The following is a 110,736-nucleotide window of genomic DNA, read 5'->3' on the forward strand; positions in this document are numbered from 1 at the left end:
TCGTCGGCATCGACGGCACCATCAGCTTCCTCGAGGTCAACACGCGCCTCCAGGTCGAGCACCCCGTGACCGAGGAGGTCACCGGCGTCGACCTGGTGCTCGAGCAGTTCCGCGTCGCCGCGGGCGGCTCGATCGCCGACCTGCGCCCCGTCACGCGCGGCTGCTCGATCGAGTTCCGCCTCAACGGCGAGGACCCGGCGAACGGCTTCATGCCCGCCCCGGGCCGCATCTCCACCCTGCGCTTCCCGTCCGGCCCCGGCGTCCGCGTCGACGCCGGCGTGGCCGAGGGCGACACCGTGTCGGGCAACTTCGACTCGATGATCGCCAAGGTCATCGTCACGGGCGCGACCCGCGACCAGGCCCTCGCCCGCGCCCGCCGCGCGCTCGCCGAGATGACCGTCGAGGGCATCCCGACCGTCCTGCCGTTCCACCGCGCCGTGCTCGACGCGCCGGAGTTCACGGCCGCCGACGGCACCTTCGGCGTCTACACCACCTGGATCGAGTCCGGCTTCGCCGCGACCGTCGCCTCGCTCACCCCCGCGTCGGTCGCGACGGACGACGCGGAGGAGGCCGCCACCGAGCGCGTCGTCGTCGAGGTCGGCGGCAAGCGCCTCGAGGTGGTCCTGCCCGCCGCGCTCGCGCAGGCCGGCCGCGCGAACGCCCGCAAGGCGGGCCGCCGGCCGATGCGCCGCAACGGCACGGGCGCGGGCCGCACCTCGAACGGGACCACCCTCGCGTCCCCCATGCAGGGCACCATCGTCAAGGTCGCCGTCGAGGACGGCGCGACCGTGGCCGAGGGCGACCTCGTCGTGGTGCTCGAGGCCATGAAGATGGAGCAGCCCCTCACCGCGCACCGCGCGGGCGTGGTCCGCTCGCTCGCGGCCGCGGTGGGTGGCGGCGTGTCCGCCGGCACCGCGATCTGCGAGATCGTCGACGCCGAGGCCTGACCGTCCCGTCGCGCCCGCGCGACCGCCGCATCGTCCACCTTCCAGGTACGATGCGGCGCCTCCGGTGAATTACGCAACAGCGAGGTTCGCTAAATTTGACAGCCCAGCGCCCGGGACCATAGTCTCGCGTCAGCACGGGTAAGGCACGCCTTACCGTCCCCCGAACGGAAGGCGCGACCATGCTCGCCAACTACCTGATCGGCCTGCGCGAGGGCCTCGAGGCCGCGCTCGTCGTGAGCATCCTCGTCGCCTACCTGGTCCGCACCGACCGCCGGGCGCTCCTGCGCCAGGTGTGGTTCGGCGTCGGGCTCGCCGCTGGCGTCTCGATCGGCTTCGGCGCGCTCCTCACGCTCGGCCCGCAGGGCCTGAGCTTCGCGGCCAAGGAGGCCATCGGCGGCACGCTCAGCATCGCCGCCGTGGGCCTCATCACCTGGATGATCTTCTGGATGGGCAAGACCGCCCGCCACCTCAAGGGCCACCTCGAGGGCGCGCTCGAGAACGCGATCGCCGTCGGCAAGGGCGCCGTGGTCGCCATGGCCGTGCTCGCGGTCGGCCGCGAGGGCCTCGAGACGGCGCTGTTCCTGTGGGCCGGCATCACCTCGGCCGGCTCGTCGTGGGAGCCCATCGTCGGCGCCCTGCTCGGCATCGTCACCGCGGTGGGCCTCAGCGTCCTCATGTACCGCGGCGCCGTCAAGGTCAACCTGCGCGTGTTCTTCCAGTGGACCGGCGTCTTCCTCGTGCTCGTGGCCGCGGGCGTCCTCGCCTACGGCGTGCACGACCTCCAGGAGGCCGGCATCCTGCCCGGCCTCAACAACCTGGCCTTCGACATCTCGGCCGCCGTGCCCGCCGGCTCGGTCCACGGCACGCTGCTGACCGGCGTGTTCAACCTGTCACCGCAGACCACCGTGCTCCAGGCCGTCGTCTGGACCGCCTACGTCATCCCGGTCATGTTCTTCTTCGTGCGCACGGCGTTCCGCTCCGGCCCGCCCGCGCCCGCGCGTGCTCCCCAGCCCGCCCAGGCCCCCGCGACCGCCGGCGCCTGACCCTCCCCCGCATCGTCCCACCCCACCCTCCCGACGAGACACAAGGACACCCATGCCTCGCCCTGCCCTCGCACGCCCCGCCGCCGCCTCCGGAGCCGTCCTGAGCGCCCTCGCGCTCAGCGCGTGCGTGCCCAACGCCGCCGCCTCCGACCAGGCCATCACGGTCGACTCGAGCAACGACGCCTGCACCGTCTCCGCGACCGAGGTGCCGTCCGGCACCGTGGTCTTCGACGTCACCAACTCCGGCGACGACGTCACCGAGTTCTACGTGCTCGCCTCCGACGGCCTGCGCATCATCACCGAGGTCGAGAACGTCGGCCCCGGCATCACGCGCCAGCTCGTGGCCCAGGTCGCGCCCGGCGACTACCTCACGCAGTGCCGCCCCGGCATGACGGGCGACGGCGTCCAGGCCGCGTTCACCGTCACGGACTCGGGCCAGGACGTCGCCACGGGCGACCGCGCGGAGGCGCTCACCGCCGCCGGCGACCAGTACCTCCTGTACGTGCGCGACCAGATCCAGACGCTCCAGGACAAGACCGACGCGTTCCTCGCGGCCTACACGGCCGGCGACGACGACCAGGCGCGCGCCCTGTACGCGGACGCGCGCGTCCACTGGGAGCGCGTCGAGCCGGTCGCCGAGTCCTTCGGCGACCTCGACCCCATGATGGACGCCCGCGAGGCCGACCTCGCCGAGGGCGACACGTGGACCGGCTGGCACCGCATCGAGAAGAACCTGTGGCCGCCGGCCGAGGGCTACGACCTCACCGACGCCGAGCGCCAGGACCTCGCCGACAAGCTCGCGGCCGACACCGCCGAGCTCGCCTCCCGCGTCGCCGCCGACGACTTCACGATCACCGCGTCGCAGATCGGCAACGGCGCGAAGGAGCTGCTCGACGAGGTCGCGAAGGGCAAGATCACCGGCGAGGAGGAGATCTGGTCGCACACCGACCTGTGGGACTTCCAGGCCAACGTCGACGGCGCCTCCGTGGCGTACGGCGTGCTCCACGACGTGGTGGCCGAGACCGACCCGGCGCTGGTCGAGGAGCTCGACTCGCGCTTCTCCGAGCTGAACGACCTGCTTGCCCAGCACGGCTCGATCGACGACGGCTTCGCGCTGTACACGGACCTCACCGAGGACCAGATCGTCGAGCTCGCGCGCTCGGTCGACGCCCTCAGCGAGCCGCTGTCGCGCCTCACCGCCGCGGCGGTGCTGTGACGCACGGCGACGGCCCGGACGCCCCCGTCACCTCCCAGGAGGTGGGCGGGGGCGCTCCCGCGTCCCCCACCGCCCCGGTGGACGATGCGGCGGCCGGGTCGCGCCTCTCCCGGCGAGCGATCATCGGCACGGCGGGCGCGGTCGCGGGCGGCCTCGCGCTCGCCGGCGGCGGCTTCGCCGCGGGCCGCGCCACGGCCTCCCCGCTCCAGCAGCACGCGTACGACTTCTTCGGCGCCCACCAGAGCGGCATCGTCACCCCGCAGCAGGACCGCCTCCACTTCGCGGCCTTCGACATCACCACCGACTCGAAGGCGCGCGTGGTCTCGCTGCTGCGCCGGTGGTCCGAGGCCGCCGCGCGGCTCATGACGGGCTCGGAGCTCGGCGCGGGCGCCGCGGGAGGGGCCTATGCCGCGCCGCCGGACGACACGGGCGAGGCGCTCGGCCTGCCCGCGTCGGGCCTCACCATCACCTTCGGGTTCGGGCCGGGCCTGTTCGACGACCGGTTCGGGCTCGCGTCGCGCCGCCCCGACCAGCTCATCGACCTGCCCCACTTCTCGGGCGACATGCTCGACGACCGGTTCACCGGCGGCGACCTGTGCATCCAGGCGTGCGCCGACGACCCCCAGGTCGCGGTCCACGCGATCCGCAACCTGTCCCGCCTCGCGTTCGGCGACGCCGCGATCCGCTGGGCACAGCTCGGGTTCGGCCGCACGTCCTCCACCACGCGTGCGCAGGACACGCCCCGCAACTTCATGGGCTTCAAGGACGGCACCGCCAACGTGCGCGCCGAGGACACCGACCTCGTCGACCGGTGGGTGTGGGCCGAGCGGGCCGACGGCCAGGAATGGATGGCCGGCGGCTCGTACCTGGTGGCGCGCCGCATCCGCATCCTCGCGGAGATCTGGGATCGCAGCTCGCTCCAGGAGCAGGAGGCGAGCGTGGGCCGCACCAAGGGCTCCGGCGCTCCCCTGTCGGGCGGCACGGAGTTCACCGAGCCCGACTTCGCCGTCGCGGGCCGCGACGGCAGCCCGCTCATCCCGGCCGACAGCCACGTCGCGCTCGCCCACCCGTCCGCGCACGGCGGCGCGCGCATGCTGCGCCGCGGCTACAACTTCACCGACGGCGCAGACGACCTCGGCCGCCTCGACGCGGGGCTGTTCTTCCTCGCGTACGTCCGCGACCCGCGCGAGCAGTTCGTGCCCATCCAGGACGCGCTGTCGAAGTCGGACGTCATGACGGTCGACTACCTGCGCACCACCGGCTCCGCGCTGTTCGCGGTGCCGCGCGGCCTCGCCCCCGGCTCCATGCTGGGATCCGAGGGCGCGTACGTGGGTCAGGAGCTGTTCGGCTAGGAGGCGGTGCGCCGCTCGCGCATGCCGTGCAGCCGGCGTGCCGCCTCGGACACGGTGCCCGTGAGCGACGGGTAGACCGTGAAGGCGCTGGCGACGTCGTCGACCGTCAGGTGATGCGCGACGGCGAGCGACAGCGGGTAGATGTGCTCCCCCGCCCGCGGGCCCACCACGACGGCGCCGAACACCTGGCCGGTGACGGTGTGCCCGAAGATCTTCACGAAGCCCTCGTCGATGCCCAGCATCTTGGCGCGCGGGTTGCGCGCGAGGTCGAGCCGTGACACCTCGTAGAACAGGCCGCGGTCGCGCAGCTCGGCCTCGCTGAGCCCGACGGACGCGATCTCGGGCACCGTGAACACGTTCGAGGCGACCAGGTTGAGGTCGATGGGCGTGACGGCGTCGCCGAGCGCGTGGGCCATCGCGATGCGGCCCTGCGTCGCCGCGACCGAGGCGAGGGGCAGCACGCCGGTGCAGTCGCCCGCCGCGTACACGCCGCGCGCGGTGGTGCGGCTGACCTTGTCGACCGCGATGAGGCCGCGGGCGTCGAGCTCGACGCCGGACTCCTCGAGCCCGATGCCCTCGGTGTTGGGCACCGAGCCGACCGCCATGAGGCAGTGGCTGCCCTCGAGCACGCGGCCGTCCTCCAGCGTGACGCTGACGCCGTAGCCGGTGTTCTCGACGGCGGCGGCACGGCCACCCACGAGGGTCATGCCGCGGTCGAGGAACACGCGGGTCAGCTGCGCCGACGCGTCCGGGTCCTCGCGCGACAGCACGCGGTCGCCCGAGGCGACGAGCGTGACGCGGGAGCCGAGCAGGTTGTACGCGCCGGCGAACTCGGCGCCGGTGACGCCCGAGCCGACCACGATCAGGTGCTCGGGAAGCTCCGTGAGGTCGTACAGCTGGGTCCACGTGAGCACGCGCTCGCCGTCGGGCTCGCACCCGGGGACGATGCGCGGGCGGGCTCCCACGGCCAGCAGCACCGCGTCCGCCTCGAGGCGCTCGTCGCCGACCACCACGCTGCCGGGGCCGTCGAGGCGGGCCTCGCCCGCGATCACGCGGATGCCGTTGCCCTCCACGCGGTCGGCGATGTCCTCCGACTGCTTGCGCACCAGCGCCTTGACGCGTGCGTTCACCTGCGCCATGTCGACGGTGAGCGACGAGGCGAGGTCCGCGCCGTCGGGCCGGCGGATGCCGAGCTCGGGCGCGCGGTACGCGATGGTGAGCCACTCGGCGGTGGCGATGACGGTCTTCGAGGGGACGACGTCGGTGAGGACGGCATTGCCGCCGAGGCCGTGACGCTCGACGAGCGTCACCTCCGCCCCGGCCTTGACGGCCACCAGGGCCGCCTCATAGCCGCCCGGACCGCCGCCGATGATGACGACGCGAGGGGACATGCCCCCATTCAACCGCACGGCGTCCCGCCATCCGGACACCCGCATCGTCCCCGGTCCCGCCCTGCCCGGGGCCGACGGCGCGACTAGGCTCGACCCATGACCACAGCCACCGAGCTCGCCGCGGAGGCCGCGGCCACCCTGGGCGCCGCGACCGGCGTCGACCACCACGACATCGCCCTCGTCCTGGGCTCCGGATGGGGCGGCGCCGCCGAGCTCATCGGCGAGGAGGCCGCGCGAGTCGACGCGGCCGACATCCCGGGCTTCGACGCCCACGTGGTGCCCGGCCACCACCCCGTGTTCCGCTCGCTCGTCACGCCCACGGGCAAGCGCGTGCTCGTGCTCGGCGCCCGCCAGCACTACTACCAGGTGCGCGACGCCGGCAAGGTCGCGCACGCGATCCGCATGGCCGCCGCCGCGGGCTGCACCCAGGTGGTGCTCACCAACGGCTGCGGCTCGACCCGGCCCGAGGTCGGCCCCGGCTCGGTGGTCCTCCTCGAGGACCACATCAACCTCACGGGGCAGACGCCGCTCGAGGGCGCCACGTTCGTCGACATGAGCCAGGTGTACTCGCCCCGACTGCGCGACATCGCGCGGTCGATCGACGGCGAGCTCCCGGACGGCGTCTACGCGCAGTTCACCGGCCCCCAGTACGAGACCCCCGCCGAGGTGCGGATGGCCGCGATCCTGGGCGCCAACCTCGTCGGCATGTCGACGGTGCTCGAGGCCATCGCGGCCCGCGAGGCCGGCATGGAGATCCTCGGGCTGTCGCTCGTCACCAACCTCGCGGCCGGGATCGGCGGCGACACCCTCAACCACCAGGAGGTGCTCGACGCCGGCGCCGCCGCCGGCCCCCGCATCTCCGCGCTGCTCGCGGCGATCGTCAGGGAGATGTGATGCAGGAGCTGCTGGCCCGCGCGGAGGCCTGGATCGAGGACGACCCGGACGACGCCACCCGCGAGGAGCTCGCCGCCGTGCTCGAGGCCGCGGTCGGGGGCTCCGCGTCCGCGGTCGAGGATCTCGAGGACCGCTTCCGCGGCTTCCTCGAGTTCGGCACCGCGGGCCTGCGCGGGCGCATCGGCGCCGGGCCCAACCGCATGAACCGCGCGGTGGTCATCCGCGCCGCGGCTGGCCTCGCGCGCTACCTCACCGACGCGCTCGCCGGCCTCGGCGTGGAGGGACCCGGGCGGGTCGCGATCGGCTACGACGCGCGCCACGGCAGCCACGCTTTCGCGCTCGACACCGCGGCGGTCATGACGGCCGCCGGGCACGAGGCGCTCGTGCTGCCGCGCACGCTCCCCACGCCCGTGCTCGCGTTCGCGACGCGGCTGCTCGACGCCGACGCCGGCGTCATGGTGACCGCCTCGCACAACCCGCCGCAGGACAACGGCTACAAGGTCTACCTGGGCGGACGCGTCGTGACCGACGAGGGTCAGGGCGCACAGATCGTGCCGCCGTACGACGCGGAGATCGCCGCACGCATCGCCGCCGTGCCGTCCGTCGAGTCCGTGCCCCGCGCCGACGAGGGCTGGCGCGTGCTCGGCGAGGGCGTGCTCGACGACTACGTCACCCAGGTGGCCGCTCTCGGCGGCCCGGTCGAGCCGGTGGCCGCGCGCCGCGCCGCCACGCGCATCGTCCTCACGCCGCTGCACGGCGTGGGAGGCGAGACCGTCGAGCGGGTGCTGCGCACCGCAGGGTTCACGGACGTGCATACGGTCGCCGAGCAGGCCGAGCCCGACCCGGACTTCCCCACCGTCGACTTCCCCAACCCCGAGGAGAAGGGCGCGATCGACCTCGCGCTGGCCCTCGCGGAGTCCGTGGGCGCCGACATCGTCATCGCGAACGACCCCGACGCCGATCGCTGCGCGGTCGCGACCGTCATCGACGGCGCGTGGACGATGCTGCACGGAGACGTCGTGGGATCCCTCCTGGGCGAGCGGGTCGCCTCGCGCACCCCGGCGGGCTCGCACGTGCTGGCGAACTCGATCGTGTCGTCGCAGCAGCTCGCGGCGATCGCGTCCGCGCACGGGCTGGGGCACCAGAACACGCTGACGGGTTTCAAGTGGATCGGTCGGACGCCGCGCATGGCGTTCGGCTACGAGGAGGCGCTGGGCTACTGCGTCGCGCCCGAGCTGGTGCGCGACAAGGACGGAGTCTCGGCCGCGCTGCTCATGGCGGACTTCGTGGCCGAGCTCAAGTCCGCCGGGCGGACGCTCGCGGACGCGATCGACGACCTCGCGCGGGCCTACGGCGTCTACCTCACGTCGCAGGTGTCGGCCCGGTACGCGGATCTCGCGCTCATCCCGGAGACCATGGCGCGGCTCATGGCGTCGCCGCCCGCGACGCTCGCGGGCTCCCCCGTGGTCGCGACCGACGACATGTCGCTGGGCTTCCGCGGCCTTCCCGGCACCACGGGCCTCCACCTCGCGGCGGAGTCGGGCGCGCGCGTGATCGTGCGGCCGTCCGGAACCGAGCCGAAGGTGAAGGCCTACCTCGAGGTGATCGTGCCGGTCGCCGACGGCGACGTCGCGGCGGCCCGGGCCTCAGCCGTGGAGACCATGGAGGCGCTGCGCGCCGACGTGACGGCGGCGCTGGGGATCTAGCCGCACGCCACGTGCACCGACTCAATGGCTTCGGATCATCTGATCCTGCCTGCTCGGATCGGATGACGGCATCGGACCGTGCGGCCGGCTACCGATCGCCGGCCGCACGAGTCGGGTGGAGCGCCAGGGACGGCTCCTCGCCACCCGTGTCGGTGCGCCGCTCGCGTGCCGAGCGGCGCACCCCTCACGGGCACCCTCCACGGCCGCCGGGTGGGGCCGGCTCGCAGGATCCGATGCCATCGGCGCCCACCTGCCTCGCGAATCGCAGCATCCGATGCCAGAGCACGGATCCACCGCACCGGGCCCAAGGAACCGGCTCAGTAGGTGCCGGTGGCCTCCGAGCCGTCGAGCACCGCGGCGGTGCCGGACAGGCCCAGCCTGGTCGCGCCGGCCTCGATCATCGCGACCGCGGCGTCCCACGTGCGGATGCCTCCGGAGGCCTTGACGCCGAGGCGTCCGCCCACGGTCTGCGCCATCAGCGTGACGGCGTGCACGGAGGCGCCGCCGGCCGGGTGGAAGCCCGTCGAGGTCTTCACGAAGTCGGCGCCCGCGGCCTCGGCCGCGCGGCACGCCCCCACGATCGCCTCGTCGGTGAGCGCCGCCGACTCGATGATCACCTTGAGGACCCTCGGAGCGGGGACCGCGGCGCGGACCGCCGCGATGTCGGCCTGCACGGCGTCGAAGTCGCCCCCGAGCGCGGCGGCGACGTCGATCACCATGTCGACCTCGTCGGCGCCCTGCTCGATCGACAGCGCGGCCTCGGCCGCCTTGACCGCCGAGTGGTGCTTGCCCGACGGGAAGCCGCACACCGTGGCGACGGCGAGGCCCTCGGGGGTCGACACGGGCAGCATCGACGGGGACACGCACACCGAGAACACGCCCAGCGCGGCGCCCTCCTCGATGAGCGCCGCGACGTCCGCGGGCGTGGACTCGGGCTTGAGGAGGGTGTGGTCGACGTAGCGGGCCAGCTCGGCGCGGGTGAGTGTCATGGACCCAGCCTAGGCCGGACGCGAGCGTGCCACCCGTCCGGACGGCGCGCCTCACGCCCACCTGCGCATGCGTGCCCGCAGGTGCTCAGTGCCCGTTCCGGGCGGATCCGGGCACTGAGCACCTCGCAGAATGCGCGACGGGACGTGCGACGCGCGACGGGCGCGGGCCGCTACAGCTCGAGGCCGTAGCCCTCGATGACCAGCTCCGCGAGGTCCGCCTTCTCGTCGTACGGCAGGAACGCGCCCCACGCCGCGGCGAGGGTGGCCTCGAACAGGTCCTCCTTGGTCCAGCCGGCCTCGACGAGCGCGGCCATCTCGGACGTCATCGACACGCCGGAGACCAGGCGGTTGTCGGTGTTGACGGTGACCGCGAAGCCGAGGTTGCGCAGCTCGTGCATGGGGTGGCCCGCGATGGACGGCGCGACGCCCGTCTGCACGTTGGAGGTGGGGCAGCACTCGAGCGGGATCTGCAGGTCGAGCGCGTGCTGCGCGATGAGGCCGAGCACCAGCTCCTCGCCGCCGAAGCCGTCGATGTCCTCGTGGATGCGCACGCCGTGACCGATCCGGCGCGCGGAGCCCAGTCCGAGCGCCTCGCCCACCGACGCGGCGCCGTCCGCCTCGCCCGCGTGGATGGTCACGGGCATGTGGTGCTCGCGGAGCAGCTGGAACGCCTCGCGATGGTCCGAGGCGGGGAAGCCCAGCTCGGGCCCGGCGATGTCGAAGCCCACGCAGCAGCGGCCGCGGTTGGCCAGCGCGAGCTCCGCGATCTCGACCGAGCGGTCGAGGTGGCGCATCGCGTCGAGGATCGCGGCGGCGCGGATCGCGTAGCCCGCCTCGAGCGCCTCGGCGACGCCCTCCTCGATGCCGTCCTGCACCGCCTCGACGACCTCCTGCAGGCTCAGCCCACCCGCGAGGTGCTGCTCCGGCGCGTAGCGCAGCTCGACGTAGATGACGCCGTCGGCCGCGAGGTCGAGCACGGCCTCGCGAGCGACCCGGCGGAGATTGTCCGCCGTCTGCATCACCGCGATGGTGTGGGCGAAGGCCTCGAGGTAGCGGACCAGGTCGCCCGAGGCCGCGTTCGTGGCGAAGAGCCGCGCGAGCTCGTCGGGGTCGGTCGACGGCAGCTCGTGGCCGATCTCGGCGGCGAGCTCGATCAGCGTCGCCGGGCGCAGCCCCCCGTCGAGGTGATCGTGGAGCAGGACCTTGGGCAGCGCGAGGATCTCGTCCGTGGTGAGGGTCATGAGCCCAGGCTAATCGCGCCCCTGCCGGTTCGGCGCGCCACGGCCCCTCCCGGATGCGTCAGGCACGCCGGGGCACCGGCAGGACCAGCCACGACGCGCGCGACCAGTTCCCGAGGGCCGGCAGCCGGCCCGCGTCGGGCCGGAGATCGACGTCCGCGAGAGGCAGGACCGTGCCGGTGCCGGGCTCGTACACGAGGAAGCCGTCGCCCGTGTCCGCGACGAGCAGCACCACGTGGCGCGGGATCACGGAGTCGAGCCCGAGCGACGAGTCGCCCGACGTGAACATCGGCACGGGGATGCCGTCGGCCAGCGCCCGCCGCGCGTGCGCGAGCAGGGGCGCGAGAGCCGCGGGCGACGAGTCGTCCACCAGCGAGCCGCGGAACCGCAGACCCGCGAACCGGGTCGAGTCGTCGACCTTCCACGGCGGGGTGCCGAGCGAGCGCGGCCACGCGACGGGGCCCAGCGCGGAGGACGTGGTCTGCGCGTGGATGATCCGCTGGAGCGCATGCCAGCGCTCCTCGACCGTGAGCGTCTCGTAGCCCTCGGCCTCGGCGTGCATCGCCTCGGGGGTGTCGTAGCCAGCGAGCGAGCGACCGGTCGCGACCCACAGCGCCACGAACGGGTCGCCGACCATGAGCATCACGCCCATGGTCGCGGCGCCGCACGTGGTCTGGTCGACCTGGCGGGCGCGCACCCCCGCCCACTCGAGCGGCCCGGCGGCCGTGCCGGACGCGTGGGCCACTGCGTCGCGCACCGCGTCGCCGAGGCCGTCCCACGCGGCGGCGAGGGCCGCGACGGCAGACAGCGGCGCCCCGGAGGCCACCGCGCGGTACAGGACCGGCGCATCGTCTCCCATCTGGTGGCGCGCGACGTCGAGCGCCTTCGCGTCGGCCCCGGCGGCGCGGTCGACCGCACGCTGGAAGGCGCGCTCGAACAGGCTGTCGTCGGACGCCGGCTCCTCGGGCGGGCGGCGCTCGGACATGCCGACGAGCGCGCCCACGCGCGCCGCCGCGGAGGTGAGCGACCAGCCCATCTAGCGGGTGTGCGCGCCGACCGAGTCGAGGATGATCTCCCTCGACACGGAGCCGCCGGGGGTGATGTCGAGCGTGCCGGCGCCGTCGCAGGCCTCGGCGAGCGCCGCGATGCCGCGGGGCATGCGGTCCTCGGTCTCGGTGTGGAGCGTCATGATGACGTCGCCGGCCTTGACGTCGTCGCCCACGACCTTGTGCAGGTACACGCCGGACGAGACCTCGACCGCGGCGCCCTGGCGCGCGCGGCCGGCGCCCAGGCGCCACGCCGCGACGCCCACGCCGAGCGCGTCCATGCGGGTGATGACGCCGTCGCGGTCCGCTCGGACCTCCTCGACGTGGGGCGCGTCGGGCATGACCGCGTCGACGTCGCCGCCCTGCGCCGCGATCATGCGGCGCCACGCGTCCATCGCGCGGCCGTCCCGGAGCGCGTCCGCGGGATCGACATCCCGGACCCCCGCACCGGCGAGCATCTCGCGGGCGAGCGCGAGCGTGAGCTCGACCACGTCCGCGGGGCCGCCGCCGGCGAGCACCTCGAGCGACTCCGTGACCTCGAGCCCGTTGCCGATGCCGCGTCCCAGCGGGGTGGACATGTCGGTGAGCAGCGCCGACGTCACCACGCCCGCGTCCGTGCCCAGGTCGACCATGGTCCGCGCGAGCTCGCGCGCCTGCTCGATGTCCTTCATGAACGCGCCGCTGCCGACCTTGACGTCGAGCACGAGCACGCCCGTGCCCTCCGCGATCTTCTTGCTCATGATGGACGATGCGATGAGCGGGATGGCCTCGACCGTCCCGGTGACGTCGCGCAGGGCGTAGAGCTTCTTGTCGGCGGGCGCGAGGCCGGAACCGGCGGCGCAGATGACGGCGCCGACGTCCTCGAGCTGGCGCAGCATCGTCTCGTTGGACATGTCCGCGCGCCAGCCGGGGATGGACTCGAGCTTGTCGAGCGTGCCTCCCGTGTGGCCGAGGCCGCGCCCGGACAGCTGCGGGACCGCGACGCCGCACGCCGCGACGAGCGGCGCGAGCGGGAGCGTGATCTTGTCGCCGACGCCGCCGGTGGAGTGCTTGTCGGCGGTGGGGCGCGACAGCGACGAGAAGTCGAGCCGCTCCCCCGTCGCGATCATCGCCGCGGTCCAGCGCGCGATCTCCGCGCGCGTCATGCCGCGCTGGAGGATCGCCATCGCGAGCGAGCTCATCTGCTCGTCCGCGACCGCGCCGCGCGTGTACGCGTCGACCACCCAGTCGATCTGGTCGTCGGTCAGGGTGCCGCCGTCCCGCTTGACGCGGATGACGTCGACGGCGTCGTGGCGCTCGGCCATTCAGCCCTCCTCGAGGTGCTGGGGGCCGAAGGCCCAGGGAAGAAGGTCGTCGAGCGTCAGCGTCCCGGACGGCCCGTCGATGAGCAGGCCGGGGCCGCCGAACTCGTAGAGCAGCTGGCGGCAGCGCCCGCACGGCTGGAGCGGGGCCCCCGCCGCGTCGACGCACGCGAACGCGACGAGGCGCGAGCCGAGCGCGTCGGTGTGGAGCTTCGACACGAGCGCGCACTCGGCGCACAGCGTCAGGCCGTAGCTGGCGTTCTCGACGTTGGCGCCGGTGACGATCTCGCCGGTGTCGGTGAGCGCCGCGGCGCCGACCTTGTACTTCGAGTACGGCACGTAGGCACGGATGCTCGCCTCGCGCGCCCTGGAGCGCAGGAGCTCCCAGTCGACGTCGGTCATGGTCCTACTTCTTGTACGGGACGCCCTCGGCGGCCGGCGGGCGCGAGTGCCCGACGAGGCCGGCGACGGCGAAGATAGTCGCGAGGTACGGGGTCATCGCGAGGAACTGCGACGGGATCGGCGAGCCGATCGCGCCGAGCTGGGCGCGCAGCGCGTCGGCGAAGCCGAAAAGCAGCGCGGCGGCGAGGGCGCCGCGCGGGCTCCAGCGGCCGAGGATCATCGCGGCGAGCGCGATGTAGCCCTTGCCCGCCGTCATCTCCTTGCCGAACGCGAGGCCGGACGCGACGGTGAAGAACGCGCCGCCGAGGCCGGCGATCGCGCCGCCGAGGACGGTGTTGCGCACGCGCGTGCGGTTGACGTTGATGCCCACGGTGTCGGCGGCCTTGGGGTGCTCGCCCACCGCGCGCACGCGCAGGCCCCACCGGGACCTGAAGAGCATCACCTGCATGACGGCGACCGCCACGTAGAGGAGGTAGACGAGCAGGTTCTGGTTGAACAGCACGGGGCCGAGCACCGGGATCTTCGACAGCAGCGGGATGGGCAGCTTCGCCATGCCGAGCGGCTGGTTGAGGTCCCCGTTCTCCGTCATCACCGTGGAGAAGAAGAAGCTCGTGAGGCCGACGATCAGCATGTTGAGCACCACGCCGACGACGATCTGGTTGACCCAGTACTTGGTGGCGAAGATCGCGAGCACGAGTCCCACGAGCGCGCCCGCGATCGGGGCCGCGATGAGGCCCACGTACGCGTTGCCCGCGATCGACCCGACGAGCGCGGCGAGGAACGCGCCGGCCAGCAGCTGCCCCTCGATGGCGATGTTGACGATGCCGGAGCGCTCGCACAGCGTGCCCGCGAGGGCGCCGAAGACCAGCGGCACCGCGAGGAACAGCGACGAGGTGAGCAGGCCGGTGAGCTGGATGCTCGTGGCGTCGCGGCCCGCGCCGGCCCACGTGAGCAGCGCGCCCATGATGGCCATGCCGTAGACGATCGGCAGCCACAGGCCCACCTTGCGGCGCTGGTTCGCGCGGTAGCCGGTCCAGCCGGCGAGGGCCAGGCCCACGAGCGACAGCACGATCGCGGCGACGCGCGAGGGCACCGTGAAGTCGGGCAGGTGGACGAAGTCGGTGCCGCGGGCCACCACGAAGGTGGTGGTCGACCCGGACCCGGTGCCCAGCCCGAAGATGACGAGGGACAGGACCGCGATCACCGCGAGGGCGATTGTCGAGCGCCAGGTCTTGGCGGCGACGGGCGCGGTGGAGGCCGCGGGGGCGGCGTCGGCGACGGTCGCGGTCATGCCGCCACCTCCTTCTCGTGGGCGGGGGCGGGCAGGCGGAACATCGCCCGCACGAGCGGGGGCGCCGCGATGAACAGCACGATGAGCGCCTGGATGACCACGACGATGTCGACGGGCAGGTTCGCGTTGACCTGGAGGGTCGGGCCGGAGGCCTGGAGCCCGCCGAACAGGATCGCCGCGAGGACGATGCCGAGCGGCCGGGAGCGGCCGAGCAGCGCCACCGTGATCGCGTCGAAGCCGAGCGAGCCGGCCGTCGAGGCCGACAGGAACTTCTGCGTCCCGAGCACCGGGGCGGAGCCGGCGAGGCCCGCGAGGCCACCGGCGATCACCATCGTGATGATGGTGGCGCTCGCGATGCTCATGCCGGCCGTGCGTGCCGCGCTCGGGTTGGCGCCCACGGCGCGCAGGCGGAAGCCGAGCGTCGAGCGCTCCATCAGCCACCACGCTCCCCACGCGCACGCGAGGGCGAGCAGGAAGCCCAGGTGCAGGTTGAACTGCGCGCCCAGGATCTTCGGGTACTGAGCCGTGTCGGCGACCATCGGCGAGATCGGGTTGTCGCTGCCCTCGCGCTGGAACGCGTCGAGCGACAGCAGCCACGCGACCAGGTAGAGGCCGATGTAGTTGAGCATGATCGTGACGATCACCTCGTGCGCGCCGGTGCGGGCCTTGAGGACGCCGGGGATGAAGCCCCACAGCGCGCCGCCGAGCGCGCAGCCGATGACCGCGAGCAGGAGGTGCAGGCCGGCCGGCAGGCTCCACGCGAAGCCGACGTACGCGCCGACGGTCGCGCCGATGAGGACCTGCCCCTGCGCACCGATGTTGAACAGGCCGGCGCGGAAGCCGATGCCGAGGCCCAGGCCCGCGAAGATCAGGGGCGTCGCCATGGTCAGGGTCTGCGTGAGCGGCTTGATCATGGCCGCGAACGACTCCGCCTGCGTGTTGAGCACCGCGCCGTTGAACATGGCCGAGTAGGCCGAGCCGAGCGCGTCGCCGATCGCGGAGAACGTGTCCCCGGGGCGCGAGAAGAAGTAGGCGGCGGACTCGCGGACCGCCTGGTCCGCGAAGATGATGAGGACGCCGCCGATGACCATCGACGCCACGATCGCCATGAGCACGACCATGCTCGAGCTCTCGGCGATCTCCCTCAGCACCTGCCGCGAGCGGCTCTCCCGGGGCGCCTCCTCGTCGGGCGTCGCCTCGGTGGTCTGACCCTCGGCGCTCACGCCGCCTCCTCCTGGTGCGCGCCGGCCATCATGAGGCCGAGCGTGTCGCGGTCGGTGTCGGGCGGCACGATGCCGACGATGCGCCCGTGGTACATGACGGCGATGCGGTCCGCGAGCGCGACCACCTCGTCGAGCTCGGCGCTCACGATGATGACCGCGGCGCCCGCGTCGCGCTCGGCGACGATGCGCTTGTGCACGAACTCGATGGAGCCCACGTCGAGGCCCCGCGTCGGGTTCGAGGCGATGAGCAGCTTGAGGGGGCGCGACAGCTCGCGCGCGAGCACCACCTTCTGCTGGTTGCCGCCCGACAAGGACCCGGCCGTCTGCTCGATGGACGTCGCGCGGACGTCGAACTGCTCGACGTGCTTGCGGGCCTCGTCGGCGATCGCCTTGGGCTGCAGCGCGAATCCCTTCGCGTACGGCGCCTTGTCGTGCGTGTCGAGCATGAGGTTGTTCGCGATCGTCATCGTCGCGACGATGCCGTCCTCGGTGCGGTCCTCGGGCACGAAACCGATGCCGCTGAAGAGCACGTCCTTGATCGAGCGGCCGGTGATGAGCTCGCCGTCGAGCGTCGCGGTGCCCGCATCCGTGCCGACCACGCCGAGCAGCGCCTCGGTGAGCTCGGTCTGGCCGTTGCCCTGGACGCCCGCGATCGCGAGGATCTCCCCCGCCTTGACGTCGAACGAGACGCCGTCGAGCTGGACCACCTGGGCGTCGTCGACGACGGTGAGCCCATCGACCTGGAGCATGGTCTCGCCGGGCGTCGCGGGGGCCTTGTCCACGCGCATCGTGACGGCGCGGCCGACCATGAGCGACGCGAGCTCCTCCTGCGAGGCGCTCGGCTCCGCGGTGCCGACGACCTTGCCGCGACGGATCACGGTGATGGTGTCCGCGACGGCCTTGACCTCGCGCAGCTTGTGGGTGATGAGGACCACGGACGTACCCGCGTCGCGCAGGTCCTTGACGATCCCGAGCAGCTCGTCGGTCTCCTGCGGCGTGAGCACGGCGGTGGGCTCGTCGAGGATGAGGATCGACGCGTCGCGGGAGAGTGCCTTGATGATCTCGACGCGCTGCTGCGCGCCGACGGGCAGGTCCTCGATCACCGCGTCGGGGTCGACGTTGAAGTTGAAGCGGTCCGAGATCTCGCGGACCTTCCGGCGCGCCGCGGCGAGGTCGAGCAGCTTCGCGGGCCCGCGCACGTCCTCGTGCCCGAGCATGACGTTCTCGGCGACCGTGAACGGGTGGACGAGCATGAAGTGCTGGTGCACCATGCCGATGCCCGCCGCCATCGCGTCGCCGGGGCCCGTGAAGACCACGGGCGCGTCGTCGAGCAGCACCTCGCCCTCGTCGGCGTCGTACAGCCCGAACAGCACGTTCATGAGCGTCGACTTGCCGGCACCGTTCTCGCCGAGCAGGGCGTGCACCGTGCCGGGCTCGACCAGCAGGTCGATCCGGTCGTTCGCGGTGAAGTCTCCGAAGCGCTTGGTGATACCGCGGAGCTCGAGTTTCACAGGGGGTCCTCCCACGTCTTTGCCCGGACCACACCGAGCCTACTAGCGCAGACAGCGAGGGGCGCGCCACGGGATCGACCCGCGACGCGCCCCCCGGAGCGGCTGCCTTACTTGGTGACGTCGACCGAGATCGAGCCGTCGATGATGCCGGCCTTGATGGTGTCGAGGTCCGCCACGACGTCGTCCGGGACGGCGCCCGCGGCGAAGTCGGCCAGGCCCACGCCCTCGTTCTCGAGCGTGCCCACGTAGGGCTCGGCCGAGAAGCCGGAGTCGATGGTGGTCTTGATGGTGTCGAACACCGAGTTCGAGATGTTCTTCAGGACCGAGGTGAGCACGATGTCGCCGTAGTCGGTGGTCTTCGTCCAGTCGGAGTCGACGCCGATGAGCCAGGCGTCGCCGGCCGACTGCACGGCCGCGGCGGCGCCGAGGCCGACCGGGCCCGCGACGGGCAGCACCACGTCGGCGCCCTGCGAGAGGAACTCCTCGGTGACGTTCTGACCCTTCGACTGGTCCTCGAAGTCGCCGGTGAACTGGCCGTCCTTGCCGTCCCAGCCGAGCACCTTGACGTCGCCGCCCTTCTGGGCGTTGTAGTAGTCGGCGCCGGCGAGGAAGCCGTTCATGAAGATCGTGACGGACGGGATGTTCATGCCGCCGAAGGTCGACAGGGTGCCGGTCTTGGTGGCGCCCGCGGCCGCGTAGCCCGCGAGGAACGAGGCCTCGTCGGTCTCGAACGTGATGGGCTTGATGTTCGGGGCGTCGGTCTTGCCGTCGTAGTTGTTGTCGGCGAGGTCGTCGATGATCGCGAACGAGACGTCCGGGTTGGCGATGGCCGCGTCGACCGTCGCCTGCGACAGGAGGAAGCCGACCGTGATGATGAGGTCGCAGCCCGCCGCGACCTGCGCGTCGATGTTCGGCGCGAAGTCCGCCTCGGAGGAGGACTCGGCCGACGCGATGGTCACGCCGAGCTCGTCGCCGGCACGCGTGAGGCCCTCGTAGCCCGACTGGTTGAACGACTTGTCGTCGAAGCCGCCCGAGTCGGAGACCATGCAGGCCTTGTAGTCGACGGAGGGGGCCGCAGCCGCGGTGGCGGTGTCGGACGAGGTGGTCTCCTCGGGCGCCGAGGCGCACGCGGCCAGCGCGAGCGCCGACACGGCGGCGACCGCACCCACACGGATGGTGTTCTTCATCAGGTGTTATCCCTTAGCTCTTGTGCCCGGCTGCCACCGGACGTGGGTCGTACGAGGTCATCGTACGAAGGCAATGTTACGAACAACGCCGTCCAGGCCTCGCCCACGCAACAATCCGGCAACGATTGCGCGTCAGGCGCCCTCGAGGGCGTGCGCGGCGTCCTTGACCCGCTGCGCGGAGGCGCGCACCGTCACCAGGATCGCCTCGTCGGACTCGACCACCACCGCATCGTCCACCCCCACGACCACGACGGGCTTGGTGCCGCCGACCACGAGCGGGCCGCGCGCCGCGACCGCGCCCACCGGCGCGGTGCGGCCGATCGAGACCGCGTCGGCGCCCGTGCCCGACAGCTCGGCGAGCGAGTCGAAGTCGCCGACGTCGTGCCACTCGAACGAGGCAGGCACCACCGCGACGCCACCCTCGGCGGCGACGGGCTCGGCGATCGCGTGGTCGATGGCGATGCGCGTGAGGGTGGGCCACACGCGGGCCAGCACCTCGGCGCGCGCGGGGCCGTCCCAGGCCGCCGCGATCTCGCGCACGCCCGCGGCGAGCGTCGGCTGGAGCCGGTCGAGGTGGCCGAGCAGCACGTCGGTGCGCACGACGAACATGCCGGCGTTCCACGCGTAGCCGCCGCGCGCGAGCATCGCGGCCGCGGTCTCCGCGTCGGGCTTCTCGGTGAACGCGGCGACCTCGCGGGCGTCGCCGGACAGGGCCCCACCCATCTCGATGTAGCCGAACGCGGTCGACGGCTCGGTCGGCTCGATGCCGATGACCACCACCTTGTCGTCCCGCGCCACCCGCGCGGCCTCGCGCACCACGGCCCGGAACGATGCGGCGTCGGGGATGAGGTGGTCGGCAGCGAAGGAGGCCATCACCTGGGATCCCCAGCGCTCCTCGATCAGCGCGGCGGCGAGCGCGATCGCGGCCATCGAGTCGCGCGGGCTGGGCTCGGTCACGAGGTTCTCGCGCGGCACGTCCACCTGCGCGGCGACCGCGTCGGCGTGGCGCTCCCCCGTCACGACGAGGACGCGCGTGCTCAGCGGCGCCACGCGCGCGACGGTGTCCTGGATCAGCGTCGCCCCGGTGCCGAGCAGGTCAAGCAGGAACTTCGGACGGTGCGGCTGCGACAGCGGCCACAGGCGGGAGCCGACGCCTCCGGCCGGGATCACGGTGACCAGATCCTCGACCGGGTCGGACGCGGGGGCGGGGTGGGTGTTCTCAGCCGTCATGGCGACCACACTAGGATGACCGTCAAGCCCGGAGAAGTGCTGATGAGGAGTCCTGTGTCCCCGACGACGTTGTACCGAGGCCACGAAGGCATGTGGATGTGGGTCGTCCATCGTGTCACCGGCGTGGCCATCTTCTTCTTCCTGTTGATCCACGTGCTCGACACGTCGCTCGTGCGCGTGTCGCCCGAGGCGTACAACGAGATCATCGGGTCCTACAAGACCCCGATCTACGGCCTCGTCGAGGCGGGTCTCGTCGCCGCGATCGTGCTGCACGCCTTCAACGGCCTGCGCATCGTGGCCGTCGACCACTCCACGTGGGCGCTGCGCCACCAGAAGCAGCTGGTCTGGGCCGTGTGGATCATCTTCGTGATCCTCATGGCCGGCTTCCTGCCGCGGCACCTCATGAACGTCTTCGGGGGTGCGTGATGACCGCCTCCTCCGAGTTCGTGCCCGGCCCCAAGATCAAGGAGCCGCGCGTCCGCTCCGGCCGCCTGCGTCCCGGCGCCGAGCAGTGGTCGTGGCGCTTCATGCGCATCTCGGGCCCGATCCTCGTGATCCTCATCCTCACGCACCTCTTCATCAACCTGGTGACGGGCGACGGCGTGAGCCAGATCGACTTCGCGTTCGTCGCGGGCAAGCTCGCCAAGCCGCTGTGGCAGTGGTGGGACTTCGCGATGCTCACGCTCGCGCTCCTGCACGGCGGCAACGGCATGCGCCTGCTCATCAACGACTACGCGCGCCGGCCGTGGCTCAAGAAGCTGCTCCACGGCGCCCTCGGCGTCGCGGTGATCGGCATCATCGTGCTGGGCTCGCTCGTCATCTGGACCTTCGACCCGTGCCCCACCGGCGCCGACCCGTCCCTCATCCCCAGCTTCTGCGAGGCCGTTTCATGACCCACCACGAGTACGACGTCGTCATCGTCGGCGCCGGCGGCGCCGGCATGCGCGCGGCCCTGGAGAGCTCCCAGCGCGCGCGCACCGCGGTGCTCACCAAGCTCTACCCCACCCGCTCCCACACGGGCGCGGCGCAGGGCGGCATGGCCGCCGCGCTCGCCAACGTCGAGGACGACAACGCCGAGTGGCACGTCTTCGACACCGTCAAGGGCGGCGACTACCTGGTCGACCAGGACGCGGCCGAGATCCTCTGCAACGAGGCCATCGACGCGGTGCTCGACCTCGAGAAGATGGGCCTGCCGTTCAACCGCACGCCCGACGGCAAGGTCGACCAGCGCCGCTTCGGCGGCCACACGCGCGAGCACGGCCAGGCGCCGGTGCGTCGCGCCTGCTACTCGGCCGACCGCACGGGCCACATGATCCTGCAGACGCTGTACCAGCAGTGCATCAAGCAGGAGGTCGAGTTCTTCAACGAGTACTACGTGCTCGACCTGATCCTCGACAAGGACCCGCAGGCGACCCCCGAGGGCGAGGACGTCACCGTCGCGGGCGTGGTCGCGCTGGAGCTGTCGACCGGCGAGATCCACACGTTCCGCGCCAAGTCCGTGATCTTCGCGACCGGCGGCGCCGGCAAGGTCTTCAAGACCACGTCGAACGCGCACACCCTCACGGGCGACGGCATGGGCATCGCGCTCAACGCGGGCCTGCCGCTCGAGGACATGGAGTTCTTCCAGTTCCACCCGACAGGCCTCGCGGGCCTGGGCATCCTCCTGTCGGAGGCGGCGCGCGGCGAGGGCGGCATCCTGCGCAACAGCGAGGGCGAGCGCTTCATGGAGCGCTACGCCCCCACCATCAAGGACCTCGCGCCGCGCGACATGGTCGCTCGCGCGATGGCCAGCGAGGTGCGCGAGGGACGCGGCGCCGGCCCCCACAAGGACTACGTGCTGCTCGACCTCACGCACCTCGAGCCGGCGCACATCGACGAGAAGCTGCCGGACATCACCGAGTTCGCGCGCACCTACCTGGGCGTCGAGCCGTACACCGAGCCGGTGCCCGTCTACCCGACCGCGCACTACGCGATGGGAGGCATCCCCACCACCGTCCAGGGCGAGGTGCTGCGCAACAACACCGACACCGTCAAGGGCCTCTACGCGGCTGGCGAGTGCGCGTGCGTGTCCGTCCACGGCGCCAACCGCCTGGGCACCAACTCCCTGCTCGACATCAACGTGTTCGGCCGCCGCGCCGGCATCGCCGCCGCGGACCACGCGAACGCGACCGCCGACGCCGCCGCCCTCCCGGACGATGCGGCGGCCCGGGTGGAGGGCATCGTCTCCCGCCTGCTGTCGACCGTCGGCACCACGGGCAGCGAGCGCGTGGCCGACGTGCGCAAGGCGCTGCAGGAGACCATGGACCGCAACGTCCAGGTGTTCCGCGACGCGGCCTCGCTCGAGGAGGCGACCGAGGTGATCGCGGAGCTGCGCGAGCGCTACGCGCGGGTCGCGATCCACGACCGCGGCAAGCGCTTCAACACGGACCTGCTCGAGGCGATCGAGCTGGGCTTCCTGCTCGAGATCGCCGAGGTCGTGGTGGCGGGCGCGCTGGCCCGCCAGGAGTCCCGCGGCGGCCACTACCGCGAGGACTTCCCCACGCGCGACGACGTCAACTTCATGCACCACACCATGGCCTACGCGACCGGCGAGGGTGTCCGACTGGGCGCCAAGCCGGTGGTGGTGACCAAGTACCAGCCCATGGAGAGGAAGTACTGACATGACCGCCACCGCCGAGTCCCCGGCAGCGGATGCCGTCGCCACCATGCGCGTCGAGATCCAGATCCTGCGCATGAACCCCGAGGGCACGCACGAGCGCGAGCCCGGCGAGGAGTACTGGGAGAGCTTCGTGGTCGAGGCGCTGCCGACCGACCGCGTGCTGGACGCCCTGCACAAGATCAAGTGGGACCAGGACGGCTCGCTCGCGTTCCGCCGCTCGTGCGCGCACGGCGTGTGCGGCTCGGACGCGATGCGCATCAACGCGCGCAACCGCCTCGCGTGCAAGACGCTGCTCAAGGACCTCAACCCGGCCCGCCCCATCAAGATCGAGCCGATCAAGGGCCTGCCGGTCGAGAAGGACCTGATCGTCGACATGGAGCCGTTCTTCGCCTCCTACCGCGAGATCATGCCGTTCCTCATGACCACCGGGAACGCGCCCGAGCGCGAGCGCCTGCAGTCCCCCGAGGAGCGCCACCGCTTCGACGACACCACGAAGTGCATCATGTGCGCCGCGTGCACCACGTCGTGCCCCGTGTTCTGGACCGACGGCCAGTACTTCGGCCCGCAGGCGATCGTGGGCGCCCACCGCTTCATCTTCGACTCGCGCGACGAGGGCCAGTGGGACCGCCTCGAGATCCTCAACGACAAGGCCGGCGTGTGGAAGTGCCGCACGGCCTTCAACTGCACCGAGGCGTGCCCGCGCGGCATCGAGGTCACCAAGGCGATCTCCGAGGTCAAGAGGGCGCTCACGACCGGCGAGATCTAGCCTTCCCGATCGCGTCCCCACCGGCCCGCGCACCTGTTCGCAACCGCCGTATGGGCCGACGCCCACCGAGCGGGACCAGGCACGATGCGGTCCCAACGGCCGCTTGTACGGCGGTTGCGACCGCGCGGGAGGGCGGTCAGTCGTCGGCCTCGGGGTTGCGCACCGCGACCCGCGTGGTGGTGATCGGCGTGGCGCCCCGTCGCGGCCCCTCGAGGATCAGCGTGGGCGGCTCGACGCTCTCAGGGTGGATCTGACCCTCGTGGTGCTCGCGGTGATGCGCCCCGAGCCATGCGGCGCACATGAGGATGATCCGGTTGACGTAGTCGACGAAGACGAGCAGCGTGATGATCGCCGCGAACGGCGCGAGCACCGGGCTGTCGACGGCCCCCTGCACCACGAGCGAGACCGCCAGGCGCAGCACGCCGATGGCGAGCGCCGCGAGCAGGATCACCCAGAAGACGCGCCATGACATCCGCGCGCCGCCCAGCAGCATGAGCACGAGCGCGACGTAGAGCATGTCCGCGACCACGCCCGCGAGGTAGCCGATGAGGCGGATCTCCCACGCGGGCACGGTGACGCCCACCGCGTCGGCGATGGTGCGCGCCGCGCCCGACGCGACCACCTGGATGGTGACGCCGACGAGCGCGATGAGCAGCAGCGCGAACAGCCCGCCCACGTCGCGCACCTTGCCCAGCACCGGCGAGGCGACCTCGTTGCCGAGCATGGTGCGCGTGGAGGTGCGCAGCCCGCGGATGAACTTGGTGGCGCTGTTGATGAGGATGACGAACGAGATCACGCCGATGATGCCCGCGACCGAGGTGGCGCTGCCGGAGCCCAGGTCGTCGGGCTTGATGATCCCGTTCTGCCCGTTCTCCGCGATGAGGCCGGGGACCGCGGTCGCGAGGTAGTCGACCAGCGACTGGCGCAGCTCGTCGTTGCCGGCGAGGAAGACGGTCGCGAGCGTGGTCGCGACGACGAGCCCCGCCGCCACCGACGCGAGCGTGAAGTACGCGATGCCGGCGGACAGCACGGCGCCGTTCTGCACGGAGAAGCGCTTGATGCCCCTGCCCCACGACGACCCGTCCCACCACAGCTTGAGGCCCTTGCCCCGCTCGACCGCGTCGACGGCCTTCGCCTTGACGTCGTCGGTGGTCATGGTTCTCCTCGGGCGGGTCAGCGGTGCAGACGGGGCAGCAGCCCCAGCCTGTCGTAGATCCGGTCGAGCGTCGACTGGGCGATCGCCGAGGCCTTCGCCGCGCCGTCCGCGAGGACCGCGTCGAGCCGGTCGGGCGAGTCGATCCACTCCATCGCGGCGTCGTGGAACGGCGTGAGGTAGTTCACCACCACCTCGGCGAGGTCCACCTTGAGGTGGCCGTACATCTTGCCCTCGTAGTCCGCGACGAGCGTCTCGACCGACTGCCCCGACAGCGCCGAGTAGATGGTGAGCAGGTTCGACACGCCCGGCTTGTCCTCGCGGTCGAAGCGGATCACGGTGTCGAGATCCGTCACCGCGGACTTCACATGCTTGGCGACCTTCTTCGGGTCGTCGAGCATCTCGATGATGCCCTTGGGGTTGCCCGTGGACTTCGACATCTTCTTGGTCGGGTCCTGCAGGTCGTAGATCTTGGCCGTCTCCTTGACGATGTGCGGCTCCGGCACCACCACGGTGCCCTCGCCCAGGCGCGCGTTGAGGCGCTCGGCGAGGTTGCGGGACAGCTCGAGGTGCTGGCGCTGGTCCTCCCCCACCGGCACGACGTCGGTGTCGTACAGGAGGATGTCCGCCGCCATGAGGATCGGGTACGTGAACAGGCCGACGTTCGCGCCCGACTCGCCGGTCTTCTGCGCCTTGTCCTTGAACTGCGTCATGCGCGACGCCTCGCCCATGCCCGTGAACGTGGAGAGCACCCACGCGAGCTCGGCGTGCTGCGGCACGTGCGACTGCACGAAGCACAGCGAGCGGTCGGGGTCGACGCCCGCGGCGAGGTACTGGGCGGCGGTGCGGCGCGTGCGCGCGCGCAGCAGCACGGGGTCGGGCGCCTGCGTGAGGGCGTGCAGGTCGACCACCGAGTAGATCGCGTCGTGGGTGTCCTGGAGCTTCACCCACTCGACCAGCGCGCCCAGGTAGTTGCCGAGGTGCAGAGAGTCTGAGGTGGGCTGCATGCCCGAGAAGACGCGCGTCATGGGCCCATTGTTGCAAAGCCGGGCCGGTGCTTCCGACGCGGACGGGGGACGATGCGTCAGGTGGCCTCGGCGTCGAACGGCGCCTGGCCGGGGGGCGCCTCGGTGAGGCGACGAACCGCCGCCGCCCTGGTGGGCGGCGACGGCTCGTTGAGCGCCTCGCGGACGATGCGGCGCGGGTCGTACTGACGGGGGTCGAGCTGGTTCCAGTCGACCTCGTCACCGACCTCGTTCTTGATCGCGGCCTTGCCCTCCTGGAGCATGTCGCGTCCGCGCACGACGAGGGAGCGAAGCTGCTTCGCGTACTCCGGCATCCTCTCGGGCCCGATCACGATCACCGCGACGAGCACGAGGATGAGGAACTCCCCGCCGTTGATATCGAACATGTGCCTATTGTGACGGCTGCGGAAGGATGCCGCCGCCAGTGCCGTTCTGGTCCTGCTGACCCGAGTCGCCGAAGTTGACGTCCGTGTTGGGCACGAGCGTGACGGAGATGTCCTGCTCCTTGTTGTCACGCTTGACGGTGAGGGTCACCGTGTCGTTCGGCGCCTTGGCCCGGATCGCCACGATCAGCTCGTCGGCGCGGGTGATGGGGCGTCCGTCGATCGCGGTGATGATGTCGCCGGCCTTGATGCCGGCCTCGGCGGCCGGGCCGCCGGAGACGACCGCGTTCGGCGTGGTCGCGACCTGCACGCCCTCGCCCGTGTACGAGCTGTCGAGCTGGACGCCGATGACGGGGTAGGTCGCGGTGCCGGTCGCGATGAGCTCCTCGGCGGTGCGGCGCGCCTGGTTCGACGTGATCGCGAAGCCGAGGCCCACCGAGCCGGACTGCGACGACGACGAGCCGCCCAGCGTGGCGATCGCCGAGTTGATGCCGATCACCTCGCCCTTCGAGTTGATGAGCGGGCCGCCCGAGTTGCCGGGGTTGATCGCGGCGTCGGTCTGGATCGCGTCGATGTAGGCGCTCGAGCCGGTGTCGCCCGCGGTGACGGGGCGGTGCAGCGCGGACACGATGCCGGTGGTGACGGTGGACTCGAGGCCCAGGGGCGAGCCGACCGCGATGACGTCGTCGCCGACGACGAGCTTGTCGGAGTCGCCCAGCACCAGCGGCGTCAGGCCGGTCTTGTCGATCTTCACGACAGCGAGGTCGTAGTCGGCGGTGGCGCCGACGACCTTGCCCTGGTACTCGGTGCCGTCGCTCATCACCACGGTGACGGTGTCGTTGTCCGAGCCGTCGACCACGTGGTTGTTGGTGAGGATGTAGCCGTCCTCGCGGATGATGAAGCCCGAGCCCTCGGCGGCCTCCTGGCCGTTCTGGATGTTCTCGATGGACACCACCGACGGCATGACGGCGGACGCGATCGCCGCGACCGTGTTCTCGTCGGTGCGGGAGATGGTGGAGCTGCTCTCGGTGGGCAGCGTCGACGTGGTCGAGCCGCCGCCGGACGACGACGTCGCCGAGTCGGTGCTCACCTGGTCGTAGGCCCACGCGCCGCCGAAGCCGGCGACGCCGCCGACGAGCAGCGCGCCGACCGCGATCGCGGCGATCGTCCCGCGACGCAGGCGACCCGGCTGCGGGGACGAGGAGGCGGGAGGCGCATCGGCCGGGGGCTCGGCGGGCGGCACGAACGAGGCACCGGGCTGCGTGTCCGAGGCCGGCTGCGCGGCCGGCGCCGCGGGCGAGATCGCCGGCGGGAGCTCCATCGTGTCGTTGGTGGCGGGCGCGTCGGCGGGCGGCATGGTCTCGGTCGGCGCGTCGGGCTCGCTCTGGTGCACCCGGACGGTCGACGCCGTGTCGTTGGCAGTCGGCTCGGACGAGGAGCCTGACGGGTCACGCGGCGGCGCGAAGGGGTTGTCGTTCATCGGGTCTCTTCCCTGGGGCTAGTGGCCGGTCAGCGCGTCGGAGAAGACGGCGAACCCTGCCATGACTTGGTCGACGGGGCCTGCCTCGCCGTCCTGGGGGAATGCGGCCGCCACGTCCTCGAGCGTCTGCACCGAGCAGTCGCACGAGACGAGGACCACGACATCGCCCGCCTGCCAGACGAGGCTGATCGGGTCGGTGGCGGCCACGTACGCGTCGAGATCGCCCACGGTGATCACGGGCAGCCTTGCCGCCAGATCACGCGCGAGCCGTCCCTGCTGCTCGTGCACGAGCACGGGCTCGGCGTCGGAGAGCAGGGTGTAGTCGAGCACGCGAGCACCGTTCGATGTCTCGCGCACCGCGGCCTCGACAGGGGCGAATCCACTCGACTGCCAATCCGGGTGGATCCAGCCGCCCGTCTGGTCCCAGGCACGCATCGTGCTGGAGTCCATCCGGGAGACGCTGAGGAGCCCGGACTCGGAGGAGGCCGCGAGCCCGGGGTCGATGTCGTCGGGTGCGCCCGCCACGTAGGCGGCGCCGATCACGGCGACGAGGACGAGGGTGAGGGACAGCGTGATGAGGACCGGGCGACGGTCGCGGCCGCGGGCCGCGCGCGCGTGACGGCGCGTCTCCTGCTGCGCGATCCGCTCCATCCGCTCGCGGTCGAGCAGCAGGCGCGCGAACGTCATGTCGATTCCGGCCTCGGACGAGTTGAGCGCCTCGCGCGCGGCGCGCAGCTCGTCCCAGCGGACCGTGCACCCCTCGCATCCCTCGAGATGCGCCATCGCCTCGGCGGTCGCCTCACGCGAGAGGCGATGGTCGAGCAGATCGTGGATCCGGTCGCCGAGGTGCCGATCGGTCACGCGCCGCTCCTCACGGGCGCGCGGTGCGCGAGCGACTCGCGGAGCCGGGCGCGGGCGCGTGACAGGCGCGAGCGGACCGTGCCCATCTTGATGCCGAGCGTCGCGGCGATCTCCTCGTAGGACAGGCCCTCGATGTCGCTGAGCACCACGGCGGCGCGGTACTCCGGCGGCAGGTCGGCGAGCGCCGCGATGATGTCGTCGCCCAGGTTGGACATGTCGAACGCGTCCTCGGGCTGGCCCGAGCGCTCGTGGCGGTCGAAGCTGTCCGCGGTGGCGACGGCCGCGTCGTCGTCGGCCATGAAGTCGAAGCGGATGCGCTTCTTGCGGCGCATGCGGTCGAGGAACAGGTTCGTGGTGATGCGGTGCAGCCAGCCCTCGAAGGTGCCGGGCTTGTACTGCGACAGCGAGTTGAAGACGCGGACGAAGACGTCCTGCGTCAGGTCCTCGGCATCGTGCTGGTTGCCGGTGAGGTGGTAGGCGAGGCGGTAGACGCGCGCCGAGTGGTTCTCGACGATGCTCTCCCACGTCAGCTCTGGCGCACCGGCAGGAGCGATCTCCGCGGCCGGGACTGCGGTCTCGGTCATGGTGCTGCCCTCCTCGATCACGTCGTGTCAACGGGTCCTGACCCCTCCATGTTCCCACGCACACCTGAGAGTTCGCTGGGACCCCCCGCTAGGCTGGCCCCCATGAGGGAGGCGTGATGAGCATCGAGGCAGCGAACTGGGCTTTCGCCGAGGACTTCGTCGAGGAGGATCGGGTGATCCTCGAGGCGCGGGACCTGGCCGACCAGCTGGGCTGCGTGCCCGTGCTGCCGGGCGCGGCGCGCACCATCGAGGTGCTCGCGCGCGCCATGCGCGCGGCCACCGCGGTGGAGATCGGCACGGGCGCGGGGGTGTCCCTCACGTACCTGCTGCGGGGCATGGCCCCCCACGGCGTGGTCACCACCATCGACATGGAGCCCGAGCACCACAGGGCCGCGCGGCGGACCGTCGCGGCCGGCGGCTTCGCCCCGGAGCGGGCGCGCATGATCACGGGCCGCGCCCTCGACGTGCTGCCGCGCCTCACGGACGGCGGCTACGACATCGTCCTCATCGACGCCCGCAAGTCGGAGTACCCGGCCTACCTCGAGCACGCGATGCGCCTGCTGCGCTCGGGCGGCCTGCTGCTCATCGACAACTCGCTGTGGCACGGCCGCGTGCCCGACCCGGCGCAGCGGGACAAGGACACCACCGCGGTGCGCGAGACCCTCAAGGCGGTGCGCGAGGACGAGCGGCTCGCCGCGGTGTCGCTGCTCGCCGCCGGCGACGGCCTGCTGGCCGCGATCAAGGACTGACGCCGCGCATCGTCCCCACCCGGGACGATGCGCGGGTACGCGGAGGCCGCCGCCCCGAGAGGGACGGCGGCCGAGGCGTGGGTGAGGCGGCGCCTACTGGAGCGCGTTGTGGAGCGCGTCGCCGAGCTCCTTGACCTCGTCGGCGGAGATCTCGACCACGAGGCGGCCGCCGCCCTCGAGCGGGACCCGCATCACGTAGCTGCGACCCTCCTTCACGACCTCCATGGGGCCGTCACCGGTGCGGGGCTTCATTGCAGCCATCGTGTCGTTCTCCTCGAGTGGATGGATAGCGCGTCGCCCGACGCGACGCTGCACCCGATTCTACTGCGAGCGCGGGAGCGTTCCCAAATCCCTCCTGCTCCGAGGCGTGGCGCGGCGGACCGGCCGGAGACGTCAGCCCTCGTGGTGGCGCGCGGTCGCGAGCCGCACCGCCTCCTCCGGGTCGTCGGTGACGTGCAGCAGGTCCATGTCGTGGTGAGCGATCTTGCCCTCGGCCGCGAGCGTGTGCCGCAGCCACCCCACCAGGGGCCCCCAGTACTCGCGGCCCAGGAGCACGATCGGGAACCGGCGCACGGTGCGGGTCTGGACCAGCGTGAGGCACTCGAACAGCTCGTCGAGCGTGCCGAACCCGCCGGGCAGCGCGATGAAGCCCTGCGCGTACTTCACGAACATGGTCTTGCGCACGAAGAAGTAGCGGAAGTGGATGCCGAGGTTGACGTGCTCGTTCATCCCCTGCTCCATGGGCAGCTCGATGCCGAGGCCCACCGACACCCCGCCCGCCTCCGCGGCGCCCTTGTTGGCGGCCTCCATGAGGCCCGGGCCGCCTCCGGTGATGACCGCGTAGCCCGCCTCGACGAGCATCCGTCCGACGTCGACTCCCTGCTCGTACTCGGGCGTGCCGGGCGCGGTGCGGGCCGAGCCGTAGACGGTGATCGCGGGGCCGAGCTCCGCGAGGGCGCCGAAGCCCTCCACGAACTCGGACTGGATGCGCAGGACGCGCCACGGGTCGCCGTGGACCCAGTCGGCGTGCGGGGCCTCGTCGAGGAGCCGCTCGGACGTCGACGTGGTGGGGACGTTGCGCCCGCGCAGCAGCACGGGCCCCTTGCGGTACTCCTTCACGGCGGTCCTCCTCGGGTGGTGCGGGTGGTGCTCAGGCGGTGAGCCAGGCCTCCAGGCCGGCGCGGCAGTTCCGGATGTCGGCGACAGGGCAGCGCTCGTCGTCGGCGTGCGCGAGCTCGGGGTCGCCCGGCCCGTAGTTGACGGCGGGGATGCCGAGCTCGCCGAACCGCGCGACATCGGTCCAGCCCTGCTTCGCGCGCGGCGCGTCCACGCCGGTCGCGGCGACGGACGCGGCGAACGATGCGGCGAGCGGGGCGTCGAGGCCCGGCCGGGCGGCGCCCGACAGGTCGGTGAACTCCATGCCCCAGTCCGCGAGGCCGGCGGACGCGACGAACGCCTTGAGCCGGTCCTGCGCCTCCTCGAGGCTCCAGCGGGGCGAGAAGCGGTAGTTCACGGTGACGACGCACTCGTCGGGGATGACGTTGGTGGCGACGCCGCCGCGGACGAGGACGGCGTTGAGTCCCTCGCGGTACGTCAGGCCGTCCACCTCGTGACTCTCGGGCGCGTGGGCGGCGAGCGCGGCCAGCAGCGGGGCGGCGCCATGGATCGCGTTGACGCCCTTCCACGCGCGGGCGCTGTGCGCGGCGACCCCGCCGGTGCGGATCTCGGCGCGCAGCGTGCCGTTGCAGCCGCCCTCGATCACCCCGGAGGTGGGCTCGCACAGCACCGCGAAGTCGGCCTCGAGGAGGTCGGGTCGCTCGCGCGCGATCCGGCCGAGGCCGTTGCGCACCGCCTCGACCTCCTCCTGGTCGTAGAACACCCAGGTGACGTCGCGCGTCGGCGCGGTGAGCGCGGCCGCGAGCGAGAGCTGGACGGCGACCCCGGCCTTCATGTCGACCGAACCGCGGCCCACCAGCGCATCGTCCTCCCACCATCCAGGCACGTTGCCCTTGATGGGCACCGTGTCGAGGTGGCCCGCGATGACCACGCGCTCGGCGCGGCCGAGGTGCGTGCGGGCGACGATCGCGTTGCCCAGGCGGATCACCTCGAGGTGCGCGTACGGGGCCAGCGCCGCCTCGACCGCATCCGCGATGCGGTCCTCGTTGCCGGACACGGAGGGGATGTCGACCAGGGCCTTCGCCAGATCCTCCACGGGCGCGGTCAGGTCCAGGTGAGTCATGGTGTCAGCCTAGCCACGTACCCTTGACCCATGACTCGACCCGCCTTCGGATTCGGCCTCGCGACCCTCGACAACACCGGGACGGTGCTGGACACCTGGTATCCCTCCCCCGCGCTCGGCGAGCCCAAGGCGCGCGACGACGCATCGCCCCAGCTCAAGGCGGCCGAGCGCACCGACGACCTGCGCGACGTGCGGATCCGCGTGGTCAAGACGGTGATCGACCTGGACGAGGCGCCCGCCTCCGTCGAGGACGCCTACCTGCGGCTGCACCTGCTCAGCCACCGCATCGTCCCCCCGCACGGCGTCAACCTCGACGGCATCTTCGGCGCGCTCACCAACGCGGTGTGGACGTCGGACGGACCGTGCGCGATCGAGGGCTTCGAGCAGGTCCGCCTGCGCTACCGCGCGTTCGGGCGCCAGCTGACCGTCTACGGCATCGACCGCTTCCCGCGCATGGTCGACTACGTGGTCCCCACCGGCGTGCGCATCGCGGACGCCGACCGCGTGCGCCTGGGCGCGCACCTGGCCGAGGGCACCACCGTCATGCACGAGGGCTTCGTCAACTTCAACGCCGGCACGCTCGGCCACTCGATGGTCGAGGGTCGCATCTCCGCGGGCGTCGTGGTGCACGACGGCGCGGACATCGGCGGCGGCGCGTCCATCATGGGCACCCTGTCGGGCGGCGGCAAGGAGGTCGTGTCGATCGGCGCGCGCTCGCTGCTGGGCGCCAACGCGGGCGTCGGCATCGCGCTCGGCGAGGACTGCGTGGTCGAGGCCGGCCTCTACATCACCGCGGGCACCAAGGTCACCCTCAAGGGCCGCACCGACGAGGACGGCAACCCGGTGGTCGTGAAGGCGCGCGAGCTGTCGGGCCAGGACGGCATCATGTTCTGGCGCAACTCCGTGACCGGCACCATCGAGGCGGTCGCGCGCGAGGGCAAGGGCATCGAGCTCAACTCCGCGCTCCACGCCAACTGACGTGAGCGCGCGGCGGTCGCTCGCCGCGATCGCGGTGCTGGCGGTCGCGGGCGGCGCCGCCGTGTACGGGTCCTACCTGTACAGCGAGCGGCACTCCTCCGCCGCGGCCTCGGGACGATGCACGGCGAGCCTCGACGGTTCCACCTCCACCCTCACGGCGGAGCAGGCGCAGAACGCCGCGCTCATCGCGGCGGCCTCGCAGCGCCTGGGCCTGCCGGCGAGGGGTGCGACCATCGGCATCGCGACCGCGCTCCAGGAGTCGCGCCTGGTCAACATCGACTACGGGGACCGCGACTCGATCGGGCTGTTCCAGCAGCGCCCGTCGCAGGGCTGGGGCACCGTCGAGCAGATCATGGACCCGTACTACTCCGCCGACCGGTTCTTCACCGCGTTGGCGAGGGTCGACGGCTGGCAGGACATGGCCGTGACGGTCGCCGCGCAGCGCGTCCAGCGGTCCGCGTTCCCGGACGCGTACGCGCAGCACGAGACGGGCGCCCGGCTGTGGGCGTCGGCGCTGCGCGGCTACTCCGGCGCGATGGCGGTCGACTGCGACGTCGCGGCCGGCGCAGGCACCACGGTGCGCGACTTCGCGGGCCGGATCGAGGCCGACTTCGGCCCGGACGTCTACGCGGTGCGACGCCTGGCGAGCCCCTCAGGCGACCTGTGGATCGACGTGGTGCCGCGGTCCGGCGACGCGGCCCAGCGCGACGCGTTCGCCGCGTGGGCCGTCGCCGTCGCCGGCTCCGAGTCCGTCGAGGAGGTCGCCGACGGCACCGCCGGGTGGCGTCGCGGCGTGGGGGCCGCCCCGGTGGACGCGCCGGGCGTCGTGATGGGCGTGGCGGTGAGGCTCCGGCCCGGTTCCCAATGACAGATGTGACGGATGTGACGCGCGCGTCACATCCGTCACATCTGTCATTGGGAGTCGCTCGTCAGGACTCGCGGAGCTCCAGCGCCACGTAGTCGCGCTCGATCTCGCCCGTGTAGATCTGGCGCGGGCGGCCGATCTTGGTGCGCGGGTCGGCGAGCATCTCGCGGTAGTGCGCGATCCAGCCGGGCATGCGCCCGAGCGCGAACAGGGGCGTGAACATCTGCGTGGGGAAGCCCATCGCCGAGTACAGGAGCCCCGTGTAGAAGTCGACGTTCGGGTAGAGCTTGCGCTCGATGAAGTACTCGTCCGAGAGGGCGATCTCCTCGAGGCGCTTGGCCATCTCGAAGGTCTCGTCGTTGCCGCCGAGCTGCGTGAGGAGCTGGTCGGCGACCTTCTTCACGACGGCGCCGCGCGGGTCGTACGACTTGTAGACGCGGTGGCCGAAGCCCATGAGGCGGGCGCCCTCGGCCTTGTCCTTGACCTTGGCGACGAACTGCTCGATGGTGTCGCCCGACTCCTTGATCTGGTCGAACATGCGCAGGGCGGCCTCGTTGGCGCCGCCATGCAGCGGGCCGGACAGCGCGCCCACGCCGGCCGCGACCGACGCGTAGATGTTCGCGTGCGAGGAGCCGACGATGCGGACCGTGGAGGTCGAGCAGTTCTGCTCGTGGTCGGCGTGGAGGATGAGGAGCAGGTCGACCGCGCGGCGCACGGCCGGGTCGATGTCGATGTCGCCCGACGCCGGCGCGAACGCGATGCGCAGGAACTCGTCGACGTAGTGGCCCTCGCGGCGCGGCTCGATGAGCTCGCCGCCGCTCGCGCGGCGCTGGAGGTAGGAGATGACGGTCGCGGTCTTGGCGAGGAGGAGCACCGTGGCGAGCTCGATCTCCTCGTGCGAGCGGCCCACCGACTCGGGGTAGAAGGTCGACAGCGCGCTGATGGCGCCGGACAGCACCGCCATGGGGTGGGCGTCGCGCGGGAACGCGCCGAGGAACGACTTGATGCCCTCGTGCACATGCATGTGGCGGGCGACGCGGTTGTTGAGAGCGGTGAGCTGGTCCTGCGTGGGCAGGTCGCCGTGGATGAGCAGGTACGCGACCTCGAGGAACGTCGACTTCTCGGCGAGCTGCTCGATCGGGTAGCCGCGGTAGCGCAGGATGCCCTTGTCGCCGTCGATGTAGGTGATCGAGCTCTCGCACGAGGCGGTGTTCATGAAGCCCGGGTCGACGGTCACGAGCCCCGTGTCGCGCATGAGCGTGGCGACGGACATGCCGTCGTTGCCGATGGTGGCGCGCTCCAGAGGAAGCTCCCTGGTATTCCCGTCAACCGTCAGCCTTGCGTCTGCCACTTGCGCCATGTTCTCCCCTTCGAAACCCATGCCACCGCCCCCGAATTGCTTGGGCGCGGGTTTACTCGCGTTTTGCGAGCCTACTAGATGCAGAAGACACTCCCGCATCGCTTGCGGTGAGGGCGATCCGCACGTGACGGCGTGCCGCCTCGCCGTAGAACGCCCCCGGGGCCGCCAGTATGCCCCGGTCTGCCAGGTAGGACAGCGTGTCCCAGCAGTCCTCGTCGCGCGTGGCCCACAGGTACAGGCCGGCCTCGGACCGCTCGACACGGAACCCGGCCGCCTCGACGGCGGGCAGCAGCATGGCGCGGCGCGCGCGGTACCGCTCCTTCTGCTCGGCGACGTGCGCATCGTCCCGCAGCGCGACCGCCATCGCGGCCTGCACCGGGGCCGGCACGATGAGCCCGGCGTGCTTGCGCACCTCGAGCAGCCCGGCCACCACGGCGGGGTCGCCCGCGACGAACGCGGCGCGGTAGCCCGCGAGGTTGGACTGCTTGGACATCGAGTAGACGGCGAGGACGCCGTCGTGGCTGCCGCCGCACACGCGCGGGTCGAGGATCGACGGCACGGGGACGTCCGTCCACGCCAGCTCGGCGTAGCACTCGTCGGACGCGACGAGCGCGCCGATCTCGCGGGCGGCCGCGACCACCTCGGCCAGGTGCTCCGCGGGGGCGACGGCGCCCGTCGGGTTCGACGGCGAGTTCACCCACACGAGCCTGACGGCGGGGTTGCCGCGCCAGTCGTCGACGTCGTCCGTCGCGAGCGGCGTCGCGCCCGCGAGGCGCGCACCCACGTCGTACGTGGGGTACGCGGCGCGCGGGTGGACGACCACGTCGCCCTCCCCGAGCCCCAGGTAGGCGGGCAGCGTCGCGACGAGCTCCTTCGAGCCGACGGTCGGCAGCACGGCCATCGGGTCGACGCCCGGGGCGCCGCGCCGGCGCGCGAACCACCCCGCGACCGCCTCGCGAAGGTCGGCGGTGCCGTGCGTCGTGGGGTACCCGTGCGCGTCCGATGCGGCCGCCAGCGCCTCGCGGATCACCGTGGGTGTGGGGTCGACGGGCGTGCCGACCGAGAGGTCGACCAGCCCGTCGGGGTGCGCCGCGGCGCGCGCGCGGTACGGCGCGAGGGAGTCCCAGGGGAAGTCGGGAAGCGCGCGAGGGCTGAGCCCCATGCGCCCGTCAGCCGTTCTGGGGCGCCAGCGACTTGATGAGGTCGTGGTCGTGCTCGATCAGACCCATCTTCGCGGCGCCGCCGGGCGAGCCGATCTCCGAGAAGAACTCGACGTTGGCGTTGTAGTACTCGGCCCACTTGTCCGGGACGTCGTCCTCGTAGTAGATGGCCTCCACGGGGCACACCGGCTCGCACGCACCGCAGTCGACGCACTCGTCGGGGTGGATGTAGAGCATGCGCTCGCCCTCGTAGATGCAGTCGACCGGACACTCGTCGATGCACGCCTTGTCCTTGACGTCGACACAGGGCAGGGCGATGACGTAGGTCACGGCGCCTCCTTCAACCATTCATCTGCGGGGGTCGCGCTCATCATACCGCCGGCCCCGGGCGCTCCCGCCAGCCCCCTCCGGGGGCCCGCGAGACGCGCATCGTCCCCGCTAGGGGGCCGTGCAGGTGACGCCGTCGTCGGGCACGTACGTCCACGTGTAGGACGACTTGTCGACCTGCTTGCCCTTGAGGTAGACCTCGCGCGTGTTCGTGATCGTGAAGCCGGGGTTGCCGACGGGCGTGGCGATGCAGCCCTCGCGGTCCGACTCCGTCATCTTCGCCTGCACGACGTTGGTCTTGTCGGAGGCGTAGGTCTTGACCGTGAAGTACTTGGTGGACCAGACGTCGACGTGGAGGCTGTTGTTCTCGACGTACGAGTTGAGCACGAGCGCGTAGGGCGTGTTGTTCTTGAAGCGCATGTCGAGCGAACCGACGTAGATGGTCGCCTCGCGGCCCGCGGGATAGCGGGTGAACCACTTGGTGTGGGGGCGGTGCTCGACGTCCTCGAGGCCCGCGAAGTAGGCCGCGTTGTAGGTCGTGGTGGCCATCTGGGACAGGCCACCGCCGATGCCGTTGATGAGGTGCCCGTTCTCGATGATGTGCGCCGGCTGGTAGCCGCCCGCCTCGGTGATGGGGCTGAGCGCGTCGATGAGCGAGAAGGTCTCGCCCGGCTTCACCACGGATCCGGTGACGTGACGGGCGCCCACGACGAGGTTCTGCGTGCGGATGGGCTCGGGCGTGAGGGGCGTGTCGAAGGACGAGACGATCGTCTTGAAGTCGTCGACCCCGAGGTCGTCGCTCGTGACGTCGGCGTCCGTCTCCTTGTACGGCAGCTCGCCCGTGCGCCCGGGGCTCTCGGCCGCGGTGACCACCGCGGCTCCCAGCTTGCCGCCGGCGATCTCCTTGCCGGTGGTCGACTTGGTGACGTGGATCTGGTGGGACGCGTCGAAGCGGAACGATGCGGGCGACGGGTCGCTCACGAGGCCAGGGTCGTTCGACTGGAGCTCCGCGGCGAGGCCCTTGCCGTCGACCACCAGCGTGAGGGTGCCGTCCTTGTCCTCGACGGACGAGTAGCGCACGAGCTGCTCGGACGTGACGGTGACGTCGCCGTTCGGGCCCGTGAGGTGCACGTCGGCGGCCAGCGTCTGCGAGTTGAGCTCCTTCACGAACGCGTCGGCGTCCTCCGTGGTGACGGTCGCGGGCTTCGCGTCCATGACGGCGGCGTAGGTGTCGACGGGCCACGCGGGGCCGAGCCCGTCGGCGGTCGCCTGGGCGTCGAGGGCCTGTCCATCCACCGCGGGGGTCGCGCTGGCGCCGGTGTCGGAGATCTGGACGGAGGCGTCCTGGCCGTCGACCTCGAGCTGGTCGCGCGTGCCGTCGATCGCCTTGACGAGGGCGTCGGAGTCGACCACCGTGACGAGCTCGACGGTCTCGCCGCGACCCGTGAACGCGCGGAGCACGTCGTAGGGCGCCAGGCTGAAGCGCAGCAGCTGGTCGACCGTCGCGCCCGCGCCGGCGGCGAGGCCGGAGTCGGTCGGCTGGATGGTCGCCGTCTTGTCCCCCGCCGTGAGCGTGATGGGGGTGGTGTTGATCTCGCGGACGGTCGGCTTGAGCGCGGTGACCGCCTCGTCGCGCGTCATGCCGCCGATGTCGACGCCCTCGACGGTGGTGCCGGCCGGGATGCGACCCGACGCGTAGACGGCGGCCGCGCCGTAGCCGACCACGAGCAGCACCACGATGGCGGCGAACACCCACCGGCCCCAACGGACCTTGCGGCGCGGCTCCTCGGGCACGGGCTCCTCCTCGACGGGGGTCGGCGCCGTCGCGGCCGCGGCGGGGGTGGGGTCGGGCTGCGGCTCCGCGATCGGCTCGGTCACGACGGGCAGGACGGCCGTCGGCTCGTCGTCGCCGGCGGGCGCATCGTCGGCCGGGGCGTCGGCGGACGATGCGGCGCCCGGCTCGGGCTCGGCCGGCGGCTCCGCGAGGAAGGATGGGACGCGCTCCTCGTCGGGCTCGTCGCCCTCGGCGACCGGCGCATCGTCCCCGTCGGGCTCGTCGCCCTCGGCAACCGGCGCATCGTCCACCGTGTCGTCGCGGTCGAGGTCCGCGTCGATCTCGGCCTGCGCCTCGTCGTAGTCCTCGGCGTCGAACCCGTCCTGCGCATCGTCCCGGCGGTCCGTCACGAGGCCGCCACCTTCGCGCCCACGAGCAGGCGGCGCGGCACCACCGCGACGATCGCGATCACCGCGGCGCCGCCGTAGACCCACGTGAGGCCCAGGCGGTCGCCGGCGATGAGGACGGACCCGCCGGGCCCGGTCTGCGCGAGCACCATCGTCATGACGACCCACGCGGCGCCCATCACGCCGAGCCCGGAGAACCCGCTCCAGGCCCGCGCGAAGACGCTCGCGGAGGCCACCAGCAGCAGGGACGCCGTCAGGCCCACCCAGCCGTAGGCGCGGTGCGAGCCCGCGCCTACGAGCGCCACGATCGCGCCGATGAGGGCGATCACCAGGTGGGACCAGACGATGCGTGCCATGCCAGACATGGTAGGTGCGGCGTCAGGCGTTCTGGCGCTTGGCGCGCGACGCCGCGCGAGCCCTCTCCGTCTGATCGAGGATCACCTTGCGGATGCGCACCTTCTCGGGGGTCACCTCGACGCACTCGTCCTCGCGCGCGAACTCGAGGGACTCCTCGAGCGTGAGGCGGCGCGGCGGGGCCAGGCGCTCCAGCTCCTCCGCCGTGGACGAGCGGATGTTGTTGAGCTTCTTCTCCTTGGTGATGTTGACGTCCATGTCCTCGTTGCGAGCGTTCTCGCCGACGACCATGCCCTCGTAGGTCTCCTCGGTGGGGCCCACGAAGAAGGTGCCGCGGTCCTGCAGCGCCATGAGGGCGTTGGAGGTGACGGCGCCGGCGCGGTCCGCGACGAGCGAGCCGTTGGTGCGGTACTCGATCAGGCCGGTCCACGGCTCGTAGCCGTGCGCGATGGAGGACGCGATGCCGGTGCCGCGCGTGTCGGTGAGGAACGTCGAGCGGAAGCCGATGAGGCCGCGCGCCGGGACGATGAACTCCATGCGGACCCAGCCGGTGCCGTGGTTCGACATGGACTCCATGCGGCCCTTGCGGGACGCGAGGAGCTGGGTGACGGCGCCGAGGTGCTCCTCGGGCACGTCGATGGTCATGTGCTCCATCGGCTCGTGCAGCTTGCCGTCGATCTCCTTGGTGACGACCTGCGGCTTGCCGACGGTGAGCTCGTAGCCCTCGCGGCGCATCTGCTCGACGAGGATCGCGAGCGCGAGCTCGCCGCGGCCCTGGACCTCCCACGCGTCGGGACGCTCGGTCGGGAGCACCTTGATCGACACGTTGCCGATGAGCTCCTTCTCGAGGCGGTCCTTGACCTGGCGCGCGGTGACCTTGGCGCCCTTGACGCGGCCGGACAGCGGGGACGTGTTGATGCCGATGGTCATCGAGATGGCCGGGTCGTCGACCGTGATGAGCGGCAGCGGGCGCGGGTCCTCGAGGTCGGTGAGGGTCTCGCCGATGGTGATGTCCTCGATACCGGCGACGGCGACGATGTCGCCCGCCTTGGCGGACTCGGCGGGCACGCGCTCGAGGCCCTTGGTCTCGAGCAGCTCGGTGATCTTCACCTGCTTGATGGAGCCGTCCTTGCGGGCCCACGCGACCTGCTGGCCCTTGCGGATCTCGCCGTTGAAGACGCGCAGCAGCGCGAGGCGGCCGAGGAACGGCGACGCGTCGAGGTTGGTGACGTGCGCCTGGAGCGGGGCGTCCTCGTCGTACGACGGGGCGGGGATGCGCTCCATGATGACCTGGAACAGGGGCTCGAGGTTGTCGCCCGCGGGCAGCGAGCCGTCGCCCGGCTGCTCGAGCGAGGCGATGCCGGCCTTGGCCGAGGCGTAGATGACGGGCACCTCGAGGAGGGCGTCGACGTCGAGGTCCGGGACCTCGTCGTGGAGGTCGGACGCGAGGCCGAGCAGCAGGTCGTGGGTCTCGTCGACCACCTCGGAGATGCGCGAGTCGGGGCGGTCGACCTTGTTGACGACGATGATGACCGGCAGGTGCGCGGCGAGGGCCTTGCGCATGACGAAGCGGGTCTGGGGCAGCGGGCCCTCCGACGCGTCGACGAGCAGCACGACGCCGTCGACCATGGACAGGCCGCGCTCGACCTCGCCGCCGAAGTCCGCGTGGCCCGGGGTGTCGATGACGTTGATCGTCACGCCCTCGGGGCCGGCGGCCTCGCCGGTGTACCGGATCGCGGTGTTCTTCGCGAGGATCGTGATGCCCTTCTCACGCTCGAGGTCGCCCGAGTCCATCGCGCGGTCCTCGACGTGGGCGTGGTCGCCGTAGGCGCCGCCCTGGACGAGCATGGCGTCCACCAGGGTGGTCTTGCCGTGGTCGACGTGGGCGACGATCGCGACGTTGCGCAGGTCGGAGCGCAGAGGCATGCGGGGATCTCGTTTCGTGTGAGGGAGTCTTCGGTCCGACATGGACCGCCGATCCATTGTACGCGTGCGCGGGAAGGTTCCCAATGACAGATGTGACGCATGTGACTTTCGCGTGGACGATGCGGCCGTCTCACGATCCCCACGAGCCGCACCGGCCACAACTGTCATTGGGAATCGTCCCCGTGGGCCTCGAGGAAGGCGTACAGCTCGCGGTCGTCGATGCCGGGGTAGGTGCCCCGCGGCAGCGGGGAGAAGATGTGCGCGTGCACGCGGGCGCTCGCCCATGCGCGGCCCGACCAGCGGCGCGCGACGTCGGCGTCCGGGCGGCGGCAGCAGCTGAGGTCGGGGCACCGCGAGACCGCGCGGTTCTGCGTCTCGCGCCCGCGGAACCACTTCGACTCGTCGAACGGGACGCCGAGCGTGATGGAGAAGTCCTCCGCCTCCGTGGTGCCGGTCTGCGTGGCCTCGAAGAAGGTGCCCGCGGGCGTGTCGGTGTACTGGAAGTACTCGGTGGTGCGTGTCGAGCGCGCGAACGCGCGCCGGGCGCTCCAGTGGCGGCACACGATCTGCCCCTCGGTCGAGCCGGTGACGTCGACGGGCAGCGGGAGGCCGTCGTTCTCGTAGGCGCGCACCACGGCGCCGTCGCCCCCGGCGCGCAGGAAGTGCGTCCGGATGCCCAGGTGCACGGTCGCGAGGTTGGTGAAGCGCAGCGCGGCGGCCTCGTGGGTGACGCCGAACGCGTCGCGGAAGTCCTCGATCGCGATGTCCCGCTCGCGCTTGGCGCGCTCGAGGAACGCGACCGAGGGCCCCTCGGGCATGAGGCAGGCCGCCGCGTAGTAGCTGGCGTCCTGGCGCTGGCGCAGGAAGTCGGCGTAGTCGCGGGGCTCGCCGTGACCGAGGCGCATGTGCGCCATCGCCTGCAGCGCGAGCGAGCGCAGGCCGTGGCCGCCGGGGATCGAGGCGGGCGGGATGTAGATGCGCCCGTTCTCGAGGTCGAGCACGCAGCGCGCCGAGTGCGGCAGGTCGTCCGCGTGGACGATCTCGAGGCCCAGCCGCTCCGCCATGAGGCTCACCGTGCGGTGCGTGAGCGCGCCGCCCCCGTGGCCGACGGCGGCGACGTCCTCGCTCGCGAGCGCCTCGATCCCGGGCACATGGTTGTCGATCGCCTCCATGCGCAGGCGCTGTCGCGTGTTGGCGCGGCGCGCCTCCTCGGGCGTCGCGATCGCGAGCCGCGCGCGCCGGTCGAGCTCGCGGTGCAGGCCCACGAGCGTGGCGAGCACGTCGTCGGGCATGCCGCGCGTGGGCCGCAGCTCCGGCAGCCCGAGCTCGCGGTAGGCGGCGCCGGCCTGGGCGCGCTCGAGCTCGAGCTCGAGCGCGGCGCGGGGGTTGGGCGGTGTCGCGTCCAGCAGGTCGGCGACGGAGACGCCCAGCCGGTCCGCGAGCGCGGACAGCAGGGTCACGCGCGGCTCGCGCCGGCCGTTCTCGATGAGCGAGAGCTGGCTGGGGGCGACGTCGACGTCGCGGCCCAGCTGCTCGAGGGTGAGGCCCGCCTCGGTGCGGAAGTGGCGCACCCGGCGCCCGAGCGTCGAAAGATCCGGCATGGATTTCACGTTAGCGAAAGAAACGCAGAATTTCGCGGCCGAATCGACCCCAAGACCCCGCAGAGGGCCCCTAGCGTCGAGAACAGGCGGATCCTTCACCTGGCCGCCGGACAACCTGGCAAGGGAGCGATCATGGCGATCATCGAGCAGCCGCTGCGCACGACGCACGCGTCCATCGAGGACGCGCACCCGGATGGGGCCGACCCGAGCATCGTCGCCTGGGTCGAGCGCCTCGCCCTCCACGCGACGCCCGAGGAGGTGGTGTGGTGCGACGGCTCGCAGCCCGAGCGTGCGCGCCTCATCCGCGAGATGGTGGACGCCGGCACGCTCGAGGCGCTCGACCCGGAGGTGCGTCCCGGCAGCTACCTCGCGCGCTCGCACCCCGACGACGTCGCCCGCGTCGAGTCCCGCACCTTCATCTGCTCGGCCCGTGAGGAGGACGCCGGCCCCACGAACAACTGGGTGCCGCCGTCGCAGATGCGGGAGACGATGCACGGCCTGTTCCGCGGCGCGATGCGCGGCCGCACGATGTACGTCGTACCGTTCGCGATGGGCCCCATCGGAGGCCCGCTCACCCGCTACGGCGTGCAGGTGACGGACTCCCCCTACGTGGTGGTGAGCATGGGCACCATGACCCGCATGGGCGCGGACGCGCTCGCCCGCATCGACTCCGACACCGAGTGGGTGCGCTGCGCGCACACCGTCGGCGCGCCGCTCGCGCCAGGCGAGGCCGACGTCCCGTGGCCGTGCAACAGCATCAAGTACATCTCGCACTTCCCGGAGAGCCGCGAGGTGTGGTCGTACGGCTCCGCGTACGGCGGCAACGCGATCCTCGCGAAGAAGGCGTTCGCGCTGCGGATCGCGAGCGCGATCGGTCAGGATGAGGGCTGGCTCGCGGCGCACATGCTGCTGCTCAAGGTGACGAACCCCCGCGGCCGCGCCTTCCACGTCGCCGCCGCGTTCCCGAGCGCGTGCGGCAAGACGAACTTCGCCATGCTGCAGCCCACGCTTCCCGGCTGGACCGTCGAGACGCTCGGCGACGACATCGCCTGGCTGGCACCCGGCCCCGACGGCCGCCTCCGCGCGATCAACCCCGAGGCCGGCTTCTTCGGCGTCGCCCCGGGCACGGGCCGCGGCACCAACCCCGTCGCGATGGACACGCTCGAGCACGACGTCATCTTCACCAACGTCGCCCGCACCGATGACGGCGACGTGTGGTGGGAGGGCATGACGGACGAGGCGCCCGCGCACCTGACCGACTGGCTCGGCCAGGACTGGACCCCCGCATCGTCCACCCCGGCGGCGCACCCGAACTCGCGCTTCACCGTCGCGGCCGCACAGTGCCCGACCATCTCGGACGACTGGGACGACCCGCGGGGCGTCGTCGTCGACGCGATCATCTTCGGCGGCCGCCGCGCGACCAACGTGCCGCTCGTGTCGCAGGCGCGCGACTGGGAGCACGGCATGCTCATGGGCGCGACGCTCGCGTCGGAGCGCACCGCGGCGGCGGAGGGCACGGTCGGCGAGCTGCGCCGCGACCCGTTCGCGATGCTGCCCTTCTGCGGCGTGCACATGGCCGACCACTGGGCGCACTGGCTGCGCGTGGGCGCCAAGGCCGACGCCGCGGGCGGCGCCCCGGCCGTCTTCCAGGTCAACTGGTTCCGCAAGGGCGCCGACGGCCGCTTCCTGTGGCCGGGCTTCGGCGAGAACATCCACGCGCTGGCGTGGATGCTCGAGCGGATCGAGGGCCGCGTCGAGGGCGTCGAGAACCCGTTCGGCCTCGTGCCGGCGGAGGGCGAGATCGACCACGCCGCCGCCGGGGTGGACGATGCGCGCTGGGCCGAGCTGTTCGGCCTGGACAAGGCTGCGCTCACCGCGGAGGCGGACGATGCGCAGGCCTTCCTGGACTCCTACGGCGCCAAGGTGCCGGGCGCCATCCGCGAGGGCCTGGCGCGGATGCGCGCGGACATCGACGCGCTGTAGCCCCGGGGGCTCGACGGTCGGGAGGCCGGGCACGCATGGCGTGCCCGGCCTCGTCGCGTCCCGGCCCGGGAGAGTAGGAGGGAGTCAACGATCCCAGGCCGGAGACGTCTCTACGCGGCCGCCGGGAGCGGCTCGCGCGGGCCGTCGACGGGCTCGTCGACCGCGAGGGGCATCCCGGGCTCGACCTCGTGGGCGACGGCGGGCTCCGCCGGCTCGCCCAGGCGGATGAGCACCACGCCCGCGAGGATGAGCGCCGCGCCGCCGAACTGGATGGGCGCCGGGACCTGCCCGATGAACAGCCACGCGAAGCCGGCGGCGGCGATGACCTCGAACAGGGCGACGAACGAGCCGAGGCGGGCGCCGAGGCGGCGGGTCGCGGCGATGCCCGCGACGTAGGACACCGCACCGGAGATCGCGCCGAGCGCGAGCACCACGAGCCACGCGGGCACGGTGAAGGGCAGGAGGTGGACCTCGTTCGCGGTGAACGTCATCGGCAGGATGCCGGCCACGCCCGCGAGCGCGAGCATCGCGGTCGCGAGCACCAGGCCGCCCCACGCGAGCGCCACGGGCGGCAGCCCGGTGGAGGTGTCGGCGGAGATGACGAAGTAGACCGCGGCGCCGACCATCGCGAGCAGGGCCCAGCCCACGCCGACGAGGTCGATCGACACGGAGCCCCCGAACAGGTCGAGCAGCAGCGCGAGGCCCGCGAGCGCGAGGCCCGCGCCCGCGAGCGTGAGGACGCCGGGCCTGCTGCCCTGGACGATCCACAGGTAGCCGATCACGATCACGGGCGCCATGTACTCGACGAGCAGCGCGACGCCGACGTCGAGCGTGCCGACCGCGAGGAAGTAGAAGAGCTGCGCGCCCGCGACGGCGAAGACGCCGTACGCCACGATGGTGCCCGCGGCGCGGCGCATGAGCGCCCACCGGCCGCGCATCGTCACGATCGCGGGTCCGGCGAGCACGATCGCGGCGATCAGCACGCGCGCGAGGGTCGCGGCGCCCGCCGTCCAGCCGGCGTCGAGCAGACCTCGGGCGAGCGACCCGGACAGGCCGAACGCGGTGGCTGACAGCAGCGCGAAGCCGATGCCGCCGAGGCGCGAGGCGCGCGCCGTGTCATGAGTCAACGAGGTCATGGCTCATGACTCTAGATGCCGAAATGGTAATGTGTCAAAATGACGTTCGCTCATGACACCGCCGAGGCGCTCGAGTCGGGCGTCTTCCTGTCCAACTCCGAGCTCGAGCCCGACACCCTCACCACGCTCGAGGAGCTCGTCGAGTTCTTCGAGCGCTTCGGCTACACCGGCCGCCACCCCGAGCCCGGCGACCTCGAGCCCGTGCGCGCGATCCGCGCCCCCCTGCGCCGCCTGTTCCTGTCGAGCCGGGACGATGCGGTGCCCCAGATCAACGCGATCCTCGCCGAGCAGCGCGCGGTCCCCCGCCTGGTGCGCCACGGCGAGAGCGACTGGCACATCCACGCCACCTCGGACGACCGGCCGCTTCACGAGCGCATCCTCGTGGAGACCGCGATGGCGATGACCGACGTGGTCCGCGAGCAGGAGATGCAGCGCTTCTCGCGGTGCGCGATGGAGGACTGCGAGGGGGTCGTGCTCGACCTCAGCCGCAACCGCTCCCGCAAGTACTGCACCGTGACGTGCACCAACCGCGCGGCCCAGGCGGCGTTCCGTGCGCGCCAGGCGGAGGACTGATCTCCCAGGTCCGCGCCCGTCCCGCATGGGAGCATGAGGGCATGCACACGTATCGCGCGCGCTCGTCCACGGTCTGGGGCTGGATCGCCATCGGCATCGGCGCGCTGGTCGCCGTCCTCCACATCCTCAGCGTCGGGATCACGCACGCGCACGGGGGCATCGGCCTGGGCGGGGCGGTCGCGCTGTTCGGCTGGGCGGCGTTCCTGCGGCCGCACGTCGCGGCCGGCGAGGACGCGGTCGAGATCCACAACGTCACGCAGACCGCATCGGTCGCCTACGCGCGCCTCGAGAGCCTCGATACGCGCTGGAGCCTCGAGGCGGTGGGCGACGACGGCACGAAGGTCGGCGCCTTCGCGGCCCCCGCCCCCGGGGCGAGGGCGGCCCGCCGGCCCGCACGCCCGGAGGAGGCCGAGTCCGCGGCCGCCGGCGTCGCGATGGTCGGGCGCGCGGGCGACCGCATCGGCACGCCGTCGGGCGACGCCGCCGCGATGGTCCGCGCGCGCTTGGACGCGTGGCGCGCCGCCCACCCCGACGCTGCCCCCGCGGCCGGCGATGCCTCGCCCGCGGTCGTGCGACGCCCCGACTGGATCGGTATCGGCGCGATGACGGCCGGTACGGCGCTGGCGATCTGGGGCGGGTTCTTCTAGGAGGCCCGGCCCCGCGTCAGCCGCGGTAGGCGGTGGCCTCGATCTCGATCCGCATCGCGGGGTCGAGCAGCGGGCACTGCTGCATGGTCGCCGCGGGCCGGACATCGCCGAACCACCGGCGCAGCACCGGCCAGCAGTCCTCGAAGTCGGCGGCGTCGGGCAGCAGGTAGCGCACGCGCACCACGTCGGTCATCGCGAAGCCGCCCTCCTCGAGCGCCGCAGCGATGGTGGCGAGGGCCGCGTCGGCCTGCTCGGCGACGTCGTCGCTCGCGGTGGAGGTGGTGCCGGACACGAACGCCCAGTCCCCCTGCACCACGGCGCGCGAGTAGGCGATGCGGTCCTCCCAGGGGCCGCCGGACGAGATCAGCTGTCGGCTCACGACGCGAGACTACCGTCACGCACCAGGGGTAACGTCGTCCCTGGAAGGGCGACGATGCGCGACCCGGCTCAGGCGACCCGCGCGCGATACGCGTGGGTGCGGTAGTGCATGTCGACCGTGCCGCCGTCCGCGAGGCCCGGGGTGCGGGCGACCATCACGTCGAGTGCGGCGTCGATGTCGCGCCGGAGCGCCTCCGAGCCCGTGATGTAGCTGCTGCGCGAGCGCACGAGCGCGCGCAGCGCCTCCCCGGTGACGGCGCGCGTCCACGCGCTCTCCCACGCCTCGAGCGGACCGAGCGGCGCGGCGACGCGCGGCCCGTCGCCGTCGATGAGGCTCTCCGCCGTCGAGTGGCCGATCACCCGGGTGAGGCCCGCCATCCACGGGTCGCGCTCGTCGCGGATGTTCCAGACGAGGCCGAGCACCCCGCCGGGCGCGAGCACCCGCGCGATCTCCGCGCTGGCGGCCTCGACGTCGACCCAGTGCCACGCCTGGCCCAGCACCACGGCGGCGACGCTGCCGTCCTCGAGGGGGATCTCCTCCGCCCGACCGCGCATCGTCGCCGCGCGCGGCACATGCGCCTCAAGGGTGGCGAGCATGACGGGGTCGGGGTCCATCGCGAGGACCTCGTGGCGGGTGCGCAGAACCGACTCGGTGAGCTTGCCCGTGCCGGCACCCAGGTCCAGCACGCGCCCCTCGACGCCGTCGAGCAGCCAGGCCACCGCATCGTCCGGATAGCCGGGACGGCCGCGCGCGTAGTCGTGCGCGGCTCGCCCGAAGCTCGTCGACCGTTCGGCCACGATGCCACCGTACCGGCCGTCCGGGCCCGGGCGTAGCCTGGTCGGGACGACCGGCACGACGGGGAGACGGCGGTGACGGGGCTGGAAGGCACGGGCCTGGGGATGTGGCGGGCGGCCACCACATACGGGCTGCTGCTCCTGTTCGCGTCATGCGTGATGCCCGTCTACGGCGCCGAGCCCGTCTCGGCCGGCGGCGGCTACGTGGTCGCGCGCAGCCTGCTCCAGGTCCACGGCGGCTGGTCGGTCCTCGTGTTCGCGGCCCCGCTGATCGTCACGCTGACGATGCGGGCGCTGCTCACGTCCGGAGCGCCGTGGTCACCCGCCGCGGCGTGGGCGCTGTGGGCGGGGTTCGCGCTCGCATGCGTGCTGTCGCTGCTGACGGTCGGCGTGGCCGCGGCCCCGCTCGCGGCGCTGCTCCTGGTGATCCTGCTGCGGACCGATGCGGCGCGGGACCGGGTGGGCACCGGTCGCCGCGCGATGGCATGAGCCGGCGTCAATACTCGCCCTTGATCACGAAGAACGAGCCCCGGATCTCCCCCGCGAGCTTCGAGCGCTGACGCGCGAACTTGAACTTCGCGGCGAGCTCCTGGGGCACATCCATACCCTCCGAGAGCTTGAAGCCGACCGCGCGCTTGCCGCCGGCCTCGAGCGTGTACATGACGTTGAGCGCGAGGCCCGACTCGTAGAAGACGTACGAGAAGCGGATGCCGCCGGCCTCGAACTCGGTGGCCTCGAGCGGGCGCGACGCGATCACGAGGTCGCGCTCGGCGAGGATGCGGGCCACGCGATCGATCACCTCGGGCGCCTCGTCGGCGGGTACCACCGAGAAGGCGTGGCCGTACTTGTTGGTGATGTACCGGGCCTCGTTCGCGCGGAGCCCGGCGAGCGCCTCGGCGACCGGCGAGGACTCGAGGCCGACGGTGGAGACCTCGGTGAAGTCGACGAGGTACGGCATGGGGCATCCCCTTCGCTGCGGAGCACTGCGGACCGTCCCGACAGTAGCGCGCGGCTCAGGCGGTGCGCACCATCCTGATCGCGGGGATCCCGTGGCCGCTCACGGTGTGCGTCTCGGCGGCGCCGTCCGGGGCGAAGCCGTGCCGCGCGTAGAAGGCGATCGCCCGCGCGTTGTCACGCCATACCCACAGGTACGCGGGCGCGTCGCCGAGCGCGGCCGCGAGCAGCGCAGCGCCGTCGCCGCTGCCATGGCGCGCGGCGACCACGTAGAGGCCCTCGAGCTCGCGCGGTGCCGGCGCCTGCGCGTGACGCCCGGAGCCCGCCGCGGCGAAGCCGACGACCTCACCCTCCGCCCGGGCGACCCATACCTCGGTCACGCCGGCGCCCACGATCTCGCGCCACCGGACGATGCGGGCCTCGAGATCGAGCCCGGCCAGCACCTGGGCGGGCAGCACCGGGTGATAGGTCTCCCGCCACGACTGGAGGTGGACGCGGGCGATGCCCGGCGCATCGTCCACGGTGGCGCGGCGGATCTCGGAGGTCACGCGGGCACCCTACCCGCGAGGCCCGCCGGCGCCGGCCGCTCCGTACGATGCTGCACGTGCCTCCCTCCCCCGCAGCCGCGGCCGCCTGATGCCGCTCCCCTCCCCGCTGCCGCAGCGCCACGGGCTCGACGCGTCGTGGGTGCGCACGCCCGACCACGGACCCGCCGGGCCGCCGCCGTGGACAACGATGCGGGAGTTCCTGGTGGACCGGCTGCCCGCCCACGCCGAGGTCGAGCGGCGCCTCGCCGCGGGCGAGTTCGTCGGCCAGGACGGACGGGCGTGGACCGGCGACGAGGCGTACCGGCCGCACACGTTCGTGTGGTTCCACCGCCCGCTCGCACCCGAGGAGCCGGTGCCGTTCCCCCTCGGGATCCTCGACCGCACGGACAACCTCCTGGTGGTCGACAAGCCCCACTTCATGGCAACCACCCCCCGCGGGGCGCACGTGCGCGAGACGGCGCTCGTCAAGCTCCGGCTCGCGCTCGACCTGCCGGAGCTCGCTCCCGCGCATCGCCTCGACCGGCTCACCGCGGGGGTGCTGGTGCTCACGACACGCCGCGCGTGCCGCGGCGCGTACGCCGGGGTGTTCCAGTCGCGTCAGGTGTCCAAGACGTACGAGGCGCTCGCGCCGTTCGACCCGTCCCTCGCGTTCCCCCTGCGCCTGGTGGGGCGGATCGAGAAGCGTCGCGGGAGCCTTCAGGCGTCGCTGGTGCCCGGGGACCCCAACGCGGAGACGCTGGTCGAGCTGGTGGAGGTGCGCGGGGTCCACGCGCTCTACCGGCTCACGCCGATCACGGGGAAGACGCACCAGCTGCGGCTGCAGATGGCGGACGCGGGCCTGCCGCTCGTGGGGGACCCGCTCTACCCCCACGTCCTCGCGGACGGCCCGGACGACCTCGCCTCGCCGCTGCGGCTCGTCGCGCGGCGCCTGCGGTTCACGGACCCGGTCGACGGGGTCGAGCGGGATTACGTCAGCGGCCGCGCGCTCGCGTGGCCCACGCCGACCCGCGCGGATGCGCACCGCGCGGGAGCCTGAAGCCCCACGCGGTCCGGAGCCGTGCGGCCGGGGCCCGAGCACGTAGGTTGCTGTGCATGGGGGAGCCGCGCGATGCCCTCGACCGGCCGCGCGTCACGGCCGACGCCGCGCTGGCGCTCGACAGCCAGGGGCGCGCGTCCCTCAGGCGCCGGACCGGTCGCCGATCGCGTACGAGAGCACGAACCCGAGCGCGATCACCGCGGCCACCGCGATGGTCACCAACCGTCGAGTCCCGTCGTGAGCGCATCGGGACTCGCGGTGCGACGTCGAACGAGCGCGCCACTCGTCATGCTGGAGGGGGCCACCCGGCGCGGCCCGTCGCGCTACGTCGGCACCGGCAGATCGCGCGTCACGGATGCCATCGCGCACGCCGTAGCGGATCACCCAGTAGAGAACGTACATCGAGATCGCCCACAGGCCACCGTGTACGGTGAAGCAAGGCGCCAGGGTGACATCGCTCGACATGGGGGTAGCGGATGTCTGTTCGAACCGATCAGTCGCCCGAAGCACCGCCGACAGCCGTGAGGTTCGAGCGACCGATGGGCGTCGGCATCGGTGTCACCGGGGCGATCACGATGGTCGCGCTGTCGATGCTCACACCCAGCGTGGTCCCCGTTCTCGTGATGCCCCTTGTCGCAGCCGCGCTCATCGTGGGAGCCGTGGCGATGGCAGCGTGGAACCCCACGATCGCGCTGACCGCCGCGGTCAGCGTCGCGATCGCCAACATCCTCGCCTTCGTCGCCCAGGCCGCGATCGGGCTCTCCGGAGCGCTCATCGACGACGGGACGCTCTCGAATGCCGCCACCACGTGGCTCGGCGTGCTGATCACCCTGGGCACATCGTGGCTCGTCACGAACCTCGCGGCAGCCTTCCTCGGCGGATGGCTGCTTGCGCGAATCCTTGCGCGCCGCGGATCTCGTGCCGCCGAGACGGCTTAGGGCGACCCTGAGCAGGTCTCGCGGAAGGCGTCGCGGGACGCGCGCATCCAGGTGGCGTGAGGCGACGGCCGAGGCTCAGCAGACGCGGCAGGCGCCCTCTCGGCAGCTCCGGCCGGGCCGGAGCTGCACGTTGAACCTGAACTCCACCGCATTCCGCAGCCGACCAACCTCACCGCAGACTTCAGACCTCTGACGCCGAGCCACCCTCCACGTGCCGGCGTCGCCTCAGCCAGCGGTGGCAGATGGTTCTCCACCACATCTCGGATAACGTCGAGGTCGACGCCGAAGTACTGGTGGACGAGGATGTTCCGGAAGCCGCGGATCTGGGGCCAGGCGATCTCGGGGTGTGCATCGACCACTTCCGGGGTCAGGTGGTTCGCCGCCTCGCCGATGATCTGGAGGTTGCGCTCGATCGCATCCTCCGCCGTCCCCACGACGTCGACAGCTCCCGCGTCGAGGAGGGCGACGTAACGACGACACCGGTCGATCGAATCGAGGATGTCCACGATCCGTCGCTCGACGCCTCGCGTCACAGGACGACCGAATCCTCGACGGCCGACTTAGAGATCGGCCGCTTGAGCAGCTGCTCCGGGAACACATCGATGTCGTCACGGCCGAACAGCGCCCGGACCTCCTCGAGGAGACCGGAGGCACGCATGAAGACGTTGCCGTCGGCGGGGTCCATGTCCACGAGGATGTCGATGTCGCTGCCCGCGTGCGCCGTTCCACGCGCGACGGAGCCGAACAATCTTGGACGAGTCGCCCCGTAGCGCGCCAGCAGCGCGTCGAACTCCTCGCGACGCGCGTCGATGAGCCCGCGCAGCGCGAGCGTCTCGGGCGTCACGTCGACCTCGGACATAGGCCCAGGATAACGAGGCCCACCGAGACAGGCGAGGACGCTGCTCCTGGCCGCCAGAGGTTGAACGGGAACTAGACGTTGAACCTGAACTCGACCGCGTTCCGTAGCCGAACAACCACTGAGGTCCTGCACGCAGCTGATCGGCTGCGCGTAGGTTGCTGTGCGTGGCAGAGACCGGCGACATCCTCGAGGAGCTCCATGCGACGGCGTCCAAGGCGCTGGCCAGCGGCGGCCGCGATGGCGCGTCCGCGCCAGAACTGGTCGAACGGCTAGAAGCCCTCGTGTCGGCAGCCTCGGAGGCCGGCCATAGCATCGAAGAGATCGCCGTGGCCGCTCACCTGAGCTACCACCACGTTTGCGCGCTCGCGGGTGTCGCGCCACCTGAGCCAGATCGGACGTCCGACGGACGTCAGACGTGGCGACTCGACCTCGGCTGAGCGCCCCCCTGCTCGCGGTGACGCGCTGACATATGAGTGCCTGCATACCGCTATGTGCGGGCACTCATGTGTCAGCGAAGCGCCAGGCTCCGCCTAGACGTTGAACCTGAACTCGACCGCGTTCCGTAGCCGAACAATGTCAGTCCGACGGCGCGATCACGTCAAGGCCCACGGCTCGGGCCGCGTCGCCGAGCCTATGGTCGTAGGTGAGAATTGCAGTGGCATTCAGCCTCATCGCCGCCTCGAGATGCAGCGCGTCGATCGTCCGGAGGTACGGCATCGGGAGGAAGCCAGCGCCGCGATACACGGCACGGTCGAGAGCAGCAAGCGCAACACCATCGAGGACGCGCGTCACGTCGGCCTGGTCAAGCCCCTCGCGAACCGCCACGCGACGCAGCTCGGTCTCGAGAAGGTCACTGGAGACGAGCGCCGAGGGAGTGCCGTCGAGCCAGTCCAATAGCGCCTCGCTCTCGGCCTGCTCTATGAGCAACGCGCCGAGCGCCGAGGTGTCGACGTAGACGACCGTGCGGGCAGTCACAGTCGGTCGCCACGGAGGTCGTCGAGGGTCGCTGCAAGGCCCCGCCGCGAGGCCTTGCGTCGGATGCCCAGCGCCGCCCAGCCGCCCTCGCGCCGAGCCGGACGAGTGATCGGCAGCGGCGGAACCAGCACATCGAGCGGCACAAGACGCCCCACCGGCACGCCACCATTGGTCAGCACGAACGAATGGCCCTCGCTCACCGCCCGGAGCACACGACCAGACTCGTTGCGCAGCTCACGCTGCGACAGACTCTCGATGGCACTCTCGGACGTCTCCACACTTCACCGTAGCACGCGTGCTACACGAGCGACCAGGGGCCACCGCCGACCACGTCAACTCCGGACGCTCAAGCCATGGGCTGAGCGTCAGCTACACATTGAACCTGAACTCGACCACGTTCCGTAGCCGAACAACGTGTGGGGGTCATCGATGAGCGACGCACGCCCCACCGTGGCCGCTCAGCGCCCGGCCTCTACCGCGGACGTCTGCTGCTCGTGGACCTCACTGACGGACTGCGACGGACTTGGCCGCCCGCTCGCCAGCCACCATGCCACGACCACGACGACGAGAGCGGAGAGTCCGACGAGCAACGCCGAGGCTTGTGCACCCAAGTGTGCGATCAGCGCGCCGGCCGCCGCGGTGACCGCCGCTGAGCCGATGTTGTAGCTCGTGTTCACCCACGTGGTCGCGCTGTTCTGGCGATCGGGTGGCGCGATGCGAGGAGCGAGGAGGTACGCCACCACCATCGCCGGCGAGAGGAGCATGCCCGCGACGGACGCTGGGCTCCCGGCGAACGCGAGGCAGGCGGTAGCGCCTGCAAGGCCCACCGCAAGGACACCCAGGTGCGCTGGCGGTCCCCCCTTCACTCGCATCGTGCCGTAGGCGAGCCCGCCGAGCGCGCTTCCTACAGCGAACACCGCAAGCACGAGTCCCGCGACGGCAGGTCCGCTGAGCGCGGTGGCGGCGGGCACGTAGATGGTGACGAACCCCGCCAGACCGCCGGCGACCAGGGGGAACACGAGCAGAGGGACGAATCCACGCGCGCGCAAGGGAGAACGGCCGCGACCCGCTTCCCGGCTCTGCTCCGACCCCATGGGGGCCACAGCACCGGACCGCGCGAAGACCACGCCTCCGATCACGATCAGGGCTGCCGGAACCAGCAGCACAGCGCCTGGCTCAAGCTTCCACAGGAGCGCGCCGGCGATGGCGGGACTCGCGAGATAGAACACCTCCTCGACCGTGGCGTCCAGGCTCAGCGCAGTCTTGAGATCTTCGTGTTCCGGCACGAGCGTGGCCCAGGCGACACGCATGGTCGGGCCAAGCGGTGGTGCGACAGCGCCCGCGAGGCCGGCCAGCACCACGACACCCGCCGCGGGAGCACCCAGGAGGGATGCAAGCGCGAGGCAGGCCAGCACGGACCCGAACAGCGCCGACATGGCGGTCAGCATCGGCCTCGGCCCAAAACGATCGATCAAGGCAGCGCGCCCCGGCGCGAGCATCCCTGCGCCCGCGCCGTACAGACCGAGCGCAGCGCCGGCCACCGCGATCGATCCCGCGGCGGCATGGGTCACATAGAAGAGGGGTAGATACACGAACGTGTACGCGATACGCCCGATCGAGGATGTTGCGAAGGCGCGAACAGCCTGGGGGTACGCGAGCACGCGTCGATATGCGTGGACATCGAACGAAGACAAGAGAGGTTCCTAGCGGTTGCGGTCGGCCACTTGGGCATGACTGAGACGCCCGCCACCGTCACGCGGCGGCGGGCCGACCACTCCTAGGGCAACCGAATAGGCACGTGCGAAAGAGCACAGCCCGAACTGCGCCCGCAAGCCGCAGCGGCGATGCGGCGACGACGCACCGCGTGGCAGGCGCGCGCTCGCCGCTGGCGGGATGTCCGTCGACGCGGGAGCTCAAGGCGTGTCGCGCGCATCGAGGACCCGCGGACGCGTGCGCGACCGAGGTGCCTTAGCCAGCGACGATGCTCAGACGTTGAACCTGAACTCGACCGCGTTACGTAGCCGAGCAACCTCAAGGTCTCGACGCCGGGAAGCCGACGGCACCGCGCACCGATCCCTGTCATGCCTCATCGTGCCGACCACCTCGAGCGGCGGCTCGCTTCCGCCCGCATGCGCCCGCGCGCGAAGCATCGGTGACGTTGCGACACGCCGCCTGCCCGGGGCCTTCCTCGGGTCGGCACGGGTCGCTGCCATCATGGGCCGATGGCGCTGATGACCAGTTACTTCATTGCACCGTCAGCGACCGCGGCGGCGGCAGTGATCGATCACGACGGCGGACCGTCAGCGCTGGGCGCACGTGCAGTGAAACCGCGGCGCGGGTTCCTTCGCCGCAAGCCCGCACCCGCGCTGCCGGACTCGCACGCGCAACCGTTCCCCACCGTCGACGGTCGGGGCGTCGAGCCTGTCGTGCAGATGGCGGAAGTCGAGGCCCTGCTCACCGGACGCGCCTCCGACGACCTGATCGCCGAAGACTCCATCGGGCAGGTCATCGCCGACCGTGGCAACGGCGAGCGGCTCGTCGTGAAGCTGACAGATGCGCTGTCGGGCGCGCTTGCGAATGCGACCGACGACGACCTCAGGGAGATCGCGCGGCCCTGGGCGGCCACTGAGGAGTTCTGGGGCGAAGGTGACCCAGACGACCTTGCCGCGCTCCTGCAGAGCTTGGCGGGCCTTGCCCGCCGGGCCCGCGAGAACGGGGATTCCCTCTACTGCTGGTTGTCGCTGTAGCGGAACTCACACGTGGCGCGTGCGGCACGATGCTCCCGCAAGCCCGTGTTCATCGCTTCCCCGAGCCCGACGTGTCCTTCTCACCCCGCCGCCGCGGACGCTCCTGTCCGACCGCCTCGCTGGGAGCAGGCGCTGAAGGCAGCCCGCTCGCCTCGAGTCAGAACCGGAACTACACGTTGAACCTGAGCTCGACCGCGTTCCGTAGCCGAACAACCTCAGCCGCGAATCACCGCGCATCGGCGACGTACACACCATGATCGGCTATCAACGCCGCCAGACATATGGCGTGGTGGTGGAGACGCGTACGAGTCCCGATCGCTCAAGGATGGGTCGGGAGTACTCGGTGGAGTCGGAGTGGATCAGTGTCTTCCCCGAGGCGAGGGCCGATCGTGCCCGTGCGGCCGTCAGCGCGCGGTAGATCCCCTTGCCCCGCCATTCCTCGACAGTCGCGCCTCCCCAGATACCGGCGAATTGTGTTCCGACAACAGGTTCGAGCCGTCCGGCGCTCACGACCTTGCCATCGAGCTCCGCGATCCAGAGTTCCATGCCATCGTCCCTGGCAAGGCGCTCAAGGATCGCATCCGCGTACGACTCGCTCACCTCGTCGCCAAACACGCGATCCTGCATCGCGCACATCTCGCGGACATCGGCCTCCGCCGTGACCGTCCGGAGCACCACGCCCGTCGGCACGTCCACATCGGCGACGAGCCGCTGGGTCTCCCCAATCATGATCGACTCGGGCTCTTGGGGAACGAAGCCGTGCGCAATCAACGTGTCGTGAAGCCCGGGCGCGCGGTCGTGGCCGCGGGCCTTCCACTCGACGCTCCGAATCGACGGATCGGACTCGTAGAACGTACGTGCTGCGGCGACCAGGCGCACGATGCGCCGCTCGTCCGCGCCGCCCAGGTCGCGATAGGTGACGAAGCCTCGCCCGCCGGCGAACTCGACCAAGCGCAACGGACCAAGCAAGGTCACCGCGACGGCGCTCGGAGTCTCTGCCGCTGAGCGGAGCTGTTGGTCGTACGCATTCAGCAACGCTGTCGTGTTCATCGACGCCACCATAGCCTCTTGCTCAGACGTTAAATCTGAACTCCACGGCGCTCCGTAGCGGAGCAACCTCTCGGCAAGCGGAACCCCCAGCCCTCCCGCTAGCGTGACGTGCGCACTACGACAGGTCCAAGCCGACCCGTGGTGCCGCAGGCTTGACCCTGAGCCCGGGTCCCCCGCCCACCGTGCGGAGTTGCCGGCGACCGGCGAGCCGAGGACGGCGTTGAACGGTCCAGCGTCCCGCAACGAGATCCACGAGCCAGTTGCGACCCTCGTCCGTGTCGAGCCAGTCCCCTCTGAAATCGGCTAGCTCCGAGGAGCGCCATCCGCGCCCGCGAACCTCTACCCATATGAGCAACGCATCCTCGACAAAGAGGAAGACTTCGACATCCGTGCCAACCGCGCGGAAATGCAACGCAGGCATGGTCCGCGCGCCAGTGGCCGGCATCTCGCGAGCATCGATCACGACCTCCACCCCGAAGGCCGCCATCGCACGCTCAAGGCGGCACCGAAGCCCGGCGATCACATCGGCATCTCGGGAATTCATAGGCGGATCGTACTTGCGGACACGAAGCGCGCGACGCGCTCAGGCCGCGCCGACGCGCCGCGGCCTCACCCGCGCGCCGCAACGGCGTTCCACGCGGGCCACGATCACGGCATCGCCTCGTCGAATTCCGCGAGTGAGGAGCCGCTCACACCCCAGAGGTTGAACCGGTACTACACATTGAACCTGAACTCGACCACGTTCCGTAGCCGAGCAACGTCTGAGCGCGAGCGGCTCAGACGACCTGGAGTGGCGCGATCGCCGCCAATTGTTCGCGTAGGGCACGGCGCTCAAGCCGCAGCTCGTAGTGCGACTGCAGGTTCATCCAGAACTCCGCCGTGGTGCCGAAGTATGCGCTCAGGCGTACCGCCGTGTCGGCAGTGATCCCGCGCTTGCCGTGGACGATCTCATTGATGCGTCGCGGCGGCACACCGATGGCGATCGCGAGCTTGTTCTGCGTGATCCCGAATCCCTCGATGAAGTCCTCCATGAGGACCTCGCCCGGATGGATCGGCTGAATCAGGCCGTCGTCAGTGGTAGTCGACGAGCTCGACATCATCCGCACCTCCGTCCTTCCATCGAAAGCAGATTCTCCATTGGTCATTGACACGGATGGAGTGCTGACCCGCGCGATCGCCCTTGAGAAGTTCAAGACGGTTCCCTGGCGGGATCCGAAGGTCGTCGACCTCGGCTGCAGCATGGAGCGCCTCGAGCTTCCGGAGCGCGGAACGCTGGATCCGACGATCGATGCCCTTCACGAACCGCTCGGCCCAGATCCGCTCAGCCTTCTTGTCACTGAAGGATCTGATCACACGAGCATCGTATAACGGAGAGCGTTATTACCGCTAGACGTTAAACCTGAACTCGACCACATTCCGTCGCCGAACAACCTTTGGGTGTCCACGCCTAGGGAACTCGCTGACCTACAGTCCGTCCGCGTCCACGACCCGTTCGCAAAGCTCGCGGACGATCTCGACTGCCTGCACGCGCACAGGCAAGTCTCCGATGGCCTGCAGGTAGTCGTGGGCCTCGGCGTCGAGCGTCGAAACCGCTCCGATTTGGTTCAGTGTGACGTTGCCCTCGGCAAGTGCAACCACTAAACGCAGCGCCCCGGCGAGTCTTGGGTCCTCGTTCGGAAGGACCTGAACGACCTCGCCCAGTTCCTCGGATGTCAGACCAGCAGCAGCCGCAGCCATGGCTGCGACAAGTGCCGCTCGAACCTGCACCGGGGCTCGCAGCGTTGCGCGGGCCAGCAATGAAGCATGCGCCTCCGTAGCCCTGCGCGACTCCTCTGCCAGGTCCCGAGCAGAGACAGGCTTGGCCCCGTCAGCGAGCCACTTCGCCTGGCGCATCGTGCGCGGCGAGTCGGGAAGAACAAACGAGTTCGCACCCGTGATCGAAGCGAGCAACAGTCCCGCTTGCGAACGCGCCGCCGGAGGACAGCACTCGTCGCACGCCATGTCAACCAAGTAGGGCACTACGACAGGGCTCACCTCATAGACCGTGCCCTGATGCCAGACCGTTCCCCACAGTTCGAACCATGCGTCACTATCGCCGCCCCTGGCTGAGAGCAACAGCTGAGGAACTTCCGTCGCGGGCCCGTATGCGCCCTGGATATCGCCCCAGTTCAAGGCTTCGAGCCTCCCGATCTCCATCGGCACAGCGTCTCACGCCTGCAGGCGAACGCCGCCTAGCTGTGGGAGTCGGAGGTTGAACGGGAACTACACATTGAACCTGAACTCGACCACGTCGCCGTCCTGCATGACGTAGTCCTTGCCCTCGATGCGGACCTTGCCCTTGGACTTCGCCTCGGCCATCGAGCCGGTCTCGAGCAGGTCGTGGAAGTGGACCACCTCGGCCTTGATGAAGCCACGCTCGAAATCGGTGTGGATCACGCCGGCGGCCTGCGGGGCGGTCCAGCCCTTGTGGATCGTCCAGGCACGCGCCTCCTTGGGGCCCGCGGTGAGGTACGTCTGGAGGCCGAGCGTGTCGAAGCCGACGCGCGCGAGCTGATCCAGACCCGACTCGTCCTGGCCGTTCTCGGCGAGCATCTCGCGCGCCTCCTCCTCGGTCAGCTCGACCAGCTCCGCCTCGAACTTCGCGTCGAGGAAGATCGCCTCGGCGGGCGCGACCTGCGCCGCGAGGGCCTCGCGCTTGGAGGCGTCGGCGAGGACCGCATCGTCCACGTTGAAGACGTAGATGAACGGCTTGGCGGTGAGGAGGTTGAGCTCCTTCACGTCCGCGAGGTCGAGCTTGGCCGCGGCGGCGCCGGCGCTGAGCGCCTTGCCCGACTCGAGGATCTCCTTGGCGGTGGTGACCGCGGCGAGGAAGTTGGGGTCGGCCTTCTTGGCGCGCACCTCCTTCTCGAGGCGCGGGATCGCCTTCTCGACGGTCTGGAGGTCCGCGAGGATGAGCTCGGTGTTGATGGTCTCGATGTCGCTCGCCGCGTCGACCTTGCCGTCGACGTGGATGACGTCGGGGTCCTCGAAGCCGCGGGTCACCTGGCAGATCGCGTCCGCCTCGCGGATGTTCGCGAGGAACGCGTTGCCCAGGCCCTCGCCCTCGGACGCGCCCTTGACGATGCCCGCGATGTCGACGAACGACACCGTCGCGGGGACCTCGCGCTCGGAGCCGAAGACCTCGGCGAGCTGGCCGAGGCGCGCGTCCGGCAGCGGGACGACGCCGACGTTGGGCTCGATGGTCGCGAACGGGTAGTTCGCGGCGAGCACCTCGGCGCGGGTGAGGGCGTTGAACAGGGTCGACTTGCCGACGTTCGGGAGACCGACGATTCCGATGGTAAGAGCCACGGGCGTCAAGTCTACCGGCGGCGGGTCCCGCCTCCCGCCCGGGGACGATGCGCGGGGACGGTGACACGCGCATCGTCCCGACGTACGGTGGCGGGATGAGCTTCGAGGAGCTGTTCAACCAGGGCGTCGCGCACGCGCGCGAGCAGAAGGACTGGGACAAGGTGCGTCCAGCGACGGAGCTGATCGCCGAGGCCCCGGACGGGGACCACGACCCGATCGCCGGCCTGGTCATCCCGACGCCCGACATGATCGAGCCGTTCCGGCTGAAGCGCCCCGAGGACGCCTGACCCCGCCGGCTTGCACGAGGGCCCCGCCCTCCCTCGCGGGAGACCGGGGCCCTGTGGCTGACGCTTACGCGCCGAGCGGGATGTTCGCGCCGGGGATGGCGTCGAGCAGCTTCTGCGTGTACTCGGTCTGGGCGTTCGAGAAGATGCTCTCGACCGAGCCGTGCTCGACGATCTTGCCCTTCTCCATCACGGCCACGTCGTCGGCGACGACGCGCACGACCGCGAGGTCGTGGGTGATGAAGAGGTAGGACAGCCCCAGCTCCTCCTGCAGGTCCGCGAGGAGCTGCAGGATCTGCGCCTGGACCAGCACGTCGAGGGCGGAGACCGCCTCGTCGAGGATCACCACGTCGGGCTTGAGCGCGAGGGCACGCGCGATGGCGATGCGCTGGCGCTGACCGCCCGAGAGCTCGTTCGGGTAGCGGGACAGCACGGTGCGCGGGAGGGCGACCTCGTCGATGACCTCGTTGACGCGCTGCTCGCGCGACTTGCGGTCGCCGATCTTGTGGACGTCGAGGGGCTCCTGGATGATCGAGCCGATCGACTGCATCGGGTCGAGCGAGCCGTACGGGTCCTGGAACACCGGCTGCATGCGGCGGCGGTGCTCGAGCATCTCCTTGCCGGTGAGGACGGTGGCGTCCTTGCCGGCGACGAAGATCTCGCCCTCGGTCGCGGTCTCGAGGCCGAGCACCATCTTGGCGACGGTGGACTTGCCGGAGCCGGACTCGCCCACGAGCGCCATGGTGGTGCCACGCGGGACCGTGAAGTTGACCTTGTCCACCGCGGTGAACGGCTCCGAGCGGAAGCTCCCGCGACGGATCGAGAACACCTTGGTGAGGTCCTTGACCTCGATGGCCGGGGTGCCCGCGTGGTCCGCGTGCTCCACCACGTCGTGGCGGTGGGCAGCGGCCGCCACCAGGTCGATCTCGTCGCCCTGCGGCGCCTCCGCGACCTCGACCCGCGACGACTTGAGGCGCTGCGACGCGAGGCTCGGGGCCGCCGCGATGAGGCGCTTCGTGTACGGGTGCTGCGGGTTCTGCAGCAGCTCGAGGCTCGGGCCGGACTCGACGATCTTGCCCTGGTACATGACGATGACCTTGGACGCGCGCTCGGCGGCGAGGCCCAGGTCGTGCGTGATGAGCAGCAGCGCCGTGTCCTTCTCACGCGTGAGCGACTCGAGGTGGTCGAGGATCACGCGCTGGACGGTGACGTCGAGCGCCGACGTGGGCTCGTCGGCGATGAGCAGCTTGGGGTCCGCGGCCAGGCCGATGCCGATGAGCACGCGCTGGCGCATGCCGCCGGAGAACTGGTGCGGGTACTGCTTCACGCGGCGCTCGGCGTCGGCCAGGCCGGCCTCCTTGAGCACCTCGACGACGCGCTTGTCGGCGTCCTTCTTGTTCTTGGCCATGCCGTTCGCGAGGACGGCCTCGCGCACCTGGAAGCCCACGTTCCACACGGGGTTCAGGTTGGACATCGGATCCTGCGGGACGTAGCCGATCTCGCGGCCACGGATGCCCACCATCTCCGACTTCGAGACCTTGGTGAGGTCCTTGCCGTTGAACATGACCGTGCCGCCGGTGATGCGGCCGTTGCTCGGCAGCAGGTCCATGAGGCCGGTGGCCGTGGTGGACTTGCCCGAGCCGGACTCGCCGACGATCGCGACGGTCTCGCCCGGGAAGATGTCGAACGAGACGCCCTTCACCGCCTGGACGAAGCCGTTGCCGGTCTGGAAGCCGATCTGCAGGTCCTGGACGGAGACGAGCGGCTCGTGGGTGTCGGTCACGGGGGTGGACTCCTGGGTCATCCGCGGGCCCTCGCCTTCGGGTCGAGGGCATCGCGCACCAGCTCGCCGAGCGTGATGAACGCGAGCACGGTCACGGTGAGGAAGATCGACGGCCAGATGAGGGTCATCGGGGCCGTGCGCAGGCTGCTCTGGGCCGCGCTGATGTCGTTGCCCCACGACATCACGCTCGGGCCGAGCCCGACGCCGAGGAAGCTCAGCGTCGCCTCCGCCACGATCGCGCCGCCGAGCGAGATCGTCAGGTACACGATGACCGGGGTCATCGAGTTCGGCAGCACGTGCGACAGCAGCGTCTTGAAGCGCGTGCGGCCCGTCGCGATGGAGGCCATCACGAAGTCGCCGGACTTCACGCGCAGGATCTCCGAGCGGAGGATGCGCGCGAGCGAGGCCCACGCGAAGCCACCGATCGCGAACGCGAGCGTCCACACCGAGCGGTAGTCGGCGAGCGTGGTCATGATGACCACGGCGGCGAGGATGTAGGGGATCGAGAAGAAGATGTCGCCGATGCGCGAGAGCACCGAGTCGACCCAGCCGCCGTAGAAGCCGGCCAGCGCGCCCGTGATGATGCCGATGACTCCGGAGATCACGGTGGCGAGGACGCCGACCGTGAGCGAGGTGCGCGCACCCCACACCACGCGGGCGTAGACATCGCATCCCTGGCGGGTGAAGCCCATCGGGTGGCCCGCGGCGGGCCCGCCGTTGGAGTTGGCCAGCTGGCAGTCGTCCGTGGGCGACACGTGGGTGAACAGCGTCGGGAACAGCGCCATCAGGACGATGACGAGGACCGCGGCGAGCGAAAGGTAGAACAGCGGGCGCGTCCGAAGCGAGCGCCAGGCGTCGCGCCAGAGGTTCGACGGCTTCTCGTTGAGCTTGACCTTGTCGACCTCGGCCATCTCGTTCTCGTCGAACGGGGCGACGAAGTGCTCGGGCTTAGGCATAGCGGATCCTCGGGTCGAGAATGGCGTACAGGAGGTCCACCAGGATGTTGATGACCACGTAGGCGAGCACCATGACGGTCACGAAGGACACGACCGTGGGGCCCTCGCCTCGGATGATCGCCTGGTAGAGCGTGTTGCCGACGCCGGGGATGTTGAAGATGCCCTCGGTCACGGTCGCGCCGACCATCAGGACGCCGAAGTTGGCGGCCGAGTTGGTGACGACCGGGATGAGCGAGTTGCGGAGCACGTGGACCGGGATCACGCGGCGGCCCGGGAGGCCCTTCGCGTAGGCGGTGCGCACGAAGTCGCGGCTGCGGGTGTCGATGACGGTGCCGCGCATGAGGCGCATGCCCGTCGTGAAGAGGCTCAAGGCCAGGACCACCGCCGGCAGCCACATGTTGCCCACGCTCGTGTCGGCTCCCACGGTCGGGGAGGCCCAGCCCCACTTGATGGCGACGAAGTACTGCGCCACGAAGCAGAGCACGAAGATCGGCACCGACAGCAGGATGAGGCCGACGACCAGCATCACGTTGTCGAACAGCTTGCCCTTGCGCAGGCCCGACACGAGGCCGACGACCACGGAGAGCACGAACTCGAGGCTGATGGCCATCGCGGCGAGCTTCAGCGTCACCGGGAAGGTGCGCGCGAGCACGTCGGCGACGCTCTGTCCCGAGAAGGTGGTGCCCAGGTCGCCCGAGAAGAGGTCCTTCATGTACAGCGCGTACTGCACCAGGAACGGCTGGTCCAGGTGGTACTGCTGCTGCAGCGCCTCATAGACGGCCGGGTTGGGCGTCTTGTCGCCGAACATCGCGAGGATCGGGTCCCCGGGCATCGCGAAGACCATGAAATAGATGAGGAAGGTGGTGCCGAGAACCACCGGAACCGCCTGGAGGATGCGGCGAACCACATACATCAGCATGGGCGCGCTCCTCGGATGTGTTTCGTCTGGAACATATGGTGTCCGATTCTACTGTGCGTGTCGCCTGCGTCCGCACCGCAAGGCGAGGATAGCCCCGCACCGGCCGCGGCGATGCGACATGGACGATGCGGGGCCGGGGTGCCCTGGGGGTGAACGCACGATGGCCCGCCCCGTCGGAACGGGGCGGGCCACCAGGCGGTTTACTTCTTGGTGATCTCGTAGAAGAGCGGGACCGAGTGCCAGTCGAACTGGACGTTCTCGACGTTCTCCGAGTAGCCACCGGTCACGTTGGAGTACCAGAGCGGGATCGCCGGCAGGTCCTTGAACAGGACCTCCTGGGCCTTCTGGAAGTCCTCGATCGCGGTCGCCGAGTCGGTGGCCTGCTTGCCCTCGTCGATGAGCTTGTCGAACTCCTTCGACGAGTAGTCGCCGTCGTTCGAGCCGGCACCGGTGTAGTAGATCGGGCCGAGGAAGTTCTCGAGCGACGGGTAGTCCGCCTGCCAGCCGGTACGGAACGCCGTGCCGATGGTGCGGTTGGTCACCTCGGTGCGGAAGTCGCCGAACGTCGCGAACGGGTTGCCGAGCGCGTCGATGCCGAGCGTGTTCTTGATCGAGTTGGTGACAGCGTCGACCCAGGTCTGGTGGCCACCGTCAGAGTTGTAGCCGATCTCGAAGGTGCCGGACCACGGCGAGATCGCGTCGGCCTCGGCCCACAGCTCCTGCGCCTTCTCGGGGTCGTACGCGAGGACCTCGGAGCCCGGGATGGAGTCCGACCAGCCGTCGATGACGGGCGAGGTGAAGTCCGACGCGGGGGTGCGGGTGCCCTGGAAGATCACGTCGGTGATCTCCTGGCGGTTGATCGCCATCGAGATCGCCTGGCGACGGAGCTGGCCCTCCTCGCCCGTGAAGTGCTCGAGCGTCTGCGGGATGGTGAACGACTGGAAGATCGCGGCGGGCTGGTTGACCGCGCGGTCGCCCAGGTCCGTCTCGAAGGTCGCCATCGCGGAGTCCGGGATGCCGTCGATCACGTCGACGTTGTTCGCGAGGAGGTCGGCGTACGCCGCGTCCTGGGTCGCGTAGAAGACGATCTCGAGGCCGTCGTTCTTGGCGGTGCGCTCACCCGCGTAGTCGGGGTTGACCGAGAGGTCGATCTGGACGTCGTGCTGCCAGTCCGACGGGTCCGCGAGCATGTAGATGCCGTTGCCGACCGGGTTCTTGCCGAACGCCTCGGGGTCCGCGAAGAAGGACTCGGGGAGCGGGTAGAACGCCGAGTAGCCCAGCGACAGCGGGAACTCCGAGTTCGGGGTGGCGAGCGTGATCGTGAAGGTCAGGTCGTCGACGACCTTGAGGCCCGACATGGTCGGGTTCGAGGCGCCCTCGTCCGAGTTGTAGCCGTCGAAGCCCTCGATGTTCTCGAAGAAGTAGCTGTTGAGGGCGGTCGCCGAGTTGGCCGGGTCCGCGCCCCAGTTCCACGCGTCCACGAAGGAGTTCGCGGTGACGGGGGTGCCGTCGGTGAACGTCCAGCCGTCCTTGAGCTTGACCGTGAAGGTCTTCGAGTCGTCGGTGGTGATCGAGTCGGCGACCTCGTTGTGGGCCGCACCCGTGGCGTCGTAGTAGACCAGGCCCGCGAAGAGCGAGTCGATGATCTTGCCGCCACCGGTCTCGTTCGTCGCGACCGGGATGAGCGGGTTCTGCGGCTCGGAGCCGTTGGTCTTGATGATGGCGTCACCGGTCGAGCCGCCGGCCGAAGCCGAAGCGTCGGTCTCGGAGCCGTTCGACGAGCAGCCGACGAGGACGAGGGCCGACGCCGAGGCGATGGCCGCGCCCCCGAGCACGGACTTGCTGAGCTTCACTGTTCCTCCTACTGGGACCCACCGGGCGGCGGGCGTTGATAGGCGCCGAACCGGGGTGTCGGAACGACGACTGGGATGCACGCTGATGACGTGCAACCCGGCCAGGCTAAACGCGGTCTCGTTAACGAATTGTTTCCGGACCGCGAATCACCGGGCTTTGTGACCAAATAGTAATCACGCGTCCCACCATGCGAGACGAGTGTGATCAGGGTCACAGGACGCCCGTCCCAGGCAGGCGTCGGCGGGCCGTGGTGGGGCCTTGTCGGACCCCGGTGGGACAGTCGTGACCATGGTCACCCTTCTGTCCTCGCTCCTCTGTCTCGTCGTCGGGGCCGCCCTCGGGGCCCTCGTCGCCACGCGCCGCGCGGCCGCCGCATCGTCCCGCGACGCCGCCACGCTGCGCGCCGAGCGCGACGCCCTCCGCCAGGAGTTCCGGGCGCTCAGCGGCGAGGCGCTGCGCGCGAGCCAGGAGCAGTTCCTCGACCTCGCGCACGAGCGGCTCAAGCGCTCCGAGCAGGAGGGCGGGGCCGCGCTGCTGCGACGCGAGCAGGCGATCCGCGAGATGGTCGAGCCGCTGTCGCGGTCGCTCGAGGCGATCCGCGAGCAGACGATGCTCGCGGACCGGGCGCGCGCGGCCGGCCACGCCGCGCTGGGCGAGCAGGTGCGGCACATGCTCGAGGCGTCCGAGCGGGTAGGCCGCAAGGCCGACGACTTCGTCAACACGCTGCGCCGCTCGGACGTGCGCGGCAACTGGGGCGAGGTCCAGCTGCGCCGCGTGGTCGAGCTCGCGGGGATGCTCCCCCACGTGGACTTCACCGAGCAGGACGTGGTGCGCGACGCCGAGGGACGCAACCTGCGCCCCGACATGACGGTCCGGCTCGCGGGCGGGCGGACCATCGTGGTCGACTCGAAGGTCGCGCTCGTGGGGCTGCTCGAGGCCTTCGAGGCGGAGGACGAGGCGGTGCGCGCCGAGCGCCTGCAGGCTCACGCCCGCCACGTGCGCCGGCACATCGACGACCTCGCGTCGAAGCGCTACTGGGAGCAGTTCGACTCGGCGCCCGAGTTCGTGGTGATGTTCGTGCCCTCGGAGGCGTTCTACCAGGCCGCGGTCGAGCAGGACTCGTCGCTGCAGGAGTACGCGTACGGCCGCGGCGTGATGATCGCGACGCCCACCACGCTCGTCGCGATGCTGCGCACCGTCGCGCACGCGTGGAAGGAGGACGCGCTGGCGCGCGACGCGCAGCAGGTGCTGGCGCTGGGCAAGGAGCTGTACGACCGCCTGTCGACCATGGCCGGCCACCTCGCGAAGGTGGGCCGTGCGATCGACCAGGCGGGCAAGGCCTACAACTCGACCGTGGCATCTCTTGAGTCGCGCGTGCTCGTGAGCGCGCGCAGGTTCGGCGAGATGCAGCACATCGCCGCCGAGATGCCGCCCGTCGAGCAGGCGGAGACCGACATCCGCGTCCTCGCCGCGCCCGAGCTGCTCGAGGCCGACCTCGAGCGCGCGGCCCAGGCGTCGCCTCAGGACTAGGACGTCACGCGCGCGTGGCGCGCTCTGCCTCCTTGGCCTTGAGGTCGGCACGGATCTCGCGCGGCAGGGAGAACATGAGGTCCTCGGTGGCGGTGCGGACCTCCTCGACGGTCGCGAAGCCGCGCGCCGCGAGCGCCTCGACGACGTCGCGGACGAGGATCTCCGGCACGGACGCGCCCGACGTGACGCCGACGGTGGCGACGCCGTCGAACCACTCGTCGCGGATCTCGGTCGCGCGGTCGATCCGGTGGGACGTGCGCGCGCCGGACTGCAGCGCGACCTCGACGAGGCGCACGGAGTTCGACGAGTTCGCCGAGCCCACCACGATGACGAGATCGCACTCGGGCGCGAGCTTCTTGACCGCGACCTGGCGGTTCTGCGTGGCGTAGCAGATGTCGTCGCTCGGCGGATCCTGGAGCGCGGGGAAGCGCTCGCGCAGGCGGCGCACCGTCTCCATCGTCTCGTCGACCGAGAGCGTGGTCTGCGACAGCCACACGACGTTCTCGGGGTCCGGGACCTCGAGGCCGTCGACGTCCTCGGGCGAGTTCACGATGATCGTGTGCTCGGGCGCCTCGCCCGCCGTGCCCTCGACCTCCTCGTGGCCGGCGTGGCCGATGAGGAGGATGGTGCGCTCGTCGCGCGCGAAGCGGATGGCCTCCTTGTGCACCTTCGTCACGAGCGGGCACGTCGCGTCGATGGTGAGGAGGTTGCGCTGCTCGGCCGCGTCGCGCACCGCGGGGGACACGCCGTGCGCCGAGAACACCACGCGGGCGCCCTCGGGCACCTGGTCCGTCTCGTCGACGAAGATCGCGCCGCGCTCGGACAGCGTCTCCACCACATACTTGTTGTGGACGATCTCCTTGCGCACGTAGATGGGCGCGCCGTGGAGCTCGAGTGCCTTCTCGACCGCGATGACCGCGCGGTCGACGCCCGCGCAGTAGCCTCGCGGCGCGGCCAGCAGGACGCGCTTGGTGGTGGTGTCGGGCATGGCCTCCATCCTACGTGGCAGGCTGGTCGCCGTGACCGAGCCCCCCGCCCCGCACACCCTGCCCGCCACGGCCGGCGAGACGTCCGCCGAGCGGCCGTGGCCGGTGCGCCACCTGTCCCCCAAGATCGGCGAGTTCGTCTCGCGTCTGCCCGCGGTGTGGGTCGAGGGCCAGGTGCTCAACGTCAAGCGGTGGCGCCACCTCGTGTTCCTCACGCTGCGCGACACCGACGAGAACATGTCGATGTCCGCGACCATCCCGGCCCGGGAGGCGGAGTCGCTGGGCGTCGACCTGGTCGACGGCACGCGCGTGGTCCTCCACGCCAAGCCGGAGTGGTGGACGCGCTCCGGCTCGCTCCAGCTGGGCGGCCGCGAGATCCGCCAGGTGGGTCTCGGCGACCTGCTCGCGCGCCTCGAGGCGCTCAAGGACGCTCTTGCGCGCGAGGGCCTGTTCGACCTGGAGCGCAAGCGGCCGCTGCCGTTCATCCCGCGCGTCGTGGGACTCGTGTGCGCGACGCAGGGCGACGCGGAGCACGATGTCGTGGAGAACGCGACCCGCCGCTGGCCGGGCGTCCGCTTCGAGATCCGCCGCGTCACCGTCCAGGGACCGCGCGCCGTGCCCGAGACCACCGCCGCGATCCGCGAGCTCGACGCCCACCCCGACGTCGACGTCATCGTGGTCGCGCGCGGCGGCGGCTCGTTCGAGGACCTGCTGCCGTTCAGCGACGAGGCGCTCGTCCGCGCGGCCGCGGCCTGCGGGACGCCGCTCGTGAGCGCGATCGGCCACGAGAAGGACTCGCCGCTGCTCGACCTGGTCGCCGACTACCGCGCGTCGACGCCCACGGACGCGGGCAAGCGCATCGTCCCCGACGCCGCCGCGGAGGCGGCCGGCATCGCGCGCGCACGCCGCTCGATGGCGGCGGCCGTGGAGCGCATGGTGATGAGGGAGGCCGCGGGACTCGCGGCGATGCGTTCCCGTCCCGTGCTCGCGCGCCCCGAGGCGATGCTCGTGCCGTACGCCGACGCTGTGTCGCGGCTGCGCGACCGGGCGGGCGCGGCGGCGACGGCCCGCATCGACCGCGCCGAGGCGGCCACGCGCGAGCTCACCGCGTCGCTGCGCGCGCTGAGCCCCCTCAGCACGCTCGAGCGCGGGTTCGCGGTGGTCCGCACGCCCGACGGCACGGTGCTGCGCGACGCGGCGGCCGTGCACGCGGGCGACGCCCTGCGCATCCGCCTCGCGCGCGGCGAGGTGGAGGCCGTCGCGCGCGGCTGACGCCCGGTTCGGCAGGCACGGTTCCGCATGCGGCTCGCCGACGGTCCACGTATGTGAACGTGTCCAGTCCGGCGCGGCGCCGGCGGAACCGTGCGCAGCAAACGGGGCGCGGGCGCGCTACTTGCCGCCGAGCAGGATGTCGAGCGCGTCGGCGCGCTCGCCGCGGTTCGGGTCGAGGGGGTTCGCGATCGCGCGGACGGCGGTCGACGCGGGCGCGACGGTCGGGAACGCGGGCACCGTGACGTCCTGCGCCGGGGCCGGCGCGACGGGGGCCGGGCCGACCTGCGGGGCCCACGTGCCGGCCTTGACCGCGGCCGAGCGGGCGCGCGCCGCCTTGGCGTACTCCTTGTGGATCTGCCGGCCGAGCTTGGAGATGAGCGCCTCAGGCACCGCAGGGTTGTCGATCAGCGCGTAGACCACGTCGACGTTCTTGTCCTTGGCGAGGTCCTCGCGCAGCTCGACCGGGATGCCGGGCCGGGGATTGCGGGCGAGGCCCATCCGCACATCCGCGGACGCGTCCTCGGCGAGCTTGAGCAGCGTCATGAGGGGCGTGCCGGGGTGGGCCGCGACCGCGGCGCGCACCTTCGCCTCGGGCGAGCGCGAGAGCGCGGCGAGCTCGCCATCCGTGATCCCCTCGCGGATCGTCTGCTGCGCGCTCTTGCGCGCGGTCTGCGGGGCGCTGGTGCTGTCGCTGAACATGTCCACCTCATCGTGTCGTTCCGGGTGCCTCATGAGAGGGCGTGGGGAGCCCGGTATGACGCTGTTCTCGGCAGAACGCCTCCGAGGCTTGAGCGCGCGCCGGTACGGTAGCCGTCATGAGCGACGCAGCCGCCCCCTTCACCGACCCCGTGGACGACCTCTCCTACGAGGACGCCCGCGACGAGCTCATCGCGATCGTCGCCCGCCTCGAGGCGGGCAGCGCGACCCTCGACGAGTCGCTCGGCCTGTGGGAGCGCGGCGAGGCCCTCGCGGCCCGCTGCCAGGCCCTGCTCGACGGCGCGCGCGACCGCATCGTCCAGGCGCAGGCGGACGATGCGGCGGACGCCGGCGTCGTGGGCGTCGTCTCCGGCGACGACGAGGAGGCGTGATGAGCGAGCACGTGCTGGTGATCGGCGAGACCCTCGTCGACGTCGTGATCGGCCCCGAGGGCACCGCCGCGCACCCGGGCGGCTCGCCCGCCAACGTGGCACTCGGGCTCGCGCGCCTGGGCCGCGAGGTGGACCTCGTCACCCACCTGGGGCTCGACCCCAACGGCCTCCTGTGCGCCGACCACCTCCAGGACAACGGCGTGCGCCTCACCCCCGGGTCGGCCGGCCCGGGCGTGACCTCGGTCGCCACGGCCACGCTCGACGCGGCCGGCGCCGCGACCTACGACTTCGACATCACGTGGTCGCTCGAGGCCGGCGTGCGGCTGCGCAACGCCCCGCTCGCGGTGCACACCGGGTCGATCGCCGCGGTCATGGAGCCCGGCGCGGCGGAGGTGCTCAAGCTGGTCCGCATCCTCCGCTACAACTCGACGATCACGTACGACCCCAACGTGCGGCCGTCGCTCATGGGCGACCCCGCCCAGGCGCGCGCCGCGATCGAACGCTTCGTCGCGCTCGCCGACGTGGTCAAGGCCTCCGACGAGGACCTCGCGTGGCTCGCCCCGGGCGAGGACCACGCCGCCGTCGCGCGCGACTGGGCCTCGCGGGGCCCGGCGTTCGTCGTGGTGACGCGCGGCGGCGCGGGCGCAATCGCCTACCTCGCGGACGGGCGGGAGGTCGCCGTGAGCGCGCCCACCGTCACGGTGGCCGACACCGTGGGCGCCGGCGACTCGTTCATGAGCGGGATCGTCGACGGGCTGTGGGAGGCGGGCCTGCTCGGCGGCTCGCATCGCGAGGAGCTGCGCGCGATCACGGACGAGTCCCTCGCGGCGGTGCTCGCGCGGTGCGCCCGCATCGCGGCGATCACCGTGTCGCGCCCCGGCGCGAACCCGCCCACCCGCGCCGAGCTCGACGCCTGACGGGCGGTCCGACCGGGCCCGCGCATCGTCCCGGGCGGATCGGCCGCGATCCCGTCCGCACGGGACGGAGGTCCCCCGTCGTCGTGCCAGACTTGGCGCCATGACAACGGAGTTCCGCATCGAGCACGACACCATGGGCGAGGTCCGCGTGCCCGCCGAGGCCCTCTACCGCGCGCAGACCCAGCGCGCCGTCGAGAACTTCCCCATCTCCGGCATCACGCTCGAGCGGCGCCACATCGAGGCCCTCGCCCGCGTGAAGAAGGCCGCCGCCCGCGCCAACGCGGAGCTGGGCGTGCTCGCGCAGGACATCGCCGACGCGATCGTCGCCGCCGCGGACCAGGTCGCGTCGGGCGCGCACGACGCCCACTTCCCGGTCGACGTGTTCCAGACCGGCTCCGGCACCTCGTCGAACATGAACACCAACGAGGTCATCGCGACGCTCGCGACCGAGGCGCTCGGCCGCGACGTGCACCCGAACGACCACGTCAACGCGTCACAGTCCTCCAACGACGTGTTCCCCACCTCGGTGCACGTCGCCGCGACCGCGTCGCTCGTCGGGGACCTCATCCCCGCCCTCGAGCGCCTCGCGACGTCGCTCGAGGGCAAGGCCGAGGAGTTCGCCGACGTCTACAAGTCCGGCCGCACGCACCTCATGGACGCGACCCCGGTCACGCTCGGCCAGGAGTTCTCCGGGTACGCCGCCGCGGTCCGCTACGGCGTCGAGCGCCTCATGGTCGCGCTCCCCCGCGTCGCCGAGGTGCCGCTTGGCGGCACCGCCGTGGGCACCGGCATCAACACCCCGGAGGGCTTCCCGCAGCGCGTCATCGCGCTGCTCGCGGAGGACACGGGCCTGCCCATCACCGAGGCCCGCAACCACTTCGAGGCGCAGTCCGCGCGCGACGGCCTGGTCGAGGTGTCGGGCGCGCTGCGCACCATCGCGGTGTCGCTCACCAAGGTCTGCAACGACCTGCGCTGGATGGGCTCCGGCCCCAACACCGGCCTGGGCGAGATCCAGCTTCCCGACCTGCAGCCCGGCTCGTCGATCATGCCCGGCAAGGTCAACCCCGTGGTCCCCGAGGCCGTCCTCATGGTGTGCGCCCGCGTGGTGGGGAACGATGCGACGGTCGCCTGGGCGGGCGCGTCCGGCGCGTTCGAGCTCAACGTGCAGATCCCGGTGATGGCGCTCGGCGTGCTCGAGTCCACCCGCCTGCTCGCCAACGCCGCCCGGGTGCTCGCCGACCGCACGGTCGACGGCATCGTCGCGAACGTCGACCGGGCGCGCTTCCTCGCGGAGGCCTCGCCGTCGATCGTGACGCCGCTCAACCGCGTGATCGGCTACGAGAACGCCGCGGCGATCGCGAAGCACGCGGTGAAGAAGGGGCTGACGGTCCGCGAGGCGACCGTCGACCTCGGGTTCGTCGAGCGCGGCGAGATCACGGAGGAGCAGCTCGACGCGCTGCTCGACGTCACCACGATGGTGGGGCGCTGACCGTTATCACCCGTATCGCGTAGAATCCTGGGGTTCACGAACGCACCGCCGCGGGAGGCGTTCGAGGGAGCACCCGCACGCCTGCCACGGTTCACCCCCTTGGAGGTGGCTCCCATGTCGCGCACCCGAATCCTCATCCTCGGCGGAGGCTACGTCGGCCTCTACACGGCCCTCACGCTCATGCGGAAGGCCAAGGACAGGGTCGACATCACGGTGATCGACCGCCGCCCGTACATGACCTACGCGCCCTTCCTGCCGGAGGTCGGCGCATCGTCCATCGCGCCCCGCAACGCCGTGGTGCCGCTGCGCCGCGAGCTCGAGGGCGCGCGCATCCTCCAGGGCAAGATCGAGTCGATCAACCACGCCGACCGCTCGGTCGTCGCGACCACGGACCTGGGCGAGGAGCTCACGGTCGAGTACGACGAGGTCGTCGTCGCCCTGGGCGCCGTGTCGCGCACCCTGCCGATCCCGGGCCTGGCCGAGTTCGGCATCGGCTTCAAGTACGTCGAGGAGGCCATCGCGCTGCGCAACCGCGTGCTGGGCCGCATCGCGCGCGCCGCGACCACGCACGACGCCGACGCGCGTCGCAAGCTCCTCACCTTCGTGTTCGTGGGCGGCGGCTTCGCGGGCGTCGAGGCGTTCTCCGAGGCCGAGGACATGGCCAAGGCGGCGCTGCGCTACTACCCCGAGCTGGCCGCCGAGGACCTCAACTTCGTGATGGTCGAGGCGGCGCCGCGCATCCTGCCCGAGATGGGCACCGAGATGGGCGCGTACGCCGTCAAGGAGCTCGAGGACCGCGGCATGCGGGTGCTGCTCGAGACGCGCCTCGACAGCTGCGTCGACGGTCACGTGGTGCTGTCCAACGGCGAGGCCTTCGAGGCCGACACGGTCGTGTGGACCGCCGGCGTCAAGCCCTCCCCCGTCATCCAGTCCTCGGACCTGCCGCTCGGCCCGCGCGGCCACGTCAACACCGCGGCGACGCTGCAGGTGATCGACGAGCACGGGATCCCCATCGGCGGCGCGTGGGCCGCGGGCGACTGCGCCCAGGTGCCCAACCTGGTCGAGGGCGAGGGCGACTGGTGCGCCCCGTCCGCGCAGCACGCCGTGCGCCAGGCCAAGCACCTCGGCGCCAACATCGCCCGCCACCTCACGGGCCGTCCCCTCGAGCAGTACAAGCACAAGCACCTCGGCGTGGTCGCGTCGCTGGGCCTGGGCAAGGGCGTCGCGTCGACCATGGGCTTCAAGTTGCGCGGCTGGCCGGCGTGGGTGATGCACCGGACCTACCACCTGCTCGCGATCCCGACCTTCAACCGCAAGGCCCGCGTGGCGCTCGACTGGACGGCGGCGGTGTTCTTCCGCCGCGACCTCGTGTCGATGGGCCGCATCCAGGAGCCGCGCCGCGCCTTCGAGGAAGCCGCGCGCAGCTGAGGCCGGGCAGCTGAGGCCGCCCGCAGCCGAGGCCGCCCGGATGCTCCGCACGGTTCTCCACGCGACACCCCGGTAACGGCGGACGCTGTGCCGCCCGGGTCGGCGCGTCGCGGCAGGATCCGTGCGCAGCGAACGTCGCGAGCGAACGTCGCGAGCGAGCGTCGTGAGCGATGACGAAGGGCCCCGAGGAGATCTCCTCGGGGCCCTTGCCTCGTTCCCGCCGGTCGTCCCGGATCCGACGGGCACGTCCTACGCCGCGGACACCTCGCGGCACAGCTCCTCGACCAGCAGGGCGGCCTGCGCGTCGCGCGCGGCGGCGTCCAGCGCCGCGTCGGTCAGGTGAGGCGCCAGCACCTCGACGACGCTCACGTCGAGCAGCAGGTCCTCGCGCACGACGGCGTGCGCCTCCTCGGGCCAGCCGCCGCGCCCGCGCAGGCACGCGGCCGTCTCGGCGGCGCTCAGGCGCGTGACGAGGTAGCGGGTGCCGGCGGAGGCGAGGATGCCCGCCTCGTAGCGGCCGCCGGCGAAGTCGACCGCGGCGACGTCGGGCTCGCAGCCGTCGACCCATGCCGCCATCAGGCGGCGGAAGCCGTCCACGCACATGGCGCCGTCGGGGTGGTCGCCCACGATGACGGTCGCGCCGTGCGCAGTCTCGAGGCGCAGGCGGCTGTGCGGGGCCGCGGCGGCGATCGCGGCGACGTCGGTGAGGGCCTCGCGGCTGAGCGTCATGCGGGGCCTCCCGGCGGTGTCGGAGGCGGCCCGCGGCCGCCCGGTGACGCCCACTGTAGGGGCCCGAGGCCGATTAACGCAACAACCGCGTTGCGTTATCCGATTCCCAATGACAGATGTGACGCATGGGACGGGGGCGACGGGGAGGTCCCTTCCTTCCCACAGGCACCACTGGTCACATCTGTCATTGGAAGTCGTCTCAGCAGGACGCGATGGTCTCCTTCGCCGCGCGGCCGAGGCAGCAGTCCGCGGGGCAGACGTCCTGCCACGGGCCCAGGTCCGTGAGTGCCTCCCGGGCTCGCGGCGCATCGTCCGGCGACGCGACGTGGCGCTCCTCGACCAGGTCGATCAGCCCCGCGACGAAGGCGGGGTCCACGCCGACCGTGGGCACGCGGACGGGCACGATGCCGCGCCCCTCGCACGTCTCGACCGCCTCGTTGTCGAGGTCCCAGGCGACCTCCATGTGGTCGGACACGAAGCCGATGGGCGAGATCACGAGCCCGCGGACGGACGCCGGCAGCGCCTCGATGGCGTCGTTGATGTCGGGCTCGAGCCACGGGATCTCGGGCGAGCCCGAGCGCGACTGGAACACGAGCGACCACGGCATGCCGGGGAACTCGTCCGCGACGCGGTCCATGACGAGCGCGGCGACCGCGCGCTGCTGCGCGACGTACCAGCCGCCTCCCGCGTACCACTCGTCGGCGCCGCCGGTGGGCGCGTCGTCGCCCGAGGGCAGCGCCTCGCGCGGGCCGGACACGTCCGCCGCGGCGGTCGGGATGGAGTGGGTCGCGAACATCACGTGGGCGCCCTCGAGCAGCCCCTGCTCGCGCAGCGTCGCGAGGCCGCCGCGGACGGCGTCGACGTTCGGGTCCACGAAGCCGGGGTGGTCGAAGTACTGGCGCACCTTGTCGAGCACGATCTCGCCCTCGAGGCCCGTCTCCCTGAGCGCCGCGGCGAGGTCCTCGCGATACGCGCGGCAGCCCGAGTAGCTCGAGAAGGCCGTCGTGACCAGCACCAGCACCTTCCGGTGGCCGTCGGCGTGGATCTCCCGGAGCGCGTCGGCGAAGTACGGCGCCCAGAAGCGGTTGCCCCAGTAGACGGGGAGCCCCAGCCCGCGCGAGGCGATCTCCGCCTCGAGCGCCGCCTTGAGCTCGCGGTTCTGCTCGTTGATGGGGCTGATGCCGCCGAAGTGCCGGTAGTGGTGCGAGACCTCCTCGAGGCGCTCGTCGGGGATGCCGCGGCCGCGCGTGACGTTGCGCAGGTACGGGATGACGTCGTCCTGGCCCTCGGGGCCGCCGAAGCCGGCGAGCAGGATCGCGTCGTAGGTGGTCGCGTCGAGGACGCGGGACGATGCGGCGAGCGGCCGGGTCACGACGCGAGCACCTCCACGGCCTCGGCGGTCGTCACGCGGCGACCGGTGTAGAACGGCACCTCCTCGCGCACGTGGCGGCGCGCCTCGGTGTAGCGCAGCTCGCGCATCATGTCGACCAAGTCGGTGACCTCGTCGGCCTCCATGGGCAGCAGCCACTCGTAGTCGCCGAGCGCGAAGGCGGCGACCGTGTTCGCGACCACGTCCTTGAACGCGGCGCCCTTCATGCCGTGGTCGCGCAGCATCGCCGAGCGCTCCTCCTCGGGCAGGAGGTACCACTCGTACGAGCGCACGAACGGGTACACGGTGAGCCAGTTGCGGGGGCGCTCGCCGCGCAGGAAGCCCGGGACGTGGCGCTTGTTGAACTCGGCGTCGCGGTGCACGCCCGCGGCGGACCACGTGAGAGCGGTCTCGGCGAGCAGCTCGGTCGCGCGCAGCTCGCGCAGCGCGAGCTGCAGGTCCTCGAGCACGGGGCCGTGCAGCCACAGCATCACGGTGCCGTCGGCACGAAGGCCGGACACGTCGTAGATGCCGCGCAGGACCACCGCGTGCTCGGCGAGGTCGGCGACCGCGTGGTCGAAGTGCTCGACGACCTCGGCGAGGTCCTCGTCGGGAGCGTCGAGCATGCCGTCGAGGACGGCGAACAGGGTGAAGCCGGAGGGGTTGTCGGTCATGCCCCACATCTTCCGATGAATCGGGCCGCGTGGGAAATCGCTGGGACCTAGGTCCTGGATGCCTGGGCGCCCACGATCGCGGCCAGCCCGCTGAGGCCCGCCGCGACACCGACCAGCTCGAGGCCCGGCAGCGGGTGCTCGTCCCGCACGCGCGCCGGCGAGGCGTCGGGCCACTCGACCAGGGCGGACGCGAGCACACGCTCCGCGGGCAGCGCGACGCCGAGCAGCCGGTTGGCGTCCGCCAGGGCGTGCGCGAGGAGGTCCTCGTGCGGGTCGCGGATCGCGTACGACAGCCGCACCACGTGCCGGCCGCCGGCGGCGGCGGCGCGCAGCCACGGCCACTTCGCGGTCGCGTGGGTGAGCGCCTTGGCGCGCGTGACGCCGTCGAGGGCGAGGACCCCGGTGCCGCGCGGCGCGGCGTCGAGCTCGGGCGCGTCGAGCACGAGCGTCGCGAGGGCGACGCGGCGCTCGGCGACCGGCTCGGGCAGCGCGGGCACCAGCCGATGCGCCTCGACGGGCGGCACCGCGAGCACCAGGACGTCGGCGACGAGGGTGCCGCCGCCGGCACGCACGCGCCACGCGCCGTCGACGTGCTCGACCGAGTCCACGGCCGTGCCCCACACGAGGCGCGCGCCCGCGGCCCGGGCCGCGTCGGCGAGCGCCTCCGTGAGCCGCCACATGCCGCCGCGGATGCCCATGACGGACGCGCCGGCAGGCGCGAGCCTGCGCCTCCGCGACGCGAGCTCGAGGAGGCTGCCCGCGTCGCGCAGCTGCTGCGGCAGCGTCGGGTCGATCGCCGCGAGCGGCAGCTCGTCGAGCGGGCGCGAGTACACGCCCTGCAGCACGGGGGCGACGAGGAGGTCGGCGACCGCGTCGCCCAGGCGCGTGCGCACGAGCGACCCGACCGTCGCATCGTCCTCCACGACGCCGAGCGGGCGCGACCGCTCGAGCGCGGCCTCGGCGGCGGCGCCCCAGCCGATGATGCGGCGCACGTCGGCGAGCAGGGGCCGTGTCGGGATGCCGAGCCAGCCGGTGGTGGGCAGCGGGTACGAGCGGTCGGGCGTGACGACCCACGCCGGGGCGCGCGTCGGCGCGACGAGGTCCTCGCCAAGGCCGAGCTCGCGCGCGAGCGCCTCGACCGCGGTGGTGCGGGTCGCGAACGACTCTGCGCCGGCGTCGAGCGTGAGGTCGTCGATCTCGAGCGGGCTGACGCGCCCGCCCCAGCCCTCGCCGGACTCGAGCAGCGTGACCACCGCGCCGCGGTGCGCGTGACGGCGCGCCGCGAGCAGCCCCGAGACGCCCCCGCCGACGACGAGGACGCGCTCAGCCACGCTCGTGGACGAGGTCGACGATGCGCTGGAGCTGGGCGGGGTCGGTCTCGGGGGGCACGCCGTGGCCGAGGTTGACCACGTGGCCGGGCGCCTCGGCGCCGCGCGCGAGCACGTCGAGCACGTGCGCGTCGAGCACGTCGCCGGGGGCGGTGAGGCGCGCGGGGTCGATGTTGCCCTGGAGCGGGTAGGCGCCGGCGAGCACGCGCGACGCCTCGTCGAGCGGCATGCGGTAGTCGACGCCCATCGCGGTGGCTCCCGTGGCGGCCATCGAGCGCAGCAGGTGCGAGCCGTGCGCCGCGAAGTGGATGCGCGGCACGTCGAGGTCCTCGACGGCGGCGAAGGCGGCGCTGGAGCCGGGCGCGCAATGGGCGTCGTAGTCGGCGGCGGCGAGCGAGCCCGCCCACGAGTCGAACAGCTGCACCGCCGACGCGCCCGCGAGCACCTGCGCACGCAGGAACAGTCCGGCCGCCTTCGAGGTCCACGCGGCGAGCGCGTCCCACACTTCGGGCGCCTCGAGCATGAGGCGGCGCGCGCCGAGGTGGTCGCGCGACGGGCGTCCCTCGACCATGTAGGCGGCGAGCGTGAACGGCGCGCCGGCGAAGCCGATGAGCGGCGTCGTGCCGAGCTCCGCGACGGTCAGGCCCACGGCCTCGCGGATGGGCTCGAGGCCGCGGTCGAACGCGCCGCCGTCGCCCGGCTCGCCGAGGTCGGGCAGCGCCTCGACGTCGGCCATGGTGCGGATGGGCCGCTCGAAGACCGGGCCGACGCCCGCGGCGATCTCGACGCCCCAGCCGGCGACCTTCATCGGCACCACGATGTCGGAGAAGAAGATGCCCGCGTCGACCCCGTAGCGGCGCACGGGCTGGAGCGTGATCTCCGCCGCGAGCGCGGGCGTGAGGCACGACTCGAGCATCGTCGTGCCCTTGCGCGCCTCGAGGTACTCGGGAAGGGAGCGCCCGGCCTGGCGCATGAACCACACGGGACGATGCGCGGGACGCTCGCCGCGCAGCGCGGCGAGCAGGGGCGCGCCGGCGGTGCGGCCGTCGGCGAGCGGGTGGGAGGCAGGCAGGGCGGACATGACGTCGATTCTGCCCTGTCGCGGGGCCGTGTCAGAATCGTGGGGTGTCCTTGATGTCCCTCGTCGCGTCCCACCGCAACCGTGAGCTCGCCGTGCTCGAGCAGCTCCAGGTCGGAGCCGACACCCTGGCGCAGGAGCTCCTCGCCTCGGGAGGCGCCGTGACCGGCGCCGTCGTGCTGCCCACGTGCAACCGCTTCGAGGTGTACGTCGAGACCGAGGACCCCACGGCCGCGCGCCGGGCCGTCGTGGACGCCATCGCGCGCGCGAGCGCGCTCGAGCCGTCCACGGTCGAGCAGGCGCTCGTGCCGTTCGAGGACGACGACGCCGTCCAGCACCTCCTCGCCGTGACGTCGGGCCTGGAGTCGATGGTCGTGGGCGAGCGCGAGATCAGCGGCCAGGTGCGCCGCGCCCACCACGAGGCGCAGCGCCGGCACGAGATCTCGCCGCGCCTCGACCGCCTCTTCCAGTCGGCGCTGCGCACGTCGCGCGTGGTCGCCTCCTCGACAGGGCTCGGCACGTCCGGCCGGTCCGTGGTGTCCGTCGCGCTCGACCTCGCCGACACCTCCGTCGACTGGGACGGCGCGCGCGTGCTGCTCATCGGCACGGGCGCGCTCGCCGAGACGGCCGTGGGCACCCTGCACGGCCGCGGTGCCCGCGTCGACTCCGTGTTCTCCCCCTCCGGGCGCGCCCCCGAGTTCGCGCTGCGCCACGGCATCGAGGCCGTCGAGCTCGACGGCCTGGAGCTCGCGGTGCGCGAGGCGGACATCGTGTTCGCCTGCTCCGGCGGCGAGTCCGTGGTGCTCACGCCCGCGCTGGTCGCGAACGCCCGCCACGGCCTCGAGGCGCCCCTCACCCTCATCGACCTCGCCCTGCACCGCGACATCGCCCCCGGCGTGGGCGACCTCCGCGGGGTCACCGTGATCGGCCTCGACGACGTGGGCGCGCACGCGCCGGGCGAGTCCGTCGGCGCGATCGAGGCCGCCCGCGCGATCGTCGCGCACGCGGTGGCCAGGTTCGGCGACGGCGAGACCGCCCGCTCGCTCGACCCCGCCGTGGTCGCGCTGCGCGAGCACGTGTTCGGGCTGCTCGAGCGCGAGGTCGCGCGGATCCGGCCCGGCGCCGGCGCGCCGCAGGAGGCCGTCGACCGTGCCGACGACGTCGAGCAGGCGCTGCGCCGGTTCGCCAAGACGCTGCTCCACACCCCGACGGTGCGCGCGCGCGAGCACGCGCAGGCCGGCGAGGCCACCCAGTACCTCGAGGCGATCCGCGCGCTGTACGGCATCGACGTCGCCGTGCCCGACGACGCCTGCCCCGCGCCGCAGATCGATGCGGAGACCGCCGAGCGCGACTGACGCACGGGCCGGCAATTAGCGAACGGCCGCGTTTCCTAAAGGCTCCTCGGGTGCGCTAGGTTAGGTGCGCCTAACCGCGCACCCCGGCGTGCGCCGTCCCATGTCGAGGAGTCCGATGCGCACCCGTGCCCTGATCGCGCTCGCCGCCGCCGCGGTGCTGCTCGCCGCGGTCGCGCTGTCGCTCGCGGTGGGCGCCGGGGACATCCCGCTGCACACCGTGTGGGACGCGCTGGTGCACTACGACCCGAGCGACCCGCTCCAGGGCAACGTCCGCGTGCTGCGCGTGTCCCGCACCGTCATCGGGGTGGTCGCCGGCGCGGCCCTCGCGGTCGCAGGCGCGCTCATGCAGACGCTCACGCGCAACCCGTTCGCCGACCCCGGCCTGCTCGGCATCAACGCGGGCGCGTCGCTCGCGGTGGTCGTCGGGCTCGCGACGGGCGTCGCGACCGGCTTCGCGGCGCAGGTGCCCCTCGCGTTCGTGGGCGCGGGCGTCGCCGCCGTCCTCGTCTACGCGATCGGGGCGCGCGGCGCCGCGGCTGGCGCCCCGGTCCGCCTCGCGCTCGCCGGCGTCGCGCTCGCGTCGCTCATCTCCTCGATCACCTACGCGGTGCTCATGCTCGACGACGCGACGCTCGACCAGTACCGGATGTGGGTCGCGGGCTCGCTCACGGGCCGCGACCTCGCGAACGTCATGCCGCTCATCCCGATCGTGCTCGTGGCGATCACGGTCGCGCTGGTCGCCTCGCGTCAGCTGGCGGCCGTCGCGCTCGGCGAGGACGCGGCCCGCGCGCTGGGCGTCAACATCGGCCTCATCCGCACCGTCACCATCGTCCTCGTGACGCTCCTCGCGGCGTCCGCGACGGCCGCCGCCGGGCCCATCATCTTCGTCGGGCTCGCCGTGCCGCACCTCGCCCGCGCCCTCGTGGGGGCCTCCCTGCCGTGGATGCTCGCCGTGAGCGCGCTCGGCGGCGCGGCGCTCGTGCTCGTGTGCGACGTCATCGGCCGGGTGGTCGCCCCCCCGGGCGAGATCGGCGTGGGCATCACCACGGCCTTCGTCGGCGGCATCATCTTCGCGGTGCTCGCGCGCCGCATGAAGGTGGTGGAGCTGTGAGGATCCTCCGCATCGGCCCCCTGGGCATCGCCACCCACCGGCGCACGTTCGCCGTGGGCCTCATCATGCTCGGCGCGCTCGCCGCGCTGCTGACGTTCTCCCTGGTGCAGGGCCAGGCGGACGTCCCGATCCTCGACGCGCTCAAGGCCGCCGTCGGCATCCCGGTGGGCGCCCCCACCGACTTCATCGTCGGCCAGGTGCGCGCGCCGCGTGCCCTCACGGCGGTCCTCGTGGGTGCCATGCTCGGCCTGTCGGGCGCGATCCTGCAGTCCCTGACGCGCAACCCGCTGGCCTCCCCGGACTTCATCGGGATCAGCATGGGTGCCGGCACCGGGGCGGTCCTCACCATCTGGCTCATCGGCGCGACGTCGCTGTGGGTGACCGCCGCGGGCGCCATGGCGGGCGCGCTCCTCACGGCCGCGCTCATCTTCGCGATCGCGTGGAAGCACGGCCTGGTGCCGCTGCGCCTCATCCTCGCGGGCATCGGGATCGGGTTCGTCGCGAACGCCGCCACCCAGTACGCGATCACCCGCATGGACGTCCACGACGCGGGCAACGCGCTCGGCTGGCTCGTCGGCTCGGTCACCGGGCGCACGTGGGACCACGTCGCCGTCGCGGCCGCGGTCCTCGCGGTGCTCGCCCCGCTCGTGCTGTGGAACGCGCGCGCGCTGCGCACCATGGAGATGGGGGACGATGCGGCGCGCGCCCTGGGCATCCCCGTCGGCTCCGCGCGCGGCGTCCTCGCACTGTGCTCGGTGCTGGTCGCCGCCACGGCCGTCGCCGTGACCGGCCCCATCGGCTTCATCGCCCTCGTGTCCCCCGCGATCGCGCTGCGCGTCACCCGCAACGCGGGCGTCACGCTCATCCCATCCGCGCTCATGGGCGCGCTGCTGCTGCTCGCGGCGGACCAGGTCGCGCAGCAGATGCCCGCGAACCTCCAGCTGCCCGTCGGCATCTTCACCGCCGCCGTGGGCGCCCCGTACCTGATGTGGCTCGTGTGGCGGGCCTCGCGAGGAGGACAGTCATGACCCGGCTCGAGACCCACGGCGCCGTCATCGGCTACGGCGACACGACCATCGTCCACGGCGTCGACGTCGCGATCCCCGACGGGAGGATCACCGCGATCGTGGGCCCCAACGGGTGCGGCAAGTCCACGCTGCTGCGCGCGCTGGTGCGCCTGCTCGCCCCCTCGGACGGCACCGTGCTGCTCGACGGCGAGGACATCCACCGCATCCCCACCCGCGAGGTCGCGCGCCGCGTCGGGCTGCTGCCGCAGTCGCCCATCGCGCCCGCCGGCATCACGGTCAAGGAGCTGGTCGCGCGCGGCCGCACCCCGCACCAGAAGGTGCTGCGGCCGTGGACCGCGCAGGACGAGATGGCCGTCACCTCGGCGCTCCACTCCACGTCCCTCACCGCCATCCAGGACGCCGTGGTGGACCAGCTCTCGGGCGGCCAGCGCCAGCGCGCCTGGATCGCGATGACGCTCGCGCAGGACACGCCGCTCATGCTGCTCGACGAGCCGACCACCTACCTCGACATCGCCCACCAGTACGACGTCATGGACCTGCTCCACCACCTCAACACGCGCCAGCAGCGCACCATCGTCATGGTGGTCCACGACCTCCACCAGGCCGCGCGCTACGCGCACCACGTCATCGCGATGCGCGACGGCGTCGTGGTCGCCGCGGGCGAGCCGTCCGAGGTGTTCACCGAGGACCTCATCCGCGAGGTCTTCTCCCTCGAGGCGCGCGTGCTGCCCGACCCCGTCACCGGCACCCCGATGGTGGTGCCCGCCCACGGACCCGGCGGCGCGCGCTGAGCCGCGCCCCGCATCGTCCCCCCACAGATTCGTCCCGACCCGCACCCCACGAAAGGAACGTCATGTTCTCCTCCTTCTCCCGGCGCAAGGCCGGCGCGATCGGCCTCGCGGCCGTCGCCGCCCTCGCGCTCGCGGCCTGCTCCTCCGCGTCCTCGGACGGCGAGCCGAGCGCGAGCGCCTCCACCGGCGCCTCGACCGCGACCGGCGACGCGGGCGCCTTCCCCGTCACGATCGACACCGCGATGGGCGAGGTCACGATCGACGCGAAGCCGGAGCGCATCGTCACGCTGGGCTCGCACGAGCACGAGTACCTCTACGCGCTCGGCGTCGCGCCCGTCGCGGTGCCCGTGAGCTGGCAGGGCTACGACAACGGCACCGGCCCGTGGGCCGTCGCCGACATGGAGGCCGCGGGCGCCGCCCCCGAGACCTTCGAGCCGGGCACCACCACGTACGACGCCGAGGTCATCGCGTCGTTCAAGCCCGACCTCATCGTGGCGACCTACCCCAACCACACGATGACCCAGGAGGAGTACGACCTGCTCTCCGGCATCGCGCCCGTGCTCACGCGCCCCGCGACCGGCTCCGACGGCACCGAGACCGTCGAGTGGGGCGTGACCATGGCCGACGAGCTCACCGAGCTCGGCAAGGCGACCGGCACCGAGGACAAGGCGGCCGAGGTCATCGCCGACGTGGACGCGCAGTTCAAGGCCGTGCGCGACGCGCACCCCGAGTGGGCCGGCAAGACCTCGCAGGTGGGCGGCTACTACGAGGGCCAGGCCTTCGTGTACGCCGCGAGCGACACGCGCAACCAGTTCCTCGCGAACCTGGGCCTCGACGTGTCCTCGGTGCCCGGCACCGACGCCGCGTGGCTGCAGATCAGCGCGGAGAAGCTCGACGTGATCGGCAACCTCGACTCCGTGGTGTGGCAGGTCGCGACCGACCCGACCACCCAGGCCTCGCTGGAGGCGCTGCCGCTGTTCGCGTCGCTCAACTCCACCAAGGTCGGCGGCAACGTGTGGATCACGGACTCGGTGCTCGAGGGCGCGTTCTTCGCGAACTCCCCGTCGTCGATCACGTACTCCCTGAACGCGTTCGTGCCGCAGCTCGAGGCGGCGCTCGACGGCGACCCGGCCACGAAGGTCCCGGCGTACTCCGACGGTTCGCAATGACAGATGTGGCGCATGTGACTCATTCCTGACGGGGGCGGCGGCCTCACCCGCCCCACGGGTTGACTCTCGTCACAAGTGTCATTGTCAATCGACGATGCCCGGCTCCCCTTCTCGCGAAGGGGGCCGGGCATCGTCGCGTCCGGGGCGCAGCCCGGTGCTAGAGGTCGAGCCTCTCGAGCATGTCCGTCACCAGCGCCGCCACCGCGGAGCGCTCGGAGCGCTCGAGCGTGACGTGCGCGAACAGCGGGTGACCCTTGAGCGCCTCGATCACGGCGGCGATGCCGTCGTGACGGCCGACGCGCAGGTTGTCGCGCTGCGCGACGTCGTGGGTGAGGACCACGCGCGACGACTGGCCGATGCGGGACAGCATGGTCAGCAGCACGTTGCGCTCGAGGGACTGGGCCTCGTCCACGATCACGAACGCGTCGTGGAGCGAGCGGCCGCGGATGTGCGTGAGCGGCAGCACCTCGAGCATGCCCCGCGCCATCACCTCCTCGACCACCTCGGAGGACACCATCGCGCCGAGCGTGTCGAACACGGCCTGCGCCCAGGGGTTCATCTTCTCGGAGGCGTCGCCGGGCAGGTAGCCCAGGTCCTGCCCGCCGACGGCGTACAGCGGGCGGAACACCATGATCTTCTTGTGCTGGCGCCGCTCCATGACCGCCTCAAGGCCGGCGCACAGCGCGAGCGCGCTCTTGCCGGTGCCGGCGCGGCCGCCCATGGACACGATCCCGATGGACTCGTCGAGCAGCAGGTCGATCGCGATGCGCTGCTCGGCGGAGCGGCCGTGGATCCCGAAGACCTCCTGGTCGCCGCGGACCAGGCGGACCTGGCCGTCCTCGGTCACCCGACCGAGCGCGCTGCCGCGACCCGCGTGGATGACCAGGCCGGTGTGCACCGGCAGCGTCTCGAGGTCCTCGCCGCACAGCGACGGGTCGGGCGCGGGCAGCGCCTCGTCCTCCCACAGCGACGCCATCTCCTCGTCGGTCAGCTGGATCTCGCGCATGCCGGTCCAGCCGGACTCGACGGCCAGCTCGGCGCGGTACTCCTCCGCCTCGATGCCCAGCGCGGAGGCCTTGACGCGCATCGGCAGGTCCTTGGACACCACGGTGACGGAGTGGCCCTCGGCCTTGAGGTTGGCGGCGACGGCGAGGATGCGCGTGTCGTTGTCGCCCAGGCGGAAGCCGGACGGCAGCACCTCGGGGTCGGTGTGGTTGAGCTCGACGCGCAGCGTGCCGCCCGTCTGGTTCACCGCGACCGGCTCGTCGAGCTTGCCGTGCTGGACGCGCAACTCGTCGAGCATGCGCAGCGCGGACCGGGCGAAGTAGCCGAGCTCCGGGTGGTGCCGTTTCGCCTCGAGCTCCGTGATGACGACCACGGGAAGGACCACCGCGTGCTCCGCGAACCGCTTCATGGCGCGCGGGTCCGAGAGGAGGACCGAGGTGTCGAGGACGAACGTGCGCACGTCCGTCTCGAGCGTGCCCTCGGTGGCGGTGGCGGGGATGGAGCGAGGCGAGGTGGTCAACGGGGCTCCCAGCGTTCTGGCCGCAGGGCGCCGGTCGCCCTGTCGGCGATCGGTTTACGTCAGCATCGGGGCGATGTGACGGCGTTGTGCTACCACGTCACCGACGCTACGCCCCTCGTGAGGACTTCCGGGAGGCTCGCCGGGAAGAATTCACACAGATGTAACTTGCATCCCGCGCTCGGGCGTGTCCACGCGCCTCGGCGCCGTCGTGACCTCCTTCCACACACGGCCGAGGCTGGGAGCGCTCACGCGATGCAACTCGCCTCGCAAAGCCCGAGTGGGGCGCCGCCAGGTGCAGATCTTGTGTGGAAAGAGGTCCGGGGTCGGGGGACGATGCGCGCGGCACCTACCGCCCGAGCCGGCGCTCGCGCTGGGAGAAGTCGCGCAGCGCGCGCAGGAAGTCGATCCGCCGGAAGTCCGGCCAGTAGACCTCGCAGAAGTAGAACTCCGAGTGGGCGCTCTGCCACAGCAGGAAGCCGCCGAGCCGCTGCTCCCCTGAGGTGCGGATCACCAGGTCGGGGTCGGGCTGGCCCTTGGTGTAGAGGTGCTCGGCGATGTGCTCGACCGAGAAGCTCTCCGCGACCTCCTCGAGCGAGTGCCCCGCGTCGACGCCCGCGCGCAGGAAGCTGCGCACCGCCTCCGCGATCTCGTGCCGGCCGCCGTAGCCGACGGCGACGTTGACGTGCAGGCCCGTGGCCTCGGACGACCTCTCGACGGCGGCGGCGAGGCGGGCCGCGATGTCGGGCGGCAGGAGCGACGCGTCGCCCACGTGGCGCACGCGCCAGCGGCCGTCGTCCGCGAGGCCCTCGACCGTGGTCGCGATGATCTCGAGCAGCGGCGCGAGCTCCCTCGGGTCGCGTTCGAGGTTGTCGGTGGACAGCATCCACAGCGTCACCACCTCGACGCCGGCGTCCTGGGACCACTCGAGCACCTCGGTGATCTTGTCGGCACCCTTCTGGTGGCCGTGGGCGGTGGACGCGCCCGACTGCTTCGCCCAGCGGCGGTTGCCGTCGAGGATGACGCCGATGTGGCGCGGAGGGGCCGCCGTGCGCTTGAGCGTGCGCGCGAGCCGCTTCTCATACGTGCCGTACAGGAGCGAGCTGAGAGCCATCGACGTCCGTTCCTCCTCGACGCGCGCGAACGCGTCAACCGTACTCCCGCGCACTAACCTACGGTATCGTAGGTTCATGGCAGAGAACCTCCCCGTGCCTGGTAAGCCGCTCATGCGCGGCTGGCTGCACCTCGGCGCGGCGCCGCTGGCCCTCGTGGCGGGACTGATCCTCACGGCGGTCGCCCCCACGCTCGCGGGGCGCGTCTCCTTCGCGATCTTCACGCTGACGGCGGTGATGCTGTTCGGCACCTCGGCCATCTACCACCGTGGCAACTGGTCGCCGCGCACGGCGGCGGTGCTGCGCCGGATGGACCACGCGAACATCTTCCTCATCATCGCCGGCACGTACACGCCGCTCACGGTGATGCTGCTCGAGCGTCCCACCAGCGTGTACGTGCTCGCCATCGTGTGGGGCGGCGCGCTGCTCGGGCTGCTGTTCCGCGTGATCTGGCTCGGCGCCCCGCGCTGGATGTACGTGCCCATCTACGTCGCGCTCGGCTGGGTCGCGATCGGCTTCATCAAGCCGTTCTACGAGGCGGGCGGCGCCGCCGTGGTGACCCTCGTCATCATCGGCGGGCTCTGCTACACCGTCGGCGCGATCATCTACGGCACGAAGTGGCCCCGCGGATCCACCAAGTACTTCGGGTTCCACGAGATCTTCCACGCGCTAACGATCGCCGGCTTCGCCTGCCACTTCGTCGCCGCGTCCATCGCCGTCTTCGTCGCCGCGTAACGGCGCCGCGTCGCCCGCGGAGTCCGCGGAACCCGCGGCGAAGTCCGCCTCGCGAGCCTCCTCGCGCGCCTCCTCGCGCGCCGACCGGGCGCGCATCTTCCGCAGGTGGCGCGTGAGCGACAGCATGATCACCACGGTGGCGACCACGAGCGCGAAGGTGGCGACGAAGGCGAGGAAGCCCGGGCCGCCGGTGAAGTCCGAATCCATGTCCACCTCTCTGACCGGACTATCCTGCCTCATCATGAGCACCACTCCGTCCGACGCCGAGCCGGAGGCCCGGCCACGCATGAGCCGCCGCAACCTCACCCTGGTGATCGCCGGCCTCGCGGTCGTGGTCGCCGGGATCGCCTGGTACGCGTTCGGCATCGCCAAGGAGGACGTCCGCTGGAAGGACGTGGGCTTCTCCGTCGCCTCACCCACCGCGATCGACGTGACGTACGAGGTGTACCTCTACTCCGACAAGGACGCGGACTGCACGCTGCGCGCGCTCAACACCCGCTTCACCGAGGTCGGCGTCGCCACCCAGCACGTCTCCCGCGCGGACGGCGCCCAGCAGCGCCTCACCACGAGCATCGTCACCACCGAGGAGGCGACCACCGCGCAGGTCCAGTACTGCGTGCCCGTGGACTGATCCCCGCGTACCGGGGACGATGCGCGCCGGACTTGGGTGCCCGCGCACCCGCTTGGTATCGTGGCTCACCTTGTCACCCGAGGAGGATGAACCGTGACCGAGACCACCGGAACCTGGCTGACCCAGGAGGCGTTCGACCGTCTCCAGGCGGAGTACGACCACCTGGTGAACGTCGGCCGCGTCGAGATCGCCAAGGAGATCGACGAGCGCCGCCAGGAGGGCGACCTCAAGGAGAACGGCGGCTACCACGCGGCCCGCGACGAGCAGGCCAAGATGGAGGCCCGCATCCAGGAGCTGCGCCACAAGCTCGAGACCGCCCAGGTGGGCGAGGCGACCTTCGACGGCACCATCGCCGCCGGCACGGTCGTCTCCGCCGAGGTGATGGGCCGCGCGATGCGCTTCCTGGTCGGCTCGCGCGAGATCGCCGACGGCACCGACCTGGACGTGTTCAGCCCCGAGTCGCCGCTGGGCGCCGCGCTGATCGGCCGCAAGGCGGGCGACGAGACGTCCTACGTTGCCCCCAACGGCAAGGAGATCGACGTCAAGGTCGTCGCCGCGGAGCCGTTCGGCGGCTGAGCCGCACCCGACCCGACGCGAGGCCCTCGGAGAGATCCGGGGGCCTTCCGCGTTCCCGGGCTCAGGCCCGCTCGAGCAGCACCACGGCCTCGTAGTGCGCCGTGTGCGGGAACATGTCGAGCAGCCGGCCGCGCACCGGGCGCAGCGACGGCATCGCCGCGAGGTCCCGCGCGAGCGTGACGGCGTTGCAGCTCGAGTACACGACGGTGCCCACGCCCGAGGACTCGAGCCAGCCAGCGAGCTGCTCCCCGATCCCGCGCCGCGGCGGGTTGACGATCACGACGTCGGGCACGAGCTCCTGCTCGCGCGCCCACACGGTCGCGTCGGCCGCCACGAAGATCGCGTCGTCGGCGCCGTCGCGCCCGGCCCGCGCGAGCTCGTCGACGCTGAGCCGCGCGCTCTCCACCGCCTGCTCGCTCGCCTCCACGCCCACCACCGTCCGGCCGCCCGCGAGGCAGTGCAGCGCGAAGCCGCCCACGCCGCAGTACAGGTCCCAGACCGAGGCGGGCGCCGCATCGTCCACCCACCCGGCCACCTGGGCGTAGAGCTCGCGTGCGATCGCGGTGTTGGTCTGGAAGAAGCTCTGCGGGCGCAGGTGCAGGACCACGTCGCCCATCGCCATCGCGAGCGAGTCGCGGTCGGTCAGCACGATCTCCCGCTCGCCCTCGAGGACGGCCTTGTGCTCGGGGAGCACGTTGACGGTGAGCACCGCGAGCGAGGGCAGCCGCTCGAGCAGCCACGGCAGGTGCTTCTGGATCCGCGACAGCGCCTCGGTCGAGCGCATCACCAGGCGTGCCATCAGCTCGCCGTCGGGGGCGAGCGTGACGATGACGTGCTTGAGCTCGCCGGTGCGGCCGGGGACGTCGTACGGCTCGAGGCGCGCGACGCGGATGAACTCCGCGAGCACGGGGAACGATGCGGCGAGCGGCTCGGGGTAGAGCGGGCAGTCGCGCAGGTCGACGCCGCGGCCGTCGGCGTCGAGGATCCCGATGGTCGGCTCGTCCATGGTGCCGGCGACCACCATCTTGGCCTTGGACCGGAAGCCCTGCTCGGCGCTCAGGAGCGGCGGCTCCCACGCCAGGGCGGCGGCGCGGTCACCGATCGCGTCGGCGAGCAGCGCCTCGAGGTCGGCCTGCTTGCGCACGACCTGGAGGGCGTGCGGCACCGGGATGAGGGTGCACGAGCGGCAGCGGTCGGAGTCGAAGTACGCGCACTGCACCGCTGAAGTCTAGGCGGACGGCCGGTCGTCGTCCTGGCCGTCCTCTTGGGGGTGGCGGCGGATCCGGATCTCACCGGTGCGCGCGATGACGTCGCGCGCCTTCTTGATGGCCTCGCGCGGATGCTCGGTGAGGATCTGCCCGGTGTCGGGCGGCGACTCCTCCGTCATCTCGCGGTGGAGCGAGCGCGCGAAGGCGTAGCAGAAGGACACGATCGGCACCGCGATGACCGCGCCGACGAGCCCCAGCAGCAGCGTGCCCGTCGACACGGCGAGCAGGATGACGAGCGGGTGCAGGGACGCGGCCTTGCCGAACAGCCACGGGTAGAGGACGTTGCCCTCGATCTGCTGGACCAGGAGCACCACGCCGAGCATGATGAGCGCCTTGACCCAGCCGCCGTCGAACAGCGCGACGAGCACCGCGATCGCGCCCGACAGCGTCGCGCCGAAGAGCGGGATGAACGACAGCAGGAACACGAAGATCGCGATGGGCAGCGCGAGCGGCAGCCCGAGGATCCACGCGCCGGTGCCGATGCCGACCGCGTCGATGAACGCGACGAACACGCTGGTCTCGGTGTAGCGGCGCAGCGTCAGCCACGCGCTCATGCCGGCGCGGTCGATGCGCTCGCCGCGCGTGCGGGGCTGGAGCCCGACGAACCACAGCCAGATCTTGCGGCCGTCCTTCATGAAGAAGAACAGGGAGAACAGCGCGACGATCGAGCCGGCGAAGAGCGAGCCCACCGCGCCCGTCACCGACAGCGCGCCGGTCGCGACCCCGCCGGCGTTGTCCTGGATCATCTTCTGGAGGTTCTGCAGCGCCTGGTCGATCTGGTCGCGCGAGCGGTGCAGCGGACCGTCGACGAGCCAGGCGAGGAACTGGTCGAAGCCCTTCGCCGCCGCCTGCTGCAGATCGCCGAAGCCGGACACGATGGACGAGCCGGCGGCCACCGCGAGGCCGAGCACGATCACGACGAGCGCGACGATCGCGAGGGCGGCGCCCAGGGCGCGCGGGATGCCCCACTTCTGCAGGCGGCTCACGAACTGCTCGAGCGGCGCCGCGATGAGGAGCGCGATCGCGAGCGGCAGCACCACCGACGCGAGCGTGGTGAAGCTCGTGAAGAGGATGTAGACGACGATCCCGACGACGATGAGCCGCCACGACCACGCGGCGGCCACGCGCAGCCACACGGGCACGTTCTCGGCCACGACGTCGACGGGCGGTCCCGACCGCTCGCCGCCGTCCTCGGGCGTCGAAGGAGGCATGACGCCGAGCCTAGCGCGCGCATCGTCCGTGCCCGGGAGGCCGCGACGCGTGGGACGATGCGCCGGTGCCCTCGCCCGGAACAGAACCGGCGGCGGGGGCGTTCGTCCTCCGGAAGGGAGCACAGATGCTCGGAATCGACAAGACCCGCATGATCGCCGCCGACAAGGCCCTCACCGGCCGCGACGCGGAGATGCAGATCGCGGACCGCCACGTGGTGCTCGGCACCCCGCTCAAGGGCCCCTGGCCCGAGGGGCACGAGGTGCTGTACGTCGGGATGGGCTGCTTCTGGGGCGCGGAGCGCATCTTCTGGCAGATCCCCGGCGTGTACTCGACGGCGGCGGGGTACATGGGCGGCTGGACGCGCAACCCGAACTACCAGGAGACCTGCACGTCGCTGACGGGGCACACGGAGACCGTCCAGGTGGTCTACGACCCCTCGAAGGTGTCGCTCGACACGCTGCTCGCGGCGTTCTGGGAGAACCACGACCCGACCACGCCCAACCGTCAGGGCGGCGACATCGGCACGCAGTACCGCAGCGCGATCTTCGCGACCACGGACGCGCAGCTCGCGGCCGCCGAGGCCTCGCGCGAGCGGTACCAGGAGCGGCTGAGCGCCGAGGCGTTCGGCGCCATCACGACCCAGATCGCGCCCGCGGCCGAGGCCGGCGACGGCACGTTCTACTACGCCGAGGACTACCACCAGGGGTACCTGCACAAGAACCCCGACGGCTACTGCAACCACGGGTTCTGCCAGGTCAGCTACGCCTGACCGGCCCGGGAACGACGAACGCCCCGACCATCCGGTCGGGGCGTTCGTGCGTGCGGGCTACCTGTTGTTCGCGAAGATCGCGATGAGGCGCAGGAACTCGGTGTAGAGCCACACGAGCGTGACGATGAGGCCGAACGCGGCGGTCCACTCGAGGCGCTTGGGCTGGCCGCTCTTGACGCCGTTGTCGATGAACTCGAAGTCGCCGATGAGCGAGATGCACGCGAGCAGGACGGCGATCGCGCCGATGATCATGCCGAGCGGGAACGTGAGCCCGCCGATGTTGACCTCGTTGCTGTACATGCCGAAGCCCGTCGCGTTGGGGCTGAAGATCATGTAGCCGACGTTGACCAGGCTGAAGATCAGGTACGAGATCGCGCCGACCATGAAGATCTTGTTGAGCTTCGCGGTGTAGCGGACCTTGCCCGAGCGGAACAGCGCGAGGCACACGAGGAATGTGATGCCGGTCGCGATGAGCGCCTGCAGGGCGGCGCCGGGGGCGTTGAAGGACGTCTCGATCGCCACCGAGATGGCGCCGAGGAAGAAGCCCTCGAGGATCGCGTAGAGGCCCACGATGACGGGGTTCGCCCCCTTGCGCTGGAACACCGCGATCATCGCGAGCACGAACGCCGCGATGCCGGCGCCCATCGCCATCATGTAGACGGCGGCGGAGTCGAGCGCGGTCGCGTAGCCGACCGCGCCGGCGCCGATGGTGAGGATGCCGAGGACGGTCGTCTTGTTGATGACGCCGGAGTAGGACATGCGCTGCTCGGCGACGTAGCCCGGGGCGCCGGCGGGCGCCTGGTACTGGCGCTCCAGGTCGGCGGCGGTGGGCTGCGCGAGCAGCGGGTCTGCCTTGAACTCCTTGGAGTTGCTGAATACCGGACTTGCCACGATTCCTCCTAGTGGGGCGACCGCTCCAGTGTAGGCGGGGCCCAGGCGGCACCGACAGGAGGGGTCGAATGGACAACGGCCCAGGGTCGCCGGATGTTGCACGGGGTGACGGAGGCCACTCGGCCCGATCCCGCGACTTCCCTCCACACAGGATCTGCAGTTCGCGCGTCTGTGGTCAGGGTTTGCCGCGCGAGTTGCATCGCTGGGGACGATGCGGCGCTCGGGCGTGTGGAGGAAGGTCCCGGCGGCGAAGTCCGAGTTGCTTTGTTTGTGTTGCTTTGGTTTTGAATCCGTGGTTTCATGTGGGAATCCGGGTTCGGACAAAGGAGTCACATGTACGCGACGGAGCGACAGCAGCGCATCCTGGCGGAGGCGCGCACCGCGGGCCGGGTCGAGGTCGCCGCCCTGGCGGAGTCCCTCGAGGTCACCCCCGAGACGATCCGCCGCGACCTCACCGCGCTCGAGCAGCGCGGCTCCCTGCGCCGCGTCCACGGCGGCGCGATCCCCGTCGAGCGGCTCGAGTCCGAGCCCACGCTCGCCGCGCGCTCCGCGACCCGCATGGACGTCAAGCGGCGCATCGCCGCGCGGGCCGTCGAGGAGATCCCGGCCGGCGGCACGGTGCTCCTCGACGCCGGCTCGACCACGCAGGCGCTCGTCGACCTCCTGCCGATCGACATCGACCTCACCGTGATCACGAACTCGCTGCCGGCCGCGAGCGCCCTCGCGGGCCGGCCCGGCATCTCGCTGTACGTCCTCGGCGGCCGGGTGCGCGGCGTCACGGGCGCGGCGGTCGGCGAGTGGACGGCATCCGCGCTGGCCGGGATGGTCGTCGACGTCGCGATCATGGGCACCAACGGGCTGTCCGCGTCACGCGGGCTCACCACGCCGGACCAGGCCGAGGCCGAGGCCAAGCGCGCGATGATCGCCGCGGCCCGGCGGGTGGTGGTGACCACCGACTCGTCCAAGGCGGGCGACGACCACCTTCACCGCTTCGCGAGCCTCGAGGACGTCGACCTCGTCATCACCGACGACGACCTCGCCGACGACGTGGCCGACGAGCTGCGCGCGGCCGGACCCGAGGTCGTGACGGCATGATCGTCACGCTCACCCCCAACCCGAGCGTGGACCGCGCCGTCACCGTCGCGTCCCTCGAGCGCGGCGAGGTGCACCGCGCCGCCGACGTCCGCGTCGATGCGGGCGGCAAGGGCGTGAACGTCGCCCGCGCCGTCACCGCCCAGGGCGGCGACGCCGTCGCGGTGCTGCCGGTCGGGGGCCCCGAGGGCCGCCTGCTCGAGGAGCTGCTCGACGCCGCCGGGGTCGCCCGCGTCTCCGTGCCGATCGCGGGCTCGGCCCGCATGAACGTCTCCGTCCTCGAGCCCGACGGCACCACCACCAAGCTCAACGAGCCGGGCCCGACCCTGTCCCCCGCGGAGGTCGAGGCGCTGCTGGGCGCGACCGTCGCATCGGCCGCCGGCGCCGACTGGGTGGTGGGCTGCGGCAGCCTCCCGCCCGGCGCCCCCGACGACCTCTACGCCTCGCTCGTCACGCGCGCCCGCGCCGCCGGCGCGCGCGTCGCCATCGACTCCTCCGGCGCGCCCCTCGCGGCCGCCGTCGAGGCCCTCCCTGACCTGATCAAGCCCAACCACGAGGAGCTCGCCGAGCTCGTCGGCCACCCCCTGCCCACGCTGGGCGACGTCCGCGACGCCGCGGCCGCGCTGGTGGGCCGCGGGATCGGGGCGGTCGCGGTGAGCCTGGGCGCCGACGGCGCCCTGCTCGTGACATCGGATCAGGCGGTCCACGCGCGCGCCACCATCACGGCGGCCGTCTCGACCGTGGGCGCCGGCGACTGCATGCTCGCCGGCCTGCTGCACGGCCTCACCCGCACCCTCCCCCTGGACGCCGCCCTCGCGGAGGGCGTCGCCTGGGGAGCCGCGGCCGTCACCCTCCCCGGAAGCCGGGTCCCCGGCCCGGACGACCTCCACGGCATCCCCGTCGACGTCGACCCCCACCCCCTCGCCGCCCTGGCACTGGGTCAGCGCTGACCCCGAAAGGACCACCACCATGTCACTGATCTATGAGCAGCAGGTCGTGCTCGACCTCGGCGCCGAGGATCGTCACGCCGCCACCCGCACGCTCGCCGCGACGCTCGTCGCGACGGGCCGCTGCACCGACCTCGACGGCTTCGTCGCCGACGTGCGCAAGCGCGAGGAGACGATGGCGACGGGCCTGCCCGGCGGCATCGCGATCCCCCACGCCCGCTCCGCCGCCATCACCGAGCCCACGCTCGCGTTCGGCCGCACGGACGGCATCGACTGGGGCGCCAAGGACGGCCCGGCTGACATCGTGTTCCTCATCGCGGCCCCCGAGGGCGCGTCGGACGCGCACATGCAGGTGCTGCCCAGGCTCGCCAAGGCGCTCATGAAGAAGGAGTTCACCGGCGCGCTGCGCGCGGCCGCGACGCCGGCGGAGGTCGTCGCGATCGTCGAGGCCGAGGTCGGCGACATCCAGGCGGCACCCGCCGCCGCGCCGGCCCCCACGCCCGCGCCCGGTCCCGCGACCCCGCCCGCGGCGACCCCCGCATCGTCCCTCACACTCGTGGGCGTGACGTCCTGCCCCACCGGCATCGCGCACACCTACATGGCGGCCGAGGCGCTCGAGCGGGCGGCCAAGGAGGCCGGCCACACCATGAAGGTGGAGACCCAGGGCTCCGCCGGTGCGACCCCGCTCACCGCGGAGGAGATCGCCGCGGCCGACGCCGTGATCTTCGCGCACGACGTCGAGGTGCGGAACGCCGAGCGCTTCGCCGGCAAGCCCCTCGTCGACGTCGGCGTGAAGAAGGCCATCTCGGACGGCCCGGCACTCATCTCCCAGGCGGTCGCGAAGGCCTCCGAGTGGAGCACCAACCCGGCGGCCTCCACCGCGGTCCCCGCGGCCGCCGCGTCGGCGGGCCTCGCGACCAAGGTCGACAGGAGCGCCGGGTTCGGCACGCAGCTGCGCCAGTGGCTGATGACCGGCGTGAGCTACATGATCCCGTTCGTCGCCGCGGGCGGCATCCTCATCGCCCTGTCGTTCATGCTGTCCCAGATCGCGCTGGGCGACAACGGCCCGATCGAGATCACCAAGTACAACCTGACCTCGGCCGACGAGTTCAACATCGCCCAGCACTTCGACGTGACGAGCCTGACCTCGTGGGCGGCGCTGATGTTCGTCATCGGCGGCGCGGCGTTCGGGTTCCTCGTGCCGATCCTGTCGGGCTTCATCGCCTTCGCGATCGCGGACCGGCCCGGCCTGGTCCCCGGCATCGTGGGCGGCGCGATCGCGTCCACCATGGGCGCCGGCTTCCTCGGCGGCATCGTCACCGGCCTGCTCGCCGGCGTGGTCGCGCGCTGGATCGCGAGCTGGAGGGTCCACAAGGGCGTCCGCGGCGTGATGCCCGTCGTGGTGATCCCGCTGCTGTCCACCCTCGTCACGTCGGGCCTGTTCATCACGATCCTGGGCCTGCCGATCAAGGGCCTGTCCGACGGCCTCAACAGCTGGCTCACCAGCCTCCAGGGCGGCTCCGCCTTCGTGCTTGGCCTGGTGCTCGGCGCGATGATGGGCTTCGACCTGGGCGGCCCCGTCAACAAGGTGGCGTACTTCTTCGCCACCGCCGGACTCGCGGCGGCGGGCACCGCGACCGACGCCCCCGCGCTGACCATCATGGCGGCCGTCATGGGCGCCGGCATGGTCGCCCCGCTCGCCATGGCGCTCGCCACCACCGTCCGCCCGCGGCTCTTCTCCGAGCCCGAGCGGGAGAACGGCAAGGCCGCCTGGCTGCTCGGCGCCTCGTTCATCTCCGAGGGCGCGATCCCGTTCGCCGCGGCCGACCCGGTCCGGGTGATCGTGTCCTCGGTGATCGGCTCCGCGCTCACCGGCGGGCTGATCATGGTGTTCGGCGTGACCCTGCGCGCCCCCCACGGCGGCATCTGGGTGCTGCCCCTCATGGGCGGCTTCCTGTGGTTCCTCGTCGCCCTGGCCGCCGGCGTCCTGCTGATGACCGCGATCGTCGTGGTGCTCAAGTCCCGCGACAAGAAGCTCGCGACGGTCGACGCCGTCGCGACCGTCTGACCTCCACCCACCCGTTCGAAGGAGAACCCCCATGTCCCAGCGCACCGTCACCATCGCATCGTCCGTGGGCCTGCACGCCCGCCCCGCCGCCCTCTTCGTCGAGGCGGCCCAGGGCACCGGGCTGGACGTCGAGATCGCCCGCGCGGGCGAGGACCCGGTCGACGCGACCAGCATCCTCGGCGTGATGGCGCTCGGCGCCAAGCACGGCGAGGAGGTGGTCCTCACCGCCGACGGCGAGGGCGCCGACGCCGCCCTCGAGACCCTCGTCGCGCTGCTGTCGCGCGACCTGGACGCCGAGGAGGGCTGACATGTCCGGCGACACCCGTCACGGCGTCGGCGTCAGCCCGGGCACGGCGGTCGGGCCGGTGGTGCAGGTCGCGCCGCCGGTCCGGCCCCCGGCCGACGAGCCGGCCCCCGCGGACGCGGGTGCCGCGACCGACCTGGTCCTCGAGGCCCTCGCGTCCGTCGCCGCCGACCTCGACGACCGGGCCGCCGCCGCGAGCGAGCACGCGCGGCCCATCCTCAAGGCCACCGCGATGATCGCCCGCGACAAGGGCCTCGCCAAGGCCGCCGGCAAGCACGTCGGGGCGGGCCTGGGGCCGGCCCACGCGATCGCGGCCGCCGTCGACGAGTACGCGGCGCAGTTCGAGGCGCTCGGCGGCTACTTCGCCGAGCGCGTCACCGACCTGCGCGACGTGGGGAACCGCGCCGTCGCCGCGGTGCTCGGAGTGCCGGCGCCCGGGGTGCCGGTGCTGACCGGCCCCTCGGTCATCGTCGCCGAGGACCTCGCGCCCGCGGAGACCGCGGCGCTCGACCGGGCGCTCGTCGTCGCGATCGTCACCGAGGCCGGCGGACGCACGTCGCACACCGCGATCCTTGCCGCGCAGATGGGCATCCCGGCGGCGGTCCAGGTGCACGGCGCGTGCGCGATCCCGGCGGGCACCACCGTCGCGGTCGACGGCGACGCGGGGGCCGTCACGCTCGACCCCGACCTCGAGCTGCTCGAGGCCCAGCGTGTGCGCCGCGAGCGCCGCGCCGCCGCGCTCGCCTCGGTCTCGGGGCCGGGCGCCACGCGGGACGGCCACGCGATCGCCCTGCTCGCCAACATCGGCGGGGTGGACGATGCGGTGGCCGCGGGCGCCCAGGACCTCGAGGGCGTGGGGCTGTTCCGCACCGAGTTCGTCTACCTGTCCGCGCCGACGATGCCCACGGTCGAGGAGCAGGCCGAGGTGTACCGGGGCGTGCTCGCGCCGTTCGGCAGCCGCCGCGTGGTGGTGCGCACGCTCGACGCGGGCGCCGACAAGCCCCTCGCGTTCGCCGACCTGGGCGAGGAGGAGAACCCCGCGCTCGGGCGGCGCGGCCTGCGCCTGTGCCAGGCGCGCCCCGAGCTCATCGACTCGCAGCTCGAGGCCCTCGCGATCGCCGCGCGCGACACGGGTGCCGACGTGCGCGTGATGGCGCCCATGGTCGCGACGGTCGAGGAGGCGCGGTGGTTCGCGTCCCGGGTCCGCGCGGCGGGGCTGCCCAAGGCGGGCGTGATGATCGAGGTGCCGGCCGCGGCGCTGCGCTCCCGGCACGTGCTCGCCGAGGTGGACTTCGGCTCGCTCGGCACCAACGACCTCGCCCAGTACACGATGGCCACCGACCGCATGGCGGGCGAGCTGTCCGACCTGCTCGACCCGTGGCAGCCGGCGGTGCTCGACGTGGTCGCGGCCGCGTGCGCCGGCGGGGCGTGGGCCGGCAAGCCGGTGGGTGTGTGCGGCGAGTCGGGCGGCGACCCGCTGCTCGCACTCGTGCTCGCGGGCCTCGGGGTGGCGAGCCTGTCGATGGCGCCGTCCAAGGTCCCCGCGGTGCGCTACGCGCTGTCGCTCCACACGCACGACGAGTGCCGCGCGCTCGCAGAGCTGGCGCGAGGGGCGGCGACCGCGGCCGAGGCGCACGAGGCCGTGCGGGCCGCCGCGCGCGAAGAGCTCGCGGCGATCCTGTGACCCCTGCCACGGGGCCCCGTGGACGACGCCCGTACAATAGGAGTCGCTTCCCTGCTTCAACGGACCGAAGGAGGCCCGTCGTTGCACCGGACCCCCACGCTTCTCGAGGATCTCTCCGTCGAGATCACCGCGCGTGACACCGCCACGCTCGTCGCCCACGCCGGCGACCTGCCCGCCGGCACCCGCGTGAGCGTCACGCACCTGGGCACCGAGGGTGCGGCCGAGCGCCGCGAGGCCGCCGCCGCGGCCGCGCGCGCCGCGCTGGTGCCGGTCCCCCACGTCGCCGCGCGCCGCCTCGCGTCTCCCTCCGAGCTCGCCTCCACGCTCGAGGGCCTGCGCCGGCACGATGCGCACGGGCGGCTCTTCGTGGTCGGCGGCGACCCCCGCACGCCGACGGGGCCCTACGCGTCGGCGCTCGACGTCATCGCGTCCGGCGCGCTCGCCACGGCGGGCGTGCGCGAGGTCGGGATCGGCGCGTACCCGGAGGGCCACCCCGCGATCGCGGACGATGCGCTGTGGGCCGCGCTCGACGCCAAGGTCGCCGCGATCGCCGACCAGGGCCTCGCGGGCTCCCTCACCACGCAGTTCTCGTTCGACGTCGACGCCGTGCTGACGTGGGTCGAGCGCATCCGCGAGCGCGGCATCGAGCTGCCCGTGCGGGTCGGCGTCCCGGGCCCCGCCGGCGTGCGCCGCCTCATCGCGTTCGCGCGCCGCTGCGGCGTCGGCACGAGCGCGGGGATCGCCCGCAAGTACGGCTTCTCGCTCGCGTCGCTCGCGGGCACCGCCGGCCCGGACGCGTTCGTCGAGGACCTCGGCGCCCGCCTCACGCCCGAGCACGGCGAGGTGCGCCTGCACCTCTACACGTTCGGCACGCTCGACGCGACGATCGCGTGGGCCGCCGCGGCGCGCATGGCCGCCACCGCCCCGGCGGGCTGACCCCGCCCGGGCGACCGGCGCATCGTCCCGCCGCCCGGGCGTGTCGCGCGGGACCGGCACCTGGTCTCCGCAACTGCTCAACATGTTGAACAGTTGCGGAGAGGCTCACGGCACCCCGCGCGACACGCCGGCGCGCTACGCGACCCTGCGCCGGTACGCCGCCATCGCGAAGGCGTACGCGACCGCGAGCATCCCGACGCACCACGCGAGCGCGATCCACAGATCCGACCCCACGGACCCGCCCGCGAGCAACGCGCGCACGGAGTCCACGATCGCCGTCACCGGCTGGTGCTCCGCGAACCAGCGGACCGGTCCCGGCATGGACTCCGTGGGCACGAACGCCGAGCTGACGAACGGCAGCAGGATGAGCGGGTACGCGAACGCGCTCGCGCCGTCGGCGGAGGTGGCCGTCAGCCCCGGGATCACCGCAAGCCACGTGAGCGCGAGCGTGAGCAGCGCGAGGATCCCGATCACGCCGAGCCAGGCCCCGAGCCCCGCCGAGGAGCGGAACCCCATCACCAGCGCGACGGCCACCACGGCCGCGAGCGACACGAAGGTCGCGACCAGGGACGTGACCACGTGCGCCCACAGCACCGACGGCCGGGACACCGGCATCGAGTGGAAGCGCTCGAAGATGCCGCTCTGCAGGTCGAGGAAGAGGCGGAACGCCGTGTACGACACGCTCGACGCGATCGTGATGACGAGGATGCCGGGCAGCAGGTAGGTCACGTACGACCCGGTGCCGGTCTCGATCGCGCCGCCCAGCACGTAGACGAACAGGAGCAGGAACGCGACGGGCATGAGCGCGGTGGTGATGATGGTGTCCGGGCTGCGCGAGATGTGGCGCAGGGAGCGGCCCGTGAGGATGCGGGTGTCGGCGATGGCGGTCATGACCGGTCCTTCCCGCCGACCACCGCGAGGAAGACCTCCTCGAGGGTCGGCTGCCTCTCGACGTACTCGACGGTGGGCGCGGGGATGAGCGCCCTGAGCTCGTCGAGCGTGCCGTCGACGATGATGCGGCCCTCGTGGAGGATCGCGATGCGGTCGGCGAGGCGCTCGGCCTCGTCGAGGGTCTGGGTGGTGAGCAGCACGGTGGTGCCGCCGTCCGCGAGCGCGCGCACCGCCGCCCACGCCTCGCGCCGCGCCTCGGGATCGAGCCCCGTGGTCGGCTCGTCGAGGAAGACGACGCTCGGCTCCCCCACGAGGCTCATCGCGATGTCGAGCCTGCGCCGCATGCCGCCCGAGTAGGTGCCGACCCGACGCGCGCCCGCCTCCGCGAGGCCGAACCGGGCGAGCAGCGCATCGGCCACCCCGCCCGGCCCGGGGACGCGGCGCAGGCGCGCGACCAGGACGAGGTTCTCGCGGCCGGTGAGGATGTCGTCGACCGCGGAGAGCTGGCCGGTGAGGCTGATCGCGGCCCGCACCTCGGCCGGGGACGCGGCGACGTCGTGGCCGTCCACCGTGGCGACGCCCGCATCGGCCCTCAGCAGGGTGCTGAGGATGCGCACGAGGGTGGTCTTGCCGGCGCCGTTCGAGCCGAGCAGGGCGACGATGCGCCCGCGGGGCACCTCGAGATCCACGCCCTTCAGCACCGCGAGGTCGCCGTAGGAGTGGCGGAGGTCGCGGACCTCGATGGCGGGGGCGCGCGCGGTCATGACGGTCCGTCCCCGGCGGCGTGGTCTATCGCCTTGATCAGGCGGGCGCGCTCCTTGTCGATCCACCGGCGGCCCGTGTACGCCTCCGCGAAGGCCTCGGCGAACTCGACCGGGTCGGCGCCGACGATGTCGCGCACCGGCGTGCCGTCGGCGGCGGCGCGCTCCCACAGGTCCGCGAGGTCGCCTATCATCGTGATCATCTCGTCCCCGTCGGTGAGGCCGCCGTAGTACATGAAGTAGCGATGCATCGCCATCGCCGCCTCCATGTAGGGTGCGGGAAGCGCCGCCATGCGGCGCACGTCGGCCTTGTACTGCTTCTTCTCCGCGAGCGAGCCCGTGAGCTTCTCGAACCATGCCATGGCTACTGTCCTTCCTTGAGGTGAGCGAGCCGGTCGGCGAGGAAGCCCCAGCTGCTCCAGAACTCGTCCAGCGCCTCGCGGCCCCGGGCGTTGAGGGTGAACACCTTGCGCGGCGGACCCTTCTCGGACGGCACCTTCTCCACGTCGACCAGGCCGCGCTGCTCGATGCGGACCAGCAGCGCGTACACGGTGCCCTCCGCGATGTCGGCGAACCCCTGGTCGCGCAGCCGCGCCGTGATCTCGTACCCGTACGCCGGGCCGAGGGCGAGGAGCGCGAGGACGATGCCCTCGAGCGTGCCCTTGAGCATCTCGGTCATCTGCTTGCCCATGCCGGGCCTCCTGCTACTCAGTGTTGTTGACTACCGGTACATAGTAACGCTGAATAGTGGATGCGCAAGAGGTCTGCGCGTCCTGGGAGGTGCTCACCGCCCGGAATCGCGGATCCTGAGCACCGAGCACCTGCCAGCGCGTGGCGGCGCCGCGCTCAGCCGAGCGGTGCCTCATGCAGGGAGGAGTCCAGCGACGTGCCATTGAGCTCGAGGTACAGGTGCGCCTCGCTGACGGTCACGGTGAGCGCGTTGCGACGCGAGACCAGCGCCGCGGCGGCTTCGACGAAGCCCGGGTCGAAGCTCCTCAGCACGATCGCCTCGCGCCTGTGGATCCTCTTGCCCTCCCAGCGGGCGAGCACCTTGGCCGGGTCGTGCTGTGTGTAGACGACGGTGCGCCCCGCGAGCCGCGAGCCCCGGTGCAGGCGCTCCGCCTCGGGCTGGCCGACCTCGATCCAGGCCGTGATGAGCCCGGTGAGGTCGCGCACGATCACGGCGGGCTCCTCCGTGGTGGAGATGCCCTCGGAGAACGCGATGCCCTCCTCGTGCTCGAGGCAATACGCGAGCACGCGCGTGATCATGAAGGGCCCCGTCTCGGACGGGTGCCGCGCGACGCGGAGGGAGAGGTCCTCGTAGACGCCGCGGTCGACGTCCGCGAGCGTGATGTCGAACGTGTGGATCGTCGCGCCGGCAGCCATGGCGCACCAGCCTACGGCGTCGCCGACGCCGCGCCTGCGACCGTCCCCCACACGCGACGGCGGATGAATCGCTTCACCGATGCAACTCGCGTCGCGAACCACGACCCGGGCGCGCACGCACGCAGAATCCGTGTGGGGCGCGGTCGCGGGCGCGGGCGCGGGCGCGGTCGCGGGCTGCGCCGCGCGCCGCGCGTGCCCCCGGCGGGGTTCGAACCCGCACTGGGCCGGGTTTAAGCCGGCTGCCTCTGCCAGTTGGGCTACGGGGGCGGGACGATGCGGCGGTCGCCGCATCGTCGCGGGCTCAGCCGCGTTCGGCCGCCGAGAAGGCGATGCCGTCGAGGATGTCGTGCTCGCTGGTGACCACGTGCGGCAGGGCGCCGCCCGCCCCGACGACGGCGGAGCGCACGCGCGTCATCACGGTGCGCCACACGAGCGCGCCCGCGCCGATCACGTCGACGCGGCCCGGGTGCATGAACCCCAGCGCGGCGCGCTCGGTGCGCGACGCCGCGAGCAGCTCGTCGCACGCGCGGATCGCGTCGTCGATGTCGATCACGGCGCCGTTGATGGCGTCGCGGTCGTACTCGGGCAGGCCGAGCGCGTGCGCGGTCACGGTGGTGATGGTGCCCGCCAGCCCCACGAGCGTCGCGGTGCGCTCGACGGGGACCCCGGCGAACGCCATGTCGATCGCGTCGTTGACGTCGGCCTCGGCCGCCGCGACCTGCTCGGCGGACGGCGGGTCGCCCGCGAGGTGACGCTCGGTCATGCGCACGCAGCCGACGTCCATCGAGTGCGCGGCCTCGGGGCGCGACACCCCGAGCACCACCTCGGTCGAGCCGCCGCCCAGGTCCACCACCAGGAACGGCGCGTCGTGCGCCGCGTCGAGGGCGCCGGTCGCGCCGCGGAAGGACAGCGCGGCCTCCTCGGCGCCCGAGATGACCTCGGGCGTGACGCCGAGGCGCGACTCGACGCCCGTGAGGAACGCGTCGCGGTTGCGGGCGTCCCGGGTCGCCGAGGTCGCGACGAAGCGGATCGCCTCGACGCCGTGCTCGCGGCACCGCTCGGCGTAGTCGTCGACGGCGGCGAACGTCCGCGACAGCGCCTCGGCGGAGAGCTCGCCGGTCCGGTCCACGCCCTGGCCCAGCCGGACCACGGTCATGGTGCGCACCACGTCGGTGAGCGTCCCGGTCTCGAGGGAGACGTCGGCGATGAGCAGGCGGATCGAGTTCGTCCCGCAGTCGATGGCGGCTACACGCATGACGTCAGACTAGTCAGACCTCGACCGCGCACGTGCAGCGGTCGGGGCTCCACGAGGCGGAGATCAGCGCGAGCGCCTCGTCGCCGAGCGGGTTGACGCCCGGGCCCGCGGCGAGCGCGTGGCCCACGAGCACGTGGAGGCACTTCACGCGGTCGGGCATGCCGCCGGCCGAGATGCCGTGGATCTCGGGCACGTCGCCCAGCTCGTAGCGCTCCTCCAGGTAGCGCTCGTGCGCCGCGCGGTAGGCCGCGACGAGCTCGGGCTCCTCGCCGGAGGTCAGCCTCGCCTGCATCTCCTTCATCACGCCGTTGGCCTCGAGCGTCGAGACCGCGGCGACGGCGTCGGGGTGCGTGAGGTAGTACTGCGTCGGGAAGGGCGTGCCGTCGGGCAGCCGCGGCGCGGTGTGCACCACGGTGGGGTTGCCGCACACGCAGCGGGCCGCGATGGCGACGATCCCGCGCGGCGCGCGCCCCAGCTGGGCGGCGAGGACGGCGACATCGCGCTCGGTGGCAGGGGTGTCGTTCACCCCGCGATTCTAGTGGCCGCCCGCGCCGGACGATGCGGCGGGCGTCGGCTCCGCCGACGGGTCCGCGCTCGAGTCCGCGGTCCTCCCCGCCCCGACCTTGGCGTCGCCGGCCGTCTCGACCGAGTCCCACAGCCGGGTGTACCAGGTGCCGGACGGGTCCGCGGTGACCGGGTCCTCCGCGGCGGGCGAGCCCTCGGCGGCGCCCTCCACGGTCTCGGGGTCGATCACCTGGTACGGCGTCTCGCCCGGGTAGACGTACTTGAGGCGTTCGCGCGCCTGCGCGACCACGTACGCGCGGTCGTCCCAGCGCTTGACCTCGCCCGTGAGGTCCTCGACGGACTGCTGCGCGGTCGCGGCGTCGGCGCGCAGCGCGGACAGCTCCTCCTGCTGGCGGAAGTAGGCGCGCAGCGACGGCAGCACGACGGCGGCGGCGAGCACCAGCACGCCGATCAGCACGGCGACGCGCCACGACATGGCCGAGACCCAGGAGCCGCGCGGCCTGGCCGGCTCGATGCGGTTGGGGCGTGGCGCCTGGCGCCCGGGGCCCGTGGCGCCGCCGGGGCGGCTCGACGCGCGCGGCCCGGAGGTGCGCGCCCCGCCGGACGCGGCCGCGGGGCGCCTGCGCGTGGCGGCACGGGCACGGTTCGCGGCGGACGACGCGGCGGACGCCTTGGCCTGCGTGCCCGACTCCGGCGCGACGGGGCGACGGGGCTCGCCGGGGCGCGTGGGAGAGGTCACCCCGCCATTGTCCAGGGCGCGGGCGCCGCTCCCGCGCACGCCCGGGCGCGAGTCGCCAGAAAGCGGCCCCGGAACGCGGGACGGGCGCGCCTCCCGAGGGAGACGCGCCCGTCCTGAGCCTGCGCTGCGGCTTACTTGAAGCTGCGCGGGAAGGCCGACTTGCCGGCGTACTTCGCGGCGTCGTCCAGCTCCTCCTCGATGCGGAGCAGCTGGTTGTACTTGTTGATGCGCTCGCCGCGGGCGGGGGCACCGGTCTTGATCTGGCCGGCGTTGTACGCGACGGACAGGTCCGCGATGGTGACGTCCTCGGTCTCGCCCGAGCGGTGCGACACCATGGCCGCGAAGCCCGCGCGCTGCGCCATCTGCACGGCGTCCGAGGTCTCGGACAGGGTGCCGATCTGGTTGAGCTTCACGAGGAGGGCGTTGGCGGCCTTGAGGTCGATGCCCTTCGCAAGACGGACCGGGTTGGTGACGAACAGGTCGTCGCCGACGATCTGGGTCTTGTCGCCCACCTTGGAGACCAGGCCGGCCCAGGAGTCCCACTCGTCCTCGGACAGCGGGTCCTCGATGGACACCAGCGGGTAGTCGTTGACGAGGCCCTCGTAGAAGGCGATCATCTCGTCGGGCGTCTTCACGCCGCCCTCCCACTGGTAGCCGCCGTCCTTGAAGAACTCGGTCGCGGCGACGTCGAGCGCGAGCGCGACGTCCTCGCCGGGCTTGAAGCCGGCCTTCTCGATCGCGACCAGGATGAGGTCGAGCGCGTCGCGGTTGGACGGCAGGTTGGGGGCGAAGCCGCCCTCGTCGCCCAGGCCGGTGGCCAGGCCGCGCTCCTTGAGCACGGACTTGAGCGAGTGGTAGACCTCGGCACCGGTGCGGAGCGCCTCACGGAACGTGGGGGCGCCGACGGGGGCGATCATGAACTCCTGGATGTCGACGTTGGAGTCGGCGTGCGACCCACCGTTGAGGATGTTCATCATCGGGACGGGCAGGACGTGCGCGTTCGGGCCGCCGACGTAGCGGAACAGCGCGATGTCGGCCGAGTCCGCCGCCGCCTTCGCGACCGCGAGCGAGACGCCGAGGATGGCGTTCGCGCCGAGCTTGCCCTTGTTGTCGGTGCCGTCCAGGTCGAGCATGATCTGGTCGATGATGCGCTGCTCGGTGGCGTCGAGACCGACGATCTCCGGCGCGATCTCGTCGATGACCGCGTCCACGGCCTGCTCGACGCCCTTGCCCAGGTAACGGCCCTTGTCGCCGTCGCGGCGCTCGACTGCCTCGAACGCGCCGGTGGAGGCGCCCGACGGGACGGCTGCACGCGCGAACGTGCCGTCCTCGAGGGCGACCTCGACCTCGACGGTGGGGTTGCCGCGCGAGTCAAGGATCTCGCGGGCGCCGACGGCCTCAATGCTGGCCATGATGCTCCTTCGCTTGGATGGATGAACCTCTTGGGAGTCTAACGATGCGCACAGGTGTGCGCTGAGCGACGTTCGTCCTAGCCGGTTGAACGTCGGGTGTCCCCGCCCGGTTCCGGTGCCAGGGACGATGCGCCCCTCGCCTCGGCCTCGCGGGCGGCGGTCTCGATGGCGCGGGTCGCGGCGCGCAGCTCGGTCTCCGCGTCGAGCCCCTCGGCGCGCGCACGGGCGGCCAGGGCGAGCAGCGCGGACCCGAGCGACCCGTCCGACGGGAGCGCCGCATCGTCCCCCAGCCCTGCGCGCTCCACGCGACCCAGGACCTTCTGCGCGCGGGCGAGCGCGCCCAGGGTGGGCGGGATGCCGTCCATCACCGACGCGCGTCCCGACGTCTCCTGCTTGATGCGGTCCCAGCGGCGCAGGTGCTCGTCCATGGTGCCCTGGTCGTCGTCGCCGAACACGTGCGGGTGACGGGCGACGAGCTTGTCGGCGCACGCGTGGGCGATCTCGTCGAGGCCGAACGGCTCGTCGGGGTCCTCCTGCGCGACCCGCGCGTGGAGGACCACCTGGAGCAGCACGTCGCCGAGCTCCTCGCGCAGGTCGGCCCGGGTGCCGGACTCGATCGCGTCGACGAGCTCGTGCGCCTCCTCGAGCGCGTACGGCGCGAGGGACGCGTGGGTCTGCTCGGCGTCCCAGGCGCAGCCGCCGGGAGAGCGGAGGCGATCCATCACCTCCACGAGACGGGTGATCCCGTCAGCCACGCGCCGCCCACGGGGCCGTGGTGTCCTGGAACGCGTTGACGCCGGCGAAGGCCATGAAGTAGTTGCCCGACATGTTCTGCGCGCTCGCGATCGCGTCGTTGATCGAGGCGATCAGGGCGTCGGTCGAGTACTCGCCCAGGCGCGGCGAGAACGTGCCCTCGTCCTCGACCTGCTGCGACAGCCGCGTGATGGTGTCGAGCGACGTGTCGCCGCCGATCACGAGGTAGATGCCGAGCATGTCGGTCATCGAGGCGACCACGTCGTCCGTGATGACGGGGTCCTTGGCGCCGAGGCCCGTGAACCACTGCTCGGCGACCTTGCGCACGTTGCCGTCGTTGAGGCCCAGATCGGTGCCGGCGGTCTTCGCGTCCTCGCGCGCCTGCGCGACCGCGTCCGGGCCCAGCGCGGCCCAGGTCGCGAGGATGCGCGGGGTGGGGACGGCGTAGCCCTGGCTCGCGGCGTCCCACGACTGCGCGAGCGCGTCCAGGTCGGCGGTGGTCACCGTCGCGCCCTGGTAGGACGCCGCCACGCCGGGCGCCTCGGGCTGCCCGGGCACGGCGCAGCCCGCGAGGAGAAGGGACGATGCGGCAAGGACGGCGAGGCGTCGGCGGAACGTCATGCCGGTCATCCTAGTGCGGGTGAGCCGGTGGCCTGGATGACGGTCCTGACCCAGTCCAGCACCTCGAGGCCTTCGACGGGTCTGCCGCCGATGCGCGCGGTCATGGGCGCGGGGACCAGCACCTGGCGTACCGCGGGCTTGATGAGCGTGCCGGGGAAGAGGCGGTTCATGCGCAGCGCGGCCGAGTCCGGCAGCTCGAGCGGGCTGAAGCGGATGTACTTGCCCTGCGCGACCACGTCGTGGATGCCGATCGCGCGCAGCTCGAGGCGCAGCCGCGCCACCGCGAGCAGGTGGGTGACGGGCTCGGGCGGCGTGCCGTAGCGGTCGTCGAGCTCCTCGGCGATCGCGGCGAGGGTCGCCTCGTCGTCGGCGTCGGCGATCTTCCGGTACGCCTCGAGGCGCAGACGCTCGTGCTCGACGTAGGACTCGGGCAGGTGGGCGTCGATGGGCAGGTCGACCGTCATGGGGGCGCGGTCCTCGACCTCCTCGCCGCGGAAGCCCGCGACGGCCTCGCCGACCATGCGGATGTAGAGGTCGAAGCCGACGCCCTCGATGTGGCCGGACTGCTCGGCGCCCAGCAGGTTGCCCGCGCCGCGGATCTCGAGGTCCTTCATCGCGACCGCCATGCCCGACCCGAGGTCGGTGTTGGCGGCGATGGTCTGGAGGCGGTCGTGGGCCGTCTCCGTGAGGGTGCGGTCCGGCGGGTACAGGAAGTAGGCGTACGCCCGCTCGCGGCCGCGGCCCACGCGCCCGCGCAGCTGGTGGAGCTGGCTGAGGCCGAACGTGTCGGCGCGCTCGACGATGAGCGTGTTGGCGTTGGAGATGTCGAGGCCCGTCTCCACGATCGTGGTGCACACGAGCACGTCGTAGCGCTTCTCGTAGTAGTCGACGATCACCTGCTCGAGCTGCTTCTCGCTCATCTG

Annotated in this window: 116 protein-coding genes and 1 tRNA gene (2 of these 117 only partly in view); 43 read left to right on the top strand and 74 right to left on the bottom strand. The window is 72.0% G+C overall.

Annotated elements, in window-relative coordinates; all coding sequences use genetic code 11:
- From AOM04_RS01965 to efeB, 4 genes are all read left to right on the top strand, one after another.
- Positions 1-947 carry the 3' portion of an acetyl/propionyl/methylcrotonyl-CoA carboxylase subunit alpha gene (locus AOM04_RS01965; protein WP_062461453.1) on the top strand. 835 nt of this gene lie to the left of the window's left edge, so 947 of the gene's 1,782 nt are visible here — the last part of the coding sequence; the start codon falls outside the window, past its left edge; it ends in the stop codon at positions 945-947.
- Positions 948-1,126: 179 nt separating this feature from the next.
- Positions 1,127-1,990 carry an iron uptake transporter permease EfeU gene (efeU, locus tag AOM04_RS01970; RefSeq protein WP_062461456.1) on the top strand — a complete coding sequence of 288 codons (864 nt, stop codon included), beginning with the start codon at positions 1,127-1,129 and terminating at the stop codon, positions 1,988-1,990.
- A 52-nt stretch (positions 1,991-2,042) separates the two neighbouring features.
- Positions 2,043-3,206: an iron uptake system protein EfeO gene (gene efeO / locus AOM04_RS01975; RefSeq protein WP_062461459.1), complete on the top strand. Its 1,164-nt coding sequence runs from the start codon at positions 2,043-2,045 to the stop codon at positions 3,204-3,206.
- A 41-nt stretch (positions 3,207-3,247) separates the two neighbouring features.
- On the top strand, positions 3,248-4,558 hold the full coding sequence (gene efeB, locus AOM04_RS01980) for an iron uptake transporter deferrochelatase/peroxidase subunit (protein WP_062462325.1): 1,311 nt from the start codon (positions 3,248-3,250) through the stop codon (positions 4,556-4,558).
- Here the strand turns inward: efeB and AOM04_RS01985 are convergent.
- The gene (locus AOM04_RS01985) at positions 4,555-5,949 is read right to left on the bottom strand and encodes an NAD(P)H-quinone dehydrogenase (protein ID WP_062461463.1); all 1,395 of its coding nucleotides are present in this window, start codon (positions 5,947-5,949) and stop codon (positions 4,555-4,557) included. The two genes, efeB and AOM04_RS01985, sit on opposite strands and share 4 nt — an antisense overlap.
- Before the next feature lie 96 nt (positions 5,950-6,045).
- On the opposite strand from AOM04_RS01985, the gene AOM04_RS01990 reads away from it, so the two are divergent.
- Complete coding sequence (locus AOM04_RS01990) at positions 6,046-6,843, top strand: purine-nucleoside phosphorylase (protein ID WP_062461465.1); 798 nt, start codon at positions 6,046-6,048, stop codon at positions 6,841-6,843.
- Positions 6,843-8,549, top strand: coding sequence for a phospho-sugar mutase (locus AOM04_RS01995; RefSeq protein WP_062461468.1), 1,707 nt, complete (start codon positions 6,843-6,845; stop codon positions 8,547-8,549). The genes AOM04_RS01990 and AOM04_RS01995 overlap by 1 nt, the downstream gene beginning before the upstream one ends.
- A 317-nt stretch (positions 8,550-8,866) precedes the next feature.
- On the opposite strand, the gene deoC is transcribed toward AOM04_RS01995, so the two are convergent.
- The 10 genes from deoC to AOM04_RS02045 form a co-directional block, all read right to left on the bottom strand.
- The gene (deoC, locus tag AOM04_RS02000) at positions 8,867-9,538 is read right to left on the bottom strand and encodes a deoxyribose-phosphate aldolase (protein ID WP_062461471.1); all 672 of its coding nucleotides are present in this window, start codon (positions 9,536-9,538) and stop codon (positions 8,867-8,869) included.
- Between the two features lie 170 nt (positions 9,539-9,708).
- The gene (locus AOM04_RS02005; RefSeq protein WP_062461474.1) at positions 9,709-10,779 is read right to left on the bottom strand and encodes an adenosine deaminase; all 1,071 of its coding nucleotides are present in this window, start codon (positions 10,777-10,779) and stop codon (positions 9,709-9,711) included.
- A 58-nt stretch (positions 10,780-10,837) separates the two neighbouring features.
- Entirely contained in the window at positions 10,838-11,812 is a 975-nt protein-coding gene (locus AOM04_RS02010; protein ID WP_062461477.1) for a hypothetical protein, read from the bottom strand.
- Complete coding sequence (locus AOM04_RS02015) at positions 11,813-13,126, bottom strand: thymidine phosphorylase (protein ID WP_062461480.1); 1,314 nt, start codon at positions 13,124-13,126, stop codon at positions 11,813-11,815.
- Positions 13,127-13,525 carry a cytidine deaminase gene (locus tag AOM04_RS02020; protein ID WP_062461483.1) on the bottom strand — a complete coding sequence of 133 codons (399 nt, stop codon included), beginning with the start codon at positions 13,523-13,525 and terminating at the stop codon, positions 13,127-13,129.
- A 4-nt stretch (positions 13,526-13,529) separates the two neighbouring features.
- Positions 13,530-14,816, bottom strand: a complete 1,287-nt coding sequence (locus AOM04_RS02025) for an ABC transporter permease (RefSeq protein WP_062461486.1) — start codon at positions 14,814-14,816, stop codon at positions 13,530-13,532.
- Positions 14,813-16,039: an ABC transporter permease gene (locus AOM04_RS02030; protein WP_062461490.1), complete on the bottom strand. Its 1,227-nt coding sequence runs from the start codon at positions 16,037-16,039 to the stop codon at positions 14,813-14,815. Before AOM04_RS02030 ends, AOM04_RS02025 begins: the two co-directional genes overlap by 4 nt.
- The gene (locus AOM04_RS02035; RefSeq protein ID WP_062461493.1) at positions 16,036-17,550 is read right to left on the bottom strand and encodes an ABC transporter ATP-binding protein; all 1,515 of its coding nucleotides are present in this window, start codon (positions 17,548-17,550) and stop codon (positions 16,036-16,038) included. The genes AOM04_RS02030 and AOM04_RS02035 overlap by 4 nt, the downstream gene beginning before the upstream one ends.
- A 107-nt stretch (positions 17,551-17,657) precedes the next feature.
- On the bottom strand, positions 17,658-18,737 hold the full coding sequence (locus AOM04_RS02040) for a BMP family lipoprotein (protein WP_062461495.1): 1,080 nt from the start codon (positions 18,735-18,737) through the stop codon (positions 17,658-17,660).
- A 132-nt stretch (positions 18,738-18,869) separates the two neighbouring features.
- Positions 18,870-19,967 carry a mannose-1-phosphate guanylyltransferase gene (locus AOM04_RS02045; protein WP_062462328.1) on the bottom strand — a complete coding sequence of 366 codons (1,098 nt, stop codon included), beginning with the start codon at positions 19,965-19,967 and terminating at the stop codon, positions 18,870-18,872.
- Between the two features lie 90 nt (positions 19,968-20,057).
- On the opposite strand from AOM04_RS02045, the gene sdhC reads away from it, so the two are divergent.
- From sdhC to AOM04_RS02065, 4 genes are read left to right on the top strand one after another with little or no spacing between them, the layout of a single operon-like run.
- The gene (gene sdhC / locus AOM04_RS02050; protein ID WP_062461498.1) at positions 20,058-20,393 is read left to right on the top strand and encodes a succinate dehydrogenase, cytochrome b556 subunit; all 336 of its coding nucleotides are present in this window, start codon (positions 20,058-20,060) and stop codon (positions 20,391-20,393) included.
- Positions 20,393-20,860: a succinate dehydrogenase hydrophobic membrane anchor subunit gene (locus AOM04_RS02055; RefSeq protein WP_062461501.1), complete on the top strand. Its 468-nt coding sequence runs from the start codon at positions 20,393-20,395 to the stop codon at positions 20,858-20,860. The genes sdhC and AOM04_RS02055 overlap by 1 nt, the downstream gene beginning before the upstream one ends.
- Positions 20,857-22,626, top strand: coding sequence for a succinate dehydrogenase flavoprotein subunit (gene sdhA, locus AOM04_RS02060; protein ID WP_062461505.1), 1,770 nt, complete (start codon positions 20,857-20,859; stop codon positions 22,624-22,626). Before AOM04_RS02055 ends, sdhA begins: the two co-directional genes overlap by 4 nt.
- Position 22,627: 1 nt before the next feature.
- Positions 22,628-23,392 carry a succinate dehydrogenase iron-sulfur subunit gene (locus AOM04_RS02065; protein WP_062461508.1) on the top strand — a complete coding sequence of 255 codons (765 nt, stop codon included), beginning with the start codon at positions 22,628-22,630 and terminating at the stop codon, positions 23,390-23,392.
- Between the two features lie 136 nt (positions 23,393-23,528).
- Here AOM04_RS02065 and AOM04_RS02070 read toward each other — a convergent pair whose 3' ends face one another.
- The 6 genes from AOM04_RS02070 to sigE are packed head-to-tail and all read right to left on the bottom strand — an operon-like array spanning position 23,529 to position 28,878.
- Positions 23,529-24,548: a YihY/virulence factor BrkB family protein gene (locus AOM04_RS02070; protein WP_062461511.1), complete on the bottom strand. Its 1,020-nt coding sequence runs from the start codon at positions 24,546-24,548 to the stop codon at positions 23,529-23,531.
- A gap of 17 nt (positions 24,549-24,565) precedes the next feature.
- Complete coding sequence (gene trpS / locus AOM04_RS02075) at positions 24,566-25,573, bottom strand: tryptophan--tRNA ligase (protein WP_062461514.1); 1,008 nt, start codon at positions 25,571-25,573, stop codon at positions 24,566-24,568.
- A 56-nt stretch (positions 25,574-25,629) separates the two neighbouring features.
- A complete protein-coding gene (locus AOM04_RS02080; RefSeq protein ID WP_062461517.1) occupies positions 25,630-25,956 on the bottom strand; it encodes a twin-arginine translocase TatA/TatE family subunit in 327 nt (108 codons plus the stop codon).
- 4 nt (positions 25,957-25,960) lie between these two features.
- Complete coding sequence (locus AOM04_RS02085) at positions 25,961-27,433, bottom strand: S1C family serine protease (RefSeq protein ID WP_062461520.1); 1,473 nt, start codon at positions 27,431-27,433, stop codon at positions 25,961-25,963.
- An 18-nt stretch (positions 27,434-27,451) separates the two neighbouring features.
- Positions 27,452-28,294: an anti-sigma factor family protein gene (locus AOM04_RS02090; protein ID WP_062461523.1), complete on the bottom strand. Its 843-nt coding sequence runs from the start codon at positions 28,292-28,294 to the stop codon at positions 27,452-27,454.
- Positions 28,291-28,878: an RNA polymerase sigma factor SigE gene (gene sigE / locus AOM04_RS02095; protein WP_062462331.1), complete on the bottom strand. Its 588-nt coding sequence runs from the start codon at positions 28,876-28,878 to the stop codon at positions 28,291-28,293. The genes AOM04_RS02090 and sigE overlap by 4 nt, the downstream gene beginning before the upstream one ends.
- Positions 28,879-28,994: 116 nt before the next feature.
- On the opposite strand from sigE, the gene AOM04_RS02100 reads away from it, so the two are divergent.
- Positions 28,995-29,627 carry an O-methyltransferase gene (locus AOM04_RS02100; protein ID WP_062461527.1) on the top strand — a complete coding sequence of 211 codons (633 nt, stop codon included), beginning with the start codon at positions 28,995-28,997 and terminating at the stop codon, positions 29,625-29,627.
- A gap of 93 nt (positions 29,628-29,720) precedes the next feature.
- Here AOM04_RS02100 and AOM04_RS14175 read toward each other — a convergent pair whose 3' ends face one another.
- The 3 genes from AOM04_RS14175 to dapE form a co-directional block, all read right to left on the bottom strand.
- Positions 29,721-29,888 carry a DUF3117 domain-containing protein gene (locus tag AOM04_RS14175; RefSeq protein WP_082104291.1) on the bottom strand — a complete coding sequence of 56 codons (168 nt, stop codon included), beginning with the start codon at positions 29,886-29,888 and terminating at the stop codon, positions 29,721-29,723.
- 132 nt (positions 29,889-30,020) lie between these two features.
- Complete coding sequence (locus tag AOM04_RS02105; protein ID WP_062461530.1) at positions 30,021-30,746, bottom strand: LOG family protein; 726 nt, start codon at positions 30,744-30,746, stop codon at positions 30,021-30,023.
- Between the two features lie 31 nt (positions 30,747-30,777).
- On the bottom strand, positions 30,778-31,866 hold the full coding sequence (dapE, locus tag AOM04_RS02110) for a succinyl-diaminopimelate desuccinylase (RefSeq protein WP_062461533.1): 1,089 nt from the start codon (positions 31,864-31,866) through the stop codon (positions 30,778-30,780).
- A gap of 30 nt (positions 31,867-31,896) precedes the next feature.
- On the opposite strand from dapE, the gene dapD reads away from it, so the two are divergent.
- Positions 31,897-32,844, top strand: coding sequence for a 2,3,4,5-tetrahydropyridine-2,6-dicarboxylate N-succinyltransferase (gene dapD / locus AOM04_RS02115; protein WP_062461536.1), 948 nt, complete (start codon positions 31,897-31,899; stop codon positions 32,842-32,844).
- 1 nt (position 32,845) lies between these two features.
- Entirely contained in the window at positions 32,846-33,712 is an 867-nt protein-coding gene (locus AOM04_RS02120) for a hypothetical protein (RefSeq protein WP_062461539.1), read from the top strand.
- Positions 33,713-33,773: 61 nt separating this feature from the next.
- On the opposite strand, the gene AOM04_RS02125 is transcribed toward AOM04_RS02120, so the two are convergent.
- The 7 genes from AOM04_RS02125 to AOM04_RS02155 all read right to left on the bottom strand — a co-directional run bounded on the left by AOM04_RS02125 (position 33,774) and on the right by AOM04_RS02155 (position 42,618).
- The gene (locus AOM04_RS02125; protein ID WP_062461543.1) at positions 33,774-35,069 is read right to left on the bottom strand and encodes a citrate synthase; all 1,296 of its coding nucleotides are present in this window, start codon (positions 35,067-35,069) and stop codon (positions 33,774-33,776) included.
- A 52-nt stretch (positions 35,070-35,121) separates the two neighbouring features.
- The gene (gene dapC / locus AOM04_RS02130) at positions 35,122-36,231 is read right to left on the bottom strand and encodes a succinyldiaminopimelate transaminase (protein ID WP_062461546.1); all 1,110 of its coding nucleotides are present in this window, start codon (positions 36,229-36,231) and stop codon (positions 35,122-35,124) included.
- Positions 36,232-36,238: 7 nt separating this feature from the next.
- The gene (fdxA, locus tag AOM04_RS02135; RefSeq protein WP_042215085.1) at positions 36,239-36,559 is read right to left on the bottom strand and encodes a ferredoxin; all 321 of its coding nucleotides are present in this window, start codon (positions 36,557-36,559) and stop codon (positions 36,239-36,241) included.
- A 108-nt stretch (positions 36,560-36,667) separates the two neighbouring features.
- Positions 36,668-38,740 (bottom strand): VanW family protein, encoded by a 2,073-nt coding sequence (locus AOM04_RS02140; RefSeq protein WP_062461548.1) that lies wholly within the window; start codon positions 38,738-38,740, stop codon positions 36,668-36,670.
- The gene (locus AOM04_RS02145) at positions 38,737-39,093 is read right to left on the bottom strand and encodes a hypothetical protein (protein WP_062461551.1); all 357 of its coding nucleotides are present in this window, start codon (positions 39,091-39,093) and stop codon (positions 38,737-38,739) included. Before AOM04_RS02145 ends, AOM04_RS02140 begins: the two co-directional genes overlap by 4 nt.
- Positions 39,094-39,115: 22 nt before the next feature.
- Positions 39,116-41,017, bottom strand: coding sequence for a translational GTPase TypA (gene typA, locus AOM04_RS02150; protein ID WP_062461554.1), 1,902 nt, complete (start codon positions 41,015-41,017; stop codon positions 39,116-39,118).
- A gap of 164 nt (positions 41,018-41,181) precedes the next feature.
- Entirely contained in the window at positions 41,182-42,618 is a 1,437-nt protein-coding gene (locus AOM04_RS02155; protein ID WP_062461557.1) for a helix-turn-helix domain-containing protein, read from the bottom strand.
- A 132-nt stretch (positions 42,619-42,750) separates the two neighbouring features.
- Here AOM04_RS02155 and AOM04_RS02160 point away from each other — a divergent pair, with 132 nt between their 5' ends.
- The gene (locus AOM04_RS02160; protein WP_062461560.1) at positions 42,751-44,601 is read left to right on the top strand and encodes a phosphoenolpyruvate carboxykinase (GTP); all 1,851 of its coding nucleotides are present in this window, start codon (positions 42,751-42,753) and stop codon (positions 44,599-44,601) included.
- A gap of 110 nt (positions 44,602-44,711) precedes the next feature.
- On the opposite strand, the gene AOM04_RS02165 is transcribed toward AOM04_RS02160, so the two are convergent.
- Positions 44,712-45,737: an EamA family transporter gene (locus AOM04_RS02165; protein ID WP_062461563.1), complete on the bottom strand. Its 1,026-nt coding sequence runs from the start codon at positions 45,735-45,737 to the stop codon at positions 44,712-44,714.
- A 39-nt stretch (positions 45,738-45,776) separates the two neighbouring features.
- On the opposite strand from AOM04_RS02165, the gene AOM04_RS02170 reads away from it, so the two are divergent.
- Both AOM04_RS02170 and AOM04_RS02175 read left to right on the top strand, forming a co-directional pair.
- Positions 45,777-46,310 (top strand): CGNR zinc finger domain-containing protein, encoded by a 534-nt coding sequence (locus AOM04_RS02170; protein WP_062461567.1) that lies wholly within the window; start codon positions 45,777-45,779, stop codon positions 46,308-46,310.
- 41 nt (positions 46,311-46,351) lie between these two features.
- Positions 46,352-46,957: a hypothetical protein gene (locus tag AOM04_RS02175; protein ID WP_062461570.1), complete on the top strand. Its 606-nt coding sequence runs from the start codon at positions 46,352-46,354 to the stop codon at positions 46,955-46,957.
- A 16-nt stretch (positions 46,958-46,973) separates the two neighbouring features.
- On the opposite strand, the gene AOM04_RS02180 is transcribed toward AOM04_RS02175, so the two are convergent.
- Complete coding sequence (locus AOM04_RS02180; RefSeq protein ID WP_062461580.1) at positions 46,974-47,336, bottom strand: RidA family protein; 363 nt, start codon at positions 47,334-47,336, stop codon at positions 46,974-46,976.
- 68 nt (positions 47,337-47,404) lie between these two features.
- Positions 47,405-48,133: a class I SAM-dependent methyltransferase gene (locus AOM04_RS02185; RefSeq protein WP_062461583.1), complete on the bottom strand. Its 729-nt coding sequence runs from the start codon at positions 48,131-48,133 to the stop codon at positions 47,405-47,407.
- A gap of 72 nt (positions 48,134-48,205) precedes the next feature.
- Here AOM04_RS02185 and AOM04_RS02190 point away from each other — a divergent pair, with 72 nt between their 5' ends.
- Positions 48,206-48,619, top strand: a complete 414-nt coding sequence (locus tag AOM04_RS02190) for a hypothetical protein (protein ID WP_156160563.1) — start codon at positions 48,206-48,208, stop codon at positions 48,617-48,619.
- A gap of 7 nt (positions 48,620-48,626) precedes the next feature.
- Here AOM04_RS02190 and AOM04_RS02195 read toward each other — a convergent pair whose 3' ends face one another.
- Positions 48,627-49,088 (bottom strand): DUF8821 family protein, encoded by a 462-nt coding sequence (locus tag AOM04_RS02195; protein WP_062461589.1) that lies wholly within the window; start codon positions 49,086-49,088, stop codon positions 48,627-48,629.
- A gap of 55 nt (positions 49,089-49,143) precedes the next feature.
- Positions 49,144-49,632, bottom strand: a complete 489-nt coding sequence (locus tag AOM04_RS02200; protein ID WP_062461591.1) for a GNAT family N-acetyltransferase — start codon at positions 49,630-49,632, stop codon at positions 49,144-49,146.
- Positions 49,633-49,720: 88 nt separating this feature from the next.
- Here AOM04_RS02200 and AOM04_RS02205 point away from each other — a divergent pair, with 88 nt between their 5' ends.
- Positions 49,721-50,668: a pseudouridine synthase gene (locus tag AOM04_RS02205; protein WP_062461594.1), complete on the top strand. Its 948-nt coding sequence runs from the start codon at positions 49,721-49,723 to the stop codon at positions 50,666-50,668.
- A gap of 141 nt (positions 50,669-50,809) precedes the next feature.
- On the opposite strand, the gene AOM04_RS14410 is transcribed toward AOM04_RS02205, so the two are convergent.
- The gene (locus AOM04_RS14410) at positions 50,810-51,133 is read right to left on the bottom strand and encodes a hypothetical protein (RefSeq protein ID WP_156160564.1); all 324 of its coding nucleotides are present in this window, start codon (positions 51,131-51,133) and stop codon (positions 50,810-50,812) included.
- A gap of 56 nt (positions 51,134-51,189) precedes the next feature.
- Here AOM04_RS14410 and AOM04_RS02210 point away from each other — a divergent pair, with 56 nt between their 5' ends.
- The gene (locus AOM04_RS02210; RefSeq protein ID WP_156160565.1) at positions 51,190-51,606 is read left to right on the top strand and encodes a hypothetical protein; all 417 of its coding nucleotides are present in this window, start codon (positions 51,190-51,192) and stop codon (positions 51,604-51,606) included.
- Here AOM04_RS02210 and AOM04_RS14180 read toward each other — a convergent pair.
- Positions 51,603-52,112 (bottom strand): HepT-like ribonuclease domain-containing protein, encoded by a 510-nt coding sequence (locus tag AOM04_RS14180; RefSeq protein WP_228373588.1) that lies wholly within the window; start codon positions 52,110-52,112, stop codon positions 51,603-51,605. The two genes, AOM04_RS02210 and AOM04_RS14180, sit on opposite strands and share 4 nt — an antisense overlap.
- A 23-nt stretch (positions 52,113-52,135) precedes the next feature.
- Positions 52,136-52,465, bottom strand: coding sequence for a nucleotidyltransferase family protein (locus AOM04_RS02220; RefSeq protein ID WP_062461600.1), 330 nt, complete (start codon positions 52,463-52,465; stop codon positions 52,136-52,138).
- Between the two features lie 164 nt (positions 52,466-52,629).
- Here AOM04_RS02220 and AOM04_RS02225 point away from each other — a divergent pair, with 164 nt between their 5' ends.
- Positions 52,630-52,902 carry a hypothetical protein gene (locus AOM04_RS02225; RefSeq protein ID WP_062461603.1) on the top strand — a complete coding sequence of 91 codons (273 nt, stop codon included), beginning with the start codon at positions 52,630-52,632 and terminating at the stop codon, positions 52,900-52,902.
- Positions 52,903-53,041: 139 nt separating this feature from the next.
- On the opposite strand, the gene AOM04_RS02230 is transcribed toward AOM04_RS02225, so the two are convergent.
- From AOM04_RS02230 to AOM04_RS02240, 3 genes are all read right to left on the bottom strand, one after another.
- The gene (locus AOM04_RS02230) at positions 53,042-53,440 is read right to left on the bottom strand and encodes a type II toxin-antitoxin system VapC family toxin (RefSeq protein WP_062461606.1); all 399 of its coding nucleotides are present in this window, start codon (positions 53,438-53,440) and stop codon (positions 53,042-53,044) included.
- Complete coding sequence (locus tag AOM04_RS02235; protein ID WP_062461609.1) at positions 53,437-53,718, bottom strand: type II toxin-antitoxin system Phd/YefM family antitoxin; 282 nt, start codon at positions 53,716-53,718, stop codon at positions 53,437-53,439. The genes AOM04_RS02230 and AOM04_RS02235 overlap by 4 nt, the downstream gene beginning before the upstream one ends.
- Positions 53,719-53,898: 180 nt before the next feature.
- Entirely contained in the window at positions 53,899-55,134 is a 1,236-nt protein-coding gene (locus AOM04_RS02240; protein ID WP_062461612.1) for an MFS transporter, read from the bottom strand.
- Positions 55,135-55,662: 528 nt separating this feature from the next.
- Between AOM04_RS02240 and AOM04_RS02245 the strand changes: the two genes are divergently transcribed.
- A complete protein-coding gene (locus AOM04_RS02245; RefSeq protein ID WP_062461615.1) occupies positions 55,663-56,187 on the top strand; it encodes a hypothetical protein in 525 nt (174 codons plus the stop codon).
- A gap of 264 nt (positions 56,188-56,451) precedes the next feature.
- Here AOM04_RS02245 and AOM04_RS02250 read toward each other — a convergent pair whose 3' ends face one another.
- The 6 genes from AOM04_RS02250 to ychF all read right to left on the bottom strand — a co-directional run bounded on the left by AOM04_RS02250 (position 56,452) and on the right by ychF (position 60,585).
- On the bottom strand, positions 56,452-57,237 hold the full coding sequence (locus tag AOM04_RS02250; protein WP_156160566.1) for a GNAT family N-acetyltransferase: 786 nt from the start codon (positions 57,235-57,237) through the stop codon (positions 56,452-56,454).
- A gap of 115 nt (positions 57,238-57,352) precedes the next feature.
- Positions 57,353-57,781, bottom strand: coding sequence for a hypothetical protein (locus AOM04_RS02255; protein WP_062461621.1), 429 nt, complete (start codon positions 57,779-57,781; stop codon positions 57,353-57,355).
- Between the two features lie 232 nt (positions 57,782-58,013).
- A complete protein-coding gene (locus AOM04_RS02260; protein WP_062462333.1) occupies positions 58,014-58,334 on the bottom strand; it encodes a HigA family addiction module antitoxin in 321 nt (106 codons plus the stop codon).
- Complete coding sequence (locus tag AOM04_RS14185; protein ID WP_082104293.1) at positions 58,309-58,590, bottom strand: type II toxin-antitoxin system RelE/ParE family toxin; 282 nt, start codon at positions 58,588-58,590, stop codon at positions 58,309-58,311. The genes AOM04_RS02260 and AOM04_RS14185 overlap by 26 nt, the downstream gene beginning before the upstream one ends.
- Positions 58,591-58,701: 111 nt before the next feature.
- Complete coding sequence (locus AOM04_RS02270; RefSeq protein ID WP_062461625.1) at positions 58,702-59,433, bottom strand: hypothetical protein; 732 nt, start codon at positions 59,431-59,433, stop codon at positions 58,702-58,704.
- Positions 59,434-59,499: 66 nt separating this feature from the next.
- Entirely contained in the window at positions 59,500-60,585 is a 1,086-nt protein-coding gene (gene ychF / locus AOM04_RS02275) for a redox-regulated ATPase YchF (protein WP_062461628.1), read from the bottom strand.
- A gap of 95 nt (positions 60,586-60,680) precedes the next feature.
- Between ychF and AOM04_RS02280 the strand changes: the two genes are divergently transcribed.
- On the top strand, positions 60,681-60,872 hold the full coding sequence (locus tag AOM04_RS02280; RefSeq protein ID WP_062461631.1) for a hypothetical protein: 192 nt from the start codon (positions 60,681-60,683) through the stop codon (positions 60,870-60,872).
- Between the two features lie 64 nt (positions 60,873-60,936).
- On the opposite strand, the gene AOM04_RS02285 is transcribed toward AOM04_RS02280, so the two are convergent.
- From AOM04_RS02285 to AOM04_RS02300, 4 genes are all read right to left on the bottom strand, one after another.
- Positions 60,937-62,673, bottom strand: a complete 1,737-nt coding sequence (locus AOM04_RS02285) for a dipeptide ABC transporter ATP-binding protein (RefSeq protein ID WP_062461634.1) — start codon at positions 62,671-62,673, stop codon at positions 60,937-60,939.
- Complete coding sequence (locus AOM04_RS02290; protein ID WP_062461636.1) at positions 62,670-63,608, bottom strand: ABC transporter permease; 939 nt, start codon at positions 63,606-63,608, stop codon at positions 62,670-62,672. The genes AOM04_RS02285 and AOM04_RS02290 overlap by 4 nt, the downstream gene beginning before the upstream one ends.
- Positions 63,601-64,527, bottom strand: a complete 927-nt coding sequence (locus AOM04_RS02295) for an ABC transporter permease (protein WP_062461639.1) — start codon at positions 64,525-64,527, stop codon at positions 63,601-63,603. The genes AOM04_RS02290 and AOM04_RS02295 overlap by 8 nt, the downstream gene beginning before the upstream one ends.
- A 200-nt stretch (positions 64,528-64,727) precedes the next feature.
- Positions 64,728-66,380 carry a peptide ABC transporter substrate-binding protein gene (locus AOM04_RS02300; protein WP_062461642.1) on the bottom strand — a complete coding sequence of 551 codons (1,653 nt, stop codon included), beginning with the start codon at positions 66,378-66,380 and terminating at the stop codon, positions 64,728-64,730.
- Between the two features lie 289 nt (positions 66,381-66,669).
- Here AOM04_RS02300 and AOM04_RS02305 point away from each other — a divergent pair, with 289 nt between their 5' ends.
- Positions 66,670-67,911 (top strand): DNA recombination protein RmuC, encoded by a 1,242-nt coding sequence (locus AOM04_RS02305; RefSeq protein WP_062461644.1) that lies wholly within the window; start codon positions 66,670-66,672, stop codon positions 67,909-67,911.
- Positions 67,912-67,915: 4 nt separating this feature from the next.
- On the opposite strand, the gene AOM04_RS02310 is transcribed toward AOM04_RS02305, so the two are convergent.
- Positions 67,916-68,899: a 4-hydroxy-3-methylbut-2-enyl diphosphate reductase gene (locus tag AOM04_RS02310; RefSeq protein WP_228373589.1), complete on the bottom strand. Its 984-nt coding sequence runs from the start codon at positions 68,897-68,899 to the stop codon at positions 67,916-67,918.
- Between the two features lie 31 nt (positions 68,900-68,930).
- On the opposite strand from AOM04_RS02310, the gene xseA reads away from it, so the two are divergent.
- Complete coding sequence (gene xseA, locus AOM04_RS02315; RefSeq protein WP_228373590.1) at positions 68,931-70,169, top strand: exodeoxyribonuclease VII large subunit; 1,239 nt, start codon at positions 68,931-68,933, stop codon at positions 70,167-70,169.
- A gap of 117 nt (positions 70,170-70,286) precedes the next feature.
- Here xseA and AOM04_RS02320 read toward each other — a convergent pair whose 3' ends face one another.
- Positions 70,287-70,868 carry a hypothetical protein gene (locus tag AOM04_RS02320; protein WP_062461651.1) on the bottom strand — a complete coding sequence of 194 codons (582 nt, stop codon included), beginning with the start codon at positions 70,866-70,868 and terminating at the stop codon, positions 70,287-70,289.
- A gap of 116 nt (positions 70,869-70,984) precedes the next feature.
- On the opposite strand from AOM04_RS02320, the gene AOM04_RS02325 reads away from it, so the two are divergent.
- The 4 genes from AOM04_RS02325 (at position 70,985) to AOM04_RS02340 (ending at position 75,091) form a co-directional block, all read left to right on the top strand.
- On the top strand, positions 70,985-71,257 hold the full coding sequence (locus tag AOM04_RS02325) for an exodeoxyribonuclease VII small subunit (protein ID WP_062461654.1): 273 nt from the start codon (positions 70,985-70,987) through the stop codon (positions 71,255-71,257).
- A complete protein-coding gene (locus AOM04_RS02330; protein WP_062461657.1) occupies positions 71,257-72,174 on the top strand; it encodes a carbohydrate kinase family protein in 918 nt (305 codons plus the stop codon). Before AOM04_RS02325 ends, AOM04_RS02330 begins: the two co-directional genes overlap by 1 nt.
- Positions 72,175-72,274: 100 nt before the next feature.
- On the top strand, positions 72,275-73,663 hold the full coding sequence (locus AOM04_RS02335; protein ID WP_062461659.1) for a class II fumarate hydratase: 1,389 nt from the start codon (positions 72,275-72,277) through the stop codon (positions 73,661-73,663).
- A 114-nt stretch (positions 73,664-73,777) separates the two neighbouring features.
- Positions 73,778-75,091, top strand: a complete 1,314-nt coding sequence (locus tag AOM04_RS02340; RefSeq protein WP_062461661.1) for an NAD(P)/FAD-dependent oxidoreductase — start codon at positions 73,778-73,780, stop codon at positions 75,089-75,091.
- A gap of 249 nt (positions 75,092-75,340) precedes the next feature.
- Here AOM04_RS02340 and AOM04_RS02345 read toward each other — a convergent pair whose 3' ends face one another.
- The 5 genes from AOM04_RS02345 to hemE form a co-directional block, all read right to left on the bottom strand.
- Positions 75,341-75,820, bottom strand: coding sequence for a hypothetical protein (locus AOM04_RS02345; protein WP_062461664.1), 480 nt, complete (start codon positions 75,818-75,820; stop codon positions 75,341-75,343).
- Positions 75,821-76,019: 199 nt separating this feature from the next.
- Positions 76,020-77,192, bottom strand: coding sequence for a ferrochelatase (locus AOM04_RS14415; RefSeq protein WP_062461667.1), 1,173 nt, complete (start codon positions 77,190-77,192; stop codon positions 76,020-76,022).
- Positions 77,189-77,863, bottom strand: coding sequence for a hydrogen peroxide-dependent heme synthase (hemQ, locus tag AOM04_RS14420; protein WP_156160568.1), 675 nt, complete (start codon positions 77,861-77,863; stop codon positions 77,189-77,191). Before hemQ ends, AOM04_RS14415 begins: the two co-directional genes overlap by 4 nt.
- Positions 77,864-77,910: 47 nt before the next feature.
- The gene (locus tag AOM04_RS02360; protein WP_062461673.1) at positions 77,911-79,194 is read right to left on the bottom strand and encodes a protoporphyrinogen/coproporphyrinogen oxidase; all 1,284 of its coding nucleotides are present in this window, start codon (positions 79,192-79,194) and stop codon (positions 77,911-77,913) included.
- Positions 79,187-80,272 carry a uroporphyrinogen decarboxylase gene (gene hemE / locus AOM04_RS02365; RefSeq protein WP_062461676.1) on the bottom strand — a complete coding sequence of 362 codons (1,086 nt, stop codon included), beginning with the start codon at positions 80,270-80,272 and terminating at the stop codon, positions 79,187-79,189. The genes AOM04_RS02360 and hemE overlap by 8 nt, the downstream gene beginning before the upstream one ends.
- A gap of 53 nt (positions 80,273-80,325) precedes the next feature.
- Between hemE and AOM04_RS02370 the strand changes: the two genes are divergently transcribed.
- From AOM04_RS02370 to AOM04_RS02390, 5 genes are all read left to right on the top strand, one after another.
- Positions 80,326-81,624, top strand: a complete 1,299-nt coding sequence (locus tag AOM04_RS02370; protein WP_228373601.1) for a glutamyl-tRNA reductase — start codon at positions 80,326-80,328, stop codon at positions 81,622-81,624.
- Positions 81,625-81,739: 115 nt separating this feature from the next.
- Positions 81,740-82,735: a FecCD family ABC transporter permease gene (locus AOM04_RS02375; RefSeq protein WP_062461682.1), complete on the top strand. Its 996-nt coding sequence runs from the start codon at positions 81,740-81,742 to the stop codon at positions 82,733-82,735.
- Positions 82,732-83,763, top strand: a complete 1,032-nt coding sequence (locus tag AOM04_RS02380) for a FecCD family ABC transporter permease (protein ID WP_062461685.1) — start codon at positions 82,732-82,734, stop codon at positions 83,761-83,763. The genes AOM04_RS02375 and AOM04_RS02380 overlap by 4 nt, the downstream gene beginning before the upstream one ends.
- The gene (locus AOM04_RS02385) at positions 83,760-84,554 is read left to right on the top strand and encodes an ABC transporter ATP-binding protein (protein WP_062461689.1); all 795 of its coding nucleotides are present in this window, start codon (positions 83,760-83,762) and stop codon (positions 84,552-84,554) included. The genes AOM04_RS02380 and AOM04_RS02385 overlap by 4 nt, the downstream gene beginning before the upstream one ends.
- Positions 84,555-84,616: 62 nt before the next feature.
- On the top strand, positions 84,617-85,723 hold the full coding sequence (locus AOM04_RS02390) for an ABC transporter substrate-binding protein (RefSeq protein WP_062461692.1): 1,107 nt from the start codon (positions 84,617-84,619) through the stop codon (positions 85,721-85,723).
- 157 nt (positions 85,724-85,880) lie between these two features.
- Here AOM04_RS02390 and phoH2 read toward each other — a convergent pair whose 3' ends face one another.
- Together phoH2 and AOM04_RS02400 are read right to left on the bottom strand one after the other, a co-directional pair.
- Entirely contained in the window at positions 85,881-87,137 is a 1,257-nt protein-coding gene (gene phoH2 / locus AOM04_RS02395) for an RNA 5'-3' helicase PhoH2 (RefSeq protein WP_439645052.1), read from the bottom strand.
- Between the two features lie 457 nt (positions 87,138-87,594).
- Positions 87,595-88,359: an isoprenyl transferase gene (locus AOM04_RS02400; RefSeq protein ID WP_062461695.1), complete on the bottom strand. Its 765-nt coding sequence runs from the start codon at positions 88,357-88,359 to the stop codon at positions 87,595-87,597.
- A gap of 76 nt (positions 88,360-88,435) precedes the next feature.
- On the opposite strand from AOM04_RS02400, the gene trhA reads away from it, so the two are divergent.
- Positions 88,436-89,092, top strand: coding sequence for a PAQR family membrane homeostasis protein TrhA (gene trhA / locus AOM04_RS02405; protein WP_062461698.1), 657 nt, complete (start codon positions 88,436-88,438; stop codon positions 89,090-89,092).
- Here trhA and AOM04_RS14750 read toward each other — a convergent pair.
- On the bottom strand, positions 89,027-89,299 hold the full coding sequence (locus AOM04_RS14750; RefSeq protein ID WP_062461701.1) for a hypothetical protein: 273 nt from the start codon (positions 89,297-89,299) through the stop codon (positions 89,027-89,029). The two genes, trhA and AOM04_RS14750, sit on opposite strands and share 66 nt — an antisense overlap.
- 34 nt (positions 89,300-89,333) lie before the next feature.
- On the opposite strand from AOM04_RS14750, the gene AOM04_RS02415 reads away from it, so the two are divergent.
- A complete protein-coding gene (locus AOM04_RS02415) occupies positions 89,334-89,723 on the top strand; it encodes a DUF4307 domain-containing protein (protein WP_169816398.1) in 390 nt (129 codons plus the stop codon).
- Between the two features lie 93 nt (positions 89,724-89,816).
- Entirely contained in the window at positions 89,817-90,299 is a 483-nt protein-coding gene (greA, locus tag AOM04_RS02420) for a transcription elongation factor GreA (RefSeq protein ID WP_062461705.1), read from the top strand.
- Between the two features lie 61 nt (positions 90,300-90,360).
- Here the strand turns inward: greA and rlmC are convergent, their stop codons facing one another.
- Entirely contained in the window at positions 90,361-91,518 is a 1,158-nt protein-coding gene (gene rlmC, locus AOM04_RS02425; protein ID WP_062461708.1) for a 23S rRNA (uracil(747)-C(5))-methyltransferase RlmC, read from the bottom strand.
- Positions 91,519-91,527: 9 nt separating this feature from the next.
- Positions 91,528-92,778 (bottom strand): AI-2E family transporter, encoded by a 1,251-nt coding sequence (locus tag AOM04_RS02430; RefSeq protein ID WP_062461711.1) that lies wholly within the window; start codon positions 92,776-92,778, stop codon positions 91,528-91,530.
- Between the two features lie 125 nt (positions 92,779-92,903).
- Between AOM04_RS02430 and msrA the strand changes: the two genes are divergently transcribed.
- Complete coding sequence (gene msrA / locus AOM04_RS02435; protein WP_062461713.1) at positions 92,904-93,548, top strand: peptide-methionine (S)-S-oxide reductase MsrA; 645 nt, start codon at positions 92,904-92,906, stop codon at positions 93,546-93,548.
- A gap of 57 nt (positions 93,549-93,605) precedes the next feature.
- Here msrA and AOM04_RS14755 read toward each other — a convergent pair whose 3' ends face one another.
- On the bottom strand, positions 93,606-94,439 hold the full coding sequence (locus AOM04_RS14755) for a Bax inhibitor-1/YccA family protein (protein WP_062461716.1): 834 nt from the start codon (positions 94,437-94,439) through the stop codon (positions 93,606-93,608).
- 333 nt (positions 94,440-94,772) lie between these two features.
- Here AOM04_RS14755 and AOM04_RS02445 point away from each other — a divergent pair, with 333 nt between their 5' ends.
- From AOM04_RS02445 to AOM04_RS02470, 6 genes are all read left to right on the top strand, one after another.
- On the top strand, positions 94,773-95,534 hold the full coding sequence (locus tag AOM04_RS02445) for a DeoR/GlpR family DNA-binding transcription regulator (RefSeq protein ID WP_062461719.1): 762 nt from the start codon (positions 94,773-94,775) through the stop codon (positions 95,532-95,534).
- Positions 95,531-96,481, top strand: a complete 951-nt coding sequence (pfkB, locus tag AOM04_RS02450; protein WP_062461723.1) for a 1-phosphofructokinase — start codon at positions 95,531-95,533, stop codon at positions 96,479-96,481. Before AOM04_RS02445 ends, pfkB begins: the two co-directional genes overlap by 4 nt.
- Positions 96,482-96,500: 19 nt before the next feature.
- Positions 96,501-98,546: a PTS fructose transporter subunit IIABC gene (locus tag AOM04_RS02455; RefSeq protein WP_062461725.1), complete on the top strand. Its 2,046-nt coding sequence runs from the start codon at positions 96,501-96,503 to the stop codon at positions 98,544-98,546.
- A gap of 31 nt (positions 98,547-98,577) precedes the next feature.
- Positions 98,578-98,853 carry an HPr family phosphocarrier protein gene (locus tag AOM04_RS02460; RefSeq protein WP_062461728.1) on the top strand — a complete coding sequence of 92 codons (276 nt, stop codon included), beginning with the start codon at positions 98,578-98,580 and terminating at the stop codon, positions 98,851-98,853.
- A 1-nt stretch (position 98,854) separates the two neighbouring features.
- Complete coding sequence (gene ptsP, locus AOM04_RS02465) at positions 98,855-100,534, top strand: phosphoenolpyruvate--protein phosphotransferase (RefSeq protein WP_062461731.1); 1,680 nt, start codon at positions 98,855-98,857, stop codon at positions 100,532-100,534.
- Between the two features lie 81 nt (positions 100,535-100,615).
- Complete coding sequence (locus tag AOM04_RS02470) at positions 100,616-101,470, top strand: methylenetetrahydrofolate reductase (protein WP_062461734.1); 855 nt, start codon at positions 100,616-100,618, stop codon at positions 101,468-101,470.
- Positions 101,471-101,605: 135 nt separating this feature from the next.
- On the opposite strand, the gene AOM04_RS02475 is transcribed toward AOM04_RS02470, so the two are convergent.
- The 13 genes from AOM04_RS02475 to mfd all read right to left on the bottom strand — a co-directional run.
- The gene (locus tag AOM04_RS02475; RefSeq protein ID WP_062461737.1) at positions 101,606-102,361 is read right to left on the bottom strand and encodes an ABC transporter permease; all 756 of its coding nucleotides are present in this window, start codon (positions 102,359-102,361) and stop codon (positions 101,606-101,608) included.
- A complete protein-coding gene (locus tag AOM04_RS02480) occupies positions 102,358-103,125 on the bottom strand; it encodes an ABC transporter ATP-binding protein (RefSeq protein WP_062461740.1) in 768 nt (255 codons plus the stop codon). The genes AOM04_RS02475 and AOM04_RS02480 overlap by 4 nt, the downstream gene beginning before the upstream one ends.
- The gene (locus AOM04_RS02485) at positions 103,122-103,484 is read right to left on the bottom strand and encodes a DUF1048 domain-containing protein (protein ID WP_062461743.1); all 363 of its coding nucleotides are present in this window, start codon (positions 103,482-103,484) and stop codon (positions 103,122-103,124) included. Before AOM04_RS02485 ends, AOM04_RS02480 begins: the two co-directional genes overlap by 4 nt.
- A 2-nt stretch (positions 103,485-103,486) precedes the next feature.
- Positions 103,487-103,813, bottom strand: coding sequence for a PadR family transcriptional regulator (locus AOM04_RS02490; protein ID WP_062461745.1), 327 nt, complete (start codon positions 103,811-103,813; stop codon positions 103,487-103,489).
- A 155-nt stretch (positions 103,814-103,968) separates the two neighbouring features.
- Positions 103,969-104,508: a YaeQ family protein gene (locus tag AOM04_RS02495; RefSeq protein ID WP_062461747.1), complete on the bottom strand. Its 540-nt coding sequence runs from the start codon at positions 104,506-104,508 to the stop codon at positions 103,969-103,971.
- A gap of 193 nt (positions 104,509-104,701) precedes the next feature.
- Positions 104,702-104,775, bottom strand: a tRNA-Leu gene (locus AOM04_RS02500).
- Between the two features lie 34 nt (positions 104,776-104,809).
- Complete coding sequence (locus tag AOM04_RS02505) at positions 104,810-105,763, bottom strand: Ppx/GppA phosphatase family protein (protein WP_062461750.1); 954 nt, start codon at positions 105,761-105,763, stop codon at positions 104,810-104,812.
- A gap of 13 nt (positions 105,764-105,776) precedes the next feature.
- The gene (locus AOM04_RS02510) at positions 105,777-106,289 is read right to left on the bottom strand and encodes a DUF501 domain-containing protein (protein WP_062461753.1); all 513 of its coding nucleotides are present in this window, start codon (positions 106,287-106,289) and stop codon (positions 105,777-105,779) included.
- Between the two features lie 9 nt (positions 106,290-106,298).
- Positions 106,299-107,027 carry an FtsB family cell division protein gene (locus AOM04_RS14925; RefSeq protein ID WP_062461757.1) on the bottom strand — a complete coding sequence of 243 codons (729 nt, stop codon included), beginning with the start codon at positions 107,025-107,027 and terminating at the stop codon, positions 106,299-106,301.
- A 131-nt stretch (positions 107,028-107,158) separates the two neighbouring features.
- Positions 107,159-108,439: a phosphopyruvate hydratase gene (eno, locus tag AOM04_RS02520; protein WP_062461760.1), complete on the bottom strand. Its 1,281-nt coding sequence runs from the start codon at positions 108,437-108,439 to the stop codon at positions 107,159-107,161.
- Positions 108,440-108,516: 77 nt separating this feature from the next.
- Positions 108,517-109,161, bottom strand: a complete 645-nt coding sequence (locus AOM04_RS02525) for a nucleoside triphosphate pyrophosphohydrolase (protein WP_062462344.1) — start codon at positions 109,159-109,161, stop codon at positions 108,517-108,519.
- 25 nt (positions 109,162-109,186) lie between these two features.
- Entirely contained in the window at positions 109,187-109,813 is a 627-nt protein-coding gene (locus tag AOM04_RS02530) for a hypothetical protein (protein WP_062461763.1), read from the bottom strand.
- Between the two features lie 5 nt (positions 109,814-109,818).
- A protein-coding gene (gene mfd / locus AOM04_RS02535; RefSeq protein WP_082104296.1) for a transcription-repair coupling factor crosses the window boundary here: on the bottom strand, positions 109,819-110,736 show its 3' portion. It continues 2,619 nt past the right edge of the window; only the last 918 of its 3,537 coding nucleotides appear in the window; its start codon lies off the right edge, out of view — the gene reads right to left on this strand; its stop codon occupies positions 109,819-109,821.

Origin of the sequence: Demequina soli (genome assembly GCF_000971195.1) — a bacterium.
GTDB classification, from domain to species: Bacteria; Actinomycetota; Actinomycetes; order Actinomycetales; family Demequinaceae; genus Demequina; species Demequina soli.

Excerpts from the sequence above, each read along its gene's own strand:
- efeU (WP_062461456.1), top strand. The coding sequence starts at position 1,127 with ATGCTCGCCAACTACCTGATCGGCCTGCGCGAGGGCCTCGAGGCCGCG.
- efeO (WP_062461459.1), top strand. The coding sequence starts at position 2,043 with ATGCCTCGCCCTGCCCTCGCACGCCCCGCCGCCGCCTCCGGAGCCGTC.
- AOM04_RS01985 (WP_062461463.1), bottom strand. The coding sequence starts at position 5,949 with ATGTCCCCTCGCGTCGTCATCATCGGCGGCGGTCCGGGCGGCTATGAG.
- AOM04_RS01990 (WP_062461465.1), top strand. The coding sequence starts at position 6,046 with ATGACCACAGCCACCGAGCTCGCCGCGGAGGCCGCGGCCACCCTGGGC.
- AOM04_RS01995 (WP_062461468.1), top strand. The coding sequence starts at position 6,843 with ATGCAGGAGCTGCTGGCCCGCGCGGAGGCCTGGATCGAGGACGACCCG.
- deoC (WP_062461471.1), bottom strand. The coding sequence starts at position 9,538 with ATGACACTCACCCGCGCCGAGCTGGCCCGCTACGTCGACCACACCCTC.
- AOM04_RS02005 (WP_062461474.1), bottom strand. The coding sequence starts at position 10,779 with ATGACCCTCACCACGGACGAGATCCTCGCGCTGCCCAAGGTCCTGCTC.
- AOM04_RS02010 (WP_062461477.1), bottom strand. The coding sequence starts at position 11,812 with ATGGGCTGGTCGCTCACCTCCGCGGCGGCGCGCGTGGGCGCGCTCGTC.
- AOM04_RS02015 (WP_062461480.1), bottom strand. The coding sequence starts at position 13,126 with ATGGCCGAGCGCCACGACGCCGTCGACGTCATCCGCGTCAAGCGGGAC.
- AOM04_RS02020 (WP_062461483.1), bottom strand. The coding sequence starts at position 13,525 with ATGACCGACGTCGACTGGGAGCTCCTGCGCTCCAGGGCGCGCGAGGCG.
- AOM04_RS02025 (WP_062461486.1), bottom strand. The coding sequence starts at position 14,816 with ATGACCGCGACCGTCGCCGACGCCGCCCCCGCGGCCTCCACCGCGCCC.
- AOM04_RS02040 (WP_062461495.1), bottom strand. The coding sequence starts at position 18,737 with ATGAAGAACACCATCCGTGTGGGTGCGGTCGCCGCCGTGTCGGCGCTC.
- AOM04_RS02045 (WP_062462328.1), bottom strand. The coding sequence starts at position 19,967 with ATGACGGCTGAGAACACCCACCCCGCCCCCGCGTCCGACCCGGTCGAG.
- sdhC (WP_062461498.1), top strand. The coding sequence starts at position 20,058 with ATGTGGATGTGGGTCGTCCATCGTGTCACCGGCGTGGCCATCTTCTTC.
- AOM04_RS02055 (WP_062461501.1), top strand. The coding sequence starts at position 20,393 with ATGACCGCCTCCTCCGAGTTCGTGCCCGGCCCCAAGATCAAGGAGCCG.
- sdhA (WP_062461505.1), top strand. The coding sequence starts at position 20,857 with ATGACCCACCACGAGTACGACGTCGTCATCGTCGGCGCCGGCGGCGCC.
- AOM04_RS02065 (WP_062461508.1), top strand. The coding sequence starts at position 22,628 with ATGACCGCCACCGCCGAGTCCCCGGCAGCGGATGCCGTCGCCACCATG.
- AOM04_RS02070 (WP_062461511.1), bottom strand. The coding sequence starts at position 24,548 with ATGACCACCGACGACGTCAAGGCGAAGGCCGTCGACGCGGTCGAGCGG.
- trpS (WP_062461514.1), bottom strand. The coding sequence starts at position 25,573 with ATGACGCGCGTCTTCTCGGGCATGCAGCCCACCTCAGACTCTCTGCAC.
- AOM04_RS02080 (WP_062461517.1), bottom strand. The coding sequence starts at position 25,956 with ATGTTCGATATCAACGGCGGGGAGTTCCTCATCCTCGTGCTCGTCGCG.
- AOM04_RS02085 (WP_062461520.1), bottom strand. The coding sequence starts at position 27,433 with ATGAACGACAACCCCTTCGCGCCGCCGCGTGACCCGTCAGGCTCCTCG.
- sigE (WP_062462331.1), bottom strand. The coding sequence starts at position 28,878 with ATGACCGAGACCGCAGTCCCGGCCGCGGAGATCGCTCCTGCCGGTGCG.
- AOM04_RS02100 (WP_062461527.1), top strand. The coding sequence starts at position 28,995 with ATGAGCATCGAGGCAGCGAACTGGGCTTTCGCCGAGGACTTCGTCGAG.
- AOM04_RS14175 (WP_082104291.1), bottom strand. The coding sequence starts at position 29,888 with ATGGCTGCAATGAAGCCCCGCACCGGTGACGGCCCCATGGAGGTCGTG.
- dapE (WP_062461533.1), bottom strand. The coding sequence starts at position 31,866 with ATGACTCACCTGGACCTGACCGCGCCCGTGGAGGATCTGGCGAAGGCC.
- dapD (WP_062461536.1), top strand. The coding sequence starts at position 31,897 with ATGACTCGACCCGCCTTCGGATTCGGCCTCGCGACCCTCGACAACACC.
- AOM04_RS02125 (WP_062461543.1), bottom strand. The coding sequence starts at position 35,069 with ATGGCGCAAGTGGCAGACGCAAGGCTGACGGTTGACGGGAATACCAGG.
- dapC (WP_062461546.1), bottom strand. The coding sequence starts at position 36,231 with ATGGGGCTCAGCCCTCGCGCGCTTCCCGACTTCCCCTGGGACTCCCTC.
- AOM04_RS02145 (WP_062461551.1), bottom strand. The coding sequence starts at position 39,093 with ATGGCACGCATCGTCTGGTCCCACCTGGTGATCGCCCTCATCGGCGCG.
- typA (WP_062461554.1), bottom strand. The coding sequence starts at position 41,017 with ATGCCTCTGCGCTCCGACCTGCGCAACGTCGCGATCGTCGCCCACGTC.
- AOM04_RS02155 (WP_062461557.1), bottom strand. The coding sequence starts at position 42,618 with ATGCCGGATCTTTCGACGCTCGGGCGCCGGGTGCGCCACTTCCGCACC.
- AOM04_RS02160 (WP_062461560.1), top strand. The coding sequence starts at position 42,751 with ATGGCGATCATCGAGCAGCCGCTGCGCACGACGCACGCGTCCATCGAG.
- AOM04_RS02165 (WP_062461563.1), bottom strand. The coding sequence starts at position 45,737 with ATGACCTCGTTGACTCATGACACGGCGCGCGCCTCGCGCCTCGGCGGC.
- AOM04_RS02170 (WP_062461567.1), top strand. The coding sequence starts at position 45,777 with ATGACGTTCGCTCATGACACCGCCGAGGCGCTCGAGTCGGGCGTCTTC.
- AOM04_RS02175 (WP_062461570.1), top strand. The coding sequence starts at position 46,352 with ATGCACACGTATCGCGCGCGCTCGTCCACGGTCTGGGGCTGGATCGCC.
- AOM04_RS02195 (WP_062461589.1), bottom strand. The coding sequence starts at position 49,088 with ATGCCGTACCTCGTCGACTTCACCGAGGTCTCCACCGTCGGCCTCGAG.
- AOM04_RS02205 (WP_062461594.1), top strand. The coding sequence starts at position 49,721 with ATGCCGCTCCCCTCCCCGCTGCCGCAGCGCCACGGGCTCGACGCGTCG.
- AOM04_RS14410 (WP_156160564.1), bottom strand. The coding sequence starts at position 51,133 with ATGTCGAGCGATGTCACCCTGGCGCCTTGCTTCACCGTACACGGTGGC.
- AOM04_RS02220 (WP_062461600.1), bottom strand. The coding sequence starts at position 52,465 with ATGTCCGAGGTCGACGTGACGCCCGAGACGCTCGCGCTGCGCGGGCTC.
- AOM04_RS02245 (WP_062461615.1), top strand. The coding sequence starts at position 55,663 with ATGGCGCTGATGACCAGTTACTTCATTGCACCGTCAGCGACCGCGGCG.
- AOM04_RS02250 (WP_156160566.1), bottom strand. The coding sequence starts at position 57,237 with ATGAACACGACAGCGTTGCTGAATGCGTACGACCAACAGCTCCGCTCA.
- AOM04_RS02255 (WP_062461621.1), bottom strand. The coding sequence starts at position 57,781 with ATGAATTCCCGAGATGCCGATGTGATCGCCGGGCTTCGGTGCCGCCTT.
- AOM04_RS02260 (WP_062462333.1), bottom strand. The coding sequence starts at position 58,334 with ATGTCGAGCTCGTCGACTACCACTGACGACGGCCTGATTCAGCCGATC.
- AOM04_RS02270 (WP_062461625.1), bottom strand. The coding sequence starts at position 59,433 with ATGGAGATCGGGAGGCTCGAAGCCTTGAACTGGGGCGATATCCAGGGC.
- AOM04_RS02280 (WP_062461631.1), top strand. The coding sequence starts at position 60,681 with ATGAGCTTCGAGGAGCTGTTCAACCAGGGCGTCGCGCACGCGCGCGAG.
- AOM04_RS02285 (WP_062461634.1), bottom strand. The coding sequence starts at position 62,673 with ATGACCCAGGAGTCCACCCCCGTGACCGACACCCACGAGCCGCTCGTC.
- AOM04_RS02290 (WP_062461636.1), bottom strand. The coding sequence starts at position 63,608 with ATGCCTAAGCCCGAGCACTTCGTCGCCCCGTTCGACGAGAACGAGATG.
- AOM04_RS02295 (WP_062461639.1), bottom strand. The coding sequence starts at position 64,527 with ATGCTGATGTATGTGGTTCGCCGCATCCTCCAGGCGGTTCCGGTGGTT.
- AOM04_RS02305 (WP_062461644.1), top strand. The coding sequence starts at position 66,670 with ATGGTCACCCTTCTGTCCTCGCTCCTCTGTCTCGTCGTCGGGGCCGCC.
- AOM04_RS02310 (WP_228373589.1), bottom strand. The coding sequence starts at position 68,899 with ATGCCCGACACCACCACCAAGCGCGTCCTGCTGGCCGCGCCGCGAGGC.
- AOM04_RS02320 (WP_062461651.1), bottom strand. The coding sequence starts at position 70,868 with ATGTTCAGCGACAGCACCAGCGCCCCGCAGACCGCGCGCAAGAGCGCG.
- AOM04_RS02325 (WP_062461654.1), top strand. The coding sequence starts at position 70,985 with ATGAGCGACGCAGCCGCCCCCTTCACCGACCCCGTGGACGACCTCTCC.
- AOM04_RS02330 (WP_062461657.1), top strand. The coding sequence starts at position 71,257 with ATGAGCGAGCACGTGCTGGTGATCGGCGAGACCCTCGTCGACGTCGTG.
- AOM04_RS02335 (WP_062461659.1), top strand. The coding sequence starts at position 72,275 with ATGACAACGGAGTTCCGCATCGAGCACGACACCATGGGCGAGGTCCGC.
- AOM04_RS02340 (WP_062461661.1), top strand. The coding sequence starts at position 73,778 with ATGTCGCGCACCCGAATCCTCATCCTCGGCGGAGGCTACGTCGGCCTC.
- AOM04_RS02345 (WP_062461664.1), bottom strand. The coding sequence starts at position 75,820 with ATGACGCTCAGCCGCGAGGCCCTCACCGACGTCGCCGCGATCGCCGCC.
- hemQ (WP_156160568.1), bottom strand. The coding sequence starts at position 77,863 with ATGACCGACAACCCCTCCGGCTTCACCCTGTTCGCCGTCCTCGACGGC.
- hemE (WP_062461676.1), bottom strand. The coding sequence starts at position 80,272 with ATGTCCGCCCTGCCTGCCTCCCACCCGCTCGCCGACGGCCGCACCGCC.
- AOM04_RS02370 (WP_228373601.1), top strand. The coding sequence starts at position 80,326 with ATGTCCCTCGTCGCGTCCCACCGCAACCGTGAGCTCGCCGTGCTCGAG.
- AOM04_RS02375 (WP_062461682.1), top strand. The coding sequence starts at position 81,740 with ATGCGCACCCGTGCCCTGATCGCGCTCGCCGCCGCCGCGGTGCTGCTC.
- AOM04_RS02385 (WP_062461689.1), top strand. The coding sequence starts at position 83,760 with ATGACCCGGCTCGAGACCCACGGCGCCGTCATCGGCTACGGCGACACG.
- AOM04_RS02390 (WP_062461692.1), top strand. The coding sequence starts at position 84,617 with ATGTTCTCCTCCTTCTCCCGGCGCAAGGCCGGCGCGATCGGCCTCGCG.
- phoH2 (WP_439645052.1), bottom strand. The coding sequence starts at position 87,137 with ATGAAGCGGTTCGCGGAGCACGCGGTGGTCCTTCCCGTGGTCGTCATC.
- AOM04_RS02400 (WP_062461695.1), bottom strand. The coding sequence starts at position 88,359 with ATGGCTCTCAGCTCGCTCCTGTACGGCACGTATGAGAAGCGGCTCGCG.
- trhA (WP_062461698.1), top strand. The coding sequence starts at position 88,436 with ATGGCAGAGAACCTCCCCGTGCCTGGTAAGCCGCTCATGCGCGGCTGG.
- AOM04_RS14750 (WP_062461701.1), bottom strand. The coding sequence starts at position 89,299 with ATGGATTCGGACTTCACCGGCGGCCCGGGCTTCCTCGCCTTCGTCGCC.
- AOM04_RS02415 (WP_169816398.1), top strand. The coding sequence starts at position 89,334 with ATGAGCACCACTCCGTCCGACGCCGAGCCGGAGGCCCGGCCACGCATG.
- AOM04_RS02430 (WP_062461711.1), bottom strand. The coding sequence starts at position 92,778 with ATGCCTCCTTCGACGCCCGAGGACGGCGGCGAGCGGTCGGGACCGCCC.
- msrA (WP_062461713.1), top strand. The coding sequence starts at position 92,904 with ATGCTCGGAATCGACAAGACCCGCATGATCGCCGCCGACAAGGCCCTC.
- AOM04_RS02445 (WP_062461719.1), top strand. The coding sequence starts at position 94,773 with ATGTACGCGACGGAGCGACAGCAGCGCATCCTGGCGGAGGCGCGCACC.
- pfkB (WP_062461723.1), top strand. The coding sequence starts at position 95,531 with ATGATCGTCACGCTCACCCCCAACCCGAGCGTGGACCGCGCCGTCACC.
- AOM04_RS02455 (WP_062461725.1), top strand. The coding sequence starts at position 96,501 with ATGTCACTGATCTATGAGCAGCAGGTCGTGCTCGACCTCGGCGCCGAG.
- AOM04_RS02460 (WP_062461728.1), top strand. The coding sequence starts at position 98,578 with ATGTCCCAGCGCACCGTCACCATCGCATCGTCCGTGGGCCTGCACGCC.
- ptsP (WP_062461731.1), top strand. The coding sequence starts at position 98,855 with ATGTCCGGCGACACCCGTCACGGCGTCGGCGTCAGCCCGGGCACGGCG.
- AOM04_RS02475 (WP_062461737.1), bottom strand. The coding sequence starts at position 102,361 with ATGACCGCCATCGCCGACACCCGCATCCTCACGGGCCGCTCCCTGCGC.
- AOM04_RS02480 (WP_062461740.1), bottom strand. The coding sequence starts at position 103,125 with ATGACCGCGCGCGCCCCCGCCATCGAGGTCCGCGACCTCCGCCACTCC.
- AOM04_RS02485 (WP_062461743.1), bottom strand. The coding sequence starts at position 103,484 with ATGGCATGGTTCGAGAAGCTCACGGGCTCGCTCGCGGAGAAGAAGCAG.
- AOM04_RS02490 (WP_062461745.1), bottom strand. The coding sequence starts at position 103,813 with ATGGGCAAGCAGATGACCGAGATGCTCAAGGGCACGCTCGAGGGCATC.
- AOM04_RS02495 (WP_062461747.1), bottom strand. The coding sequence starts at position 104,508 with ATGGCTGCCGGCGCGACGATCCACACGTTCGACATCACGCTCGCGGAC.
- AOM04_RS02505 (WP_062461750.1), bottom strand. The coding sequence starts at position 105,763 with ATGCGTGTAGCCGCCATCGACTGCGGGACGAACTCGATCCGCCTGCTC.
- eno (WP_062461760.1), bottom strand. The coding sequence starts at position 108,439 with ATGGCCAGCATTGAGGCCGTCGGCGCCCGCGAGATCCTTGACTCGCGC.
- AOM04_RS02525 (WP_062462344.1), bottom strand. The coding sequence starts at position 109,161 with ATGGATCGCCTCCGCTCTCCCGGCGGCTGCGCCTGGGACGCCGAGCAG.
- AOM04_RS02530 (WP_062461763.1), bottom strand. The coding sequence starts at position 109,813 with ATGACGTTCCGCCGACGCCTCGCCGTCCTTGCCGCATCGTCCCTTCTC.